At 42.6% G+C, this 115343-nt stretch carries 107 protein-coding genes (2 of these 107 running past the window's edge); 67 read left to right on the top strand and 40 right to left on the bottom strand.

Annotated features, from left to right (window positions below; all coding sequences use genetic code 11):
- From ABR189_RS15950 to ABR189_RS15845, 22 genes are all read left to right on the top strand, one after another.
- On the top strand, positions 1-468 hold the 3' portion of the coding sequence (locus ABR189_RS15950; RefSeq protein WP_354661446.1) for a CBS domain-containing protein. The gene continues 192 nt to the left of window position 1, outside the view; 468 of the gene's 660 nt are visible here — the last part of the coding sequence; its start codon lies off the left edge, out of view; the stop codon is at positions 466-468.
- A complete protein-coding gene (locus ABR189_RS15945) occupies positions 468-1904 on the top strand; it encodes a POTRA domain-containing protein (RefSeq protein ID WP_354661445.1) in 1437 nt (478 codons plus the stop codon). The genes ABR189_RS15950 and ABR189_RS15945 overlap by 1 nt, the downstream gene beginning before the upstream one ends.
- 112 nt (positions 1905-2016) lie before the next feature.
- Positions 2017-2904 carry an NAD kinase gene (locus ABR189_RS15940; RefSeq protein WP_354661444.1) on the top strand — a complete coding sequence of 296 codons (888 nt, stop codon included), beginning with the start codon at positions 2017-2019 and terminating at the stop codon, positions 2902-2904.
- A gap of 77 nt (positions 2905-2981) precedes the next feature.
- Positions 2982-3851, top strand: coding sequence for a type IX secretion system protein PorG (gene porG, locus ABR189_RS15935; protein ID WP_354661443.1), 870 nt, complete (start codon positions 2982-2984; stop codon positions 3849-3851).
- A 343-nt stretch (positions 3852-4194) separates the two neighbouring features.
- Entirely contained in the window at positions 4195-4956 is a 762-nt protein-coding gene (gene uppS / locus ABR189_RS15930; protein ID WP_354661442.1) for an undecaprenyl pyrophosphate synthase, read from the top strand.
- Positions 4937-7690 (top strand): BamA/OMP85 family outer membrane protein, encoded by a 2754-nt coding sequence (locus ABR189_RS15925; protein ID WP_354661441.1) that lies wholly within the window; start codon positions 4937-4939, stop codon positions 7688-7690. The genes uppS and ABR189_RS15925 overlap by 20 nt, the downstream gene beginning before the upstream one ends.
- Before the next feature lie 90 nt (positions 7691-7780).
- Positions 7781-8296 carry an OmpH/Skp family outer membrane protein gene (locus tag ABR189_RS15920; protein WP_354661440.1) on the top strand — a complete coding sequence of 172 codons (516 nt, stop codon included), beginning with the start codon at positions 7781-7783 and terminating at the stop codon, positions 8294-8296.
- Positions 8297-8346: 50 nt separating this feature from the next.
- On the top strand, positions 8347-8856 hold the full coding sequence (locus tag ABR189_RS15915) for an OmpH/Skp family outer membrane protein (protein ID WP_354661439.1): 510 nt from the start codon (positions 8347-8349) through the stop codon (positions 8854-8856).
- 361 nt (positions 8857-9217) lie between these two features.
- A complete protein-coding gene (gene rpmH / locus ABR189_RS15910; RefSeq protein WP_012788729.1) occupies positions 9218-9373 on the top strand; it encodes a 50S ribosomal protein L34 in 156 nt (51 codons plus the stop codon).
- Between the two features lie 13 nt (positions 9374-9386).
- The gene (locus ABR189_RS15905; RefSeq protein WP_354663596.1) at positions 9387-9782 is read left to right on the top strand and encodes a ribonuclease P protein component; all 396 of its coding nucleotides are present in this window, start codon (positions 9387-9389) and stop codon (positions 9780-9782) included.
- 157 nt (positions 9783-9939) lie between these two features.
- Positions 9940-10170: a membrane protein insertion efficiency factor YidD gene (gene yidD / locus ABR189_RS15900; protein WP_354661438.1), complete on the top strand. Its 231-nt coding sequence runs from the start codon at positions 9940-9942 to the stop codon at positions 10168-10170.
- 50 nt (positions 10171-10220) lie between these two features.
- Positions 10221-11885: a S41 family peptidase gene (locus ABR189_RS15895; protein WP_354661437.1), complete on the top strand. Its 1665-nt coding sequence runs from the start codon at positions 10221-10223 to the stop codon at positions 11883-11885.
- Between the two features lie 213 nt (positions 11886-12098).
- Entirely contained in the window at positions 12099-12758 is a 660-nt protein-coding gene (locus ABR189_RS15890; RefSeq protein WP_354661436.1) for an RNA polymerase sigma factor, read from the top strand.
- Between the two features lie 108 nt (positions 12759-12866).
- Complete coding sequence (locus ABR189_RS15885; protein ID WP_354661435.1) at positions 12867-13913, top strand: FecR family protein; 1047 nt, start codon at positions 12867-12869, stop codon at positions 13911-13913.
- Between the two features lie 17 nt (positions 13914-13930).
- Positions 13931-17446, top strand: a complete 3516-nt coding sequence (locus ABR189_RS15880) for a SusC/RagA family TonB-linked outer membrane protein (RefSeq protein WP_354661434.1) — start codon at positions 13931-13933, stop codon at positions 17444-17446.
- Positions 17447-17456: 10 nt separating this feature from the next.
- The gene (locus ABR189_RS15875; RefSeq protein WP_354661433.1) at positions 17457-19163 is read left to right on the top strand and encodes a RagB/SusD family nutrient uptake outer membrane protein; all 1707 of its coding nucleotides are present in this window, start codon (positions 17457-17459) and stop codon (positions 19161-19163) included.
- Between the two features lie 330 nt (positions 19164-19493).
- Positions 19494-20822: a site-specific integrase gene (locus ABR189_RS15870; protein ID WP_078794938.1), complete on the top strand. Its 1329-nt coding sequence runs from the start codon at positions 19494-19496 to the stop codon at positions 20820-20822.
- 647 nt (positions 20823-21469) lie between these two features.
- Positions 21470-22543, top strand: a complete 1074-nt coding sequence (locus ABR189_RS15865; RefSeq protein ID WP_054281033.1) for a DUF932 domain-containing protein — start codon at positions 21470-21472, stop codon at positions 22541-22543.
- A 52-nt stretch (positions 22544-22595) separates the two neighbouring features.
- Positions 22596-23006: a hypothetical protein gene (locus tag ABR189_RS15860; RefSeq protein WP_054281032.1), complete on the top strand. Its 411-nt coding sequence runs from the start codon at positions 22596-22598 to the stop codon at positions 23004-23006.
- Between the two features lie 51 nt (positions 23007-23057).
- Positions 23058-23249, top strand: coding sequence for a hypothetical protein (locus ABR189_RS15855; RefSeq protein WP_054281031.1), 192 nt, complete (start codon positions 23058-23060; stop codon positions 23247-23249).
- 519 nt (positions 23250-23768) lie between these two features.
- Positions 23769-24074 carry a helix-turn-helix domain-containing protein gene (locus ABR189_RS15850; RefSeq protein WP_054281030.1) on the top strand — a complete coding sequence of 102 codons (306 nt, stop codon included), beginning with the start codon at positions 23769-23771 and terminating at the stop codon, positions 24072-24074.
- A complete protein-coding gene (locus ABR189_RS15845; protein WP_054281263.1) occupies positions 24061-24342 on the top strand; it encodes a helix-turn-helix domain-containing protein in 282 nt (93 codons plus the stop codon). Before ABR189_RS15850 ends, ABR189_RS15845 begins: the two co-directional genes overlap by 14 nt.
- Positions 24343-24349: 7 nt before the next feature.
- Here the strand turns inward: ABR189_RS15845 and ABR189_RS15840 are convergent, their stop codons facing one another.
- The 12 genes from ABR189_RS15840 to ABR189_RS15785 form a co-directional block, all read right to left on the bottom strand.
- Entirely contained in the window at positions 24350-25087 is a 738-nt protein-coding gene (locus tag ABR189_RS15840; protein ID WP_054281029.1) for a YoaK family protein, read from the bottom strand.
- A gap of 327 nt (positions 25088-25414) precedes the next feature.
- Positions 25415-25915, bottom strand: a complete 501-nt coding sequence (locus ABR189_RS15835; protein WP_054281028.1) for a DUF6691 family protein — start codon at positions 25913-25915, stop codon at positions 25415-25417.
- 27 nt (positions 25916-25942) lie between these two features.
- On the bottom strand, positions 25943-26506 hold the full coding sequence (locus tag ABR189_RS15830; RefSeq protein WP_054281027.1) for a YeeE/YedE family protein: 564 nt from the start codon (positions 26504-26506) through the stop codon (positions 25943-25945).
- A 7-nt stretch (positions 26507-26513) separates the two neighbouring features.
- On the bottom strand, positions 26514-26807 hold the full coding sequence (trxA, locus tag ABR189_RS15825; protein WP_054281026.1) for a thioredoxin: 294 nt from the start codon (positions 26805-26807) through the stop codon (positions 26514-26516).
- Positions 26804-27010, bottom strand: a complete 207-nt coding sequence (locus ABR189_RS15820; RefSeq protein WP_054281025.1) for a DUF6132 family protein — start codon at positions 27008-27010, stop codon at positions 26804-26806. Before ABR189_RS15820 ends, trxA begins: the two co-directional genes overlap by 4 nt.
- Positions 26994-27227 (bottom strand): hypothetical protein, encoded by a 234-nt coding sequence (locus ABR189_RS15815; RefSeq protein WP_054281024.1) that lies wholly within the window; start codon positions 27225-27227, stop codon positions 26994-26996. Before ABR189_RS15815 ends, ABR189_RS15820 begins: the two co-directional genes overlap by 17 nt.
- Positions 27224-27433, bottom strand: coding sequence for a YgaP family membrane protein (locus tag ABR189_RS15810; RefSeq protein ID WP_072188815.1), 210 nt, complete (start codon positions 27431-27433; stop codon positions 27224-27226). Before ABR189_RS15810 ends, ABR189_RS15815 begins: the two co-directional genes overlap by 4 nt.
- A 7-nt stretch (positions 27434-27440) precedes the next feature.
- Positions 27441-27761 (bottom strand): rhodanese-like domain-containing protein, encoded by a 321-nt coding sequence (locus ABR189_RS15805; protein WP_054281022.1) that lies wholly within the window; start codon positions 27759-27761, stop codon positions 27441-27443.
- Between the two features lie 26 nt (positions 27762-27787).
- Positions 27788-29197 carry an MBL fold metallo-hydrolase gene (locus ABR189_RS15800; RefSeq protein ID WP_054281021.1) on the bottom strand — a complete coding sequence of 470 codons (1410 nt, stop codon included), beginning with the start codon at positions 29195-29197 and terminating at the stop codon, positions 27788-27790.
- A gap of 79 nt (positions 29198-29276) precedes the next feature.
- On the bottom strand, positions 29277-29711 hold the full coding sequence (locus tag ABR189_RS15795) for an OsmC family protein (RefSeq protein ID WP_054281020.1): 435 nt from the start codon (positions 29709-29711) through the stop codon (positions 29277-29279).
- A 116-nt stretch (positions 29712-29827) separates the two neighbouring features.
- The gene (locus tag ABR189_RS15790) at positions 29828-30625 is read right to left on the bottom strand and encodes a sulfite exporter TauE/SafE family protein (RefSeq protein WP_054281262.1); all 798 of its coding nucleotides are present in this window, start codon (positions 30623-30625) and stop codon (positions 29828-29830) included.
- Positions 30626-30686: 61 nt separating this feature from the next.
- Complete coding sequence (locus ABR189_RS15785; protein WP_054281019.1) at positions 30687-31310, bottom strand: Crp/Fnr family transcriptional regulator; 624 nt, start codon at positions 31308-31310, stop codon at positions 30687-30689.
- A gap of 320 nt (positions 31311-31630) precedes the next feature.
- Between ABR189_RS15785 and ABR189_RS15780 the strand changes: the two genes are divergently transcribed.
- Both ABR189_RS15780 and ABR189_RS15775 read left to right on the top strand, forming a co-directional pair.
- A complete protein-coding gene (locus ABR189_RS15780) occupies positions 31631-31888 on the top strand; it encodes a hypothetical protein (protein WP_054281018.1) in 258 nt (85 codons plus the stop codon).
- Positions 31889-31900: 12 nt separating this feature from the next.
- A complete protein-coding gene (locus tag ABR189_RS15775) occupies positions 31901-32332 on the top strand; it encodes a response regulator (RefSeq protein ID WP_054281017.1) in 432 nt (143 codons plus the stop codon).
- A gap of 86 nt (positions 32333-32418) precedes the next feature.
- Here ABR189_RS15775 and ABR189_RS15770 read toward each other — a convergent pair whose 3' ends face one another.
- The 13 genes from ABR189_RS15770 to ABR189_RS15710 form a co-directional block, all read right to left on the bottom strand.
- The gene (locus ABR189_RS15770) at positions 32419-32853 is read right to left on the bottom strand and encodes a DUF3872 domain-containing protein (protein WP_054281016.1); all 435 of its coding nucleotides are present in this window, start codon (positions 32851-32853) and stop codon (positions 32419-32421) included.
- An 11-nt stretch (positions 32854-32864) separates the two neighbouring features.
- On the bottom strand, positions 32865-33422 hold the full coding sequence (locus ABR189_RS15765) for a conjugal transfer protein TraO (protein WP_054281015.1): 558 nt from the start codon (positions 33420-33422) through the stop codon (positions 32865-32867).
- 17 nt (positions 33423-33439) lie between these two features.
- Positions 33440-34342 carry a conjugative transposon protein TraN gene (gene traN / locus ABR189_RS15760; protein ID WP_054281014.1) on the bottom strand — a complete coding sequence of 301 codons (903 nt, stop codon included), beginning with the start codon at positions 34340-34342 and terminating at the stop codon, positions 33440-33442.
- Positions 34343-34369: 27 nt separating this feature from the next.
- Positions 34370-35701 carry a conjugative transposon protein TraM gene (traM, locus tag ABR189_RS15755; protein ID WP_054281013.1) on the bottom strand — a complete coding sequence of 444 codons (1332 nt, stop codon included), beginning with the start codon at positions 35699-35701 and terminating at the stop codon, positions 34370-34372.
- Positions 35691-35975: a nitrogen regulatory IIA protein gene (locus ABR189_RS15750; protein ID WP_054281012.1), complete on the bottom strand. Its 285-nt coding sequence runs from the start codon at positions 35973-35975 to the stop codon at positions 35691-35693. The genes traM and ABR189_RS15750 overlap by 11 nt, the downstream gene beginning before the upstream one ends.
- A 13-nt stretch (positions 35976-35988) precedes the next feature.
- Positions 35989-36417 (bottom strand): hypothetical protein, encoded by a 429-nt coding sequence (locus tag ABR189_RS15745; RefSeq protein WP_054281011.1) that lies wholly within the window; start codon positions 36415-36417, stop codon positions 35989-35991.
- Positions 36418-36427: 10 nt separating this feature from the next.
- Positions 36428-37051 carry a conjugative transposon protein TraK gene (gene traK / locus ABR189_RS15740; RefSeq protein WP_054281010.1) on the bottom strand — a complete coding sequence of 208 codons (624 nt, stop codon included), beginning with the start codon at positions 37049-37051 and terminating at the stop codon, positions 36428-36430.
- 11 nt (positions 37052-37062) lie between these two features.
- Positions 37063-38061: a conjugative transposon protein TraJ gene (gene traJ / locus ABR189_RS15735; protein WP_054281009.1), complete on the bottom strand. Its 999-nt coding sequence runs from the start codon at positions 38059-38061 to the stop codon at positions 37063-37065.
- Positions 38062-38064: 3 nt separating this feature from the next.
- Positions 38065-38697: a DUF4141 domain-containing protein gene (locus tag ABR189_RS15730; protein ID WP_054281008.1), complete on the bottom strand. Its 633-nt coding sequence runs from the start codon at positions 38695-38697 to the stop codon at positions 38065-38067.
- A gap of 62 nt (positions 38698-38759) precedes the next feature.
- Positions 38760-38975 (bottom strand): hypothetical protein, encoded by a 216-nt coding sequence (locus tag ABR189_RS15725; RefSeq protein ID WP_054281007.1) that lies wholly within the window; start codon positions 38973-38975, stop codon positions 38760-38762.
- 20 nt (positions 38976-38995) lie between these two features.
- Positions 38996-41503 (bottom strand): TraG family conjugative transposon ATPase, encoded by a 2508-nt coding sequence (locus ABR189_RS15720; protein WP_078794936.1) that lies wholly within the window; start codon positions 41501-41503, stop codon positions 38996-38998.
- Entirely contained in the window at positions 41500-41832 is a 333-nt protein-coding gene (locus ABR189_RS15715; protein WP_054281005.1) for a DUF4133 domain-containing protein, read from the bottom strand. The genes ABR189_RS15720 and ABR189_RS15715 overlap by 4 nt, the downstream gene beginning before the upstream one ends.
- 11 nt (positions 41833-41843) lie before the next feature.
- Positions 41844-42149 (bottom strand): DUF4134 domain-containing protein, encoded by a 306-nt coding sequence (locus ABR189_RS15710; protein WP_054281004.1) that lies wholly within the window; start codon positions 42147-42149, stop codon positions 41844-41846.
- 212 nt (positions 42150-42361) lie between these two features.
- Between ABR189_RS15710 and ABR189_RS15705 the strand changes: the two genes are divergently transcribed.
- The 5 genes from ABR189_RS15705 to ABR189_RS15685 are packed head-to-tail and all read left to right on the top strand — an operon-like array spanning position 42362 to position 46602.
- Positions 42362-42679 (top strand): helix-turn-helix domain-containing protein, encoded by a 318-nt coding sequence (locus ABR189_RS15705; protein WP_054281261.1) that lies wholly within the window; start codon positions 42362-42364, stop codon positions 42677-42679.
- A 20-nt stretch (positions 42680-42699) separates the two neighbouring features.
- Positions 42700-43605, top strand: a complete 906-nt coding sequence (gene gapS4a, locus ABR189_RS15700) for a GapS4a family protein (RefSeq protein ID WP_054281003.1) — start codon at positions 42700-42702, stop codon at positions 43603-43605.
- A 4-nt stretch (positions 43606-43609) separates the two neighbouring features.
- A complete protein-coding gene (gene gapS4b / locus ABR189_RS15695) occupies positions 43610-44746 on the top strand; it encodes a GapS4b family protein (RefSeq protein WP_054281002.1) in 1137 nt (378 codons plus the stop codon).
- A 3-nt stretch (positions 44747-44749) separates the two neighbouring features.
- Positions 44750-45796, top strand: coding sequence for a nucleoid-associated protein (locus tag ABR189_RS15690; protein WP_078794935.1), 1047 nt, complete (start codon positions 44750-44752; stop codon positions 45794-45796).
- 5 nt (positions 45797-45801) lie between these two features.
- Positions 45802-46602, top strand: coding sequence for a TIGR02391 family protein (locus ABR189_RS15685; RefSeq protein ID WP_054281000.1), 801 nt, complete (start codon positions 45802-45804; stop codon positions 46600-46602).
- Positions 46603-46621: 19 nt separating this feature from the next.
- Here ABR189_RS15685 and ABR189_RS15680 read toward each other — a convergent pair whose 3' ends face one another.
- The 3 genes from ABR189_RS15680 to ABR189_RS15670 are packed head-to-tail and all read right to left on the bottom strand — an operon-like array spanning position 46622 to position 48458.
- Complete coding sequence (locus ABR189_RS15680) at positions 46622-47260, bottom strand: hypothetical protein (RefSeq protein ID WP_054280999.1); 639 nt, start codon at positions 47258-47260, stop codon at positions 46622-46624.
- 11 nt (positions 47261-47271) lie between these two features.
- Entirely contained in the window at positions 47272-47685 is a 414-nt protein-coding gene (locus ABR189_RS15675; RefSeq protein WP_054280998.1) for a DUF3408 domain-containing protein, read from the bottom strand.
- A gap of 5 nt (positions 47686-47690) precedes the next feature.
- Positions 47691-48458, bottom strand: coding sequence for a ParA family protein (locus ABR189_RS15670; RefSeq protein WP_054280997.1), 768 nt, complete (start codon positions 48456-48458; stop codon positions 47691-47693).
- A gap of 723 nt (positions 48459-49181) precedes the next feature.
- Here ABR189_RS15670 and mobA point away from each other — a divergent pair.
- The 24 genes from mobA (at position 49182) to ABR189_RS15550 (ending at position 76977) form a co-directional block, all read left to right on the top strand.
- Positions 49182-49637 carry a conjugal transfer protein MobA gene (gene mobA / locus ABR189_RS15665; RefSeq protein WP_354661432.1) on the top strand — a complete coding sequence of 152 codons (456 nt, stop codon included), beginning with the start codon at positions 49182-49184 and terminating at the stop codon, positions 49635-49637.
- Positions 49634-50938, top strand: a complete 1305-nt coding sequence (mobB, locus tag ABR189_RS15660; RefSeq protein WP_054280996.1) for a conjugal transfer protein MobB — start codon at positions 49634-49636, stop codon at positions 50936-50938. Before mobA ends, mobB begins: the two co-directional genes overlap by 4 nt.
- A 124-nt stretch (positions 50939-51062) precedes the next feature.
- Positions 51063-53063 carry a conjugal transfer protein MobC gene (gene mobC, locus ABR189_RS15655; protein WP_054280995.1) on the top strand — a complete coding sequence of 667 codons (2001 nt, stop codon included), beginning with the start codon at positions 51063-51065 and terminating at the stop codon, positions 53061-53063.
- A gap of 118 nt (positions 53064-53181) precedes the next feature.
- Entirely contained in the window at positions 53182-53781 is a 600-nt protein-coding gene (locus ABR189_RS15650) for a TetR/AcrR family transcriptional regulator (protein WP_054280994.1), read from the top strand.
- Positions 53778-54233: a hypothetical protein gene (locus tag ABR189_RS15645; protein WP_054280993.1), complete on the top strand. Its 456-nt coding sequence runs from the start codon at positions 53778-53780 to the stop codon at positions 54231-54233. Before ABR189_RS15650 ends, ABR189_RS15645 begins: the two co-directional genes overlap by 4 nt.
- 9 nt (positions 54234-54242) lie before the next feature.
- The gene (locus tag ABR189_RS15640) at positions 54243-54578 is read left to right on the top strand and encodes a cupin domain-containing protein (RefSeq protein WP_054280992.1); all 336 of its coding nucleotides are present in this window, start codon (positions 54243-54245) and stop codon (positions 54576-54578) included.
- A 23-nt stretch (positions 54579-54601) separates the two neighbouring features.
- Positions 54602-54994, top strand: coding sequence for a VOC family protein (locus ABR189_RS15635; protein ID WP_078781138.1), 393 nt, complete (start codon positions 54602-54604; stop codon positions 54992-54994).
- A 30-nt stretch (positions 54995-55024) separates the two neighbouring features.
- Positions 55025-56350: a TolC family protein gene (locus tag ABR189_RS15630; RefSeq protein ID WP_072188814.1), complete on the top strand. Its 1326-nt coding sequence runs from the start codon at positions 55025-55027 to the stop codon at positions 56348-56350.
- A 24-nt stretch (positions 56351-56374) separates the two neighbouring features.
- Positions 56375-57430 (top strand): efflux RND transporter periplasmic adaptor subunit, encoded by a 1056-nt coding sequence (locus ABR189_RS15625; RefSeq protein ID WP_054280989.1) that lies wholly within the window; start codon positions 56375-56377, stop codon positions 57428-57430.
- 11 nt (positions 57431-57441) lie between these two features.
- The gene (locus tag ABR189_RS15620; protein ID WP_054280988.1) at positions 57442-60540 is read left to right on the top strand and encodes an efflux RND transporter permease subunit; all 3099 of its coding nucleotides are present in this window, start codon (positions 57442-57444) and stop codon (positions 60538-60540) included.
- 3 nt (positions 60541-60543) lie between these two features.
- On the top strand, positions 60544-60993 hold the full coding sequence (locus ABR189_RS15615; RefSeq protein ID WP_054280987.1) for a DUF2141 domain-containing protein: 450 nt from the start codon (positions 60544-60546) through the stop codon (positions 60991-60993).
- 233 nt (positions 60994-61226) lie between these two features.
- A complete protein-coding gene (locus ABR189_RS15610) occupies positions 61227-62054 on the top strand; it encodes an RteC domain-containing protein (RefSeq protein WP_054280986.1) in 828 nt (275 codons plus the stop codon).
- 237 nt (positions 62055-62291) lie between these two features.
- Entirely contained in the window at positions 62292-62675 is a 384-nt protein-coding gene (locus tag ABR189_RS15605) for a hypothetical protein (RefSeq protein ID WP_072188813.1), read from the top strand.
- Positions 62676-62956: 281 nt separating this feature from the next.
- Positions 62957-67288, top strand: a complete 4332-nt coding sequence (locus ABR189_RS15600) for a CusA/CzcA family heavy metal efflux RND transporter (RefSeq protein ID WP_354661431.1) — start codon at positions 62957-62959, stop codon at positions 67286-67288.
- Positions 67289-67347: 59 nt separating this feature from the next.
- Entirely contained in the window at positions 67348-68457 is a 1110-nt protein-coding gene (locus tag ABR189_RS15595) for an efflux RND transporter periplasmic adaptor subunit (protein ID WP_354661430.1), read from the top strand.
- Positions 68458-68499: 42 nt separating this feature from the next.
- Positions 68500-68943 carry a thioredoxin family protein gene (locus ABR189_RS15590; protein ID WP_054280981.1) on the top strand — a complete coding sequence of 148 codons (444 nt, stop codon included), beginning with the start codon at positions 68500-68502 and terminating at the stop codon, positions 68941-68943.
- A 1-nt stretch (position 68944) separates the two neighbouring features.
- Positions 68945-69871 carry an FAD:protein FMN transferase gene (locus ABR189_RS15585; RefSeq protein ID WP_054280980.1) on the top strand — a complete coding sequence of 309 codons (927 nt, stop codon included), beginning with the start codon at positions 68945-68947 and terminating at the stop codon, positions 69869-69871.
- Positions 69868-70098: a DUF4266 domain-containing protein gene (locus ABR189_RS15580; RefSeq protein ID WP_054280979.1), complete on the top strand. Its 231-nt coding sequence runs from the start codon at positions 69868-69870 to the stop codon at positions 70096-70098. Before ABR189_RS15585 ends, ABR189_RS15580 begins: the two co-directional genes overlap by 4 nt.
- Before the next feature lie 18 nt (positions 70099-70116).
- The gene (locus ABR189_RS15575; RefSeq protein ID WP_054280978.1) at positions 70117-71322 is read left to right on the top strand and encodes a DUF3570 domain-containing protein; all 1206 of its coding nucleotides are present in this window, start codon (positions 70117-70119) and stop codon (positions 71320-71322) included.
- A 17-nt stretch (positions 71323-71339) separates the two neighbouring features.
- Entirely contained in the window at positions 71340-71801 is a 462-nt protein-coding gene (locus ABR189_RS15570) for a heme-binding domain-containing protein (protein ID WP_054280977.1), read from the top strand.
- Positions 71802-71824: 23 nt separating this feature from the next.
- Entirely contained in the window at positions 71825-72544 is a 720-nt protein-coding gene (locus ABR189_RS15565) for a VIT1/CCC1 transporter family protein (RefSeq protein WP_054280976.1), read from the top strand.
- A 347-nt stretch (positions 72545-72891) separates the two neighbouring features.
- Positions 72892-75390, top strand: coding sequence for a cation-translocating P-type ATPase (locus ABR189_RS15560; RefSeq protein ID WP_054280974.1), 2499 nt, complete (start codon positions 72892-72894; stop codon positions 75388-75390).
- Positions 75391-75507: 117 nt separating this feature from the next.
- Positions 75508-76335, top strand: a complete 828-nt coding sequence (locus ABR189_RS15555; RefSeq protein ID WP_054280973.1) for an RteC domain-containing protein — start codon at positions 75508-75510, stop codon at positions 76333-76335.
- A 48-nt stretch (positions 76336-76383) separates the two neighbouring features.
- Entirely contained in the window at positions 76384-76977 is a 594-nt protein-coding gene (locus tag ABR189_RS15550) for an HD domain-containing protein (protein WP_054280972.1), read from the top strand.
- A gap of 61 nt (positions 76978-77038) precedes the next feature.
- On the opposite strand, the gene ABR189_RS15545 is transcribed toward ABR189_RS15550, so the two are convergent.
- The 8 genes from ABR189_RS15545 to ABR189_RS15510 all read right to left on the bottom strand — a co-directional run bounded on the left by ABR189_RS15545 (position 77039) and on the right by ABR189_RS15510 (position 89445).
- Positions 77039-82546: a helicase-like domain-containing protein gene (locus ABR189_RS15545; RefSeq protein WP_054280971.1), complete on the bottom strand. Its 5508-nt coding sequence runs from the start codon at positions 82544-82546 to the stop codon at positions 77039-77041.
- Complete coding sequence (locus ABR189_RS15540) at positions 82536-82970, bottom strand: DUF1896 domain-containing protein (protein ID WP_054281259.1); 435 nt, start codon at positions 82968-82970, stop codon at positions 82536-82538. Before ABR189_RS15540 ends, ABR189_RS15545 begins: the two co-directional genes overlap by 11 nt.
- Before the next feature lie 138 nt (positions 82971-83108).
- The gene (locus tag ABR189_RS15535) at positions 83109-83990 is read right to left on the bottom strand and encodes an ORF6N domain-containing protein (RefSeq protein WP_054280970.1); all 882 of its coding nucleotides are present in this window, start codon (positions 83988-83990) and stop codon (positions 83109-83111) included.
- Entirely contained in the window at positions 83987-86068 is a 2082-nt protein-coding gene (locus ABR189_RS15530) for a type IA DNA topoisomerase (RefSeq protein WP_054280969.1), read from the bottom strand. The genes ABR189_RS15535 and ABR189_RS15530 overlap by 4 nt, the downstream gene beginning before the upstream one ends.
- Positions 86069-86085: 17 nt before the next feature.
- Complete coding sequence (locus ABR189_RS15525) at positions 86086-87573, bottom strand: DUF3945 domain-containing protein (RefSeq protein ID WP_054280968.1); 1488 nt, start codon at positions 87571-87573, stop codon at positions 86086-86088.
- An 86-nt stretch (positions 87574-87659) separates the two neighbouring features.
- Positions 87660-87968 carry a helix-turn-helix domain-containing protein gene (locus ABR189_RS15520; protein WP_054280967.1) on the bottom strand — a complete coding sequence of 103 codons (309 nt, stop codon included), beginning with the start codon at positions 87966-87968 and terminating at the stop codon, positions 87660-87662.
- A gap of 15 nt (positions 87969-87983) precedes the next feature.
- Positions 87984-88334, bottom strand: a complete 351-nt coding sequence (locus tag ABR189_RS15515) for a helix-turn-helix domain-containing protein (protein WP_054280966.1) — start codon at positions 88332-88334, stop codon at positions 87984-87986.
- A 262-nt stretch (positions 88335-88596) separates the two neighbouring features.
- The gene (locus tag ABR189_RS15510) at positions 88597-89445 is read right to left on the bottom strand and encodes an RteC domain-containing protein (protein ID WP_054280965.1); all 849 of its coding nucleotides are present in this window, start codon (positions 89443-89445) and stop codon (positions 88597-88599) included.
- A 340-nt stretch (positions 89446-89785) separates the two neighbouring features.
- Here ABR189_RS15510 and ABR189_RS15505 point away from each other — a divergent pair, with 340 nt between their 5' ends.
- The 3 genes from ABR189_RS15505 to ABR189_RS15495 all read left to right on the top strand — a co-directional run bounded on the left by ABR189_RS15505 (position 89786) and on the right by ABR189_RS15495 (position 92929).
- The gene (locus tag ABR189_RS15505) at positions 89786-90595 is read left to right on the top strand and encodes an endonuclease/exonuclease/phosphatase family protein (protein WP_354661429.1); all 810 of its coding nucleotides are present in this window, start codon (positions 89786-89788) and stop codon (positions 90593-90595) included.
- Positions 90596-90734: 139 nt separating this feature from the next.
- Positions 90735-92120, top strand: coding sequence for a Gfo/Idh/MocA family protein (locus tag ABR189_RS15500; RefSeq protein ID WP_354661428.1), 1386 nt, complete (start codon positions 90735-90737; stop codon positions 92118-92120).
- A gap of 20 nt (positions 92121-92140) precedes the next feature.
- Positions 92141-92929 carry a 3-keto-disaccharide hydrolase gene (locus ABR189_RS15495; protein WP_354661427.1) on the top strand — a complete coding sequence of 263 codons (789 nt, stop codon included), beginning with the start codon at positions 92141-92143 and terminating at the stop codon, positions 92927-92929.
- Positions 92930-92993: 64 nt separating this feature from the next.
- Here ABR189_RS15495 and ABR189_RS15490 read toward each other — a convergent pair whose 3' ends face one another.
- Together ABR189_RS15490 and ABR189_RS15485 are read right to left on the bottom strand one after the other, a co-directional pair.
- Entirely contained in the window at positions 92994-95105 is a 2112-nt protein-coding gene (locus ABR189_RS15490) for a beta-N-acetylhexosaminidase (protein ID WP_354661426.1), read from the bottom strand.
- Positions 95106-95308: 203 nt separating this feature from the next.
- Complete coding sequence (locus ABR189_RS15485) at positions 95309-95917, bottom strand: superoxide dismutase (RefSeq protein WP_354661425.1); 609 nt, start codon at positions 95915-95917, stop codon at positions 95309-95311.
- Positions 95918-96235: 318 nt separating this feature from the next.
- Here ABR189_RS15485 and ABR189_RS15480 point away from each other — a divergent pair, with 318 nt between their 5' ends.
- The 4 genes from ABR189_RS15480 to ABR189_RS15465 all read left to right on the top strand — a co-directional run bounded on the left by ABR189_RS15480 (position 96236) and on the right by ABR189_RS15465 (position 99539).
- On the top strand, positions 96236-96940 hold the full coding sequence (locus ABR189_RS15480; RefSeq protein WP_354661424.1) for a LuxR C-terminal-related transcriptional regulator: 705 nt from the start codon (positions 96236-96238) through the stop codon (positions 96938-96940).
- A gap of 219 nt (positions 96941-97159) precedes the next feature.
- Positions 97160-97369, top strand: coding sequence for a hypothetical protein (locus tag ABR189_RS15475; RefSeq protein WP_354661423.1), 210 nt, complete (start codon positions 97160-97162; stop codon positions 97367-97369).
- A 194-nt stretch (positions 97370-97563) separates the two neighbouring features.
- A complete protein-coding gene (locus ABR189_RS15470) occupies positions 97564-98493 on the top strand; it encodes an SPFH domain-containing protein (RefSeq protein ID WP_354661422.1) in 930 nt (309 codons plus the stop codon).
- 41 nt (positions 98494-98534) lie between these two features.
- Positions 98535-99539 (top strand): fatty acid desaturase, encoded by a 1005-nt coding sequence (locus ABR189_RS15465; protein WP_354661421.1) that lies wholly within the window; start codon positions 98535-98537, stop codon positions 99537-99539.
- Between the two features lie 76 nt (positions 99540-99615).
- Here the strand turns inward: ABR189_RS15465 and ABR189_RS15460 are convergent, their stop codons facing one another.
- A complete protein-coding gene (locus tag ABR189_RS15460) occupies positions 99616-100056 on the bottom strand; it encodes a nucleoside deaminase (RefSeq protein ID WP_354661420.1) in 441 nt (146 codons plus the stop codon).
- 113 nt (positions 100057-100169) lie between these two features.
- Positions 100170-102278: an NAD-dependent DNA ligase LigA gene (gene ligA / locus ABR189_RS15455; RefSeq protein ID WP_354661419.1), complete on the bottom strand. Its 2109-nt coding sequence runs from the start codon at positions 102276-102278 to the stop codon at positions 100170-100172.
- 201 nt (positions 102279-102479) lie between these two features.
- Here ligA and ABR189_RS15450 point away from each other — a divergent pair, with 201 nt between their 5' ends.
- The 7 genes from ABR189_RS15450 to ABR189_RS15420 all read left to right on the top strand — a co-directional run.
- On the top strand, positions 102480-103190 hold the full coding sequence (locus ABR189_RS15450; RefSeq protein WP_354661418.1) for an NUDIX hydrolase: 711 nt from the start codon (positions 102480-102482) through the stop codon (positions 103188-103190).
- A 305-nt stretch (positions 103191-103495) separates the two neighbouring features.
- Positions 103496-106477, top strand: a complete 2982-nt coding sequence (locus ABR189_RS15445) for a SusC/RagA family TonB-linked outer membrane protein (protein ID WP_354661417.1) — start codon at positions 103496-103498, stop codon at positions 106475-106477.
- Between the two features lie 11 nt (positions 106478-106488).
- Entirely contained in the window at positions 106489-108024 is a 1536-nt protein-coding gene (locus ABR189_RS15440) for a RagB/SusD family nutrient uptake outer membrane protein (RefSeq protein ID WP_354661416.1), read from the top strand.
- 180 nt (positions 108025-108204) lie between these two features.
- Positions 108205-109158 carry an SRPBCC family protein gene (locus tag ABR189_RS15435; RefSeq protein ID WP_354661415.1) on the top strand — a complete coding sequence of 318 codons (954 nt, stop codon included), beginning with the start codon at positions 108205-108207 and terminating at the stop codon, positions 109156-109158.
- Positions 109159-109172: 14 nt separating this feature from the next.
- Positions 109173-112520, top strand: a complete 3348-nt coding sequence (locus ABR189_RS15430; protein WP_354661414.1) for a VCBS repeat-containing protein — start codon at positions 109173-109175, stop codon at positions 112518-112520.
- Between the two features lie 2 nt (positions 112521-112522).
- The gene (locus ABR189_RS15425) at positions 112523-113857 is read left to right on the top strand and encodes a vanadium-dependent haloperoxidase (RefSeq protein WP_354661413.1); all 1335 of its coding nucleotides are present in this window, start codon (positions 112523-112525) and stop codon (positions 113855-113857) included.
- Between the two features lie 279 nt (positions 113858-114136).
- Positions 114137-115343 carry the 5' portion of a methylmalonyl-CoA mutase family protein gene (locus ABR189_RS15420; protein ID WP_354661412.1) on the top strand. It continues 2207 nt past the right edge of the window, so only the first 1207 of its 3414 coding nucleotides appear in the window; its start codon is at positions 114137-114139; its stop codon lies beyond the right edge, outside the window.

The raw sequence follows: 115343 nt of genomic DNA, 5'->3' as shown, positions 1-115343 counted from the left end.
GAATATAACGGCACGAAACCCGGCATCATGGAAAATGCGCATCTTTTTGAGGCGCTGAAACTGTTCTATGACTTTAAACTCTCTGCATTGCCGGTTATTACCAGGGAAAACGAATACCTGGGCATTATTACCAAAGACAACCTGCTGGCCGCACTGGCACAATATAACGGGGTGAAAGAAACCGGTGGTATCATCGCCCTGGATGTAGATCCGCGTGATTACAGCCTGAGCGAAATAGCCCGTATTGCAGAATCCAATGAGGTAACGATCCTGAGTGTAAATACCATTACCAACCCTGTCTCGGGACGGCTGGAGGTATTGTTGAAAACCAACCGCCAGGAACTGCAATCTATATTGGCTACTTTTGAACGCTTTAATTATGTGGTGAAATATACTTTCTCTGAAGAACCGGAAGAAGAGCTGCTCAAAAAGAACTACGACCTGTTGATGAACTATATCAACATGTAATGGGTAAAATATTTTACCTGTTGGGGATATGGTGCCTGTTGACGGGAACCCCGTTTGTATACGGCCAGTCAGCTAATATTGCACCTGCCACTTCCATCACTGCGGGAGCTCCCGATTCCAGTTATCTTATTGTAAACGATATCATTATACAGGGTAATAAACGTACCCGTACCTCCATTATTTTAAGGGAATTAAGTCTTACCCCCGGCGATACCATCCGGCTGAAAGACCTGGCCGAAACGCTGGAAGAAAGACGTAAGCAGTTGCTCAATATTTCCCTTTTCCTGAATGTGACTGCCAATATAAAGAACTGGAATGGCCAGTATGCGGATGTCATATTTGAAGTATGGGAGCGCTGGTATACGTTTCCGATCCCTATTTTTAAACTGGCCGACCGCAACTTTAACCAATGGTGGGTAGAGCAGGGCCGTAGCCTGGACCGGGTAAATATCGGGGTGAGGCTGATCCAGGAGAATATGACCGGCAGAAGGGATGACCTGCATGCAGATATCCAGTTTGGGTATACGCAGCGTTTTGCCCTGGGATATAATGTGCCTTATATCGATAAAAACTACCGTCATGGCGCCGGTATCCTCGTGTCTTACAGCCGTAACCGGGAGGTGAACGAAAGCACCAGCAGCGGCAATAAACAACAGTTTTTCCGTAACGTAGACTTTCAGCGGCAGGCCTACAGCATAGGGCTTAACTATAGCTACCGGAGAGCCATTAACACCCGCCACCGGGTATACCTCAGCTACAATTATGAAAAGGTAGGCGACTCGGTGGTATTGCTCAATCCCGACTACCTGGGCAAAGGGCGCAACGAGGTCAGGTACCTGGAGCTGAACTACCGCATGAATTATATCAAGGCGGATAGCTGGATATACCCGTTAAAAGGACTGACGATTGTGGCAGAAGCCGGCAAAAAGGGGATAGGGCCGCTGAGCGATATTGATGATATCCGCCTGCGTCTGGAAGCAGTGAAGTACTGGCAGCTGGCGCCTAAAACATTTGGTGCCCTGGGCATCCGCTCCCAGGCAAAATTTGGTGGCGACCAGCCCTATGTAAACCAGAAAGCTATTGGTTACTCTGACGACTACCTCCGCGGACTGGAATATTTTGTGGTAGACGGGACCAGCTATTTTATCTTTAAATCTACCCTCCGCCAGGAATTACTGTCGTTTAAAGTACACCTGCCCATTGTACCTAAAAAATTCAGTACCGTACCCTTCCGTATTCTGGCTAAAACCTATGCCGATATGGGATATGCCTATAACAAGTTTCCCAAAGGGGCTACGCTGGATAACCGCTTTCTTTATTCCGGTGGGGTAGGATTTGACATCGTTTCATTTTATGATACCTGCCTGCGTATTGAGTACAGTGTAAACCAATTAGGGCAAAAAGGGCTATTTTTACATACTCAACTAGATATGTGATACAGCTGTTAGCTGTTAGCTTTTAGCAGTTAGCTGCTGGTATTCATTCCAATCGCTGACCATCTATGGCTTCACTAACAGCTAATAGCTAACAGCTAAAAGCTAACTTAACATGCGCGTAGCTCTCTATAGCCGGGGATTTATTACAGAAGATTTATCGAATATTCAACTATTGCTGGATGAGTTGCAGCGGGAGGAGATAACGGCCATTATCTATGAGCCTTTTTACCGCAGTTTACAGCCTCATATCCATTTTACTGATGAGCCGGAGATTTTTACCTGTGCCGAAGACTTGCCGGGCAAAATAGACTTCCTGATGAGCCTGGGCGGGGATGGTACCCTGCTGGATACGGTTTGTTATGTACGGGACACAAATATTCCGGTTTGCGGGATCAATTTTGGCCGGCTGGGATTTCTGGCCAGCATAGGTAAAGATGAGATCCATGCCATGGTACAGGCATTGCAGCACCGCACCTATATTGTAGACCAGCGTACCCTGCTGCACCTGGATGCCAATGTGCCTTTGTTTGGAGAGGTGCCCTATGCGCTCAATGAATTTACGATTCACAAGAAAGATACATCCGCCATGGTCAAGATCCATACTTACCTGAACGGAGAATTCCTGAATACCTACTGGGCAGATGGGCTGATTGTATCTACGCCCACCGGATCCACCGGTTATTCGCTGAGCTGTGGCGGCCCGATTGTGTTTCCGGAGGCGGGCAGCTTTGTGATTACGCCGGTAGCCCCTCATAACCTCAATGTAAGGCCTATTGTAGTGCCGGATAATAATATCATTTCCTTTGAAGTAGAAGGGCGTAGTGATCAGTTTCTGTGTACGATGGATTCCAGGATGGAAACCATTGATAATACCGTACAGCTGGCCGTGAAAAAAGAAGCATTTACCCTGAGTCTGTTACGGCTGGACGACAGTAATTTCCTGCATACCCTTCGTAATAAGCTGCTGTGGGGCATAGATGCGCGGAATACGATCAAGTAATCGTTTATATTGTTACATTTACAGATATATGTACCCATACCAAAAGCGGTATAATAGCGTTTAAGAAGAACTGATTTATGCGAAAAATTGTTTTTACGGCCAAACGTTCCGTATCCTCTTTATTGGTATTGGTGGTGGCCATGCTGTCTGCCCCGGCTGTGATGGCGCAAAATGAGCTGCAGTATGTAGGGGAGCTGGGCTTTTCTGTGGGAGGTGCACATTATTTTGGCGATCTCAATACCAGGGGGGCCTTGAATGCCGTGAAGCCTACGGTGGGGGTTTATTACAGGAAATATTTCAATGATTATATAGGGGTAAGGCTGCACGCCCGGTTTTTACAGCTGGGGTATTCCGATGTGTATAACAAAAACGAGTTCCAGCGCCGCAGGAACCTCAGTTTTAATACCAATGTAGGGGAGCTGTCGCTGCAGGGGGATTTTAACTTTTTCCGGTTTAACCCCGGTACGCTGGACCACCGGTTTACGCCCTATTTTACCGGGGGATTAAGCATTTTCGCTTTCGACCCCTATACCTATTATCAGGATAAAAAATACCATTTACAGCCATTGCGTACAGAAGGGCAGGGATCTGCCATGTATCCCGACCGGAAGCCTTACGGGTTGGTATCCTATGCTTTTTTGATGGGGGGTGGTTTTAAATACAATATTTCCAGGTCGGTAAATGTAGGGCTGGAAGTACTATACCGTTTTACGGGCACGGATTACCTGGATGATGTAAGCACCACCTATGCCGGTGCCGCTGTATTTCCGCCATTGCCGGATGGTAAGGCCAGTATCGCCTCTATTTTGCAGGACCGGTCCAATGTAACCGGCGATCCGCTGGGAGTAGCCGGCCGTCAGCGGGGCAATAGCCGGGATAAAGATCAGTTTGCCACCGTAGAGTTATCTATCAGCTTCCTGTTTACCTCTTACAAGTGTAAGTTTTAGGGGTGTCCGGGACTGTTTCCGGGAAAAAGATGCCCTTAAAAGCCTGAAAACAAATGTTTTTTAGGAGAAAATGTTTATTTTTTGTCATTTTACAGGATAATATCACGTACTTACTAAAGATGACTACTTATATACGCCTGAATAGTTTCAGTATTTGCCTGCCAACTGCCATTTTTTGTCTGCCAAAGGCGGTTCCTAAACTGCAAAATGCCCGCTGGTGTGGGATTCCCTGTTAAAACTACGTTAAAACAACCGGGTATGCTTTGCTGACAAAGTCATTACTCTATTTTTGTATCTTTGCACACTTTTAGTAAATCTGTTATAATACGCCTGAAACACACGCATGAGTTTGAAGGATAAATTGGACTTGCAACGGTTACCACGTCATATCGCCATCATCATGGATGGGAATGGCCGCTGGGCAAAAGAACGTGGGCAGGACCGGCTTTATGGCCATCACGAAGGGGTAGAGAGTGTGCGCACGATCGTGGAAACCTGTGCTGAGTTAGGTATCGGGTATCTTACATTGTATGCGTTTTCTACTGAAAACTGGGACCGTCCCGTGTATGAAGTAAATGGTATCATGGAATTACTGGTAAATACTATCCGTAAGGAGGTAGATACATTGTGTAAAAATAATATACGTTTGCGGGTAATAGGGGATATGAGTATGTTGCCGCCTCATTGCCAGCAGGAAATGGAGGAGGCAATGGCTATTACCGCTCCGAATACAGGCTTAAACCTGGTCATGGCATTGAGTTACAGTGCCCGCTGGGAAATAGTGAATGCAGCTAAGAAAATAGCGCTGGATGCGCAACAGGGAAAACTGGACCCTGCGAATGTTACCCCGGAAACCTGGGAAAAATACCTTTGTACAGCAGGTATGCCCGACCCGGAACTAATGATCAGAACCAGTGGTGAATGCAGGATCAGCAATTTCTTACTTTATCAGCTCGCCTACGCGGAACTGTATTTTACAGATACCCGCTGGCCTGATTTCCGCAATGAGCATCTTTACGAAGCTATCTTAAACTACCAAACGAGAGAAAGGCGTTTTGGAAAAACAAGCGAACAAATACAGCAGAATGAAGAAATTATTTCCTAGGAGCCTACTGGCTATAGCATTATGTTGCAGTGCAGGCTTACGTGTATCCGCCCAACAAATAGATACGCTACCTGCGCCGGCACCCGCTAATCCACCAGCTGGTTTGCCACTTATTCCATCAGCGCCGCAACAGTATGAAATAGCAGAGATTACGGTAAGTGGTACACAATATCTGGATAAGTCTTTACTGCTGTCTTTATCAGGTTTGAATGTAGGGGATAAAATCCTCTATCCCGGTGGCGATCAGTTTACCAAAGCGATTCAAAGCTTATGGGGCCAACGCCTGTTCGCGGATGTAGTGATCTACATTACTAAAATAGAAGGTAACAAGATCTGGCTGGAAATAGGTTTGAAGGAAATGCCCCGTATGTCATCCTTTGTGTTCAGAGGGGTTAAAAAAACAGATGCAGACGAACTCACCACCAAATCCGGCTTACGTAAGGGTAGTGTGTTTACCCAAAGCGTCAGACAAAATGCTACTGCCGTTATTCATAAATACTATGCAGATAAAGGTTTTGGAAATGCTTCCGTAAAAATTGAAGAGAAAGAAGCCACCGGGCAGGTGAACAGCGTGGATGTGGTGATCAGCATCAGTAAAGGCACCAAAGTAAAAGTAAACCAGATCAATATCGTTGGTAATCAGAACATCCCTGATAACAAGATCAAAAAGAAAATGAAGGGTACCAAAGAACGTACCCGTATGACCTTGTACCCTGATAATGAGCATGTATATGTAGACTCTACTGCCGTGCCGGATGATTACTGGAAAACATATGGTTTCCTGGTACCTTCCAGGACGATCGAAGCGCTGGATCCTTACTTCCGCTTTAAATTATTCAGCTCTGCCAAATTCAACGAATCAAAGTATATAGAAGATAAAGAAAAAGTAATTGCTTTTTATAACTCCAAAGGTTACCGGGATGCGGTGATTGTACGGGATACCACCTACAAATCCAAAACCCAGAACCTGAATATAGACATGCAGCTGTCTGAAGGTAAAAAATACTATTTCGGGGATATTACCTGGAAAGGTAACACCCGGTATAATGATTCCCTGCTGACACGTATGTTAGGTATCAAAAAAGGAGATACCTACAACCTGGAATTGCTGGATAAGCGGCTGGGGAAGCAGATGTCGCCGGAAGGTGGTGATATCAGCGGCATGTATATGGACTATGGGTACCTGTTTTTCCGTATTGATCCGGTAGAAGTAGGGATTAAGGGAGATACGATCGATTACGAGATCAGGATCCAGGAAGGGCCGCAGGCTACGATCAAGGAAGTACGTATTGCAGGTAATGAAAAAACCAATGAGCACGTGATCCGTCGTGAGCTGCGTACAATCCCCGGAGAAAAATTCAGCCGTGCGGATCTGATCCGTTCCCAGCGTGAAATATCCAACCTCGGCTTTTTCAACCCGGAGAAAGTAGGGATCAATCCGGTGCCTAATGTGGCCGATGGTACAGTGGATATCGACTATACTGTAGAAGAGAAAGCAAACGACCAATTGGAATTGTCTGCCGGTTGGGGTGGTTATATCGGCCTTACCGGTACCCTGGGGGTAACCTTTAATAACTTCTCCCTGCGTAACATCTTTAACAAGGAAACCTGGGATCCGTTACCAAGTGGTGATGGACAGAAATTGTCTGTAAGGGTGTCTTCTAACGGTAAAGCGTATCGTTCCTACAACTTCTCTTTCACCGAGCCATGGTTAGGTGGAAAGAAACGTAACCAGTTTTCTGTGAGCTTTTACAGCAGTTATCAGAATCCATGGGCTTACCAGAACTACTACCGTCCGCAATATGACACCAGTTCTTTGCAGGATGGGCACTTTAAGGTATTGGGAGCTTCCGTATCATTGGGTAAGCAGCTGAAATGGCCGGATGACTATTTCTCCCTGATCTACTCTTTGAACTACCAGCAGTATAAGCTGAAGAACTATAACTATTTCGGGATACCAGGTTTTGACAATGGTACTTCCAACAACATTAACCTGAAGATTACTTTTGCGAGGTCTTCTGTGGATCAGCAGATTTTCCCGCGTAGTGGTTCCAGCTTTATGTTGTCTGGTCAGTTTACCCCACCTTACTCTTTATTCAATCCATCCAAGGATTACACCAAGGATCCGATATCCCAGCAGTTTAATTTCATTGAGTACCAGAAGTACCGTTTCAATGCAGAATGGTTTGTACCATTGAGCAAGCCATCCGGCACGGATAATAAGTCCATGGTACTGAAAGTATCTGCGAAGTTTGGTTACATTGGCCGGTATAATAACCGTACCACCCTGTCGCCATTTGGCCGCTTTGAGTTGGGAGGAGATGGTTTGAGCAACTTTGCGATCTATGACCGTGATATCATTTCCCAGAGAGGTTATCCGGTGTATTATACTTCCAATCCACGGTTGAATCCGGAAAGTGGTCAGCCTATTGGTTATGAAGGGTTTACGATCTTCAACAAGTATGTGATGGAATTGCGTTATCCATTCAGTCTGAATCCAAGTTCTACGATCTTCGGGTTGGCGTTCCTGGAAGCCGCGAACGGTTACCGTGACTTTAACGATTACAATCCTTTCAGGCTGCGTCGCTCTGCTGGTTTGGGTATGCGCTTTTACCTGCCGATGTTTGGATTGTTAGGGTTTGACTATGGCATAGGATTTGACCGTCTGAGGCCGGGTGGCGGATTAAAGGACGCTGCTAAGTTTACCTTTATGCTCGGCTTTGAACCAGAATAATGTTGAAATAAATTATATATTGCAAGTTTGAAGTACGGTACTGCCGGTAGCAGGAAGTTAGCAGCAGACCGGTTAATTTTAAATTGTCACATGAAAAAGCTATTTATTACAGCAGCCATAGTATTCGCCACAGCCTGGGCAGCAACTGCGCAGCGGTACTGTGTGATAGATACTAAATATATACTGGAAAGCATTCCTGACTACAAGGCTTCTCAAAAGAAACTGGATGCGATTGCGGAGCAATGGCAGAAGGAAATTGATGCCAAATTCCAGGATGTGGACAGGATGTATAAATCCTATCAGGCAGAACAGGTAATGCTGACCGAAGAGCTGAAGCGTAAAAGGGAAGATGAGATTGTAGCGATGGAAAAGGACGCTAAAGACTTGCAAAAGAAACGTTTTGGCTACGAAGGAGATTTATTTAAGAAGCGGGAGGAATTGATAAAACCTATTCAGGACAAGATTTACAATGCGGTACAAAAGCTGGCTGCCAGCAGGATGTACGACTTTGTACTGGATAAGGCAGGAGGGGTAACGGTGATTTTCTCTGATCCTAAACTGGATAAGAGCGAGGATATACTCAATTCGTTGGGTGTAAAGAAGTAGACCATTTTTTAACCATAAGTATTTAAATTTTTTTAAACACAGACAACATCATGAAGAAGTATGTAATTATTGCTTTTGTGGCAGTTACCGGGCTTTTCAGCGTAAATGCTATGGCTCAATCAAAAGTGGCGCACATTAATGCACAGGCACTGGTAGAAAGCATGCCGGAAGCTAAAAAAGCGGAAACCGATCTGCAGACTTTTGCACAAGGTTTACAAACAGACGGTAAAGCGCTGGTAGATGAGTATACCAAGAAGATGAAGGAATTTGATGAGAAAGCAGCCAGCATGTCTGAAAATATGAAAGAAATCAAAGGCCGTGAAATCCAGGAAGCACAGAAACGTATCCAGGATTATAACCAGAGTGCAGAACAGAAAGTACAGGCTAAACAGCAGGAACTGCTGAAACCTATCTACGATAAAGCACGCAAGGCAATTGAAGATGTAGCTAAAGAAAAAGGTTATGCTTACGTAATTGACAGTTCTATGGGTGTTTTACTGGTATCTCCTGCAGGTGATGACCTGTTGACTCCCGTAAAAGCCAAACTGGGCATTAAATAATCCCTGCCAGCTAAAATATTGAGGGCCAGTAGCTTCCGCTGCTGGTCCTTTTGTTTAAATGGGGTACCGGCCGCAGGAGGGGGCAGTAAACAAGCTGCCGCACAGCGGGAAGGCCAAGCTGCCCCAGGTGGTTTATAAGGCTGTAAAGTGGGTATAAAGCAGGTTATATAGGAGGGGAATCCAAGGTTAGATAAGGGAGAAAGCAAGAAAACCGGGGGTAAAACACTTTTTTTCGATTTGCCTCTTTACATTTCAAATTATTTCCACTACCTTTGCCTTCCGTTTTAAAAACAGGAATGTACCCGTTCCGTATAACACGGAAGGGGTTTTAGTATAGTACAGGTAAAAATATAAAAACAAAATGAAACGTACTTTTCAACCGCATAATAGACGCAGAAAGAGCGTTCACGGCTTCAGAAAGAGAATGGAAACCGCTAATGGCCGTAAGGTACTGGCTTCCCGCAGGGCTAAAGGACGTAAGAAGTTGACTGTTTCTGACGAGCGGAAGCTGAAATAAAGTTGGTTGATAAATTCTATTTGCCATAAAAACTTATTCTTTTAAAAAGGAAGAAAGGTTAAAAAGCAGAAAACTAATTGAAACGCTTTTTCGGGAAGGAAAAGCGTTTTCTGTTTTTCCTTACCGCGTGATTTACATGGCAGTGCCCCTGCCGGTAGACAAGGTGCCTGTGCAGGTAGGCTTTAGCGCCACTACCCGCCGTTTTCCCCATGCCACTGACCGGAATCGTATTAAACGCCTGGGCCGCGAAGCCTGGCGCCTGCAAAAGCAGGCTTTATACGACCACCTGCAATCCCATTCCAGGCAGCTGGCCGTTTTCCTCGTATATACAGATAAAAAAATAGCTGATTTTTCTACCCTGCGCGATAAAATTTCGGTAATTTTAGAGAAACTGAAGAGTAGCTGTTAGCTATTAGCAGTTAGCTTTTAGCTGATTTGCGAAGCGTAGTTGTTCAGTTTTCAGGTATTCGCTGCATGAAGTTGGTATGTAGCCTTTTATGCAGGGGCCAGACGTAGCAAAGCTAATAGCTAAAAGCCAACAGCTAACTGCTGAAAAGTGTGTTTGTATGAAAAAACTATTGACCTGGTTGAGTTATCCATTTATTTTACTGATCAGAATATACCAGCTGGCCATTTCACCGTTATTAGGGAATAAATGCCGTTATACACCATCCTGCTCACAGTATGGTATTGAAGCGTTTAAGAAACACGGCCTGTTTAAAGGAGGTTATCTCACCATCAAACGTATCTTATCCTGCAACCCCTGGGGTGGCCATGGTTATGATCCCGTTCCATAGGATGCCCTGCTTTTAATGTTCACTCATCACTATCATAATACCAACGTTCCATGCGTACGTTTTTAAATACAAAAAAGAAGTTTATTGCCATCCTGTTATTGCTGGTCAGCGGTGCCGGTTTACTGGCGTTTAACGAGAGTGATAAATACTTTCAGATTGCCAAGAACCTGGACATTTTTGCGGCTTTCTACCGGGAGCTGAACACCTACTATGTAGATGACCTGCCTCCGGAAAAGATCATGCACAAGGGAATTGCAGCCATGCTCGAAGAAACAGACCCTTATACGGACTTTGTATCGGAAGAGAACCTGGATGACCTGAAGTTTATGGCCACGGGCAAATATGGGGGCGTAGGGGCTTCTATCAACACTATGGGCGACTGGACCACCATCACAGATGTGTATGAAGGCAGCCCGATAGACAAGGAAGGTATCAAGCCCGGAGATGTAATCATTTCCCTGGATAATAAGTCGGCCAAAGGAATGGAACAGGAAGAGGTAAGCAAGCTGCTGAAAGGCTCAGCAGGTACCGTGCTGAATATGGTGCTCCGTAATCCCGTTACTGGTAAGGAAACAGCCCGTAAAGTGATCCGCGAAGAGATCAATGTAAAGCCCGTAAGTTATGCGGGGATGGTAAAGCACGATATCGGGTATATTAAGATGACCCAGTTTACCGAAAACAGCGGGCTGCAGGTACAGCGGGCTTTTGAACAACTCAAAGCAGCACATCCCGGCATGAAAGGAGTAGTACTGGACCTGAGAGGCAACCCTGGCGGCCTCCTGGACGAAGCCGTAGTAGTAGCCAATATTTTCGTGGACAAGAATAAGCTGATTGTAAGTACCAAAGGCAAGGTGAAAAACTGGGACCGGGAATATAAAACCGCCCAGGTGGCTACCGATATGCAGATTCCGCTGGCAGTGCTTACCAACCGCTCTTCTGCCTCTGCAGCAGAAATTGTAGCCGGTGCTGTACAGGACCTGGACAGGGGAGTAGTGGTAGGACAGCGTTCTTTTGGAAAGGGGCTGGTACAAACTACCCGTCCGCTGCCCTATAATGCCAAACTGAAAGTCACTACCGCTAAATACTACACTCCGAGCGGCCGTTGTATACAGGCAATTGATTATTCCCACCGGAATGAAGAAGGTGGGGTAGATTCTGTACCAGACTCTCTGCGCCAGACATTCACCACCCAGCATGGCCGTAGTGTGAAAGATGGTGGTGGTATAGAGCCGGATGCAAAAGTAGAGCCTACCTATTTAAGCCAGGTGGCAATTACATTATTACGTAAGCAGTTTATTTTTGACTACGCTACTTCCTATTACTATAGTCATCCCTCTATTGCATCTGCCCATGATTTTGTATTAACAGAAGCTGAATTTGATGAGTTTGAACATTTCCTGGAAAACAAAGACTATAGCTATAAAACACGTAGTGAAGAGGCTTTGGAAACCTTTAAAGCCACCGCTAAAAAAGAAAAATACTACGATGCAGTAGCAAAAGAGTATGAAACACTGCAACAAAAAATGCGGCACGATAAAAAGCAGGACCTCCTGAAGAATAAAGCAGAAATAAAACGCTTGCTGGAAGAGGAAATTGTGAACCGCTATTATGCGCAACGCGGCAGGATAGAAAAATCACTGGCGTGGGATAATGAGCTGAATGAAGCGGCCCGTTTGTTGCTGCATCCAGTTGCATATCAACAATTATTGAAGTGATGTTGTTATAAGTATAATCGATTTTCGCCCCATATATTATTAACCATTAATCATGCAGGATGTACTTTTTGTGCATCCTGTTTTGTTATCCACCCAAAAAAGAGTTGTTAGGTATTTCCCCGTTTTTTATTAGTTTGGAGTAAATATCAACCAAAACCCGGAAACAGTACTTAATTGAATGATAACATGCCAACTATCTGATAATTAATAATTTTGTTCCTTTCAGCCATCGTGAAGCATGCACAGATAAATATTGATCCTATCACTTGGGAAGCCTGTAAAGCGGGCGACAGACAAGCTTATGCATCGATCTACACTGCTTATTATCCCCGGTTGTATAATTACGGACATAAATTTACAGTGGATACCAGTCTGGTAGAAGATAGCATCCAGGAAATATTCACCCTGTTCTGGATACACCGGCAGAAGCTGGAAATGGTAAAGGAGCTGAGGAGTTATCTCTTTGTAAGTTTCCGTAATTACCTGATCAAATTACTGCAGCAGCACCGGCTTATACAATCCGGAACAGATATAGATGATACTGCTTATGCTTTTGCCCTGGATATTTCGGCAGAACAGCAAAGAATAAATGCAGAAGAGGTATTTGCACAGCAGGAACAGCTGCAAAAAGGATTGCAATTACTTACACCCCGTCAGAAAGAAGCTGTTTTTCTAAGATTTTATGAAAACATGCCTTATGAAGCCATAGCAGATATGCTGCAAATTTCTGTGAAGGCAACGTATAAGCTGATAGCCCGTGCCATAGCTGAATTACGTACTACCTGCAGGCAGCCTCTTACCGCTGCACTTACACTCTCTGCACTGGCAGCCTTGCTGGGAAGTATGGACCTGGCACTCCAGCTAAGCAGGTAAATCAGCGCTGCCCCCTGCTGCAGGCTTCTTTCCCTTCTTTTAAAAAAAGTTTTCCTCCCGTGGGGTAAAAAAAACTATTTATCACTCCTATTGATGTAAATGCCTTTAATGGAACCAGCGAAACACTATACCGATTTTAGTACGAACGACTTTGCCGGAGATGATTTTTTTTTCCAATGGGTAAAATATCCCAATGATGAGAACAATGCATTCTGGACAAAGTGGATCCAGGATCACCCGCATAAGAAATGGCAGATAGCAGAAGCGAGGGCATTTATAGAAGCACTGGACTTTACCGTGGCCATACCGGATGCCAATAAAGTACAGGCAGCGCTCCAGGATAGTTTGCAGCGCATTGCTGCCCTGGAACAGGAGCCGGTACAGCTGGCCCCGCAGCGTGATGGCAAACGTTTCCGCTTATGGTGGGCTGCCGCTGCCGCATTTACAGGAGGGATAGCCCTGGCGGGATGGTTATACCAGCATAATGCCGAAAGCACGGTCACCTATGTAAGCAACGATGATGGTGCACAAAAAATATGGTTGCCGGATAGCTCGCAGATGATCCTGAATAACTATTCCTCCGTTACTTTCCGCAAGCGTTGGAAACCCGGAGAAAAAAGGGAAGTGTGGCTGGATGGAGAGGCCTTCTTTGATGTACGGCCTGCACGGGGAGGAAAAGAGCTGGCACAGGAGTTTATTGTACATAGTGGCAACATGAACATAGAAGTGCTTGGCACCTCTTTTAACATCAAAAAAGGAGCTGCATTCACGAATGTTTCATTGAATACCGGAAAGATCAGAGTCGCCATGCAGCAAATGCCGGAAGTACCGGTATACCTGGCTCCCGGCGATTTTATACAGTATAAGGAAAAGGATAATAAGATTACCAAAAAGCGGGTAAATGCAGCGTTGTATTCTATCTGGAAAGAAGAGAAGCAAGTGTTGAAGGATATTCCGCTACAGGAAATGGCGCAATATATAGAAGATATTTACGGACATCCGGTACACATTACAGACCGGAAACTGGCGGCCACCCCCATATCCGGATCACTCCGCGTAAAGGATGAGGCTACCTTACTGGAAACACTATCATTCGCATATAATATTAATATCAAAAAACAAGGCGACACACTTTATTTTAACCTGATTCCATAAAATAAAATTTTCCCGATATGTCATTACATGTACACGCCCGGATACTGGGTGCAGGGATGCTATTGTGCAGCATCAGCCTGCTAAGCGCACCCCTTGCTGCCCAGGATATGCTGATGCAGGAGCCCGCAAGGAACGATGCATTTGCATTTCAGTCCAAACGAAAGACTATACAATCCCTCGGCGAAATTCTACAGGATATAGAACGGCAACATGATGTTAGTTTCGTTTGTAAATCGGAATTATTACGGATGAGAATTAATACCGGTGAAGAAGATTTTCGCAGTAAGGCTTTTGTACAGGCTTTGCTGGAAGTATTACGTCCTTACCGCCTTCGGGTAAAACAGGTTACTCAACAGCAGTTTGCCATCTCTTCCAGTGAAGAGGATGACAATGGAAATGGCAGGAAGCAAACAGAAAAAGAAGCAGCCCACGAGGAAACAGGCTCCCTGGATATGATCAGAACGGGTAACTCATTGTTTGAACGTACCCGTGATTGGGCTAGTATACAGGTACTGAAAGTAAGCGGGGTAGTAACAGCGGGTAATAACGGCAATCCTTTGCCCGGTGTAACGGTTACCGTGAAAGGTACCGGCAATGGTACCGTTACCAATGCAGAGGGCAGGTTTGAGATCAGCGTACCAGATAAAAATGCAGTGCTGACATTTTCATACATAGGGTATCTGCCTAAGGAAATAGCCGTGAATAACCGTCAACAGCTGAATGTGCAGCTGGACGAAGATACCCGCCAGCTAAACCAGGTAGTGGTAGTAGGATTTGGCACACAGAAGAAAGTGAACCTCACCGGTGCTGTAGCCATGGCTACCAGTAAGGACCTGGCCAGCCGTCCTGTTACTTCTGTAAGTACTGCCTTGCAGGGGCTTTTACCCGGGCTTTCTGCCGTGAGCGCCAGTGGCCAGCCCGGCAGCAGCAGTGCTACTTTACGTATCCGGGGTACAGGTACCACCAATAACTCTGATCCGTTTGTACTGATTGATGGGATACCCGGTGATATCAACTTCCTGAACCCGAATGATATTGAAAGCATATCCGTTTTGAAAGATGCAGCTTCTGCTTCCATATATGGTTCCCGTGCTGCGAATGGGGTGATCCTGGTGACAACCAAAACAGGGAAACTGAATCAGAAACCTACTGTCACTTACAGCGGTTATTATGGCGTTCAGCTGCCTACTGCTTTGCCTAAGATGCTGGGATCAGTAGAGTATATGCAGATGCTGAATGAAGCCCAGCGAAATGTAAATCTGCCTCCTACCTACACAGAAGAAGATATTCAGAAAGTACGGGATGGCAGCGATCCTAACTACTTTGCTAATACCAACTGGCCCAAAGCCTTATTCAAGGATTATGCACCACAGCAGGAGCATAACCTGAGCCTGAACGGAGGTACCAAAGACGTGAGTTATTATCTCTCTTACGGCCGGCAAAACCAGGACGGATTAGTAGTAGGCGACCAATACAAAGCCAAGAGAAATAACATACGGGCACGTGTTAATTCCTATAAATTGTTTGATGTGATAGATCTGGATGGTAATATCGGATATATCGACCGGGAGCAGAATCAACCGGCTTCGGCAACAGAGTATAATGCGGGCGCTATCTATACTGCTCTGACCATGTCGCCACTTAACCCGGTACGTTTTGATAATGGTACCTGGGGGTATGGCGGTGGCTCCAGCAACCCGGTAGCCATGGCTACGGATGGAGGTTACAACAATTTTACTTCACAGGAAGTAACGGCCAACCTGCAGGCCAAAGTACATATACTGCGCAACCTGGTGCTGACAGGACAGTATGGTACGAATATCGTAAACCAGAAACGGAATACCTTTTCCCGCAAGCTGGATTATTTTTATCCGGAAACAGGCAATTTCTGGTACAGCAATAGCACCAGCAATTCATTAGGAAGCCGGGATATTACCAATCGTCTGGAAAATATGTCACTCCTTCTGAATTACAATCTGGATGTGCAAAAACATCACATTAAAATATTGGCAGGTTATCAGCAGGAAGCATACCGGTATGAATCCTTCTATGCCTCCAAAACAAACTTCCCCAGCGATGAAAACCCGTCCTTTAACCTGGGTACAGAAAATCCCAATGCCACGGGAGACGGTTACCAGTATGGATTACGTTCTTATCTGGGCAGATTGAATTATGACTTTGGAGAGAAATACCTGCTGGAAGTGAATTTCCGGTATGATGGATCTTCCCGTTATGCCCCTGGTTTAAGGTTTGGTTTCTTTCCATCCGCCTCTGTGGGTTGGCGCTTCTCACAGGAAGAATTTTTCAAGCAGAGCAGCCTGCCTAAATGGATGAATGAAGGAAAACTCCGGGCTTCCTATGGTGATCTTGGCAATCAGTACGGCGCTAACGGCCCCGGTTACTCGGAGTGGTATCCCTACCAGCAAACAATTGGTGGTGTAGCAACTATGCCCATCGGTAATGTACTGACCAGAGGAATGGCGCAGACTATCCTGGCCAATCCGCTGCTGAAATGGGAGAAAGTGAACATGCTGAACATCGGCGTGGACCTGACTTTCTTAAATAACCGCCTGACATTTACGGGAGACTGGTTTAATAAGAAAACACTGGATGTGCAGTTAAAAGTACCACAGCCGGATGTGTTGGGACTGGAAGTGCCGGACCAGAATGCCGGCGATGTTTCCAACAAAGGATGGGAAGTAGCCATTGGATGGAATGACCGCATTGGAGAAGTTACTTATGGCGCCACTGCGCAGTTGTCTGATGTAAGGAATAAGGTATTGAACCTGGGTGGTGCGCCACCCACAATAGCCACCCGTATCCGGCAGGTGGGATATCCGATAGATGCCTTCTATGGCTATAAAACGGATGGATTGGCACAGGAAAGTGATTTTACCAAAGATCCTGTAACAGGAAAATTGACCCCCAACTTCCCCATTTTTGATGCCGACAAAGGCAAGGTAGGACCTGGTGATATCAAGTACCGCGATCTGAACGGAGATGGTGTTATCACCGCTGATAATGATCAGACAGTGATAGGCGACGCTTTCCCAAGGTATGCTTACTCTTTCCGTGGTAACCTGGGATATAAAGGATTTGACTTTGCTTTCTTTCTGCAGGGAGTAGGAAAGGGGAATGGATATGTTAACAGCGTTGGTATCCATGCATTCCAGGCCTTTGGATCTTATCCGCAGGAAGTACACCGTGATCACTGGACACCGGAAAATACCGGTGCATGGTATCCCCGGTTAACATACCTGGATACCCGTAATACCACCATGCGACAGTCTGATTACTGGCTACAGAATGCTGCTTACCTGAGAGTGAAAAATATACAGCTGGGCTATACGCTTCCCCAGCGATGGGTACAGCAATTGCGTATTCAGCAGTTACGGGTATATATGTCGGCAGATAATCTTTTTACCAAAACAAAGTACTTCTACGCTTACGATCCGGAAACACCAGTAACCAATGGAGGGATATATCCGCAAGTGAAAACAATTGTGTTTGGTGTTAATGTAAACTTTAAATAAATCTACTGCCATGCAGCAAAAAAATAGTTCACCGTTGAAGGGTAGTACTTTTATCACTACCATTAAAACAGCAGGAGTAGCCATATTATTTGCAGGTCTGCTCAATGGATGTTCAAAAGATTTTTTGAGCCGTGCACCACTGGATGCCATCTCCAATGATGAGTACTGGCAAACAGAAGAACAGTTGAAACTGGCAGTAAATGCCTGTTACGATTACCTGAAGGGAAAGAATGTGGTAGACATGGAAAACCTGGGAGATAATACTATTTACCCGCCAATGTCTGATTACCTGGCTATTTCTACCGGTAATTTTGACTTTACCACCAATACGATCAACAGCGAATGGGCTGCTCAGTTTAAAGGCATACGTCGTTGTAATCACTTCCTGGAAAATTATCAGCGTGCAAAAGGCATAAAAGCGGAAACCATGAAACAGTTTGCCGGAGAAGTGAAATTTATGCGTGCCTTCCTGTATAGCTACCTCACCTTTTTCTTTGGTGATGTACCATTGGAAACAACTACCCTGAATATTGGCGATCCGGGAGTATATGGTACCAGAACCTCCCGTGCAGAAGTGGTAGACTTTATTTTAAATGAGCTGGACAGTGCAGCCAGCTACCTACCTGTTAGCTACGGCGCCAAAGACCTAGGCCGTATTACCAAAGGAGCTGCATTGGGCTGGAAATCACGTGTGGCATTGTTTTATCAGAAATATGATGTAGCTGAGAAAGCGGCGAAGTCAGTAATGGACCTGGGTGTTTACAAACTGTATTCTAATGGTGATCCTAAAACCAGTTATAATGAACTGTTTACACAAAAAGGGAAGCTGGCCAATGGCGCTAACAAGGAAACACTGCTGGCCAGGCTCTATTTGCTGGATGTGTCTACGCATAATATGAGTCGTGAATGCCAGGTACCGGATCAGACAGCACGTTTTAATCCCACCAAATCACTGGTGGATGCTTATCTGTGTATAGACGGAAAGCCTATTGACAAGTCGGATAAATACGATGGCAGCACATATGAGAGCATTTTTAAAAACAGGGACCCGCGCATGACACAAACGGTGCTTACCCCCGGCGCTATCTGGGGAGGTAAAGATGATGGAGATGCAGATGATAAACCTAATGATGTATATCAACTACCAAAGTTCAACTCAGACAAAAAAGGATGTGTTACCGCTACGGGATATTATTTTACCAAGTATGTAGATGTAGCTGCCGTAGCTACTTACAACAAAGATGCTAATGATATTCATGTGATGCGTTATGCAGAAGTATTGTTGAACTATGCAGAAGCACTTTTTGAACAGGGCAAGCTCACACAGGGAGATATAGATATTACCATTAACAAGCTGCGTGAACGCGTAGGTATGCCGCCTATGCTCCTGACTGACCTGGCTGCCTGGGGAATGGACGTACGGCAGGAAATAAGAAGAGAGCGCAGGGTAGAGCTGGCATTGGAAGGACAACGTTATTTTGATCTGCTTCGCTGGAAACAGGGTGATATGCTGGCACTGGATGTAAAAGGGATGAACAAAAAATCAGTACCTGAATATAACCAGAAGTATATAGCCGCGATCCCTGAAGATGCAGCAGGATTTATGATCCTGAATACCAACAGGCGTTTTGTAACTCCTAAGAACTATCTGTGGCCTGTTGCACTGACACAGGTACAGCGCAATCCCGCATTGGGGCAGAATCCCGGATGGGAATAGCAATGGACGTATTGTATAACAATTATACGAGTGGGTGTTTACGCGAGCGTTTACACCCACTTTTTTTTAAAAAAAGATTAGATAAAAGCAAAAATAAGCAAAACGGCGAAGTCCGTTCAAACACAGTAGTTTATGAAACTCGGGGCTAAAGTTGGAAGTCTCTGTACTTTAGTTTTTGGGCTTAAAAAGACAGGGTTAGGTTACTAAATCGTTACTGGTTACCGCCCAACCCCGACTGATATAACAGATTATATTTCAGTCTTTTGCACTTCTTTTCATCTTTCCTTGTAACTCATTGAAATTTAATTTTAAACATTAAACAATTGAGTTATGGAACAGTCGAAAAGGTCAACGTTTAAGCTACTTTTCTACCTAAAGAAAAACGAGCCTAAGAAGAACGGAGCAGTTGCTATTATGGGGCGCATCACAATTGATGGAAAGCCCGCATCTTTCAGCACCAAGCTGGAAATCCACCCTGATAATTGGGATTTGAAACATGGGCGTGTATTGGGGAAAAGTACCCAAGCACAAAGCACCAATAAGAAATTAGATGATGTACGCCTGCGAATTGACAAGCATTACGAGGAATTGCTCAAATACGATGGCTTTGCTTCTGCACAGAAATTGAAGCTGGCATTTTTAGGCGTGGGCGTTATGGAAGAAGCTATTCTAAAAGTATTCCAAGCCCACAACGATGATTTTGCCAAGATGGTTGCTAAAAAGGAACGTTCCCAAAGCACCTACGACAAATATAAAGTCGTGTACAACCATCTTTCCGAATTTATCCAGCTACGCTATTTAAGAACAGACATGGCTTTCAAAGAGCTTACCTCTGACTTTATCCGTGAGTTTGATTTTTACCTGCGTATAGACAAGGAATGCACCCACAATACAGTTTGGGTTTATACGATGCCTGTATTGCGAATGGTAGAGCTGGCAATGAAAAAGGGTATGATACGCAATAACCCTTTCGAGGATTACGAAATTACCATGAAAGAAACCGACAGGGGGTTCTTACTGAAAGAGGATGTAGAAAAGATTATGCTTTGCAGTCTTCCCAAACCAAAGTATGAACTTGTACGTGACCTGTTTATTTTCAGTTGCTTTACCGGGCTTTCTTATGCAGACATCAAAAAACTGAAACGGAGCAATATTCAGAATTTCTTTGACGGACACCAATGGATTATCAGCCGCAGAAAGAAAACCGATGTTTCTTCCAATGTGAGGTTATTGGAAATACCCAAGAAAATCATTGAAAAGTATTTGGGTACAACTAAGGACGAGTTTGTGTTCCCTATTCCGTCAAACGCTACCTGCAATGCTCATGTACTTAAAATCACGGAAGCCGCAGGAGTTGTAACAGAACAAAAAGTTACTTTCCATACAGCCCGACACACGTTTGCCACTATGATACTGACAGCAGGTGCATCACTTGAAAGCGTACAAAAGATGATGGGGCATACAAACATTACCACTACTCAAATCTATGCCAAGATACTTAACGAAAAAGTAGGTATGGATATGGACATTGTTGCAAGAAACCTAAAGGCAATGGAGGTTTCATTTAGTGCCATGCAAACGGAGCCTGTTTCGCAGGAGGAAATTATTTCTAATGCTGTAATTGTTATGGATAAAGAGGAATTGGAAATTGCCATATAGCAAGAGTTTGTAACGTAATGAAAGAGCAGGATTTTACCGTCCTGCTTTTTTTGTTTCCATATCTGACCCCAAAGCACATTTAATGCCCTCCACACATATCTTTTCACTTAAAAGAACTTTGTTGGGTGTTCGGATAAAGCCTATTGAAAAATAACCCTGCATAAGCCCACACAATTATTTTTCAATACCCTTTATGTGGCTTTCACAACCACGCATTGAAAAACAGTGTTTGAATATTCTGTGAATTGGAAGTAGAATTTTCATCCACCTGGAACCATTGCCAATGCCATCTTCATTGCTTCCACGGTTTTTTATTCAAAGAGCCAGTATGCCGTTTTGTTCCGTTTCAAGAGCAAAGGTATTTCCGTGTTCTTAACGCCGCCAAAAGGTCATGCAAGTTTGGAAAAAAATCTCCACCCTTTGGGTAGTATTTATTTTCCAAAACCTTGTGTCGGCTAAACACTAACCTTTTTCTGCTCGTGAAACGAAACATAGCATACTCCGGCTCTTTAGACGAATAAAAAAAATGTCAGGTATGAAGATTAACAGCATTGGAAATGGTAATAGGGAAACGAAACAGCACCTCCTCTCATTACCGAATAAATCAAAAAAAATCAATTCAAAACAATCATTAAAAAATAAAAATCATGGCACACAATCTAAATTTCAACAACAGAACAGGACGTTATTCATTCTTTAGCGTAAAAGAAAAAGCATGGCATGGATTAGGACAAATCGTACAAGACTACCCCACAAGCGAGGAAGCAATAAAACACGCAGGGCTGGATTATGAAGTAGTAAAAAGTCCACTGTACACCACCGGCTCAAACATCATAGAAACTGCACAGGGTATCGAAATAACAGACAATCAACTCCACGTACCGAACTACTTTGCCAATATCCGAAGCGACAACAATGCCGTATTGGGTGTAGTGGGCAAGGATTACCATATCGTACAGAACCGTGAAGCCTTTGCTTTCTTTGACGCAATTATAGGTGGAGGCGATGGCATATTGTATGAAACAGCCGGAGCATTAGGTAATGGAGAACGCATATTTATCACTGCAAAGTTGCCTGACTACATCCGTGTAGGAAACGGTGATGATGTTACAGAAAAATACATCTTCTTAACAACAAGCCATGACGGTAGCGGAAGTATTACCGCAGCATTTACCCCTATCCGCATCGTTTGCCAAAATACCTTAAATGCTTCACTTCGCAACATGAGTAACGTTGTACGCATTAAACACACCGCAGGAGCTAAACAGCGGTTAGAAAATGCTCACAAGGTTATGGGGCTGGCTAACACTCTAAGCAACCAGTTGCAAGATATTTTCAACACATGGGCTAAAGTAAGGGTAACGGACAGAGAAATAAGAAAGCTAATCGAGTTGGCATTATGCCCTAACAAAGAAACCTTAACTCACTTAGAAAAAGGTAACTACGATGAAATTTCCACTGTGTTTAAAAACACTGTTGAAGATGCTTTTGCGTACGCCATGATTAGCGACACACAACAAATGGACACAACCAAAGGTACATTGTTCGGAGCATATAACGCCGTTACAGGTTACTACCAAAATGTACGCAATTACAAGAGTGGGGAAGCGAAGCTGGAAAGCATTGTAATGGGTGGAACAGCACAACTAAAAACACAAAAGGCTTTTGACTTATGCACAGCCTTTGCACAAAACGGGGCAGATATTTTCAGTTTTAATTAATCAATCACAGGCGACCGCCTTTGCAGGCGGTCGCTTTAAAAAATATACATATATGAAAGCATTAAACAAAATGGACAATCTGGATAAAGGAACGTTACTAAGCAAACTGTTTCCCGAAGCGTTACAGGGCATTCAAAACGCAATAGAAAAGCAATGCGGTTACTTTCTGCAAAATGAAACTGCCTTTCGTGAGGGCTGGCATCAAAAAGGGTTTTTCACCGCAGAATTTTGGTACAGACTTGTAGAAAATGCACACAAGACAATTGAGAAAAACGACCGCCAACTATGGAAACGCCCAAATTGGTTTGCAGACCATTTCTTTGACGGACACAACTCATTGTTTACTGTACACTGTCTTATTGAGTATGCAGACAGCGAAGATTGCAACCCTGATTTAACACAGGCGATACACTTGCTTTTTGGAAGTGAGAAGCTATTAAAAATAATCCCAAACGATAATTAAAAACTACGGGCGACCGTCTGCAATGGCGGTTGCTTTTTAAACTGAACAACGATGAAAGTAAGAGATAAAAACGGACAATGCATTGAAGTTACCAATCTTAAAAAAGCTATTCAGCAGGCAAGTTGGTATAAAACGTATCAACACAACCCTCCAGTAGAAAGTGACAAGGAGCGGCAGGCATATTGGGCTGATATGCATGAGAAACTGTTAGCATTAAAAGTAAAACAGTCTTGTAACACTTAGGTCGTTCCTTGCAGTCACCCACATTTATATTTTGTATTTTTGTTTATAACGGATTGGATAGTTTTTGTTAAATTAAATGGTAGAATTATGGTATCATCATTAGTCATAGGAATAATATTTTTGGTAGCAGGCTTGGCGTTACGTTATTGGATTAACCGCAGGAAATTTTACAGGCGAAGCCCTACCGGAGCCGAAGGATTTTCAAGCTATGAAAAATCATTAGCTATAAAGTTCATCGAACGTGTGGGCAAATGGATAGCTTATGCTTTGATTATTTTCGGGCTATTGTCGCTATGGGTATATTCAAGAGAGAAGAAGGAAATAGCAACCAAAAACACGGAGGTACAGAAGCCACGATAATCAACAACTTACTTTATTCAATGGTATAGGTCTTTACAGGCTTGTACCATTTTTTTGTGCCAAACCTTACCACTCAACGCCAAACACGCCCACATTTATAAGACACCTTAAAACCTTTCCTAATTTCCTTTCCTAACATGAAAAAGTGAGGAAAAGATTATGGAAGTGATAGCAATACCGAAATCAGTTCTTAAAGAACTGACCACAGAGCTGGATGAACTGTTACAGCGTACCACAGATGCGAGCAAAGCCTATGTAGGCATTTTCAACGAAGAAAGATGGCTGGACAATCAGGAGGTGTGCCTCATGCTTGGCATAACCAAACGCACCCTGCAATCATACAAAGACAAAGGGATTTTGTCTTTTTCAAAATTGAACCGAAAAAATTATTACAAACTTTCGGATGTACAGCGTTTGCTTGCTCCTGATACCACACACAAAACAAATGAGTATGGAACTTTTTGATACCGATGCCGAAGAAATAGCAAACTATAAAAGAAAGTTTGAGCAGCTCCGTATCCAAACGGAAATGATACTGGAGAACTTTCGCCCGGTAATGAACGGAGAAATTTATTTGTCAGGGGATGATATTTGCAAACTGCTGCATATCAGTAAACGAACTTTACAACAATACCGTGATGACCAAATTTTGCCGTATATACAAATAGGAGGCAAATTAATCTATAAACAATCAGATTTGGTAACGATATTGGAAAAGCATTATATAAAATAAAATGTGGTTAGTGATGATTTCTAAATTTCCTTTTCAGATGATAATATCGAAAGAGTAAGCGATCATACCACAGCGCAAAAAATAATAATCCCACCGGGAGTAAAAGAGTTTGCAACTTGAAATTCGTATAAACCAGCCCCCCTATGATACATCCTAAAAAGAAACAGCTAATAATAGCTAACTTCAAGAAGATGCTTTTATTTAACTGCATCTTTGCTGGTCGGTCTTTATAAAAGAACAACTGTGAGAGTTCAATTCCGAGGTCAGTAAACAATCCTGTTAAATGCGTAGTTCTTACTACCGATTGAGATACCCTCGTCACTAATGCATTCTGTAATCCCATAGCAAAAAGCAGAGCAGACGATAATATAATCGAAAATTTGGGATATTCGTTTGGTACAAAAAATACTGAAGTACTAATTGCTAAAAATATGAATACTTCAATCAATATAGGTATCACATAAGAAGTTTGTGGTTTATATTTTGATACCAATTCCATAATCAGGCTTGAAACGAAAGCACCAAATAAGAAAAAAAGAATGTAAAATAAATATGCAAGAGCCATTTTGTTATTTCTTAAAATAAGTTCTTCAGAAAAATAAGCGAAATGTCCTGTTACGTTGGTTGTTAATGTATGCAATTCTAAAACACCCGTAATATTTACGATGCCAGCAACGCCTGATAATATGGAAGCTAATTTTAGATTATGTGCATAAGTCCGACCTTTACCCTTATGTCTAAACATTTATAAATTTTTTTTATTGCAAACTTACAAAACTGTTTTTCTAATAAGTTTATAGCCATATAAAAAGCATTTCAGCTTTAAAAATGTGTATTTTGGGCAATCCTGCAAGCAAATTATGTATCATTATATTGTCTCTAATTTTCTATTTGATTGAATAACGTTCAGAGATATTGTTTTCGTACAGCCTTGTGGTGCTGTTAAGGATATTCGGCTAACATAGATATATCAAATTTCAAATTGGGTAAAGCTTTGTATTCAAGATTAAGCCCAATAAGACCTACATTATTGTTGTTAGCAACAATTTCTTAAACTAACCCATAACAATATTTAATGCGGCAACTTTTCTCTGAAATAGCCGTAAACCCAAGTCCCTGCAACAGCACTCAGAAGCGTAACGGCAATGACGGTTGCCCCTGTTCCAATTTGAGCAAACAACGGCCCGGGACAGGCCCCGGTAATTGCCCAACCAAAACCAAAAATTAAACCACCGTAGATTTGCCCTTTATTAAACTCTTTGGGTGCAATTTTAATCGGCTCTCCATAAATGGTTTTGATGTTGAATTTTTTAATCAGAAAAACGGAAATCATTCCTGTTACAACGGCACTTCCTATTATTCCATACATATGAAACGATTGCAAACGAAACATTTCCTGAATACGAAACCAGCTAATGACTTCGGCTTTTACGAACACAATGCCAAATAAAATTCCGACAACTAAGTATTTCAAATTATGATACCATTTGTGCTGTAAATGGCTTTCATTTACGCACATTGCGTCCAGCTCTCTTTGTGCTAAATCTTTTTCTGTATCTATATGTTGCTGCATTTTTGTTTTAGTTAATTTCTGTTTTACTTAAAGTGAAAGAATAAAAGGCAAAATCAGGTTCGCCATAATGAAACCGCCCATCATAAAGCTAATGGTAGCAATCAGGGACGGCAGTTGTAAATTGGACAATCCCATAATAGCGTGTCCGCTGGTACAGCCACCTGCATAGCGAGTTCCGAAACCTACTAAAAAGCCACCGCCTACCATCATTATAAAGCCTCTTAATGTAAACAGCGATTGCCAGCTCATAATGTCTTGTGGAACCAGATTATTAAAATGGGTAATGCCATAACCTGCTAAATCTTGTGCTAATTTAGGACTAACCTCAACCGGATTGGGATTAGCCAAAAGGCTAACTGCCAATGCTCCGCCCAGAAATATACCGAATACAAAGAGTAAATTCCATATTTCTTTTTTCCAGTCATATTTAAAAAACAGAATGTTGGCAGGCACGCACGAGGCACAAATGTGTCGTAGAGATGAGCTGATACCAAAGGATTTATTTCCTAAAATCATCAATGCAGGAACAGTTAAGCCGATTAATGGGCCTGCTATATACCAAGCCCAGGGCTGTTTTAAATATTCTATCATTCTTAGTTTATGTATTTGCTATAATCAGTCTTTCTAACTCGTTTGCGGGCACAACGCTCGATTGTCGCCAAAGCGGTTTCCCGTTTTTAAATAAGATAAGCGTGGGTACGCCACGTACCTGATAAGCTGATGCAGCTTGAGGGTTTTTGTCTACATCAATTTTTATGATGTTTGCATTTTCGCCAACACGTTGCTTTACGTCTTCCAATATTGGCGACATCATTTTGCAGGGGCCACACCAAGTGGCAAAAAAGTCCACCAATACAGGTTTGTCCTGATTTATTATTTCCTGAAATGTCATGCTGTTTTTTTTCTGCTTTTTTGAAACATTGAGAATAGAAGGCCACCCATAACTGAACCGTATAAGCTACTGTTAATAGGATTTGAAGTAATAGCACATTGCCCCGAATTGCAACCGACCGTTTTCCAATAGAGATAACCTGCCAATGCCCCTGCAAATACGCCAACTATTGTGAGCAGATTATTTTTAGCGAACTTCTTCATAGCTTACCTCTTCCACTTTCTTGTTGCTTTTTGAAACAGGCGTAGTGCACCCCGATGTGCCACAACAACCGATATTCAATATTGGCATCAGTGAAAACAAAATACCTGCTCCCATAAAAAGCCAATCTTTTGCAATAACGCTTTGCACGATAATAAGGATGCCCAATGCTAACCGCAGTACTCGCATAAAGCTCCAGTTTTCAAAATGTTTTTTCATTTCTCTTTCTTTTTAAGGGTATTGATGCCAAACGGCAGGTATAAAGGGCAAAAGCTCATAAATGAAGTAAGCACAAATGCTATGGCTAAAATACCCAAGATGATTGCCATTATACCGGAAATGGTATTTGTGAAATATAAAACACCTATCACAATCGCAATGAGTATGCGAATTGCTTTGTCTATTGTTCCCATATTCTTTTTCATATCTGATCTATTTGTTGTTTACTAAGTTATTTACGTTGTGCCAGGTTCCGCCATTGATTACATTTTGAATGCCTTTTCTTTCCAGAATACTTTTTGACTGGCTGCTGCGGTTTCCGCTACGGCAAAATACAATGATGCTTTTTTTGTTTTTGAATTTGGATAACTGACTTTGAACTTTATCCAGCGGTATGTTTACCGCACCTTTTACACTACCTGTCGAAAATTCGGCAGGTGTGCGAACATCCACTAAAAAAGCACCTTCTTTTATCGCTTCTGATAGTTGGGTATTGTCTGTTGACGAGAACATATTTTTGAAAATTCCAAACATTGCTATTGTTGTTATGGTGATATAAATTAGCTCAACATTTTACTTTGACATACAAAATCGGTTTTAGGAATACTGGTCTGTGCAATGGCGTTAAAACCACCCTCTACTTCCGTAAAGTTTCTGTATCCTCTTGCCTGTAAAATACTCGCAGCTATCATACTGCGGTAGCCGCCTGCACAATGCAGGTAAAAATGCTCTTTCGGGTTGAGTTCTTTAACCCAATCATTGATATATGCCAATGGTTTGCTGTAAGCATCTTCAACGTGCTCTGCCGTATATTCGCTTTCTTTGCGAACATCAATGACCTTGCTGTTGTCATAATAATCTTTTGAAAATTGGTCGGCCGTAATCCGATTTATGATGTCAGTTTCTTTTGCTGCTTTTATCCAGGTTTCAAAACCATCTTTTAAATGTCCCAGTACATTGTCAAAACCAACACGGCTCAATCGTGTTACGGCTTCTTCTTCCGTACCGTTGTCGGTAACCAACAAAATCGGTTGTTTCACGTCAACAATCATCGCACCCACCCAAGGTGCAAAATCGCCTTTCAAACCTATATTGATAGATTTCGGAATAAAGCCTTTGGCAAAATCCTTATCGCTTCGTGTGTCTAAAATCAATGCTCCTGTATTTTCTGCCGCCGCTTCAAATTCTTCTGCCGAGAGTGCTTTCATTCCGTGGCTCAACACTTCTTCAAAACTGTCATAACCTTTTTTATTCATGGCTACGTTCATACCGAAATAAGCAGGTGGTGGTAATAATCCATCAGTAACGGCTTTGATAAAACTTTCTTTATCCGGCTGGTTTAGCGCATAGTTGATACTTTTCTGATTACCAAGGCTATCAACCGTTTCTTTCATCATATTTTTTCCGCAAGCCGAACCTGCACCGTGTGCCGGATAAACAGTGATATCATCCGATAGTGGTAAAATCTTATGATACAAACTGTCATAAAGCAAACCTGCCAATTCTTCCTGTGTGAGGTTTGCCGCCTTTTGTGCCAGATCCGGTCTGCCTACATCGCCAAGAAAAAGTGTATCGCCACTAAACAATGCTGTTTCATTGCCATTTTCGTCAATCAACAAAAAACAGGAGCTTTCCATTGTATGCCCCGGGGTATGCAATACTTTAATTTTCACGTTGCCCAATTCAAAAATCTGATTGTCTTCTGCTACGATGGCTTCAAACTCTGGCTTTGCCGTAGGCCCGTAAACAATTGATGCATTTGTTTTTTTACTCAGATCAACGTGTCCGCTTACAAAATCAGCGTGAAAATGCGTTTCAAAAATGTATTTGAGCTTCACATCATCTTTTTCCAAACGGTCTAAATACGGTTGCGTTTCACGTAATGGGTCAATAATGGCAGCTTCACCATTGGAAGTAATATAATATGCACCTTGTGCCAGGCAGCCTGTATAAATTTGTTCTATTTTCATTATCCAAATTTTTCTTGTTTATGATTTGATACTGCGAATTTCCGAATATTGGTTTTTCGGTACAGCTACTTTTGTCACATTAGGCAATTTCAGGCGTTAATGTAATTTCTGTTTTCATTGAGTTGGTTACTAAACAGCCAGCTTTTGCTTTTTCGGCAACACGCATGGCCTTATCCATATCGGTTCCGGGATTAATCAATTTTATTACCGGAAACATTTCTGCCTGCGTGATGAGGTATTTTCCTTCTACCATTTCCAATCTGGCAATTGTTTTACAACTAAAGTTTTCGATTTCTACTTTAAAATTAGAAGCAATTGCCAGGAAGGTTGCCATATAGCAACTGTTAATAGCTGCTACAAAAAGATGTTCTGGCGACCATACACCGGGAACGCCATTAGGAAATTCCGGTGGTGTAGCGCATTCAATAGTTTTGTTTAATACCGGCGATGACAGTTCGCCTGTTCTGCCATCTTTCCATTTGATGTTTACTTCGTAAAAATGTGTTTGTGACATAATTTTTGAATTGAAAAAGGACAGTTGACATTGCCCGCTGTAGTGGGTTATATTATTTGTTACAAATTTCTGAAGATTGATTTTCCTGTACAGCTACTTTAGTCACATAAGGGATTTTATTTCACAATGATTTCTTTGATCATAATGTAAATACCCATTGACAGCACAAACCAACCGAAAGCAGGTTTCAATTTTTTACCATCAATTTTTTTAGAGATAAAGCTTCCTATCAGCACCCCGATAATAGCCAGTGCCAAAATTTTGAGAAGAAAAATCCATTCAACCGTTAGATGTGTAGCCGATACAGCAAATCCAAAAAGTGAATTGACCGCAATAATGACCAGTGAGGTTCCGATTGCTTTCTTAATATCTAAATGTAGCAGATTAACCAGGGCAGGGATTATTAAAAAACCGCCACCTGCACCGATAAGCCCGGTAACTATACCCACAAATAATCCTTGGATAATAACTAATGAAGTGCGCTTAGGGGCTGTTTTGGAAGGCAGGCAATCTTCTCCTTTACACTTTTTTATCATACTGTAAGACGCAAAAAACATCAATACAGCAAAAAGCAACATCAAGAAAATGTTTTTGGTAATGATAAAACTGCCGATGCTAAAAATTTCCTGCGGTATGGCGGGAACAATAAAAGCCCTTGTTAAAAAAACGGCTATAATAGACGGGATGCCAAATGCAACAGCCGTTCTAAAGTTAACCAACCCTTTTTTGAAATAAGAGAATGAGCCTACAACGCTGGTAGTTCCAACAATGAAAAGAGAATAGGCGGTTGCTAAAACTGCATCTATATGAAATAAATAGACTAAAACAGGAACGGTAAGAATGCTGCCGCCACCCCCGATTAGCCCTAATGAAATACCTATTAAAATTGATGCTAAATAACCTGCTATATCCATAAGTTTCTGAAATTTCTGCTGCAAAAATGCACCAACTCCAAAAACTGTACAGCTACTTTGGTCACATAAGGGTTATTTTGTTTCTGCCCAATTTTACTTTTCCGTTTTCTTCCAACTGTTTTAGCAGGCGGGAAACAACTGCTCTTGCTGTTCCCAATTCGGAGGCTACTTGTTCGTGGGTAATGTTCAGTGTTTTGTTTCCTGTAAGTGCTACTTTTTTATCCAGCAAATTCAGCATTCTTTCGTCCACTTTTTTAAAGGAAATGGCATTTACGATTTCCAATAACTCTTCAAACCGTTTGTGGTATAAACGGAAAATATAATCCAACCATTGGGGATATTCTTTGATAAATAATGATACTTTATCAACAGGCAAAAACAGAATTTCAGCATCTTCTTCCACCTCGGCTCTTACTTTGCTTATTTCGTTGTGCAGTCCACCCAAAAAAGACATAATACAACTTTCACCCGCTTTAATATAGTACAGCAAAATTTCTTTTCCATCTTCTTCTGTTCGGATCACTTTTAAAGTTCCTTTCGCTACAATCGGAATAGAACGAATGTGTGCATTTTCGTTTAAAATAATATCACCCGCTTTATAAGTCTTTTGTATACTGTGCTTATACAGTTGCTCCACTAATTCAGGCGATGACTTAAATTCTGTTATCTGTTGCAAATCACTCATAGTGCAAAATTAAAAATTTAATTACAGGAAATTGGCTATGGGAAGTCTAATAATCGTATTAATTACATCTATACTTAAATAGGGGTGATTTTTTAGTATATTTGCTATTGAAGATATAAAAAATTTAAAGTGTTTTTGCTTTAAATCTCGATACTAAAAACTGGTAATTTTTAAAAATCCCGAGATAATAAGTAAGAACGCTCATGCTATGGCGTGGGCGCTCGCTTATTCGGGATTAGGCGTACCAGTGCCTTAGTATCGGTAAGTGTGGTTGCCTGCGCCTCTTTTTGTTGCAGGCTTCCAATACTAAAACGGATATTATGGACACTGCAAACAATACCTACCTTGCCTTTCAATTTTCTGCCTCCGAATTATCGGCTTTTGCAGTTGCCAGTGGCATTTTTACCATATCACTTAAAAACGGGAAGATAGTACACTTTTGCCCCAATGATGTCCAACATTTTCATGATTGGCTGACCGCTCATGAAATCAGAGATATACAAAAAGAAGAAAGGACAAAGCCAACCCCTCCATCTACAAATAAAAGCTGGTGGGGACGGATTAAACGTAACAAATAATATTGCAAGATTATGAACAGTAATGAAAAAGCAATTCGCATAGCCATTATAGATAACAACGAACATCTGGGATATACTTCCATAAATCAACTTGAAAATGCTGGCTATATTGTACAATTTCAAGTGAGTGACAGCGAAAAAGCATTAATGAAAATAGATGAAGACGGCGAGCTGCCCGATGTGTGCATCGTCGAAGAAGATTTTGCGGCAGCAAAATTGTTACTCGAAAAACATCCCGATTTAAAGCTATTAATATCAAGTACCGATGATGCAGAGGAAAGTGTTAGAACTATGCTGAAAGCTGGTGTATCGGGCTATATATTGAAATTCGCCGACCCTGATGAGATAATAACCGCCGTAAAAGCATTGAGCAAAGACAGGAAATATGTCAGTGTTGGAATTAGTGAAATAGCAGCAGAATATTTTAGCAGTCACAGCTTATAACGGCACAAATTAAGAACTGCAATAAAAAAGTCGTCCGACTTTTTAGGTCAGACGACTTCTATTTTCCGATTGGTATAGCCGTTCGCTTAGTCTTTATTATTAAATTGAAAACTTATCTGCTTTTCGTTCCCGAAATTGTCGCTTATCCATACATCAAACGACTGCGATACGGCAGATTGTGAGGTGTAATACAGCCGGAACTGTGTCGCTGGCAATTGGTACAAATCATTAGGCATATACGGCGGTTCGCTGTAATATCGCAATGCGCCTTGCCCGTCATATTGGAAATAGCGGATAAAGTATTTTGCATCGTTGAAATTACCACTCCGTTCAATGGTAAACCTTATTTCAACAGTCTGCCCGTTTGCCACATCTCCCGGAACTGGCATCACTTTGACCTCAAACGGATAGTTCTGCTGTATGTCGAGTTCCTCCTTATTACAGGACGATAACACTGCGGCACTTGTAAAGACCAGGAGAAGCAGCCACAAAAATTTATTTCTATTCAAAAATCGTTTCATTGTTATTCTTTTTAAAAGTTAAACCTTAGCCCAATGCCTGCTGATGGGCGGAACTGTTTTAAATCTGTACCCCATAATACTTTGGTACGACCTTGCAGGAGCAGCACAAACCTGTCGGACAGGTATGTTTCCAAAGACAAACGCCCTCCGGCTCCGTAAATAAAATTGTCTTTGTCGAGGACTTTAGAGCCATCATAGAGCGTTGCATCACTCCGGTTAATGGTTTCGTACCCGGCAACAGCAGTAAGCCCCGCATTAAGGTTTGTAGTCTTTCTTGCATCGCCTAAAAGCTGGAGGCTGTACCCCATTTCACCCGTATAGGTTTCAAGAGGTATTTGTACAGTCCTGTAATCGGCAAATTGGTGGGTATATTCTGCACCCCAAATCCAATAGTTTCCAGCTCTGCTATTTACAGTAAGGGTCAAATTCAAAAAGTAATTATCCTTTACTTTCTTAGATAACAATCCGGCGTTTACTTCCAGTCCTTTTTGTCCGGGTGTCATTCGTTGTGCTTGCGTTGCTGTAATGCTCAACACCGCAAGCATTACAGCAAAAATGTATTTTGTCATTGTTTTTTCTGTTTTGGTTACTTAATCTTTAGGTGCATAGCGTTTACCAGCTTGGCGTGTACGAGGTCGGAATTTTCGACCTGTAAGGCTTGCTGCCTGCCGCCATTCTTTTCAAAGATTTCAATTACCAATACCTTATCATCGGTAATGGTGAACTGGTCGAGTAGGAAGACGTTTTGGTCAGTCGTATTGCCCGCAATTTCGGTAAGCGGTTTATACATACGCAACGGGGTCATTGGCTTTTCCTGCACTACGGTACGCTTCGCCACTTTCTTATCTACTACTTTGAAATTCACAAAGTCAATAGCAAACGGAACGTTGCTTGTATTGCGCAACTCTGTATGAAAATAAAATTTGCCGTTGTGTACATAGATGCCTTTCAGTAGAAACTGTACGCCGTAACTTTTGGAGGCTATATGCTTTACAATCCTTTTGTCCTTTTTATAAATGGTTTCCATGAGCAACCCGGCCAGCGATGGCGAATTGCTCCCCAATTCCTCAAACAGCACATCGTTACCGTTTTCCCTGTCTGATGCTTTTTGCATCGTCAGTAAATCATAATTCAGGGTGGTTGGATAAGCACTGTAAAAAACATTGAAGTTGTAGAAACGACCATCATCGGTAATTACAGAAAAATTGGTTTCTTCTTTAAAATCTTTAACGGTAGCCTTTATACGCAGCACGTTTTCGGCATCATCTGCCTTACCTGCAATCAGGTATTCACTGCCCAAATCCACATACCGGATGGCTGCCGGAAAAATCAAATGGGAGGTCTTATTGTACGTTACCTGCATTTCGTAAGGTTCTACTTTACCCATGCTTAATTTGCTTGTATTAGATGCAACCTGCTGCGCATTGGTATTGGCAGTAAAGGCTATTAAACAAGCCATTGCCAAAAGACTTTTAAATATTGCTTTCATTTTATTGCTGATTTTTAGTGTTGAACATTAGTTTTTTGAAACAAGGAAAAGTTGATGACCGGCTTTAACGGTAACTTTCGGTGTTCTTAGTTTTTTAGAGAAGTAGCCCGATATACCCTGCACCACGCCACGGGAAAGGTCGCCTGCCGCCTGCTGCCCTGCAGAGCGGGTCATCATAATGGACGTGCCGGACGTCTGGCTCATGTTGGAGGCTATTTCCGTTAAGGCATTTACTTCAGGCGAATAAGGCACATATAAGCCTTGTTGTCCGTCCAAATCGTACACGGTTATTTCCATAGGGATAATATTGCCCTCAAATTCAATGGACGTTATTTTCAACTGTAACCTACCGCCTGCAAACTTTGCATTTGCTGTTAGCACCGTTCCCGCCGGAATAGTACGACCGGGCGTTTTCGCAGTTTCCATCAAACGCAAGCGCACACCACTTTCATCGGTTACAGTCTGCGTTTCCTGTACTATCGCCCTGATGCTGTTTTTGGGCTGCTGTACCTGCTTACTGGTTCCGGCTGTATAAAATCCCCTGTTACGGGTTTCGTTCCAGTTGGCAAGAAAAGCACTGTCTGTCGGCTCACGGTACAATGCAGACACCGCAGTTTTCCTCACAGGTGAGAACGCTACAAAATGTTCTTTTTGCGTACCGCCACCCTTTACCGGAACCGTTGTATCTACTTTATTGGATTGTGGAACTGTATTTGTTGGCAAGTACTTTGCCGCCATTTGGTACGACTTCTCCATCAATGCCATTTGGTCTTGCACGGTCGTTGTAGCGGGTACATCCTTTTCCGCCAGTTTCTCTTTCAGTTCATCAACCTGTTTGCGGAGTTCCTGCGTTTGATAATCGTTGTTGTCGTAAAATGAACCTAAAGTACTTTGGGCATTGCGATAACTGCTCAAAGCCGGATTGCCCTTAGCAGGCATACCACCTCCGTAAGCAGATCCGTCTTCGTTAACCTCATCCGGATTAGCAGCTTTCTTGTCGGCGGCACTGTCTTCGCTCCAGTAATCGGAAAGGGACATAAGCGCATTGCGTTTTTCCTGTTCTTTCTGTTCCAGCATTTCCTGTTCATACGCTTTTTGCTTATCCGATTGCATTCCGGCATCGGTAGCCTGTGGTACGGCATCATTCAAACCTATATCTACCGCCTTTTTCTTGTCGGAAGATGGTTTGAAGATTAAATACATACAGCCGAGAAATACCACGCCCATAAGGACAAAAATGATTGGCTTTTTTAGCTTTTCGGCTTTGTTCTGCGCACCGTCTTTCGGTGCATCCTGCTGGTTATTCAGGTCGTCATCTTCGACCAGAATACTCACTTTTTTGTTTTCATTATCTTTCATACATCTTATTTTTTAGGATTTTTGAAATACTGTCCTGCGGCGATACCGGGGACTTGTTTTGTTTGATAAGCGGGTTTTCGATATGCTCTATTTTCAGCTTGCTATCGCTTGCGCCAACATCATAGCAGACTTTTGCTATTACTATAATGGACAACAACACATAGCCAGCGAAAAGCAATAGCGTATAGCGGTGCTGTTTTTTTATGGGCAACTCCCGCCACCTGTCATCGAGCCTGTCAAACCACTTGCTGATTTTTGTTCGTAACTTTTTCATTCCTTGACTGTTTTTAGTGCCTGAAACCTTTGCTTTTGGGAACAACTCTTTGCTTAGGCGCATCACTCACCAAAGCGATTGCCTCCCTTACTTTGGGAGCGGTAACCACTGATAGATTTGTGAGTTCCGAATGCTTCAATAATTGCCCGTATTGGTCTTTTCTTGAAACCTCCATTTTTGAGAGGAAGAATTTTCCGTTCAGGTACTTGACCCACATACTGCATTCCACATGGGGCTTGTCTTCACCTGCCCATTGCAGGTAGCCCGTAACCAACAGTACGGGCTTAGGTGCGCCCTCTGTTCCTTTACGACAACTTTCGAGGTATTCGCCTATGCTATCTTTGAGCTTTCCGGGATATGCCCCCTGCGTATGGAAATAGCCGTTATATCCTTTGTCGGTAAGGATTTTGGCGAACGTGTTTAAATCTGATAATGCTTCCATAAAATTGGTTTTAGCGTTCGATAACCTCCATGTCTTTGTTTTCCAGCACGGCAAATTTTTCGATGTTGAAGCCCTGCGGATTGTTGTCCGAACGGACGGAGTTCACGAGGTAGCAAGAGGTAACAAGGCTGCGCCTGGTTACATTGCTTGAACGGATGATGAATTGCTTGGCGTAGGTACGAACCGCATAAGGATAGGTATCGAAATTGCAGACGACACTATCTACTTCGATGCGCTGTTGTACGTTGCCCGAAATGATACGGTTGTAATAGCCCTTTTCCGAAAGGTCTTTGTAGTAATCAAAAGCCGATTTATCTGCGAGATTAAAAGCCCGCTTCATATTGCTTTCGATAGCATTCTTATCGGGTGCGAGCGTAAAAAACAATTCATGGAAACGCCTAACGTGTTCACGGGCTTCCACTGGTCGGTTAATGCTGGCATCCTGTGATAAAGCAAGCATCAATGATTTGCCGTTATCCAATACATAAATCTTTTGTCTTTGTAACTCCGCAAAGCGGTAGGACTGCCAAAGGGCATATCCTACCACTGCAATGCAGAGAATGGCAAAAACAATAGCGTACAGTCTTATCTGTCTAAAACTGTTTTCGATGTTTCTTAATGTTTTAAATTCCATTTTTACGATGATTAATTTTTGTTCAATAGCCTGCCGCCAATGTTGCCCACTGCGGCTCCCGTTCCGGCTCCGGCAAGATTTCCTGTTTTTGCAGCCGTAGAGTTTACGTTACGCATAAAGTTTCCTGCACCGCCTGCCTGTATTACCCAGCCCGCCACCGTTGGGATAGTGAAGTAGCCCACTATGCCTATCAGCATAAAAATGATATACACGGTATTGGAAGTATCGGGGATGTAAGTAGGGTCTGCCAGCATTTCAATATCCCGCTCCAGTATGAGCGATTGTATTTTCGCCAGTATGGAACTGAACATATCGGATATGGGCAGCCACAGATAAACGCTGATATATCGGGTTAGCCATTGCGTGAGCGTGGACTGAAAACCGTCCCAAACGCTTATCGCAAAGGCTATCGGCCCCAATATAGACAGTACGATGAGGAAGAACGTCCGTATCGTATCTATGACCAATGCCGCTGCCTGAAAGAGTATCTCCAGCAGGTCACGAAACCACTCCTTTATGGCTTTCTCCATTTTATAGGCTTGCCTGTCGAGATACATTCCCGTCATGGTAGCCAAATCGGACGGCGACCAGCCCAATTCGTCCAGCTTCTTATCAAATTCCTCGTCGCTTACGAGGTAAGCGGTTTCGGGATTGCGAAGCATGGCTTCCCGCTCCAACTGGTCTTTTTGCTGTTGTAGCTTGTTCAGGTCAAGTACCTGCCCTTCGAGCATGGAGTGCGTGCCTTTTACTACGGGAGACATTACCGCATTGATGGTTCCTAAAACCATCGTGGGAAAAAACATAATGCAAAGCCCGATGGCGAACGGACGGAGCAAAGGGAACACGTCTATGGGTTCTGCCCGGCTCAACGCCTGCCACACTTTCAGCGCAACGTAGAACAGTGCGCCCAATCCGGCAATTCCTTTGGCTATTGCAGCCATGTCTGCCGTCAATGGCATCATTTCATCGTACAGGCTGCGCAGCATTTCGTGAAGGTTATTCCATTCCATAGCTTACCAATATTTTTGTTCTGCGGTTCCGTACAGTTCCAGCACACGCTTGGTGTTGTTCTGTTTCTTCGCCCTCAAAATGCTTACAGAAATATTTTTATTGGTGTAATAGCGTACAAGGTTATGGTAGTCCTTAACCTCTTTGTACACTTTGTCGATTATATCCATACGCTCCTTATCATTTAAGGAAAGCCCGGTCGAGGTGACGATTTGTTTCAACTCTTTCAGCAACTCGGTACTTTCATTCAGAAGCGTAGAATAACCATTAGCAATTGCCGTCAATTCCTGTGGGGTGAAATTGGGGTCGTTCATCATCTTGCCGAAATTCTTCACGTACATTTCGGACACATCGCCCACCAGCAAAACGGTCTGCTGTACCTTGCGGGCATCTTTAACCAGGTTGTTTACGGCTTTCAGTTTGTCGTAATACTCTTTGCCTTGGTCATACACCTTTTTTACCTCATTGAAATTCTTAACCACATTCGATACGGTGGATGAGGTCTGCACGATTTCGTTTGCACTGTTGAGAATGCCGGAGATAAGATTACCGGGGTCAGTTACTACAAATTGTGCTTTAGCGGATGGTGCAACGGCAAGCATAATTGCCGTACACACCAGTAACATTGCTTTTTTCATTGTTTCTGATTTTTAAAAATTAATAACTGTTTGATTTTTTCTTTTCCTGTTGAAAAGCTGCTTTACATTTTCCGACCCATTTTCCTTTTTGGTTCAGGAGGCTTCTTTTGTTGCAGGTCATTGAGCCGGGTAAAAAAGTCTTGCAGGCTTTGAGGTTGGGATGCTGCTGCTTCCTTGCACAGTTTTGCAAAATCCTGTTCCTCTTTGTTGGTGGGGTCGGCTTCAAATATCAAAGCCTTGTTACCACCAATGGGCAGTGTGATTTTCTCCTTTTCCACTTCTCTTGCTTTTAAAATGATTAGTAACTGTTTGCTTTCTCACGTCTTTGGAGGGCAATGCGTTTAATGGCTTGCTCCACGTTACCATCCAGTTCATGGGCAAGCTGCATCACTTCCATTTTTTCGGTTTCCTCCGTGGTGTAGGCTAAGTATTCTTCGAGCGATACCTCTGTGGCGTAAACTGCGGAATGCGTACCGCCCAGCCCAATCCATACTTCTTTGTAAAGCCTTGACGGGTCGTTGTTCATGTTGATGGAAAGGATTTGTGATTTTTCCTTTTCGGTAAGTCCGAGCATCGCCTGAATGTCATCGAACTTGTTCATGTACTTGCGCTGGTCAAGCAGGATTTTGCAGTCGGAGTTGTTGATGATACTTTCTTTCACGATGGGCGACTGGATGATGTCGTCCACTTCCTGCGTAACCACGATGGCTTCACCAAAGAATTTGCGGACGGTCTTAAACAAATACTTGATGTATTCTGCCATACCCTCTTTAGCAATCGCTTTCCACGCTTCTTCAATCAGTATCAGCTTACGCACACCTTTGAGCCTGCGCATCTTGTTGATGAACACTTCCATAATGATGATTGTGACCACGGGAAAGAGGATTTTGTGGTCTTTTATCGCATCAATTTCAAACACGATAAAACGTTTGGAAAGCAGGTCGAGTTGCTTATCGGAGTTCAACAGGTAATCGTATTCGCCGCCCTTGTAGTAAGGTTCCAGTACGTTCAGGAAATTGGCGAGGTCAAAGTCTTTTTCCCTTACCTGCTTTTCTTCCAGTACCGTTTTGTAATCACCCTTTACATATTCATAGAAATCGTTGAACGATGGGTATTCATCGTTTTGCTTAATGTGGTCAATGTAACCGCTCACGGCGTTTGACAACGCCACTTCTTCCGAACGCTTCGGCGGTTCGTCATCACGCTTCCAAAGCGTAAGGATGAGGGTTTTGATGCTTTCCCTTTTCTCAATGTCAAATACGCCGTCATCGGTATAAAAGGGATTGAACGCAATCGGGTTCTCTTCGGTGTAAGTAAAGTAAACCCCGTCTTCACCTCTGGTCTTTCCTTTAATCAGTTCGCATAAGCCCTGATAGGAATTACCTGTGTCCACGAGCAGGACGTGTGCGCCCTGTTCGTAATATTGGCGCACCATGTGGTTAGTGAAAAAAGACTTACCCGAACCCGATGGCCCCAAGATGAACTTGTTGCGGTTCGTGATGATGCCTTTTTTCATTGGCAGGTCGGAAATATCCAAATGGATAGGCTTACCCGTAAGCCTGTCTGCCATCTTGATACCGAAAGGCGATGGTGAACTTTGATAATTGGTTTCTTCGGTGAAGAAACACAGGGCGGGTTCAATGAACGTGTAAAAACTTTCCTCGCTTGGAAAGTCGGCCGCATTGCCCGGCATAGCCGCCCAATACAGCGTGGCAACGTCAATGGTATTGTGGCGAGGCTTGCACTCCATTAAAGCCAATGCGCTACCGGTATCGTTCTTTAGCTGTTTGAGTTCGTTTGCATCATCCGACCACGCCATTACATTGAAGTGCGCACGGATAGACGAAAGCCCGAAGCTGTGGGCTTCGTTCAGGTACTTTTCAATCCACTCTTTGTTGATTTGATTTGCACGGCTATACCTTGCCAGCGAGTGCATATTCCTTGCGGATTTTTCAAACTTGCGCAGGTTCTCATCGCTGTTATCCAAAAATAAATACTGGTTGTAGATATGGTTACAGCTAAGGAGCAAGCCCACCGGAGCCGCAAAGGACAACAGGCAGTCGCTTCTATCGGTGGACAGCTTTTCATAACGTGTATTTGCTGATACTGTTCCGGGCAAATCGTCTGTATCTGAAAGCGTGTGCAGGCACAATCGCTTATTACCGATGCGCACATCTTCCGTACCGAGTGCCAAATCCTGCAACGGCGTATTGGCTGTCCGTGATAAGGTCAGGTATTGCTCCAACAATCCCTGTTTTTCATTTGCACCGATGATGTCATCTTCTGTCAACCGTTCCAGTTTCACAAACCCGCTGTCGTTGATGATGCGCTCGAATTGCGCCACCGCTTCCATAAATCGGCGGACGGTTTCTTTATCCCTTATTTCTTTCGGGATAAGAACGCCTTTGCAAAGCGAACTAAAGTTGCTTTGCATCCGCATACGCTCTTTGGTTGTCTTCGTCAAAAAGAGGTAGCAGTAATGGTTGAGAAAAGGACGCTCGTTGAAATGTTGCTGGTAGGATTTCGCTAAGAAACTCAATCCGTCCTGTGCAATATCCGGTGCATAATTTTCCTTGATGAACCAATCCTGTTTGTGGATGATGGAGTAATCCGGTAAGGTTTTGATTGCCTTGTGCCATGCGGAGTGTATGGCATCGTACTCCGGTGATGCTACGGTAAACAGTTCCGGCAGGTGTACCCGAAAGCAGGCGGTAATGTCTGCATCTTTTGAAATGACGCAGTTGTGTTCCACCGCCAGTAATGGAAACTTGCTTTCCAGCGTTGTAGTTTTTGCGGTGTTTCTCATACGGCATCGGATTTAGAGGTGAACCTTAAACTGCGATGTACCGCTTTGCGACTGATGATGTATTTGGGATGCTTTTTCTTTGCGCCCAGCTTCATCAACCCGTGTTCGCCGTACTTGCCATTTAATGAGAATGTTTTCCAAACAATCAGTGATGCACCGCCTGCGCCTATGAACAGGCAGATGTAGGAGTTTACGCCTGCCATGTACATAATCATAACAAGGATAAGCACGCCGAGCAAGCCACCTGCGAAGATGAACAGGTATTGTGCTTTCAGCCCTTTGAACTCTACGGTTCTTCCAATGCCTTTGTTGATGTTGTAATTACTCATAGGGCATTGGATTAAAGGAAGAATGAACGCAGGATGGTTGCTGCAACGATTAAGAAGATACACGCACCGAACCAGCTTGCCGCCGTTTTCGATGTGTCCGGGTCGCCACTGCTGAATTTGTTGTAAACCTTTACACCTCCGATTAACCCAACCACCGCACCGATGGCATAAATCAATTTGGTAGCCGGGTCAAAATATCCCGTTACCATTTGTGTTGCTTCCTGAATGCCAGCATTGCCGTTTCCCTGTGCGAACACACCAAATGCCGACAGTAACGCAACGCCTGTCAGCAATACTTTTTTCTTTCTTCTTTCCATAATCTGAATGAATTATTTTGTTTCTACTTCCCGCTTTCTGTGGGCTTTCGGAACAAAAGTGTCAGGAAAAAAGAGGCGCAATAACGATGTGTCTTTCAGTGGAATTACTTGGCAGTGAGTGGCAGTGTTATGAGTAATTGATACCTATGAAATACATATTTTTCAAATCATAGAATTTTATTACTTTTGGACAAATGATGTCCAAGAAGTCAATGTCAACATTAGAAAGAATATCATTTGGCGAGTATGTCCGGTCATTAAGGGGAAAAGCGAATCTTCCTCTTAGAAAAGTCGCAGCGGAATTGAATATTGATACGTCAACATTGAGTAAAATAGAGAAGAATGAACGAAATGCCAATGAACAAATCATTGATGGAATTTCAAGAATGTTCAAAATTGACCAGTCCGAACTAAAGGTTAGATACATTAGCGATAAGATCACTAATCAACTTCTTAATGAGGAAGATGGACTTGAAATCCTAAAAATAGTAGAGAAGAAAATCAAATACTATCGAAGAAAAAAAACTTAGACTTAACTTAAATAGAAATTATGGGAGAATATTCAAAACGTGTAGGAGAAGTAGGCGAAACAGTAGTAGCGGATTTTTTAGCCCTTATAGGATGGATAAATCCTTTAAGAAATGATGATATTGATAGTATTGATACCGAGTTCAGAAAAAGAACAAATGGGATAGATGGATATTTTCATTACGTTAATCCTATGGTGAGCAGCACAATTGAAAATGTCATCTATTCATCAAAATATAGCACAGATCCTTATCCTGTATCACAAGTAACAACACAATTTAAAGAGCGATATCTTGAATTAGCTAAGGCAATTGAATCCTTTAAAAAGTCTGAGTTAAAACAATACACAATAAATCTTCACCAGAACATTGACACACATTTCGATCGAGGTGTTTTGTTTTGGTTGAACAATTCAGGAACAGGTGAGAACGATTTAGTAAGTCGATTATCTCGGATTGAGTTAAATACAGGGGTAAATCACGACGGCATTTTTTTAGTTGACAATAAACGGATTGAGTTCATATATGATTCGATTTGTTTTGCTCAATTGAAATATCGTCTACACAATATTGACTTTGTTTATTTCAACAATGGGCTAAATAATGATGACCGAAATCCACGAAACGGGAGAGTTATGCCGATTCAGTACATTAACTCAAGTATATTACCATTGAGAGCATCAAAGGAGAATGAAACAACTATCATTATAAATGCAATCGACAATTTTGATAGAGATGATTTGATGAAATACATGGGAATAGCAAAAAATATTGGCTGTAATGCACAAGGAGCGACATTAATTGGCTTTCCGGACTATTCAGAAACTGAACATTTGCCAACGGTAAACAACATTAAGCAAATATTCAATGATGCCTCTTTTACTTCGCAGTTAGAAGTAGTAAATTATAATAACCCTATTTTACGTTAGTACTATGGAAAAGTTAGAAGTAAATAAGCATATCCCTTTTGGAGCAACTCTTCAGGACGTTTTAAATCATCCGTCATTATCCGACACAAAATTGAAATACTTGCTCAGACTGCGTGGAATTTATTTAGAGGATTCAAAGAATAATGATACATATCCAATTTTATTGTCAACAATACTTTCTCCGAGTGAATTTGAATATATTAAAGAAAACATTCGAGGAAAAGAATTAAACCAAAAAATTCTTTCAAGACCTTTAGCCTGGCATAATACAGATGATCTCATTAAAGTTGTTCCTGACAAGATTGATTTAAAGGAAATTATAAGAACAGCGGATTCACGACAGGCTGTTATTTCGCAAACCAATTTTGCAATGGTTGAAGGAAATCCAAACAAAGTGAAAATGCAATTTAGATGTCAAACGAATAATTATAATTCTGGCTGGTATAGAACTAAAAATGAGTATGATGGAGAAATTGTCTTAGAGAAGGTACAAGAAAATGACAAGGTATATCTAAGAATGATTTACACCTCTCCTGAAACTCAAACAATTGCGGATTTGGGTGTTAAGCATTTGGTTAATGAGTTTAAAAGTAAAAACTATACTAAACCAAATACAGACGTTGAAAGAATCTTGTATAGCAATTTCACAAATGAAGAAAGGATTAAATTTTTTTTAAGTCTAACTGATAGTTCTGAAATTTTTGAATTTCAAAGAGCCACAGATTTGGATATTGCTCCTGATAGAACTATGGAAATGCCAATTGAAATTGCCAAGTTAATGACGGGTAAAGTAAATACTTTAAAAATAAATGGCGAAACACTACATGAACATTATTTGATTAATGAAAATGAGAATCATAAATATATTGAGTTAGCCTCAGTTGAAGCTCTTTACAATTTTTCCTATCATGCCGCTGAAGGGAACTGCGTAGTTCAATTTGGCTTCAACGGATATTTCAAAAAACGACTTAGCAACATTGAATTTTCAATAGATGTTTCAACCGTTAATCTTAAAGATGAATATAAAGGAGTAAACAAAGATAAAGTGAGGTTATTTTTATTACAAGAATTTGAAAAATTCAAAATGGAAAAATATAATTTACTGAAATCTCAACCACATTCTGTACAACATACGACATAAAAGATGAATAATATAGATTTTACCCAAGTAGAAATAGAGAAAATTATTACGCACCAAATTGGAAATAAATTACGAGATGAAAAATATAGTCTTTCTAATGAAGAATCGCTCTTAGCATCGGACACGAAAAACTATCTTTTAAAATATTTCTTATCCCTTTTAAAAACAGAAGAACTTTACAAATTTACCCATGCAGTAAATATTGAGATGAATGAAGTGTTTACTTTAGCTAAGCAGATATTTTCAGATCCAAATTCTTTTATCTCAAATTCTCAAAGTATAGCAAAATTACTTTATGAACAGTCAATGCACCCCAAAATAAAAGAAGGGCAACTCAATATTTCACTATTCGACAATGTAATTATAGAAGATGAGGTTGTTAATGTACTTGGCATTTTCAAATCAGAAACACCTTCTCCATTTATTCAGATGAAGAAGCAAAGATCGAATTATAATATTGTACATGAAATTGGATTCGATTTGAAAAGCATGGATAAAGGCTGTTTGATTTTCAATACAACTGCCGAAACAGGATATAAAATTTTAATTATTGATAATGCAAGCAAATCAAACGAAGCACAATATTGGAAAGATGAGTTTCTTAATGTGAGCATTATCAAGGATGAATACCATCAAACCAACCAATTTTTAGGAATAGCCAAACAGTTTGTAACAAAGCAATTAGATGAAGACTTTGAGTTGAGTAAAGCCGATAAAATTGATTTTTTAAATCGATCTGTGGACTATTTTAAAAAGAATGAGACATTTAATAAAGAGGAGTTTGAAGAGGAAGTGTTTGGAGACAACAATGTTATTGAATCGTTTAGAAAGTTCGATCAAACTTACAGACAGGAAAATGAGGTAGAATTAGCAGATAGCTTCCCAATATCTTCCCAAGCTGTAAAAAAACAATCTCGTGTTTTCAAAAGCGTACTAAAACTTGACCGAAATTTCGACATATATATTCATGGGAATAAAGATCTTATTGAAAAGGGTGTTGAGAAAGATGGTAGGAAGTATTACAAAATCTATTACGAGGAAGAAAAGTAGAAAGTATGGCAAGTATTAAACGTCCAATGTTTGAAGCGCATGTGTTGGAGGGATTATGTAAAACTATTGGAGATGCTTCGGATGGTTTGACAGGTACGGAAATAGGGCAAATTCTATTGAACGCAAACATCCCGGATGTTGACCCTCAAAACACAAAATGGAGAAGACTGTATTCTGCATTTGCTGATTGGCAGAATAAAAATCAATGTTCAAATCATATACTAAGATTTGTGCAAGATGCTTTGCAACCTGTTCGGTATATTGGGAAAGAAGAAATTTTTCATAACCGCAGATTAGAGGTTAATAAACGTTTAGCGTTTATAGGTACAGAACTCACAGAGCAAGGTAAATTCAGATTAGTTGAAAAAGCTACAACAATCGCAGAAGCCGAACAACGTGCCAGCCGCTTAAAACATAAGTTGGAAAGCAGGAATGTTCATGCTGCGATATTTGAATATTGTAAGGCTGAACTATTGGTTGAAAACTACTTTCATTCTGTTTTTGAGGCTACCAAAAGTATTGCAGACCGTTTAAGGAAAATGACCGGGCTTTATGCAGATGGCAATGCTTTAGCAGAAACTTCATTTTCTACCAGTAATCCGTTGGTTAAAATCAATCACTTAAAAACGGATACGGATAGAAGCGAGCATTTAGGATTATGCAACTTGATTAAAGGTATGTTTGGCTTAATTAGAAACTCTACGGCGCACGAACCTAAAATCAAATTTGAAATTACCGAAGACGAGGCTTTGGATATTTTGAATACCATATCCTACATTCATAAAAGACTTGATAAAGCGATATAAACAAAAGGGAGCTGTCTTTTCAGACAAACTCCCCAATGTCGAAACCCTCTAAATCCTTATTCCGCACGTTGGAAGAATTGAAATCCGCTCTGGCGGGGAGGCTTTTATCCAGCAGCTCCGCAATCTTTCGTGAAGCCCCCTCTATGGAGTTTTCGAGCAAGCTAAACAATTCGGTTCCCTGTATTCGCTGAACGATGTCTACCGCTTTTTGTTGAGAGGCAGGTTCCAGCACGTCTTGCTGAAGCAATGCCCCCACGGTTGTCAGTTCCTCGTAGGTAACCCCTGTGGCAAACCCATTGTCGCTGTTCGGTAATCCCTGTTCTTGCCATTCCTCGTCCTCACTCTCAAAATCGGAAACAGGTTCACTCCCAAAAACTTCATCCAATTCCTCCTGCGGAATTTCCCTCGCAAAACCTGCTTCGTTGGTTTCTGCTTCAAAATTATCAGGTATATCAGCCTTTTTATCAAATTGGCGTTTCGTGGCACTTGTTGGCACTATGTGTCGCTTTACAGGCTTTGGCTTGCCCATTATTTCCGATAAATCGGGATTTACCGCAGGATGTTGAGGCTTGCTTTTCACCACCTTTTTGATGATGATTTTATCCTTTGCCAGCAGCACAATAACAATCAGCAGGCAGATAACAATTATTATTTCCATAATCAAATACTTTAAAATATGGGTTTAAATTTCTCATTAAAATCATCGGTGATGGCTTTCTCAAACTGTTCAAAATGGTGTTCGAGAATATTGTCCAAATAAGCATACAGGGGTATTTTATCCTCACCGATAACCTGTACAATACGGGAAAGCCGTTCGTGATATTCCTGCCGGATGTAAATGCTTTTATCACCCCTGCGGGTCATGGTATGACCATTGAGGAAACGCTCACCGTAACTGAACCCGGAAACTTTCTTTTGACGGGTACGCTCCTTAGATGCGGGCTTTTCGTCTATCAACTCCTTTTGTTCTGCCTGGGGTTCCTCCGTTGCTTTTTCAGGCTTTTTTGTTTCACCCGCCATTATGGACATGATGTATGCCTCGTCTATCGGGGCATTTGTTTTTTTCTTATTCTCATTTTCCATAGCCGTTACAATTTGACGGTTCTTAAAAACTCTACCATAAACAAATCCAGCCCGCAGGCTTTCATCAATCTTTCATCGGGAGGTAATAATGTGGAGCGGAAAACGGTCTTTGCGGTAGCTTCGCTTTCCTTGCGAAAGCGTTTGCTGTCTGCAATGCGGGTTTCCATCGTTTGCAGCCCAACTTCATTGATGATATTTCCATAGGCTTCATACAGGTGCGATTTTTCCCGTCCGTCCACCTGGTTCCAAAATAACCGTATCGTTTCGATGCAAGTCTGTCCCCGTTTCATCAAAACATTGGTCAGAACATCGGTAAAGCTCAATGTACTTTCCATCACTACACGGTCTGCCGTGATAGGTGAAAAGATATGTTGCATTCCTGCCAGCGTATTGAGCAAGCCGGGGGTGTTCACAGTTCCCGGTAAGTCGAAGAAAACCACATCCACCGGGACATCGGAAGATTGTAAAAATGCCTCCGCATCCCTTAAAGCATTGTCTGCCTTGCTCTGCAATACCGGATATGCTTTTTTGTTAATGGTCGTGAACTGGCGGTACGCCAGTCTTTTCAGGATTTCGCTTTTCATCACCGTTTTTAAATCCCGTTCCCGCATCTGCCAAAGACTGTGCTGTGGGTAATCACAATCAAATACGACCACGTTATACCCCATGCGGTAATGGAGTATGCTTGCAGTGATGGTGGTAAAAGTGCTTTTACCCACGCCTCCTTTTTGGCTGGAAAAAGCAATGAATCGGGTTTTGTTTTTTGTTTCCATTTTCTATTCTGTTTTAAAATTTAATTCTGTTTGTACTGCCTGCAATCCTGCGGGATGGCTTTCTTGATAGCGTGTTATCCTGCATGAAATAATACTGTCATGCTATCCCGATGGAACTCCGGCTATCAGGCAAACAACCTTTCTGCCTGTCGTGCCGACCATCTTGCATTTCTGCTGTCACGCTTGCAAGCCGTTTCCTTTGTGAGCTGTCATGCCACCTTGCAGCCCAACATGAAAGCCGTCCTGCTTTCTTTCAGGTGTGCCAGCCTGCCGGACTGAATGCTATCAGACATTCTTAGGTTCCTGCAATCTTGTATGCTGTCTTTCTGAACTGCCAACCGGAATGAATGCCTGCCAACACGCTTGCCTGAATGCTATCACAAAGGAGCGGGTTATTTTATCGCATTGCTGCGAAGTGGTAGCTATTGGCGTTCTGTGGCAGTGTTTGGCAGTGTGCAACAGGGTGATGCTTCGGGAAAGCTGCACTTATTTTGTAGTTGCATCAATGCAACAGGAGAATGGAAAAATCATTGGAGATAAGAGGCTATAAGTGGAACGGCTCTAAGTCGTTTTTTTCTGCTTTATCCAATCCGTCCCGCAGGGCGGATTTTCTGTTCAACCGAACAGAGCAAGTTATGTTTTTAGCTGCTTGAAATGCTTTCCGCAGCTAAAAACAACTTGCCATTGCATGGAGCCGGAAAACCCCCTCCGAAGTCGGGGTTTATGGAAATTGTAATGGATAGAGATATGGACGACAAGAAAAGAAATCAAATAAGCAAAGGTGGTCGCAAGCCTAAGAATGACCCTGCAACCCACCGCTATTCGATTAGCCTGAACGATACGGAAAACGCACAGTTCCTTACGTTGTTCGAGCAATCGGGAATGAAAGTAATGGCGCATTTTATTACTGCCTGCATCTTTCAGAAAACAATTAAGACAGTAAAAATTGATATGGATGCCGTAGAATTTCATACAAGGCTCACCAGTTTTTACAGCCAGTTCAGAGCCGTTGGTGTGAACTACAACCAAATCGTGAAGATATTGTACCGCAATTTTTCGGAGAAAAAAGCATCTGCTTACCTCTTTAAACTGGAAAAACAGACGGCAGAAATGGCGGACTTGTGCCGGAAAGTAATTGAACTGACACAGGAATTTGAGAAAAAACACTTGCAAAAATGATAGCAAAGATTGGAAAGGGTGAGCATTTGTACGGTGCTATATCATATAACCAGCAGAAGATTGACAAAGAAAAAGGGCAGGTTTTGTTGCTGAACAAGATACCGGAAACATTGAACAATACTTATTCTACCCATTACCTGCACCAGCAATTTGAGCCCTATTTAGCCGCCAATATCCGAACGGAAAAACCAGTTCGCCACATATCGCTGAACCCTGATCCTGCGGATAAGGTCAGCGATGGGCAGTTTATAAAAATGGCGCAGCAGTATATGCAGGAAATGGGCTATGGCAACCAGCCCTATGTTGTTTTCAAACATACGGATATAGAGCGCACCCACATCCATATTGTGACCGTTGCCGTTGGATTGGATGGCAAGAAGATAGCGGACAGTTACGACCATCCCCGTTCAATGGCAATTTGCAGGAAATTGGAACAGCAGTACAATCTTGTACCTGCAACGGAAAAGCAACGCACGGGGAACGAGCGGGTATTCCACCCGATAGACTACAAAGCCGGGGATGTTAAAAGTCAGATAGCATCGGTGGTACGACATCTGCCAAAGTATTACGGATATGCCAGTTTGGGCGCATACAATGCGTTGCTTTCCCTCTTTAATATTACCGCCGAAGAAGTGAAAGGCGAGCTGAACGGACAGCCCAAAAACGGGCTGGTGTATTTTGCCTTGAACGAACAGGGAGTAAAAGCCAGCAATCCTTTCAAGGCTTCACGTTTTGGCAAACACGCAGGATTGGAAGCCTTGCAGGAACATTTTGCACAATCTAAAGAGCAGATTAAAAATAACCCGGTAAGAGCCATACTGAAAAACAGCATCGAGGTAGCAATGCACACGGCCACCAATGAAACCGATTTTAAAAAGCAACTATTGGAGCAGGGCATCAATACCGTTGTACGCCGCACTGATAAGGGGCGCATATATGGTATGACATTTATAGACCATGAAAGCCGCACAGTTTGGAACGGTTCAGCTTTGGACAAAAAACTATCGGCAAATGTGTTTAACGACTGGTGGAAAGAACAAGTAATGGAACAACGCCAAAATACAGAACATACAAGTACCTCCGCATTGCCAGCCGCAGATAAAAACGTTGTTGAGGAAAAAGAAGAAACTCACAGGCTTTTTGATTTCTTTGATAAAGAACAGCCAACCGATGATACAGGATTGATAGACGGATTGGGCGGGCTATTACCGGAAGCACAGGGCGAGGATTACGAGGAACAGGCTTTTGCAAACCGCATGAAGAAAAAGAAGAAAAACAAAAGACCAGGAAGACGGCAATAAGATTTTGTTCTCTATCAGGAAGCCAGTTTAATGCCAAATAATGCCACTACACGCCATCTGACACCGCTTTCTCTACACCGCTATTCATAGCGGTTACACTTGCATCAAAACAAATTTTTGAATTATGCAAGGAGAAGACGATTTAAGAGGGTTAGCCAAAATAATGGCTTTTATGAGAGCGGTAAGCATCCTCATTGTATTGATGCACTTTTATTGGTTTTGCTATGGGTTCTTTGCCGAACGTGGCTGGACTTTAGAAGTTATAGGCAAGATACTCACCAATTTTAACCGTACCGCAGGGCTTTTCTCACACACGCTTTACACCAAATTTTTTGCATTGGTGTTACTGGCGTTAAGCTGTTTGGGTACAAAGGGCGTGAAAAACGAAAAGATAACATGGACTAAAATCCGTGTTGCCTTAGCCACTGGCTTAGTGCTGTTCTTCCTGAATTTCCCATTGCTGAAATTATCGGCAGGGTTAGCTACTTCGCTTTACATTCTTACAACGGGCGCAGGATATATTGCCCTGCTGATGGCTGGTGTATGGATGAGCCGCTTACTACGCAATAACCTGATGGACGATGTTTTCAACAACGAGAACGAAAGTTTCCAGCAGGAAACCAAACTGATGCAAAATGAATATTCCGTTAACCTGCCTACGAAGTTTTACTACAAAGGCAAATGGAATGACGGTTGGGTTAATGTGGTCAATCCTTTTAGAGCCTCTATTGTGTTGGGTACTCCGGGTTCGGGGAAATCCTATGCTATTGTAAACAACTACATCAAACAACACATCGAGAAAGGGTTCAGTATGTATATCTACGATTTCAAGTTTGATGACCTTTCCACGATTGCCTACAACCACCTGCTAAAGCATACCAACAAGTACAAAATAGCCCCCAAGTTTTATGTTATCAATTTTGATGACCCACGCCGGAGCCACAGGTGCAACCCGCTTAATCCCGACTTTATGACGGACATATCGGATGCTTACGAAGCTGCCTATACCATCATGCTTAACCTTAACAAGTCGTGGATTTTGAAGCAAGGGGATTTCTTCGTTGAAAGCCCGATTATATTGCTTGCAGCAATTATTTGGTTCCTGAAAATTTACGATAACGGCAAGCATTGCACGTTCCCGCACGCCATCGAATTGCTCAACAAAAAATACGCAGACGTATTTACCATACTTACGTCATACCCCGAACTCGAAAATTATTTATCGCCGTTCATGGATGCCTGGTTAGGGGGCGCACAAGACCAGTTACAGGGGCAGATTGCATCGGCAAAAATTCCTTTGTCCCGAATGATTAGCCCGCAGTTGTATTGGGTAATGACGGGGGACGATTTTTCACTGGACATCAACAATCCGAAAGAGCCTAAAATACTGTGCGTTGGCAACAACCCCGACAGGCAAAATATTTACTCCGCAGCTTTGGGTTTATACAATTCAAGGATTGTAAAACTGATTAACAAAAAAGGACAGCTTAAAAGTTCAATTATCATAGATGAGTTGCCAACCATTTATTTCAGGGGATTGGATAACCTGATTGCAACTGCACGTAGTAATAAGGTAGCAGTATGTTTGGGCTTTCAGGATTTTTCACAACTGACAAGGGATTACGGCGATAAAGAAAGTAAGGTAATACAGAATACCATAGGTAATATTTTCTCCGGTCAGGTGGTGGGCGAAACAGCAAAGAGCCTTTCGGAACGCTTTGGAAAAGTGTTGCAGAAAAGGCAGAGCATGACCATCAACCGAAATGATAAGTCCACTTCCATTTCTACCCAAATGGATAGCCTGATACCAGCATCCAAAATTTCAACACTTACGCAGGGCATGTTTGTTGGTGCGGTTTCCGACAATTTCGATGAACGCATCGAGCAGAAAATATTTCATTCTGAAATTGTAGTAGATAATGATAAAGTTGCCGCCGAAACCAAAGCCTACAAGAAGATACCGCAGATATTATCCTTTACCGATGAAAGTGGAGCGGATAATATGAAGCAAGAAATTGAAGCCAACTACAAGCAAGTCAAGCAGGATGTTATGACCATTGTTGAAAGTGAAATGGAACGCATCAAAAACGACCCTGACTTACAACATTTGGTGCAAAAGGAATAAAGAATGATAGTATTGGTTGACAATATCCTTTTCTTGAAGAAATATCGCTAAATAAAAAAATATCACTACCTTTGTTAGCGAATGCTAACTAACATAATTTTGTTAGCGAACGGGTAACATGGAAAAATTCACAAACAGACAAATAGAAATAATGGAAGCCGCAACGGTTCGGATTGATGCTTACGGTATTCAAAACCTGACTATCAAAACGCTGGCTGCCGATATTGGTTTATCCGAACCGGCTTTATACCGTCATTTTAAAAGCAAGAATGATATTTTACTTGGTTTGCTCAACTATTTCATAACAGGAATGAAAAACCGCATAAGTAACATTCCTGTAAATCCTAACGCAACGGCAGGAGATGAATTGAGGGATATTTTTAAATCGCAACTACAAACCTTTACAGATAAACCTGCGATTGTCAGTGTCATTTTTGCGGAAAGTATTTTTCATTATGATGAGGGATTGAGTTATAAAGTTTCCGAAATAATGGAATTAATGCACCAATATGTCAATGCAAACATTGAAAAAGGACAGAAGGTAGGGCAATACGGCAAGCTAATCAATGCCTCCACGCTTACCACTATTATACTTGGTGGAATGAGAATGACGGTTTTGAAATGGAAACTTTCGAGGCATAAGTCTAACCTGATAAAAGACGGTACAGCAGTTTTAGAGGGAATTTTAAAAATGATTGAAAAAAAAATTGAGATATGAAAAAACTACTTGTATTTGGATTGAGCGTTATGCTTTTGTGGAGTTGTAATAATGTTACTGAAAAATCAACGGCACATCAGGAAACAGAAAACCACGCAGAACATCAACACGATGAGGGTTCCAAAGCTATTGAACTCAACAATGGCGAAAAGTGGCTGGTGAACGAAGAAATGAAACCTTTTGTAGTGAAAGGCGAAGAATTGGTAAATACTTATATTCAGGACGGAAAGACTGATTATAAAGCATTGGCTCAACAACTAAAAGAGCAAAACGACCAGCTCGTAAAAAGTTGTACAATGGGCGGCAAAGGTCACGATGAACTGCACAAATGGCTACATCCACATCTTGAAATAATTAAGGCGTTGCAAAATGAAACAGATGCAACCAAAGCAAGTGAAATTGTTTTGCGCCTGCAACATTCGTATCAGCAATATCATCAGTATTTTAATTAAACAACGACTATGGCAACATTTGAAAAAGAAAGCATTTTCAATCTCGAAAATGCAATTGAATACACAAACGGCGGTGTTATCAGCAAACAGGTAACTAAAAGCAAAGGTGGAACCTTGACTTTATTCTCGTTTGACAAAGAACAGGGACTATCGGAGCATAAAACACCTTATGATGCCATTGTGCAGATTTTGGATGGCGAAGCAGAAATAACGATTGCCGGAAAACTTCATCATCTGAAAAAAGGTGATTGTATCATTATGCCGGCAAACATTCCACACGAATTGAAAGCCATTGAACGCTTTAAAATGTTGCTGACAATGATAAAGGAAGAACAATTCATATAACCATATTTAATATCAAACTAAGAATGAAACATATTATAACAACTGAATTTATACTTTATGTAATTGACCAACAGAAAAGTACAGATTTTTACACAAAGCTTTTTCGTATAAACCCTGACTTGAATGTACCTGGAATGACTGAATTTAAACTTTCCGAAAACTGTAAATTGGGACTTATGCCTAATAAAGGAATTGCCAAAATACTTTCGGACAAAACACCACATCCTGACCAAGGAAACGGAATTCCGAGATGTGAGCTATATTTTTATGTTGATAATATTGAACTTGAATTTCATAACGCAATGAAAATAGGAGCTAAACTTATTAGTCCGATAGAAGACAGAGATTGGGGCGACAGCGTTTGCTATTTTACCGATTTAGACGGGCATATTATCGCTTTTGCTCAAAGAATATAAATAAAAAGAAACAAAAAAATTTGCTCAATTATGTTAGTGAACGCTCGCAAACTATTTATTATTCCGTTGATATTTATCGGGTGGAATACTGTTCAGGCACAGGAAGTCTGGACACTGAAACAATGTACTGATACGGCACAGGTCTATAACAAAACCCTGCAAATCAACCGAAACCACATCAGCATCAGCGAACAAAGGGAAAAAGAAGCAAAAGCCAATCTTATTCCGAAAGTTACAGCCAATGCCGATTACAAATATTTTATGGAATTGCCTACACAGCTCATGCCGATGAATGCACTCAATCCGCAAGCACCCGAAGGGCAATTCAGAGATTTGCAATTTGGTGTTCCTCACAACATCAATGCAAATGTGCAGTTGGCAATGCCGTTGTATAATCCGCAGGTTTATGGAGTGATTGAGAATACAAAAATTGCCAACAAACTGACACTGCTTCAATTTCAAAAATCGGAAGAGCAGGTTTTATACGACATCACTATGCTGTATTACAACGCTCAAATATTGAAACATCAATTGGATTTTTTGGAAAGCAATATGCTCAACACCCAAAAGCTATTAAAGAATATGGAACTTTTGAAAAAACAGTTATTGGCAAAGGGAACAGATGTGAGTAAAGTGAAATTGCAAACCGAACAGTTAAATACCCAAAGGGAAAACGTCCACAACAAATACATTTCAATTCTAAATGCACTAAAACTGAATATCGGTATCCCATTGGAGCGAAATATTACCGTTGTTTCTGAAATCGAACAGCGAGCCTTAACTAAAAATAATGTAGAAAACATATTGGATTTGAAAATTATTCAGACACAAAACAAACTATTGAACAGCGAATTGAGTACGTTGAACAAATCACGATTTCTACCCTCGCTTAATTTGATTGCCTCCTACGGAACAACAGGTTTTGGCTACGACAAAACCCCAAATGACTTTCTGAAATTTTATCCCATAGGCTTTGCAGGTTTGCAACTGACTTACCCGCTTTTCAACGGAACAGTTACACAGCGAAAAATAAATCAAAAAAAACTGGAAATCAGCAATAACGAATTGCAGGCTCAACTGATTGGCGATAAAAACAAAATGGAAACTGAAAATGCTTTAAGGCAAAGAACGATTGCACAGCAAACAGTCATCAATACCGAAAATCAAATCACTTTGGCTCAATCTATTTATGAGCAAACCATTTTACAACAAAAGCAAGGTACGGCAACACTTACCGATGTTTTATTGGCTGATAATACACTTCGTGAAGCACAGCAAAATTACCTGTCGGCAGTTATAGATTATCTGAAAGCGGATTTGGAGCTAAAAAAGCTGGCAGGAACAATTAAGAATTAAAATAACGGATAAAAAATCAGGAATATGAATTGGAAAAAAATAATCGGGATAATTGCTTTGATTGCGGTAATAGCACTTGTGTTTTTTAAGTTGAAAAACAATAAAGAAACCACCGAAAGCAAGGTGTATCAATATGACAAAGAAAAACCTATTACTGTAAATGCTGACACCATTCGTTTGCAGACTATTGATGATGCAAATACTTATGCAGGTACTTTTGAGCCGAATAAGGAAACAAAAATCAGTGCGGATATACAAGGAAAAATCAATGCTGTTTTGGTAGATGTTGGAAGTAGTGTAAGCAAAGGACAAACACTTATTCAGTTGGATAACTCGTTGTTGAAGCTACAACTGCAAGCAGTTGAAGTACAGATTGAGGGTTTGGAAGACGATGTAAAACGATACACCATTTTAACAGAAGCCGATGCCGTTCAAGGTGTGCAGTTGGAAAAGGCAAAATTGGGATTGAAAGCTGCAAAAGTTCAGAAAGCGACTTTATTGGAGCAAATCAGTAAAACCACTATAAAAGCACCTTTCAACGGTGTGGTAACTGCCAAGCTCAATGAGGAGGGTGGTTTTGCAGCACCGGGTATTCCGTTGCTACAAATTACGGATATAAGCACTTTACGCTTTACGGTCAATGTTCCCGAAAATGATTTGGTGCAGTTTCAAAACAATCAGACTTATAAAATTAGTGCTGATGTTTATCCCGACATTTCCCTTTCGGGCAAAGTAACAATGACAGGAAGTAAAGCCAATATGGGCAATAGTTTTCCTATACAGTTTCAGGTTGCCAACACCAACAACTTAACCATAAAATCGGGAATGTTCGGTAAGGTAAATCTTTCTGACACCAAGCAAGAACAAGGTATTCTTATTCCGACATCTGCCATTACAGAAGAAAATGGAAAAGCGAAAGTATATATCATAAAAAACGGAAAAGCCGTATTGCAACCGATAACCATATCAAGAAATATCGGCAATAAAACGATTGTATCAGGCGGATTGGCAACAGGCGATATTGTTGTAACGAATGGCTTTATCAACCTGTTTGACGGAGCGAATATTACGATTAAATAAAATCAGCGAAAATGAATATTACAGAAATATCAATCAAACGTCCCTCGCTGATTATCGTACTTTTCAGCGTATTTGCCCTGTTGGGAATTATCGGCTACAAGAATTTGAGCTATGAACTGATGCCCGATTTTAATCAGCCTGTTGTGGTTATCAAAACCGTTTATCCCGGTGCAGAACCCAACGAAGTGGAAACTTCCGTTTCCCGAAAAATTGAAGATGCACTTTCTAATCTGGAGGGCGTAGATTATTTGCTTACCAAATCATTACCCAATGCTTCAATCATCATAGCCAATCTGAAATACGGAACGGATTTGGACAAAACAATGCAGGACGCTCAACGCTACATTGACAATATCCGAAAGGACTTGCCTAACGATATTCAAAACCCTGTAATGAGCAAAGTATCGCCTAATGATTTGCCGATAATGTCGGTAAGTGCAACAAGCAATTTAGAGCCGACTGACTTTTACCAAAAAATGAAAGACGATTACCTGCCACAAATCCAACAACTAAAAGGAGTAGCAGAGATTGCCATTTTAGGCGGAGAAGAACGGGAAATTCAAATCAAGGTGGATAAAGAAAAATTGAAGCTCTATAAAATTTCTTTGTACCAGGTAGTGGAAGCCGTCAATCGTTCAGGTATTGATTTACCTGCGGGAAAATTACAAACCGATACAGAAAATAATTCAGTTAGGTTAGTTGGCAAATTCAATACTATCAATGATATTCAGAATGTTCAGGTCGCAATGCCTTTTCCAAACAGTCCTGTTTATGTGAAAGATATTGCGGAAGTAACAGACGGCATTAAAGAAATTACTTCGTATAGCCGTTACAACAGTAAAAACGGTATTGGCTTAATGATAAAGAAACAAGGCGATGCCAATGCCGTTGATGTTTCAAAACTGATTAGGGAAAAATTTCAGTCCATTGAAAAACAAAATGCCAATGCAGATGTAAAATTTGTAGTTACGGACGATAGCACCGATAACACCATTGCAGCCGTTAACTCGGTGGTGTTTGACTTGATTTTAGCCGTGATTTTAGTGTCGTTGGTAATGTTGCTGTTTCTGCGAAGTTTCAGAAACTCACTGATTGTTTTAGTTGCCATTCCGACTTCCTTAATTACCGCTTTTGCCGTGATGTGGCTTTGGGGCTATACGCTCAATCTGATGACTTTGCTGGCGATGTCTTTAATCATCGGCATTTTGGTGGACGATGCTACCGTAGTTTTAGAAAATATCCAACGCCATTTGGATATGGGTAAAGAAAAAAGAACGGCAGCTATGGACGGAAGAATGGAAATCGGTTTTTCGGCATTGTCTATTACATTGGTTGATGTGGTGGTGTTCTTGCCGATTTTGTTCTTACAGGTTTTTGTTGCCGATATGCTCAAACAGTTTTCGGTAGTAGTTATCACTTCTACGCTTACAAGTTTATTGGTCGGGTTTACTTTAACGCCTTGGCTGGCTTCACGCATCGGGAAAAAAGAAGATTTGCAACCGACTAATTTCTTTAATCGTTTTTTGCTTTGGTTTGAACATCAGTTAGACCAATTCATCAATTGGTATGGCAGAACATTGAATTGGGTTTTACATCACAAACTCATTTTTACAGGATTTGTTTTGTTGCTGTTCGTAGGAACGGTAGCAATGATGAAGCAGGGAATTATTGGAAAGGAACTCATTTCCACAGGCGACCAAGGGAAATTCCGTTTGGCATTAGAGTTTGATAAAAGTACTTCCATTCAGCAAAACAATTTGGTTTCAGAAAAAATAGAAAACTATATTCTGAAGCAACCCGAAGTTTCAACTGTTTTCAGCAATGTAGGCGGACCAAGCACAGGTATCGGAAGTTTGGGAGTTGGTTCTGCCAATAAAACTGAATTTACTATTCAGCTAAAATCCAGGAAAGAAACAAATAATCTCTCTACCGAAACCTTTATGCGGAAATTGCGAACTGATTTGCAAAAAGAATATTCAGGCATCAATTTTTCAATGATAGCATTAGGCTTAATTCCACGTTCTGCACCGATAGAAATTACATTAAGCGGAAGCGACTTAGACCAGGTAATGCAGACAGGTAATGACTTAAAAACAGTTATTGAAAAAATACCCGGAGCAGATAATGTGCGGCTTTCGGTAGAAGCAGGAAGCCCTGAATTAAAAGTCATTCCTGACAAAGACAAAATGCAGCGTTTAGGATTGAACACGGCTTATGTGGGAATGAATTTGCGTACCGCTTTTACAGGAAATGACGATGCCACTTTAACGGAAAACGGAACAGAATATCCTGTACGGATTTGGTTGGATAAATTCAGCCGTAAAAATTATGATGATGTAAACCAACTCAACATTATAAATCCAATGGGCATTCCGATTGAAGTTTCACAGTTTGCAACTATTGAAAGAGATAATTCGCCTTCGCTTTTAGAACGAAAAGACCGGCAACCTGCCGTTACATTAACTTCCGATGCACTCGGCAGACCTTCGGGAACAGTAGCAGACGATGTAGTGGCATATCTCAAAAACAATCCTTTACCCAACGGCATACAAATGACTTGGGGAAGCGATATTAAACGGCAAAACGACAGTTTCGGGGCTTTGGGTTCGGTATTGCTGATTTCATTCTTACTGATTTATTTGATTATGGTAGCCTTATACGACAGTTACATTTATCCTTTTGTTGCCCTGTTTGCCATACCCGTTGCAGCAATCGGAGCATTTTTAGCCTTGAATTTATCGTTAAGCAATTTGAGCTTATTTGCTTTGCTCGGCTTGATTATGCTAATGGGATTGGTAACAAAAAATTCCATCTTGATTGTGGACTTTACCAACCATTTGAAGGCAGAAGGAAAACATTATCAGGAAGCATTGATTACCGCAGGAAAAGAACGTATGCGACCCATTTTGATGACGACTTTATCAATGGCAATAGGAATGTTGCCCATAGCATTAGCCAGCGGAACAGCAGCCGAATGGAAAAACGGTTTGGCGTGGGTAATCATTGGCGGTTTGCTTTCTTCATTAGCATTGACGGTTTATTTAGTGCCAATGGTGTACTACGGAGTAGATAGAATGAAAGAAAAATTGGGTTCAAATAAAAAACAATAATAAATGAAAGCAACAATTTTTATTATACTGACAGTTGGGTTATGTTTTTTTCTCTGTTCATTTTCGGAAAATCAGGCAGAAACCTACACCTTGACCGTTAAGGTAGAAAATTTACGAAATTCAAAGGGTGTTGTTCAATTCGCCCTCTATAACAAAGATAATTCAATCCCCGATGAAGATTACAAAAAATATTACCGATTAGAGAAAGCGAAAATTGTAAATGGCAAATCTGAAATTACTTTTAAAAGCCTGCCCCAAGGGAGATATGCCGTAAATATTTTACACGATGAAAACAATAACGGAAAGATTGATAAAGGTTTGCTTTTACCCAAAGAGGGAATTGGATTTTCCAATTATCAGTCAATAGGTTTACGAAACAGGCCTAATTTTTCCAAAGCAAGTTTTGAATTGAACGCAGACAAGACAATTGACGTAACAGTAATTTATATGTAAACAAATGAAAGATGTTTTATGGGGTGGACATATAAACACATAGAGAAAGTAAACTTAATTCTTTGGGGATTGAGGTTGTAGAACCCCTTTGAGATAAAACGTCAAAAGAGCAATAAATGACTTTTTTAAACCAAAAATTCAAGCAAAAATAATTGTTACACAACCGGATAAATTAAGCAAGTATTTAAGAGTTATTCTGGGGTAATCAATTAATTACAAAAGTGATAATTTGAATGACAGAATATTTTAAGAAAATATCAGATGAATTAGATGAAGAAATAAAAGAATTGGCATACGAGCAGGGAAATGTCTTAGCTTCCTATGAGAAAGCAATTGAACTCATTTTAAGCAAGACTACTGAACTGAAAGAATATGTATTGAAAACTGGATTTGAAAACGAGCAGGAAGAAATACATTTTTTCAAATATCAGAAACCAGCCATTATCGCTCAACTCATTTATTACAATGCCATCTATAAAATTGAGGCAAGAAAACCCTATGGAACGAAATCTATAAGAAAATACCTCAACAAAGAACTCAAAAAATTAAAGAGGTTCTTTGATAATAACCTCGATTTCTATAAGTACTATCGTAGCAATAATTCCTTTCTTGATGAAAATTTTTTTGTGCGGGGTAAGCACGATATTAAGTTATGGCTGGACACTTATTACTTTCAATCTGACCAAACCTTTTCCACTTCACATGACTATAAGGTTGCCAAGATAATCGCCAACGACTTGATACAGGTGTATATCGAAGACCAACTGTACAGCAAAACCCAAGACAGTAAATCAGTAGCCACGCAAAAGCTGAATTGGACGGGAAGTAAAACCGCCATGATAGAGCTAATTTATGCACTGAATTGTCAAGGCGTTTTCGATAACGGCAATAGCGATATAAGACTGATAGCGCAATATTTTGAGAATACGTTTAATATCGAATTAGGCAATTTCTATCAAACGTTTTTGGAATTGCGAACCCGAAAAATAAACCGGACAAAATTTCTTGATGAACTCCGGGACGGGCTTTTAAAGAAAATGGATGAACAGGACGAAAAGTAGGACCAGTCACCAAAAGTAATATCTCCCAAATCATTCCTATTTTGGAATGATTTTTTCATTAATTCAATTCATATTGTTTAACAAAAATAGCAAATTTTGGGTTTTCCACCAGTGTTTATAGTTCCAATTTTTTCTGTTATGGCATATAAAATGGCTACATATATTGAATTTATTTTGAACAATTTAAAATAGCATATACCAGTAAATAGCATTATATTTTTAAGTACCTTTGCTTCAATGAGGAAGATGATAGCCATATTTTTTTTATCAGTCTATCTGACTGCTTTTACACCTTTCAAAGAGGTGTGGAAGTTGCCTGTGCTGATAGAGCATTTTATGGAGCATCGTGCGCAAGATCCTTCTATTTCTGTTTTGGCCTTCCTGGATATGCACTATATGCACGGCAGTCCACATGATGCCGATTATGACCGGGATATGCAATTGCCTTTTAAAATGGTTGCACACACCTCTTTAGTCACCTTTGTTATTCCATCTGTATCTACACATTTTCAAATAGTCCCTCCTTTTTACAATAAGAAAGAAAAACCGCTTTTATACAATTCAACAGCGTATTCTTTCAACTACCAAAATTCTATCTGGCAGCCTCCGAGAGCCTGTTAATGTTTTTTTTCTCACAGAACGTTCCTGTTTTGATTTAACAGCACTACAACAATAGTCTGGACGCTATTCTTATGTTGAATAAGATAGCCATTCTGTTTGCAATACTATCTCAAAGTAGTATTGTGAACTGTAACTGATGTTTTGTCTCTTTTAGATTGTCTATACTTTCTGCAAGGGGCTAAATAATCTTGCTACATACTATTGTTCCGATGTGCGGCTAATCATTGCGCAGGTATTCTTCTGTGAGCCAAATTATCGTTAACAAATTCCAGAAGAAATTTATGCTAAATAGAATTATTGAGTTTTCCGTAAGGAACAAACTCATTGTAGGGCTATTGGTAATCGCCCTGATAGTCATAGGTGCTTATCAAACCACCAGATTACCTATTGATGCTGTGCCGGATATTACCAATAACCAGGTGCAGGTCATCACCATTGCTCCTTCTTTCGGAGCCACTGATATTGAAAGACTGGTAACCTTTCCCATCGAACAGGCAAACAGCAATATTTCCGGCTTAAAGGAGATCCGCAGCTTTTCCCGGTTCGGGCTTTCGCTGGTAACCATTGTTTTTGAAGATGGTATTGATATTTATTGGGCAAGGCAGCAGGTGGCGGAACGTCTGCAACAGGTGCAAAGCCAAATCCCCCCAGGCATCGGTACACCGGCATTAGGCCCCATATCAACGGGATTGGGAGAAATATATCAATATGTGGTACGTCCGAAAAAAGGTTTTGAAAAAAAATACGACATCACCGAACTGCGTACCATTCAGGACTGGATTGTGCGCCGCCAGTTATTGGGCGTAAAAGGCGTAGCCGAAGTCAGCAGTTTTGGCGGCAAGCTGAAGCAATATGAAATAGCCGTAAACGCCGACAAATTACACGCCCACGGCATCAGCATCAAAGATGTGTTTGCTTCACTGGAAGCCAACAACCAGAATACGGGAGGCGCTTACATCGAAAAAGGCCCCACCGTCCTGTATATCCGTAGTGAAGGGCTGATAGGCACTATTGAAGATATTCAGAACATAGCCATTACAAACAGACCCGATCAGCCACCACTTTTTATTCGTGACGTTGCTGCTGTAAAAATGGGCTATGCCACCCGTTACGGCGCTGTGTGCTATAATGACGAGGGCGAAGTGGCCGGTGCCGTGGTGATGATGCTGAAAGGCGAAAACAGCAGCCAGGTCATTAAAAACGTAAAAGAACGCATCGCCCAAATTCAAAAGACACTGCCCCAGGGTGTGGTGATCGAACCGTTCCTTGACCGCACAAAGATGGTCAACAATGCTATCGGAACCGTTGAGCATAACCTGATGGAGGGTGCGCTCATTGTTGTGTTTGTGCTGGTGATATTTCTTGGAAATATCCGTGCGGGTTTATTGGTTGCATCGGTTATTCCGTTGGCTATGCTATTTGCCATCTGTATGATGAACCTGTTTGGCGTAAGCGGTAATCTGATGAGCCTCGGTGCGCTGGATTTCGGCCTGATCATCGATGGCGCGGTAATCATCGTGGAAGCGGTAATGCACCAGATAGCACATAATAAACATTTCCGACAGATAGGTGGCATTTCCAAAGAAGAAATGAACGGAACCGTTACCACTGCCGCCGGTAAAATGATGAACAGCGCCGTGTTCGGGCAGATCATCATCCTTATTGTTTATCTGCCTATTCTTTCCTTACAGGGCATAGAGGGCAAGATGTTCAAGCCGATGGCGCAAACCGTGGCCTTTGCCTTATTGGGTGCATTTTTACTATCACTTACCTATATTCCAATGATGAGCTCGCTGGTACTGAAAAGAAAAAGCAGTACAAAAGTGAACTATTCCGACCGGATGATGGCGGCCATTGAAGCATTTTATCAAAAGATGTTACTCCGGGCATTGCGGCTGCCCAAACTTATCCTTTCATTGGTTGCAGTACTTTTCATTGTTTCAGTTTTTATTCTTTCCCGTTTGGGTGGCGAGTTTATTCCCTCCCTGGAAGAGGGTGATTTTGCCGTAGATACCCGTGTGCTTACCGGCAGCAATTTGAACACAACAATCGAGCATACGCAGAAAGCCGCACACCTTTTAAAGACAAAGTTCCCGGAAGTAATAAAAGTGGTTACCAAGATTGGCAGCGGTGAAGTACCTACCGACCCTATGCCAATGGAAGCCAGTGATATGATGGTGATCCTGAAAGACAAAAAGGAATGGACTTCCGCAAAGACATTTCCCGAACTGGCAGAAAAAATGAGTAAGGTGCTACAGGATGTTCCGGGCATCACCGCAGGTTTTCAGTACCCGGTGCAGATGCGTTTTAATGAACTAATGACCGGTGCCAGGCAGGATGTGGTATTAAAGATTTATGGGGAGAACCTGGATACACTGGCTGCTACAGCAGCACAGTTGGGAAAAGTGGTGAATACCGTACAAGGAGCGGAAAACCTTTATGTGGAACCGGTTACAGGAATGCCGCAGGTAATTATTCAATACAACCGGCCGCTTATTGCACAGTATCATTTGTCCATTGCCGACATCAACAATATAGTAAACACGGCATTTGCCGGGCAAAGCAGCGGGCTGGTTTTTGAAGGTGAAAAACGTTTTGATCTGGTGGTTCGACTGGATGCCAATGACCGCAAGCGACTGGAAGATGTAAAACGTTTGCTGATACCTACCGCCCAGGGCAACCAAATACCACTTTCGCAACTGGCCGATGTACAGATCAAGGAAGGGCCTAACCAGATACAGCGTGAAAATGCCCAGCGCCGTATCATAGTCGGTTTCAATGTCAAAGGCCGGGATGTGCAGAGTATCGTGAAAGAACTTCAGCAAAAAGTAGCGCAACAAGTAAAATTGCCCGTAGGGTATCACATTACTTATGGAGGTTCTTTTGAAAATCTGAACCAGGCCAAAGAGCGGCTGATGATTGCTGTTCCGGTGGCATTGGTGCTGATTTTCATCCTGCTTTTCTTTGCTTTCAGGTCTGTTAAAGAGAGCCTGCTTATCTATACAGCCATTCCTCTGTCCATTATCGGTGGTGTATTGCTACTGGCTGCCCGTGGTATGCCGTTCAGCATTAGTGCCGGTGTTGGGTTTATTGCCCTGTTTGGTGTGGCAGTACTGAACGGGATTGTACTTATTTCGGAGTTCAAACGCATTAAAAACGCAGGTTTGACCAACATTTCCCGCATCGTGGTTTATGGCACTAAAATCAGGTTACGTCCCATCCTGATGACCGCAAGCGTTGCATCACTGGGCTTTTTGCCGATGGCTTTGAGCAACGGAGCAGGAGCCGAAGTGCAGCGTCCGCTGGCAACAGTTGTAATCGGCGGATTACTGATTGCTACGCTGCTTACTTTGTTTGTGCTTCCGCTATTGTATATCCTGTTTGAAAAAGGCATCAAAATCAAAAACAAAGCGGTCGTTATACTGTTCATCGGCTTGCTATCTGCCGGAACAGTAAGCGCACAGACACCGGTTAGCTTAGATGAGGCGATCCATATTGCCATAAAGAACAACCTCCAGGTAAAAAATGAAAAACTGGTTTCGGAATATAGTAAAGCCCTGGTAAAATCGGGTGCCAATATCCCTCAAATGGCGGTTACGGCTGATTTCGGTCAGATCAACAGTGCGTATAATGACACCCGGTTTGGCGTGTCGCAGAGTTTTGCATTTCCTTCTGTTTACCAAAAACAAAACAGGGTTCTTGAAGAAGAATACAAGCAGAGCCTGCTGAATATTTCACTGAAAGAATATGAGTTGAAAAAAGCCGTAACCCAAACATTTTTCACCCTCCTTTATTGGGAAAAGAAAGAAGCATTACTGCTTGGGGCAGATAGTTTGTACAGTGGATTTTATGAAAAGGCAAAACTGCGCTTGCAAAATGGCGAAAGCAATATATTGGAAAAAACAATTGCAGAAAGCCAGAAAGCAGCTATCGCCATACAGTTGCAGCAGGTAAGGCAGGAGCTGAATACAATGGGCATCCGTTTGAGGTTCCTGTTGAACACAGATACCCCTATGCAACCGGCAGATGACAGTAAAATACCTGTTTTATCTTCTAATTCCGGCAACGATCATCCTTTATTGCAAATATTAAAACAACAGCAAGCTATTGCGATAGCACAGACCAAAGCTGAACGGGCAAAACTATTGCCTGATCTGATGCTGGGTTATAACAACAACAGTTTTAAAGGCACAGGTCCCGACAATAATTCCTATGGCACGGCTAACCGGTTCCATTCCGTACAGATTGGCATTGGCATTCCTGTTTTTGCGCAGGCGCAAAAAGCCAGGGTGAAAGCATCCCGTATAGCTGAAAATATTGCAGAAGGTCGGCTTGCAGCCGAAACGGCCGCATTGAAGAGTAAATACGAGGAACTGCTTTCCGCCTATGATAACAATATAGCTATTGTCAGGTATTTTGAAACCACCGGGCTGAAAAATGCAGCTACCATCGTTGCTACAGCGCAGAAGCAGTTCCTGGGTGGCGAAATCAATTACCTGGACTGGGTAATGCTGATGAACCAGGCTATTGCAATACGGAGCAATTATGCCGATGCGGTCAATACGCTTTGCCAGTCCATTATATCCATCAATTATCTCAATCTAAATCCATAATTATGCTTTTATCAGCAATCCATATAAAAAAATCAGCCCCATTAAAATGTGTCTTACTGTTGGCTGTCCTGGCATTTTCCCAATGCAAAAACAAATCTGCGGATGCCGAGAAGCCAGCCGTCAAAGGAGAAAACAATGTGGTCATATTAACCGATGCACAACTGAAAAACGCACCGGTAACCACTACACAGCTTTCCGACAGGAATATTGCCACCCAATTAAAGCTCAATGGCAAGATAGACGTGCCACCCCAAAGTTTGGTTTCGGTAAGTGTGCCGCTGGGAGGTTATCTGAAAAATACCAAACTATTACCGGGAATGCAGGTAAAAAAGGGCGAAGTAATCGCTGAACTGGAAGACCCGCAATACATCCGGTTGCAGCAGGATTACCTTCAGGCGAAATCAAAACTGCATTTTGCACAACTGGATTACAACCGCCAAAAAAATCTGAATGAAAACCAGGCGGCGAGCGATAAAGTAATGCAACAGGCACAGGCAGAAATGGCTGGTCAGCAGATACAGCTCAATGCACTGGCGCAGCAACTACGACTCATTAATATTAATCCTGATAAACTTTCAACAGCCACGATAGCTAAGGGTATCCGCATTTACAGCACCATCAATGGTTTTGTAAGCAAGGTGAATGTGAACATTGGTAAATACGTCAACCCTTCAGAAGTATTGTTTGAACTCATTAATCCCGATGATATTCATTTGAATTTGAGGGTATATGAGAAAGATATCAGCCATTTGAAAATCGGTCAGCAGGTAATTGCCTATACCAATAACGACCCCGGTAAAAAAATACCTGCTGAAATTATTTTGATCAGTAAGGACATCGGAATGGACGGAACCGCTGATGTGCACTGTCATTTTCACCAGTATGATAATGGACTATTACCCGGAATGTACATGAATGCGGTCATAGAACTTCAATCCACTTTTTCACAGGCATTGCCCGAAGAAAGCATTGTTGATTTTGAAGGGAAAAGCTATGTGTTTGCGGTAAGCGGTAAGCAAAAATACACCATGCTGCCGGTTACACCTGGCACACAGGAAAACGGTTTCGTTCAGATACTGAACAGCGGTGAGCTGGCAGGAAAAAACATTGTGGTACAGAACGCTTATACGCTATTGATGAAACTCAAAAATGCAGCAGAAGATGAATAGCTGCTATTGATAAATTAAATCACAATCTTAAAAATTAATAAAATGAAAAATGTAAGTGTAGCCATCCTACTGGCGTTATTTTCAAACATAGCCTTTTCGCAATCACGTTTCGATCAGGCTAAAAAAGAAGCTGCTGAAAAAAAGGAGCTGATCGTACTCAATTTTTCCGGGTCGGACTGGTGCGTTCCCTGCATTAAGCTCCATAAGAATATTATAGAAACCGAAGCATTTCAAAAACTGATTTCGGATAACGCTGTGATATATCTCAATGCCGATTTCCCGAGAAGCAAAAAGAAACAGCCGACACAGGCCGTTAAAAAAGAAAATGCAGAACTGGCAGACCAGTACAATCCGAACGGGATATTCCCTTATACGCTTTTGTTGGATGCAGAGGGTAAAATCTTAAAGACCTGGGAAGGATTGCCGGCCCAAAGTGCGGACGCTTTTACAGGTGAAATACGGAATTTCTACAACAAAAAACATTAAGATGCTACAGGAATTTCGCAAACCCCAAAGGCTGATGGGCAATGCTTTTGAAATTACCGTTGTGGATACCGATGAGCGGCAGGCACTGGAGCATATTGATGCCGCCATAGCCGAAATCCAACGGATTGAGCAATTACTCACCACTTATAAGGAAGACAGTCAAACCAACCTCGTTAACCGCAATGCGGGGGTGCAGCCTGTAAAAGTGGATGCGGAAATGTTTAACCTGATTGAACGGAGTATCCGCATCAGCCAGATTACAGATGGTTATTTTGATATTTCTTACGGTGGCATAGATAAAAGGCTCTGGAACTTCGACAAGGAAATGAAGGAGCTTCCTGATCCCGGATCTGTTAAAGAACACCTGAAACTGGTCAATTACAGGAACATCCTTTTAGACCCCGAAAAACAAACCGTTTTCCTGAAAGAGAAAGGTATGCGTATCGGTTTCGGGGGAATTGGAAAAGGCTATGCTGCCGAGATGGGCAAACGATTATTGCAGCAACGTGGTGTCCAATCCGGTGTTGTCAATGCTTCGGGTGACCTTACGGTTTGGGGAAGCCAGGCAGACGGTAAACCCTGGACGATTGGCATTGCCAATCCCGATAATGCAAGATTGCCATTTTCGTACCTGAATATAACGGATACGGCGGTAGCCACTTCAGGTAATTACGAAAAATATGTCATGATCGGAGGCAAACGGTATTCCCACACCATTAATCCCAAAACAGGAATACCCGTTTCCGGGGTCAAAAGTGTGACCATTATCTGCCCGAATGCAGAAATAGCTGATGCAATGGCTACGCCTGTAAGCATCATGGGCATCGATGCAGCGCTAAACCTTATTAACCAGATCCAACAGGTTGAATGTATCATCATTGACGATGCCAACCGCATTTATTCATCCAAAAAAATCAATTTAAAATGAAACAATTATCAAGTAAAATATTTTTAAAAGCTGCTGCTTTTATGGCAGTTTGCGCTTTGGTTTCCTGTACAACAGTAAAAGAATACCAAAAGAATAAGCTGAATGATGCCGAAATGGTACTCGGCAATCGCACCATCGAAAAAACCGAACTCAATTTTCAATCCTACCGTGAAGGCTCATCCGGTGCCAATGCAGGCAAATCTGGTGGAGGCTGTGGCTGTAATTAACCTAAAAAGAGAAAAACAATGAAAAGAATATTTTTAACAGCAGCAGCTCTTATGGCGTTATTGCATTCCCATGCGCAGACTACGCCTGTTGATACCAGCCATATATCCCGAAAATTAAAAGTTGATGAAATTAACCTGGTATCCAGCTATTATCATCAGAATGGCAATAACTCGGCAGTGACGGGTGGTATCGGTTCTGAAAGGTTGACGGATATTTCCAATGTCATAGACGTTACACTCGTTAAATATGACAGAAAGAACAGGAAAAATAAATTCAGGCTGGATGTAGGTGTAGATCATTATACCTCTGCTTCTTCCGATAGGATCGACCTGAAAGCCAATTCTTCCGCATCTCACGCCGATACAAGGTTTTATCCTTCGATTGGCTGGACGAGAGAAAATGAAAGTAAAGGCAGCACACTGATGGGTGGAGTTTCCTATTCCGGGGAATTTGACTACCAGTCTTTAGGTGCCAATATTGGCTTTGCACAGAAAACAGCCAATAAAATGGGTGAATTTACAGCCAAGTTCCAGGCTTATTTGGATCAGGTGACACTTATAGCGCCGATTGAATTAAGACCAAACTATAGTCCGGGAACTGGTGGAAGGGAACATGAACAATATGGTACCAGCGGGCGGAACACGTTTGCACTTTCACTTGCCTATTCGCAGATTATCAATCCAAACTTTCAGGTGGAACTGCTTACGGACGTTGTGCAGCAGAGTGGCTATCTAAGTCTGCCTTTTCACAGGGTATATTTTTCGGATGGTACCGTACATCAGGAAACCCTGCCCGATAAGCGTTTTAAAATCCCACTGGGGCTACGTGCCAATTATTTTCTGGGAGATCAATTTATCATCCGTACCTATTACCGCTATTACACGGACAGTTGGGGTATAAAATCACATACGATCAGTTTGGAAACTCCGATCAAATTATCACCTTTTGTTTCAGTCAGTCCGTTCTATCGTTTTTATACGCAAACAGGGGCAAAATATTTTGCGCCTTATCAGGCACATGGGGTATCGGATGAGTTTTATACCAGCAATTACGACCTGTCCAAATTCAATAGCAATTTCTTTGGTGCAGGCATACGTTACAACCTGCCCAATGGGCTTTTGGGCATACAACAGATCAATATGCTGGAATTACGATATGGTCATTATACCAAGTCGGTAGGAATGGCATCGGATATTATTTCGTTAAACATCAGGTTCAAATAAAAAATAATTAAAATAAAATGAAAAAATCAATCTTAAAAAAGATAGTAGCAGCCATAGTGCTGCTGCTTATCATCATTCAGTTCTTTGGAACAGAAAAAAATAGCAGTATTGTAGCCTCTGAAAATGCAATTACCAGGCATTATAGCGTACCTCCGAAAGTACAGGGATTGCTAAAAACAAGCTGTTACGACTGTCATTCCAATAACACCACTTATCCCTGGTACAACAATGTGCAGCCGGTAAAATGGTGGCTGGCCAGTCATGTTACTGAAGGTAAAAAGCATTTGAATTTTGATGAGTTTAATACCTATCCTGCAAAGAAGAAGCTACACAAACTGGAGGAAGTGGTAGAAACGATTAACAGAGATGAAATGCCGTTAAACTCTTACACGCTTATTCACGGCAATGCAAAACTTTCTGATGCAGACAAAAAAGAGATAGAGGCGTGGGTGAATACAGTAAAAAAAGAAATTCAATAAATCATTTAATAAAAGGAAAACAAATGGCAAATAGTAAACAAACAGGAACACTGGATAATTATCTTGACAATCACTATATGCACAAAAGCAACTGGCTGCGTGCGGCGGTATTGGGTGCCAATGACGGCATATTGTCTGTTGCCAGTATCGCTATTGGCGTAGCAACAGCCAGCAGTACAAGAGAGCCAATTATTTTAGCGGTTTTGGCAGGTCTTGTTGCCGGGGCATTGTCAATGGCTGCCGGAGAATATGTATCGGTAAGTTCGCAGACCGATCTGGAGAAAGCGGATATAAAAAGAGAGCAGCAGGAACTGGATGAAATGCCCGAAGTCGAATTGCAACGGCTAACAGAAATATACCAGAAACGGGGACTGAAAAAGGAAACCGCTCAACTTGTTGCCAAAGAATTGACGGAACACAATGCACTTGAAGCACACCTTAGGGATGAGCTTGGCATCAATGAAATCACACAGGCTAACCCCATTCAGGCGGCATTGGCATCGGGCGCAGCGTTTACGGCAGGCGGTATTTTACCCTTAGCAATAACACTGTTTTCTCCTGTAAAGAATATGGAATATGTTCTTTACATCTTTTCCATTGTATTTCTGGGTATTCTCGGTGCATTTGCTGCACGCACCGGTGGTTCAGCAATAGCAAAAGCAGTTGTTCGGATTACGCTTTGGGGAACTATTGCAATGGTATTGACCGCTCTGGTGGGGTATCTTTTTGGAGTAAAAGTATAATAGAGTTACAAGCCTTGGAAAAGAAGCGTTTTTCAGGGCTTAATCTTTCGTTAGTTCTTGCTTTTCATTTTTTTTAGCCACAAAACCACTGTCCATACGGCAGTGACGCCAAACAGAATAAAAAGCGGTACATAATAGTTTGCAAAGACACTGTGAAAATAACTGCCTGCAATGATATAAATACTGGCAATGCAAAGTTTAAATGGGATAAATTCTTTGTTTGCCCAGGTGGTTTTTTTATTGAAGAAGCTCATGTTTTATCAATTTATATATAACAAAATTATTGAAAGCAAAACACAGGAACAAAGAAAGCATATGTATTTTTAAAGATTAATATCTAATTGTTTATGTCATATAATATACCCGACCATCTGAAAGGTCTTAACGATAGCGAAGTAGCCGCTTCTAGAAGGCAATACGGCTACAACAAAATAGACGGTGTTCATACAAGCACGGTGCTGGAATTGCTGATGAATATACTCAAAGAACCAATGCTCATACTGCTCTTTGCCATTTCAGCCATTTACCTCATCGTAGGCAATTATGGTGAAGCCCTTTTTATGTTGCTGGCAATCGTTGTGGTTTCCGCCATTTCATTATACCAGGATACCCGTAGCAAAAAAGCACTGGAGGCATTGGAAAAACTGAACGAGCCATTGAGTAAAGTTATCCGCAATGCACAGGTTATTGAAATTCCGACCCACGAAATTGCGGTAGGCGATCTCTGCATTACCGAAGAAGGAAAAACGATTAACGCCGATGGCGAGATTATGCACAGCAACGACTTTTCCGTTAATGAAGCCTCTCTGACCGGCGAAAGTCTTTCTGTATTCAAAAGCAGGGAAAGCGAAGACAACAAGGTTTATAGTGGCACATTAGCAGTATCGGGACTGGCTGTATTTAAAGTGGAACAAATAGGCGCAGCAACCCGCCTTGGTAAAATCGGCGTTTCCCTTTCGGGAATAAAAGAAGAAGCCTCGCCTTTGCAACTTCAAATACGCAGCTTTGTAAAAGCTATGGCTATTGTGGGTATAGCTATTTTCGGGATGGTATGTGCCGTTAGCTATTATCATACTCAAGATCTGATTAACAGCCTGCTCAATGGGCTTACGCTGGCAATGTCTGTACTGCCGGAAGAAATTCCCGTAGCATTTACCACTTTTATGGCATTGGGTGCCTGGAAGCTGATGCGTGACGGTATCATTGTCAAACGCAGCAGCATTGTGGAAACATTAGGCAGCACAACGGTGATCTGTACTGATAAAACCGGAACCATTACTGAAAACACGATGCACCTAAAGCATCTTTACGACTACCGGTCGGATAAAATTTTAGATGAGAAAGATTTCAGCGATGTGGCACTTTCTACGCTGATTGACTATGCCATGTGGAGCAGTGAGCCTGCCCCTTTTGACCCGATGGAAAAGACTTTGCACAAAGTATATGAGCAAACACAATCCAACGACCAACGGAAAGCATTTAAAATGATACATGAGTATCCACTGGAAGGGAAACCTCCAATGATGACACATCTTTTTGAAAATGCTGAACAACAACGGATCATCGCTGCTAAAGGTGCGCCGGAAGCCATTCTTAATGTATCCACACTTTCGGAAAATGAAAAAAATAAAATACGGGAGCTTATCAAAAATTTCGGACAACAGGGCTTCCGGGTTTTAGGGGTTGCCAGCACCTCTTTTGAAGGGAATGACTTTCCTTTAAAGCAACAGGATTTCAGGTTTGATTTCCTGGGGCTGGTCGTTTTCTATGATCCGCCAAAGCAAAATATTCAGGAAGTCTTCCGCCATATTTATGACGCTGGCATTAAAGTAAAAGTAATTACGGGTGATAATACTGATACCACCAGAAGCATTGCAGCACAGGCGGGAATTTTAAACACAACCGATGCAGTAGAGGGAAAAGATATTATGGAATATTCGGATGCTAAGCTTATGGAAGCAGCCGAAGATAAAGTATTGTTTACCCGGATGTTCCCTGATGCCAAGCTGGCTGTGGTAAACGCACTAAAAAAGCAAGGTGAAGTAGTGGCCATGCTGGGCGATGGCGTAAATGACGGCCCGGCACTGAAAGCTGCTCATATTGGTGTGGCAATGGGCAGCAAAGGAACTGAAATAGCTAAAGCTGCTGCAGCATTGGTGATTACCAATGACGATTTAGACAAGCTGATTACCGGTATCGCATCCGGTCGAAGAATTTATGCGAACATTAAAAAAGCTATTCAGTATATTATTTCCATTCATATACCGATTATTCTTACGGTTTCTCTGCCTTTGTTTCTGGGCTGGGTATTCCCACAGATATTCACTCCTGTCCACGTGATCTTTTTAGAATTGATAATGGGGCCTACCTGCTCCATTGTATATGAAAACGAACCGATGGAGCGTAACACCATGTTGAAAAAGCCACGAAAAATGACGGATACATTTCTGAACTGGAAAGAGTTGGCTGTTAGCATTGCTCAGGGGTTGATCATAACAGGTGGTGTATTGTTCGCTTATCAATATACCGTGCAAAACGGCGGTAATGAAGAGAAAACAAGAGCGATGGTTTTTACGACCTTGATTTTTGCCAATATTTTATTGAGCCTGGCCAATCGCTCATTCCATTACAGCCTGTTTGAAAGTTTTAAGAACAGGAATAGGCTGTTTGTGGTAGTCAACAGCTTAACCTTTATTCTGCTGTTCGCTATATTATATATTGCACCTTTTGCCAATTTCTTTCACTTAACAGGATTAAATGCAGGCGAATTAGGTACGGCTATTGGCATTGCATCGGTATCTGTATTATGGTTTGAAGTGTATAAATGGGTGAAGCGAGTGAAATAAAGAAACATAGAAATTTTAATTAATACGCCTCGTAAAATGCTAACAGAATAGAGCATCGGCAAAACAATTTGGGTTCTTCTATTAGCAACCAATATCTGGGGCATTTAAAATAATAAAATGGAAAAATTCTATAATGAAACGCTATATAAATTGGAATTTTCAATCAATGAGTTAGAGATTGAAACCGATTGTTCTATACAACAGGTAGAAACTGTGATACACCTTATTCTTAAATGCCTGTCCGAAGTAAAAGAGTATATATTGAAAAGAGGATTTAAGAATACAGATGAGGAAATCCGTTTTTTCAAATATCAGAAACCGACCATTGTTTCAAAACTTATTTACTACAATACCATTTACAAGATTGAAGCAAGAAAACCCTATGGAGCAAAGCCAATAAAAAAATATCTTACCAAAGAACTGAAAAAGCTAAAAAGATTTTTTGATAACAATCTCGATTTCTATAAATACTATCGTAGCAATAATTCTTTTCTTGATGAAAGTTTTTTTGTACGTGGCAGGCACGATATAAAACTATGGTTGGATACTTACTATTTTCAGTCTGACCAGTCCTTTTCCACTTCACACGATTATAAGGTTGCCAAGATAATTGCTAACGACATGATACAGGTTTATGTCGAAAAACAACTATACAGCAAAACCCAGGACAATAAATCGGTAGCCACTGAAAAGTTAAATTGGACGGGAAGCAAAACGGCTATGATAGAATTAATTTACGCACTGAATTGTCAGGGTGTGTTTGATAATGGCAATACCGATATAAGATTAATAGCACAATATTTTGAAAATACGTTCAATATTGACTTAGGGAATTTTTATCAAACGTTTTTGGAGTTACGAACCCGAAAAATAAACCGTACAAAATTCCTTGATGAACTCCGGGACGGTCTTCTAAAGAAGATGGACGAACAGGACGAGAAATAATTGTGTCCATGTTCAGTACTTAGAATATAAATTTCAAATTATCAGATAATGGTAGCAGAGAATATTATTGAATTGACACGGAAATATGTATCTGAACTTTTGTCCGGCAAACTTCCTGATGGTATTTTCTTTCACAATGTAGAGCATACGAAAGAAGTTGTAAAGGCAGCAATTGAAATTGCCCAAGCATGTAATTTTAACCCGAAGCAATTAGAAATTGTTACGCTTTCCGCATGGTTTCACGATTGCGGTTATACAGTGCAGTATATTAACCACGAGGACAGCAGCAAAGCCATTGCCTCCGATTTTTTAACCCGGTATGGCTATCCAAAAGATGATATAGAAAGGGTTTTAGCCTGCATTGAGGCAACACGTTTCCCACAAAATCCCCAATCGCCGGAAGATAACGTTATTGCAGATGCAGATTTGTATCATTTCACAAAACCGGATTACCCCAAATATGAACAGCGATTAAGGAAAGAGTTTGAAATACATTTGGGTAAATCCTGTACAGATGTTGAATGGAACAAAACAAACTATACTTTCTTGCAGAACCATAGTTACCATACGGAGTATGGGCAAACTGTCCTTCAAAAGTCCAAAGAAGTAAACATAGAACGGATAAAACAAATCTTACCGTAGATATGGAAAAAGTAAAAGGGGACTTGCAGATCCCCTTTTACTTTTTATCGCTCCTTTCAGTTTATAATACCCCACGGGGTAAATGAATGCCTTTAACCCGTACAATTGTTTCCGAATTATTCTGCACTTGCTTTTCGGCTTTTTCGGGTTGTTCTTCGCCCGTATCGGTTTCCGGCTTTATGGATAATTGTATTTTCCTTTCAACCGCCGCCAGTTCCGTTTTGAGGTCGCTTAATGCCTGCTCTTTCTTCCATGAGCCATTTACCACTTCCTGAAGAACCGGAAGGTCCTTTTGCAATTCAGCAATTTTCTTCTGTTCCTGCTCTAAGATACCCGGTATCTTTTCGAGCGCATTCAGAAAATTAAAGGATGCTGTTTTCGCATCGGTAGCCATCTTGCCGTTATTGTACGTGTACTTGATATTGCCCTCACCCTGAACAAAGAAACGGTTGTCCTTAATATCCACACCGTCCTTTTGCGAAACCTCTGTTTTTACTAAGAGCGTAAAACCATATAGCGTACCGATTTCCTCATACTGCCCTGCGGTGCGGGCTTTTTCGGAAAGCTGATTGAGTTTTGCCCCAACCTGCTTTACATCGGCGTTTGGTGAAAGCCCAATAAGCTGCACAGGGTTGAGTATTTCGCCCTCTTTGTTTTTCTGTATGCGCTTTTGCAGGTTTCCGAGGTCGAGGCTCATACGGTCGAAACGTGCCTGCGTACTTTCCAGTGTGGCAACAGTATCTTCCAGCTTGTATTTGGAACTAAGTTTGGAACGGTTATGCGCCTGGCGTTCGCTTTCCAGTCCGGCAATCTGCTTCTCCAGCTTTGCTTTTTCTAATAGGTCTGTATTGCCTGAAAGTATCGCCACGTATTCGGAGAAGTTCATGCCCGTTTTCTCGTCCATTCCACCTTCATCAATGGTACGTTTGCCGAGGCTGTTGCTCTTTAATTGCTCGATAAATACCTGCTTATTGTACAGCGTATTGAATTTGTAGCTATCCAGCGATTTTTGAACGGCGTAGATGAAAATATCCACTTTGTTATCGGCAAAGAATTTGGCAATATCATTGCCCTTGCGGATAGCCCTGCCATCCCGCTGTGCAAGGTCTGATGGTCGCCACGGTATATCTAAATGGTGGACAGCAACTGCCCGCTTTTGAGCGTTAACGCCCGTACCGAGCATTTCGGTAGAACCGAACAGCACCCGTATTTTTCCCTCGTTTACATCCCTGATAAGCTCCTTACGTTGTTTCTCATTTTTAGCCTCCTGAATAAACCGTATTTCATGAGCAGGGATACCGTGGTCTTCCACCAGCTTACGCTTGATTTCAGAATAGATATTCCATTCGGCGGGTTTATAAGTGCCGAGGTCGGAGAAAATAAACTGCGTTCCTTTCTGCGCATCGAATTTGTTGTAGTATTTAGCAATATTAGCCGCACAGTGCGAGGCTTTATTGTCGGGGTGGTCTTCATAACCCCGGCTAATCATCCGCATATCCAGCGACATCTTACGTGCGTAGTCTGTCGCAATCAGCATTTTTGCTTTTTCTTCGCTTTCGCTCAGCGGCGGTCTGCCTAATAATTCGGCGTTGCCCGTTTTGGCAAACTCCATCAACTTTTTGATGAAAACCTCCTGTTCCGGTGTCGGTGGGATATGGTACAGTATCTCATTCTTTTCGGGACGGTCTATGCCAATGTCCTTTGCCGTCCGGTAGTCGGTAATCTCCGAATAGAACTGCGCCAGTTCCGGCACTTTGATGAAGAAGCGGAAACGCTCTTTTGATACGATATTGTTCGCTACCGAAAATTCATAATCGGTGGTTTTACGAGCGTAAATAGCTGCCCAAGCATCAAAACAGTTGATGCCCTGTTTTTCCATTGCTTTAGGGCGCAGGTATTTAAAGAGCAAATACAGTTCAGTAAGCGAGTTGCTGATCGTCGTACCTGAAAGGAACGTTGCGCCCAAGTCTTTGTCTGTGCGCTCCTGAATGGTGCGGATGGCAAATAGCAGGTTCAAAGCCTTTTGGCTTCCCGCCATGTTGCCCAATCCCGCTACACGTTCATGTCTTGTGTTGAACATGAGGTTTTTAAAACGATGGCTTTCGTCCACTAAAATGTGGTCTATGCCCATCATTTTAAAGTCCACAACATCGTCCTTGCGGTTTTCGATGTCATGCTCCAGTGTTTTTAACCTAACCTCTAAATTTTGCTTACGAACAATTACCCCTTTGAGCATTCCCCTTGAAACTTCCTTGCCCTGTCTTTCCAAAGCCGCAAGATTTTCTTCCACGCTTTCCAATTCGGCTTCCAAAATCTGCTTTTGCATTTCAGGCGATTGCGGTATCATCCCGAACTGGTCATGCGTTAAGATGATGCAATCCCAATCGTTGTTTTTAATATCGCCGAAAATGCGCAGACGTTTCTGCGGGGTAAAATCTTCTTTGCCGGGATATAATATTTTGGCGTGTGGGTAGGCTTTGCGGTAAGTTTCCGCTATTTCATGCACGTTGGCTTTTAACCCGATGATTATCGGCTTATGTGCCAGCCCCAAACGCTTCATTTCCTGCGCTGCAGTACACATGATGAGCGTTTTACCCGCACCCACTTCATGGTCGCAGATAGCACCGCCGTTCATCTTAATCATCCAAACGGCATCTTTTTGGCTTGGGTAGAGGTCTTCAATGCCCAACGCCTTGCGGTCAAGCCCCGGAAAATCCTGATGGCTGCCGTCATATTGCGGACGAACAAAACAGTTAAAGGTGTCGTTGTATTTATCGGTCAGGCGTTGCTTAAACTCATCGTTCTGCGCAAAAAGCCAATCTGTAAACTCCCTGCGTATCTCATCAATTTTACTGTTCGCCATTTGTATGGCTTCCATATCCCGCACCTTGACTTCTTTATCATCTATAATTACCTTTTTGGTAATGTCGGGCGTGGTATTGACAAGAGCGTGTTTCAGCAGGGTAACGCCGTCAAACGTGCGGCTTTCCGACTTGATGGCGTATTTTTCTGTGATATGGATATTCTTACGGTCGCAATGGATTGAAAAATCATCGGAACTTTCGGAATAATGAATGCGGATTTCGGTATCGAACAGATGCGAAGCAAAACGATTGTAAATGCCCGCTGGTATCCAACGTTCACCGAGGTTAAAATCGAGTTCGTCAAACTCTATCCTGCGGGGCTTGGCTTCTTCGAGTGCTTTAAGACTTTCGGCAGCTTCTTTGCTATCCGGTTGCCCTGCGAGGTACGCCCGTACTTCTGCCGCTTTTTCTACTACGTTGCCCGAAACCCATTTTTCTGCAATCTCATATTCTCTTTGTGCAGGATTGTAAAAGATGCGGCCATGCAGCGCATCTTTTAAATCTTCGCCGGACATTCCGCTTAACTCCGACATATAGTTCAAATCAACCGTTCCGTACTTGTTGAGCGATGCCGCCAACGCTTCATCCGGGTTGTCCGTTGCGAGTGTTGTTGTTGCAAAACTGACAGGCTGGTGGAATATATCTGACTTATGTACCACGCCACCTACCACACGCTCCAAATAAGGTACTTCCTTACCTGCGCTATCGGTTTTAATCAATTTGATATTGTCGGCACTATTCAGATTGCCGTATCTTTTTTCAAAATCATCATACAGGCGGTTCAGTGTTTCCCGTTCTTGTTTGTACTCTTTATGATATTGTGCTTCGTGATTGTAAAGCTGCTGATAGGCATCCCGTAACCCTATATAGGCTTCGGCTCTTACTTTCTGATTGGGAGGCAATAATAGCGGACAGAATACAGCCGTGCCATTGGGTATATCCACATCCCGCAAATGCCCAACAAAACCCTTATCCGTTGCAAGGCAATCATCCCTGTGGAATGATTGCAGTTCGCCGGAATATGGTGCGGGTTCAGGGATGGTATTGTCCGTTGCAGGGGCAGGTTTGTTTTTGGGCAGTTCTTCTATTTCGCCGTTGCTATTGACACTAACAGACGAAAACAAATCGCCAATTACGGCTGATTGCTCACTTGTTCGTGACGTGATTGGAGGCTTTGGCGTTTCCTCTTGTAAACTACGCAAGGGTATATAATCGAACAGCCCCGGCTGTTGGGTGCGACCGCCTACCTTTTTCTTGGTAATGCTCGTTTTTCTTCTGACCTTTTTCGCTGGTGCGAGAACGGCAGATTGTGGCGTATTGTTAAAGAGGTCAAACAAACTCAATTGTACTTCTTCCCGTGTTGACGGCGCATCCGCTACCGCCGTGATGCCTTGCAGTGTACGGCTCATGACAGGTTGTGCCGCCGCAGGATTGGTAAAATTGAATAATGTGGGCTGTGATGTTTTTCCCCTTGCATTGCCGGTAGCTGGCTGCACGGGGGCTGGTTCAGGTACTAAAGTAATACCCGGCTGTATGGTAGGTTCATCCGGCGCAATTCCTTTATAAAGGTTCAGGTTTAAATTGCTTTTAAAATCCGCAGACAGTATTTGCCTGGCTTCTTTTGCAATTTCTTCCACACCGCCACTATGTACATATACGGTGTAGGGCTTACCGTACAGGTCGGTGGATTGAATGATTTCATCGAACACAACGGGAGCGGTATAATGAACAAAGGCATTTACGTGGTCGTTGTGCTTTGTGAGCAGTGTATCGCAAAAATCTTTTTCCAATTCCGTAAGCCCTTGTTTGCCCTCATTCTTTTGAAGTACGATAAGGTCGCTTCCAACTTCAGTTCCTGCATAATCCATAAAAAGATTGTTCGGTAGCCGTACCACCGAAACAAGATTATGCGCTGCCATCAATGCCTCACGGATAGGCTTATTGCTTGGGCTATCCAAAACACCCTGCGAGGTAATGAAAGCGAGCATACCACCATCCCGTATGGTGTCCGTTCCCTTCAGAAAAAAATAATTGTGGATACTTTTTGCTGCCTGCGCTCTTGCAGGGTCATCACCACGCGAATAGGAAAGGTCAAAGACCGAACTTGTGCCAAATGGAATATTGCTGGCAATTACATCGTAGCTGTTCAGTTCCTTTTCCGGTATTTGTTCAAAACCGTTTATTCGGATATTTCTGTCTGGGCAAATCTGTTTAAGGATTTTGCCCGTAAGCAGGTCTTTTTCATAAGCCGTAACCTGCGGCACGTCTTTATCTGTAAAAGACTGAATAAAACCGCCAACCCCTGCTGATGGTTCTAAAAATTTCTGTATCGTTATGCCGTTTTCCTTGAAAATATCGGATAGCATATTTATAATTTCGGGAGGGGTGTAAAACGCCGTCAGTACCGAGCTGCGCATACTGTCCACATAATGTTTGTATTGCTTTTCGTCTGGGGCATTTTCTTTCAGCATCCGGTGGAGTTCCTGCGTTTCCTCAAAATAGGTTCGCTCATAGTCTTTCCATTGCCTTATGTCTGTTGGATGCTCTGCGGGATTTAAGATGAATTTTATCCCGCCGAAACCGCTATACTGCAAAAGCTGCTGCCGCTCGGCTTCGGTAGCTTGGCGTTTTTCCTTTTCTAACCTGAACATGACCCGCAACGCCTCAATATTCAATTTCAGGTGTTCACGTTGATTAAATGCCATAGTCCTCGATATGAATTGCTATGGTTCCCGTGATTTCTGTATAGAGCAGGTCGTGGTCGGTGGTGTAAGCAAAGTCATCCGTTAGCACATATTTGGCAAATACGGGTTCGCAGATTGGCAGCATCTTTAATGCGAACGGGCGGAGTTCTTCGTCCAGCATGATGCTGTTAAACTCATTGCAAACCACTTGAAAAACAGTGTCGAATTTGGAATAGTGAAGTCCCTCAAACAGTATGTAATCTGCGATACGGTTGCATTGCTCTGTGGAGTTTCCCGAACTAAATGCACCCTCGTAGGCGTTTGCCGCCCATTTGGAACGTTGCTCGATAAATCTTTGGTCATGTGCTTTTTCGGGGAAGCTGGTATTTAATAATTCCTGTAACCTTAACGAGAAATAAGAGAGGTCTTTTTGCTGTGTACTCATATTGATTTTGTTTAAAATTTTCAATGAGTAGCTAAAGTATTATGGCAATAAACTGCCACGTCAAAAGCGGTAGCAGTTGGCTTTTAGTGGCAGTTATTGACCGGGTAACGGTCTGCTATATAGGTTGGAAGGATATACTTAAATGGCGTTCAGGAAACTAAGCATTTTGCTTGTTTCTGCGTTCATCTTAGAAAATGCAAACCATTTTTTACCCAAATCTTTTAAAGATGCGCCAATGTGATATAATTCTGTGCCGTCAATAATGAGGAAACGGTCATGCGCATGAACAAAAGTATGAATAGTGATGGGTGGGTATTGGCTGTTGTAACGCTGCAAATCGAGTTGCAACTGATTGCTGATGCTTTTGGTATAGATAGTGGCAGATACGGTTTGTCCACGCTTTCCGAGTAGCGTAAGCACCGTATCGTCCACATAATTGTCAATAAGCACAATTGACCTTTGGGCACTTCTAATAATATCAGCGACAAAGACATAGGCATCGAATATCTGCCCGTCGTAGAAAATACCTTTTTCGCTGTGTAGCTTACCGCTTTCCAGTGCTTTAAATATTTCCTCAAATTTTCCGTCTGCTTCAATTTGTTTGAGTTCCACTTTATCCATCCGGGAGAACAATGCGGCATTGCCGATTAACAACTTCCGCATTTCCACAAAGGCGTTCATAATCTCAATGCTGACCGTTACAGCTATTTCGCTGCGCAAAACAGCGGACAGCATAGCGACCCCTTGCTCGCAAAAAACATAAGGCAGGTAACGCCTGCCGCCGTAATTCAAACTTGAGGTTCCAAGTTGGAACCTCAAGTTTTCAGCTTCTTTTTCGGTTAATTGGAAGCAGAACGATTGGGGAAACCGCTCTATGTTTCTTTTTACGGCTTTGTTAAGATTTTTTGTTTCAACCTGGTACAGGGTTGCAAGGTCGCTGTCCAACATAACCTGTTTGTCCCGTACTGTGTAAATAAGGCTTTCTATATCCTTTCGATTTATGATAGCATTGTTGTTCATTTCTTTTTGCTTGTGGTGTTGGCAAATTCAAAAGAGCTTTCGCAATTATCTTTCAGGATGATAAAAGCATCGAATTTTTTACCCGCTTTACTTTTCATTCCTTTGAGAAGATTGGTCTTTCTTTTGGTTACAAGGTTTTCTATGTCGGCAACGCTCAATTGTACACCGCACACATTGCGAAACTGAAGCCAGTTGCAAGCCTCATTGGGACATTTCACAACCTTATCCCGAATGAGCAGTTTATGGGTTCCACATTTGGGACAGGTTAGGTCTGGGTGATTTTGACTTTCGATAGTTATGCCTAAAATTTCCTGCGTAACAGAAGATGTATAGGTTTTCATTGATTGATGGAAGTCCATAGCATCTGCTTCGTTATTCTCAATCTTTTGCAAAGCCATTTCCCATTCAGCGGTCATGGCAACATCGGCAATTCGCTTATCCTTTACGACTTCATATACCTGCAATCCCTTTTCGGTGGGAACAAGTGATTTTTTATCCCGCCTGATATATTCCCTTTTAAAAAGGGTTTCTATAATGGCGGCTCTTGTGGCTGGTGTACCAATACCGATACCTTGCAGGGCTTTACGTTCATCTTCGTTCGCTATTTCCTTTCCGGCATTTTCCATTGCAGACAACAAATCTGCTTCCGTGTAAAGTACAGGTGGCTTGGTCTTTTTCTCCAGCACTTCAGCACTCTTGATTTTAAGTTCATCGCCCGATTTTAATTCCGGTAATTCCTGCACTGGTTCGCTTTCTTCATCACTAAAATTTCTTTTGATGCCACGCCAGCCCGCTTCTATAATTTTGCTGCCTTTCATTGCAAAATCATAATGCAATGCCTGTAATGTAACGTCTGTTATTTCTTTGGTGCTGGCTTGCGATAAGGCTTCCAGCAAGCGCAGTGCAATCATATCATAGACAGCTTCTTCGTTTGAGGGTAATGCAGAGGGGATGGTTTCGGTGATGAGCAAACCGTGATGGTCTGTTACTTTTACATCGTTCACAATCCGCTTGTTAAAACGACCCCATTTCAATTTCCCTACTGCTTCTTTACAGGAAGTTCTTGCTTCCAGTGACCTTACCAAAGCGGGTATTTCCGCCCAAACATCTTCGGGTATGTATTTGCTCCCGGTACGTGGATAGGTGATGAGTTTCTTTTCGTACAGGGTTTGGGATATGTTCAGCGTTTCTTCGGCGGTTAAAAAGAGCCTTTTGTTTGCTTCCTTTTGCAAGCCCGTCAGGTCAAAAAGTAATGGCGGTTGTTCGGTAACTGTTTTGGTTTCTACGGTTGTAACAGTTGCGACCCCGGTGCGTTCAATAGATTTAAGCGTGTCGTCTGCTAATTTCTTATCGTCCCATTTGGTTTTTGAAAGGCTTTTGAAGTCTGTAAATTCCTTTCGGTGTTCCAACTGTATCTGCCAATATTTTTTGACAGCAAAATTTTTGTTCTCCAAATATCGTTTACAGATGAGTGCGAGTGTAGGCGTTTGCACACGCCCCAGCGAAAACAAACCACGCCCTGCAATGCTCAATGCCTGTGAAGCATTGATGCCTACGAGCCAATCGGCTTGGCTTCGTGCTTGCCCGGCACGGTACAGCCCATCGAAATCACCTCCGGGTTTTAGATTATCAAAACCTTGCCTGATGGCTTTTTCAGTCAATGAACTTATCCATAAACGCTGAAAAGGTTTGCTGCATTTCAGGTATTCATAAATATACCTGAAGATGAGTTCACCCTCACGTCCCGCATCGGTAGCAACAATAATGCTATCGCAACGCCCGATAACCTGTTCAATAATTTTCAACTGCTTTACCGCTCCACTATCGGGAACATAGGCTTTTTCTTTTCGCACTTTGCGTACCGTCAATAAAAAAGGGTTGGGCAATATGGGCAGGGCTTCCTTTTGGAAACCCGAAAACCCATAATCTTCCGGCATTGCCAAACCGACCAAATGCCCGAATGCCCACGTAACCTGATAGCCATTGCCTGTTACGTAGCCATCCTTTTTTTCGGTGGCTCCCAACAGGGAGGCTATTTCACGGGCTACGCTTGGTTTTTCTGCTATAATTGCTTTCATATCTTATCCTTTAGAAATTACATTTTCATTCCTTTTGATTTAGCTGGCTTTGGCGGCTCCTGCTTTTCCTGCTGCTGTTTGTTCACAGGAGCAGTTTGTTGGGGTTTTAAAGGCTCATTGATATTTTTGGTAGCCTCATTGGTTTTACCCTCTGAATTGACGGCAACCTGCGTTTTATGGGTTTCTGCGGGAACAATCTTGTCTTTTAATTTATCCGGGTTTCTAAAACTGAAATCAAACTTGCCTGTTTCGGCATTCAGCGTAACATAGCCCTTGTAAGGCTGTCCTTTCCCGTCTATGAAATCAGAAACATAAATGGTCTTGCCCTCTGTGAGCTTTTTGTATTGCTCATCGTTAAATTCTTTACCTCTGAATAATTTGGGATTTTCCTGTGATTGCGCTTGCTGCTGGCTTTGGGTCTGTTTGTAATTTGCACCCCTTTCAAAAAGGTATTCGGGAAAACGCTTGTCAGCATTATATTGAATATCGCTGCTGAACGTTTTGCCTTTCTGCGAAACCATACCCTCTAAGTAAATGGCTTTGCCCTCATATAAGACTTGCTTTTGCTCCGCGGTGAGTTTTACACCTCCAATATCGTCAGGCACTTTTATCCAATCCTGCCGTAAGGCAATAACTTCCTTTGTCAGTTTATCAATGCTGATAATGGACGGTATTTTTTCTCCGGTCTTGGGATAGGTCAACTCTACCACACGCCCCATGTTCCCGGTTTTGAGCAAATTGTCTTTGTCCTCTTTGGTAAATTCATGACCGAAAAAAGGAGTATGCAGGTTCGGCTCGTGGCGAACGCCATACATTACAAATACAGGCTTGCCGTTTTCTCCGTTTTGAAGCCCCAACCTTGCCTCCGAACGAATTACGGCAGAACCAAAATTGATACCTATGGGATATACCTTATTGGTTTTATAGCCTTTCAACAGCATATCCAATGTGCCGTCTTTTTCAAGCCGCTCTTTGGTTATCCCAATTTGTGCCAGTGTTTTCCAATCAATATCATCTGCCTTAAAACGATGGTCGTTTGTTTCAGGGGTTGCCTGCGTTGTCTGTGTTGCTTGTGTAGTTTCCATATCTTTTTTGTTTTCTTGCTGCACTTCCTTTGGCTCTTTCACTTCATGTTTAGCCATAACTGCCTCGCCCTCTTTGGTAGGGGCGTTTATTTGTTGCTGCATTTTTTGGGCTGTTTCAACGGCTTCCTGTTCAGGAACTTTGAAAAATGAAAAACGGGTGGGGTCTTTGAGCTGTCGCCAAAAGTTGGAGAAGAAGTTGGAGAAAAAATCTCCGCTCTTATCTACCCGCATAAATTCGCTTTGGTTCTTTTTATTGGCATCAACGGTTTTTAATTCGCCATTTTCGTCAATACCTGTAACCGCTTGAATAGTCTTTTTTTCCTTATCCATGACCAGCAAAACATCTGAAAGCTGTTCAGGGGATTGCTGTGGTTTTTGCTGCTGCTCTTGTTGAGGCTGTTCTATTGTCTGCTCGCTCATAATATTGATATTTTAAATTGTTATCGTCCGAAAGTAATTGAACAGGGTACGGCTACGCCGTACCTGTCTTTAGGTGGCACTATTTGTCACCCGTTGTCCTTTGTGCGTTGCAGGGGAACATTGAAACTATCCCTGATGAATTGGTGTACATCCGATAGCTTGTAATACAGCTTTCCGCTAATGGTGTAGTACGGCAGCTTGCCAGACGAACGGTAACGCTGCAAGGAGCGGTGGCTGATTTTCAGCATTTGTAACAGGTCTTGGTTGTCCAGCAGTTCTTCGCCGTCTATGGTATTGCGTTGCTTTTGTATATCTATGATGTGTTGTTTCAGAACATCAAAGCGTTCCATAATTCGCTCCATCCATGCAAAAAATTCCATTCTATCTATGTTCATAGCAGTACGTTTTAATTATTTGCCGGATTTTATTGTTCTTCCTTTTTCGATATAGCTTTTACCCCTTGCCATAAGCTCCTGTATGTATTCCTCGCTGGTTTGCACAGCATGGGCATTGAGCATATTTTTTATGGCTCCTATGGTATAGTAATACTGCCCGTACATTTTGGAGTAGGCTATTTCGCCTTTGGAACGCATACGCCAAAGTGTTTTTTCGCTGATGTGGAGGTACTGACAGACTTCATGGTTATTGAGCCAAAGACTATCATAGCTGGTGTTTTCTGATTTCAGAATAAACTCGCTAATGGATTTAATACGCTCGTTGAGCGACCTCCATGCTTCTTCTTCTATGGTTATAATATTCATTGCACAGTTGCTTAATGTTCACTGTACAAAATTGGAGCGTTTGGCTGGGGCTGTCTTCCGATACGTGTCTATCAAAAAGGCAGTTTTTTTTATTTTTTTGCAATTGATGTAAAGTATTGCTGTATAGGGATTTCTTGCTTTTTACAGTATGAACTAAGAGTGCCGACCAACGGATTTGCCTATATACACATATAGGCAAACGGGCAAAATAAAGGACAGCACCATCAATGCCGTCCTTTATTCCTTAAAATAAAAAAGAAGATTACGCAGTATCTTCCTTGTCCATGTATTCTTCTAAGCTGTATTTCAGTTGGTCTAAAAACAAAGTCCGTGAACCTGCACGGGTCTTCATTCGGTGGAAACTGTTATGAATATCGCTAAGCGAAACACGGAACAGGATTTGAAATACCATACTGATTTTGCGAATACCCAATTTGCCGTGTGAAAGCGCATCGGCGGCATGAAGCGCATAAATCAATTCGATAAGGGCGTTCTTTGATTGTGTCCAAAAAATATCTTTTGTATCGCCATTCTGCAATAGCACATCGGGGCTTTGTTCCGGGCTTAATTTTGTGGTGAGGTAGTTATAGATTAATTCATTGGCTAAGATTTTTGCCACCTTATAATCAAAGTAGGTTGAGAATTGCGGGTCAATTTCAAAAACAAAGCTGTTTAATCCCTCATAGTAATTGATATTGCCCAGCGTATAATAATTTTCGTCCCGGTCGGTTCTGCCGGAACGGTAGTACCTGTAAAAATCTGAATTGCAGATATGCTCTTTATATTCTTGTTTTAACTCCCGGAGTTGTAAAGCAAAATAGCATTGATGCAAATTCCCGTTATCTGCGGGGCAAGCCGTTTCAATCCGGTACACTTTGTTATAGTAAATCAATTTGCCGAGAATGTTCGGCTTAATCAATTTGAAAAAATGGACTTCTTCGGCTTTACTGGCAAAGCCCTCTTTCAACACGTCTTCTTTCACGGCACGCAATAATTCCTGAAGATAGATAGTCATTCTATAAGCCTCATCAATAAAGCTGGACGCTTCGGCAGATAATTTTCTTTCCTGCCTTTGAATTTCGGCAACGATGGTTTGTAAGGGATGTCTCATAGCTACACTCGTTTTATCAGGCTGTATTTATCCAAATACAAATGTTACCCTTAACTGTGAATTAATCCCATGAGATATGCCGAAGTCAGGTAAAATTTTTTCTAAATACGTATAAAAACGCTATTACGGAGCCTATATAAAAAGATATAAAAAAGGGTCGAACCGACCCATATTTTTTTTATATTTGCTACTGATTTACAAGGAAATCGAAAGAAAATGAATGCAATAAGCACCATTACTAAATCGTTACCGACAATGATTTCCCGCCTCGTAAACTACTCATTATAAGCTATATTTAGCTTTTCTAACTTTTTTATTTAAAAAATTATAATTTAAGCAAATGAAAACATGGGTTGTATCCATTATTGCAGGCATTGGTCTGTTGTCCTGCAGTGTAAATAAGCAGGCAGGGCGGAGTACAGGCACAGCAGACACCATCAAAGTGCTCACCTATAATATCCATCATGCCAATCCTCCCTCCCGGAAGGACTATATAGATATTGATGCTATTGCAGCGGTGATCAACCGGGTAATGCCCGATGTGGTAGCCCTGCAGGAAGTAGATGTACATACTGACCGGTCGGGCAGGCAGCTGCACCAGGCGGAGGCAATAGCCGCCAAAACGGGGATGCAGGCATATTTTACCAAATCCATTGACTATGGTGGCGGGGAATATGGCATTGCTGTTTTATCCAGGTACCCTATACTTACCGGAAAAAGCCATGCCTTGCCCACCGCAGCAGGTAGCGGAGGTGAGCCAAGGGCGCTGTGTACCACAATATTGCAGTTGCCCCGTGGGCGGAAGATCATGATGGCCAGCACTCATCTGGACGTACAACGTAATGACAGCAGCCGCTTAATGCAGATAAGGGCCATTAAACGTATTATCGAAGAGGCAGGTATACCGGCAATACTGGCCGGTGATTTTAATGCATCCGAAAATAGTGCTACTATCCGCACACTGGACAGCAGCTTTACCCGCACCTGTTATAGCTGTGCGCCTACAATACCCGTTGAAAATCCTAAAAGAGCGATCGATTTTATTGCTTTCCACCCACAGGGAGGGGCTACGGTGTTGCAACATCAGGTAATACCTGAGCGTTATGCTTCAGATCACCTGCCGGTAATGGCTGTGCTGGTGATAAAATAATGGAAGGGAAAAAGCGGGAGATCACCGCAAACAGCGGCCTGGATGGGAAAAGATTATGAATTTCCAGATAATCTTTCTAATTTAACGTCCATTGTACCAACACGTTATCAATTATCTACAAATATCCAAACAGGAAATTATGCCAGAAAATTCTAATGAAAGCTCACGGAGGCGGTTTATCAGTAAGTTCGCCAAAGGGGTAGTAGGCGCTTCTTTATTGCCAACTATCATTACTGCTGCAGACAAGCAAAGGAACATTAAATCCCTGGCAAGGGAAAAAGAAAAGTATAGTGCCAATGATCAGATTCAGGTAGCCCTGATTGGTGCGGGTGGCATGGGTACTGCAGATGCGAATACAGCGATTACTGTACCAGGCGTAAAACTGGTAGCGGCCTGCGACCTGTATGATGGCCGGCTGGCGGATGCGAAACAAAAATGGGGTAAAGACATTTTTACTACCCGCAACTATACTGAAATACTGGACCGCAGTGATATTGATGCAGTGATCATTGCCGTGCCCGACTTCTGGCATAAGGACATTTCCGTAGCAGCCATGAATAAAGGCAAATCCGTGTACTGCGAAAAGCCAATGGTGCATGATATCACCGAAGGCCCTGCCGTAGTGGAAGCACAACGCAAAAACGGAAAGGTAGTATATCAGGTAGGTAGCCAGGGTATGAGCTCCCTGGGTAATGAGAAAGCCCGTCAGTTACTGAAAGACGGCGCTATTGGCAAACTGAACTATGCGGAAGGTTTCTGGGCGCGTATGTCGCCATTTGGAGCCTGGCAATACCCGATTCCTGCGGATGCTTCTCCCAGCACGGTAGGTTGGGATGCTTATCTGGCCAATGCACCCAAACGTGCTTTTGATCCATTACGCTTCTTCCGTTGGAGGAATTATAAAGACTATGGTACCGGTGTTTCGGGCGACTTGTTTGTACACCTGTTCTCCAGTCTGCATTTTGTAACAGGCTCCCTGGGGCCCAACAAAGTAATGGCTACCGGCGGATTACGCTACTGGAAAGATGGCCGTGAAGTTCCGGATATCATGATGGGGATGTTTGACTATCCTGAAACAGCTATACACCCTGCTTTTAACCTTTCCCTGCGTGTTAACTTCGTAGATGGTACCGGTGGCACCAATTACCTGCGCATGGTAGGTAGCGAAGGCTCTATGACCGTAGAATGGGATAAGGTAACCTTGTATCGTAATAAAAGCTATGCTGCTACAGATGATCCATTGCTGCAAAGTAAAAAAGGTATCGATGCAGGTAAGCCATATGTATACGACCGTAAGGAAATGTTACCACCGGATAAGCTGGAATACGTAGCAGAAGAAGGGTACAAGGGTGCCCATTTTGATCACTTCTACAACCTGTTCAATGCAATGCGCACCGGAGGTAAAGTGAGCGAAGATGCCCTGTTCGGATTCAGAGCAGCAGCACCTGCATTACTTTGTAATGACAGCTATTTTAGTAATAAGATTATTCAGTGGGATCCTGAAAAGCTGAAACTCATTAAATAATATTAAACCCGATAAAAGTCATGAAAAAATTATTTGTTCCCGCATTATCTCTGATGGTAATAGCGGCTTCATCGTGTGGCGGTGGAGCATCAACAGAAAATAACAATGATTCTACTGCGGTAAGTACAGCAGCTGGTAGCAATGCAGCTGCTGCAGGTGTGAATGTGCTTTCTGATGCAGAAAAAGCAGAAGGCTGGCAGTTATTATTTGATGGTAAGAACCTGGACGGCTGGCGCGTATACAAAGGCAGAACTGCGAATAGCTGGACGGTAGATACCGCTACCGGCACCATGCATTGCCTGGGCAGTGAAACAGATAAAAGTGATAAACGTGGTGACCTGATCACTGATAAGGAGTTTGAAAACTTTGAACTGAACGCCGACTGGAAACTGGCTGCTAAAGGTAACAGCGGTATCCTGTATATGGTAACCGAAGAGTTTGACGCGCCTTACCTGAGCGGACCTGAGTATCAGATCATTGATGATAAAGACTTTCCGGAAAAACTGGAAGACTGGCAGAAAAGCGGTGCTAACTATGCGATGGATCCCCCATTGGTGATGGCTGCGAATCCAATTGGCGAATGGAACAACACTAAAATCATCGTGAACAAAGGTCACGTGGAGCATTGGCTGAATGGTCAGAAAACTGCGGAGTATGAAATGGATTCTCCGGAGTGGAAGAAACATAAAGCAGAAGGTAAGTGGAAAGATGCTAAAGGTTATGGCATGACCCGCAAAGGACATATTGCACTCCAGGATCATGGTAGTGAAATATGGTTTAAAAATGTGAAGATTAAGGAAATAAAATAAAGCCAGCAGCCAGGTGCTGCCAGCTTTATATACAGATTAGATTATTAGCAGGATGGGTGGACTTTTAAAGTCCGCCCATCTTGTTTAATACCGTTAACCATTTATTGATCTTGTCATTCATCGCCAGTTCATACACAAACATCCAGTCGCTGGTGTTACTGCCATTAGCCAGGTGATTGTGATGGTTCTGATCCAGCACATATCCTTCGGGATTATTGAGCATACGTGTTTGGGAAAAAACAGCCTCAAAGCTTTCCCGGCGGGCCTGGAAGTTGGCAACATACGTGAGGAGCTGCTGTCGCATTTTTTCCTTTTCCGCTTTGGATGTAGCCTTGTCATAATTTTCCAGTAATACCAGCAATTTGGAAGAATAGATCTGCAATTCATTGATCTGGTTTAGCAGCAGTACGGCAAACTGATTTCGTTGTGCCAGCATATTAGTTTTGGTAAGCCGTGCTTTAATGGTATCATAGCGGGCTATTTCTTTCTTTGCTTTTGCCAGCTTATCCTTGTACAGCTCTCGCCATGCACCGGGTTTATTGGCATCAGGAAGAGAGATGAGGTCAGGATTTGCAGGGTAATTGTTTCTATGCCCTTTGTTGATGAGGGCCGACTCCCAAAAACTCAATGCTTCTTCCAGCTGATCCTGGAATTCAAAAGCGGTATCAGCGGCAGCAGGAGCATAAAACCGGTGACGATACATAGCATGTGCCTTTTCTACCGGGATATCTTCATAGTTCCAGCTGAATAAAGCAAAATCATATAGTCCGCGCCAAACCGTTTCGAGGTGGGGGGAACAGTCGTCCCACGCTGTACAGAGAATACCACTCATTTTCTTTTCAGCGGCCACGCGGCAAAAATCCTTGATGGGTTTAAAATTAGATTTTTCCCGGGGCATCATAGGCCAGGTAGTTTGTGCCGCTGTGGCCGCCATTGACTTTAGCTGGTTATTGTTATACCAGTCTATTGCTTTCAGGTTGCCTGGAATAGTAGACGTGGAATAATTCCAGCGCATGAAAATACAGTTCTCCGGAAAGAGATGGCGGTTTTCATTAAGGCGGTGTTCATTTTCCTTCCACGCCTTTTCAACCTTGTCTAACGGCATCGTATCATCGTAGGTAGTTTCATACAGATCAGAAAGCTTGAAAACCATATCATCCCAGAAGATAGGGATACGGTTGTGTGCACGGGCAAATTCACTTACCCGGTTGAGCCAGTGCATTTGTAATTCAAAAGGTTTCATGCCGGATTTTTTGGCCTCCGCAGAATGGCCCAGTGAACCTACTTCATCACCTCCGATATGAAGATACTTACTGTAGGGAGCAGCTGCCATTGCATCTTCATAGAGGGCAAACTGTAATCTGTAGGTAGCAGAGTCCAGCGGATTGAAAGACCAGTCAGAGGCTGGATCATCCCGCAGTTTTTTATACTCGTCATGCTTCAATATAAAAGAAGCATGCCCTAAACCCTGCACCAGGGGAGTAACCTCAATGTACCTGTCGGCGGCATATTTGCTTAATGCGGCAAATTCTTCTATGGAGATAGCATTAGTAGCCCCTACTACCGGTGCTTTCCGGTAACGCAGCTTGTCTTCAAATTCTACCACGATCGCATTTACTTTTAACCGGGCCAGCCGGTCGATCATGTCGTAGTAATATCTGGTTGCATCCAGGTGGTGTTTGAGATCCAGATGCACTGCCCGGTAAGCGATTTCCGGATAATCCGTAATACTGCAGGCAGGAATACTTACCTGTTGATCACGGGCATCTTCCAGTAGTTGCAGCAAGGTTTGAATACCATAAAACAGCCCGGCATTTTCCCTTGCTTTAATAGTCACCTGTTTGTGCTCCACTACCAGTGAATAACCTTCCGGAGAGGCGGGCAGGCTGGCATCATTGCTCAGCATCAATGTTAATACCCCTTTTCCGGCCGCCTGTACTTTGGGAAGGGAGAAGAGTGTGGTATGATATGCCGGGGAAATACTGGTGCCGCCCTGCACATTCATATACCGCAGGTCGGCAAATGACAGGCCTTCCCCTTTTAGCAGTACTACTTTCTGTGGTTGTGGAATTAATTTAAAGTGTTTGTTGAAATCATCTTGCTCATTAGCCCTGACCTGAAATCCGGTTAACAGCGAAAGTAGTCCGCATAGGACAATCGTGTATTTCTTTTTCATTGTACGTGTGTTGTTCCGTGTAATAATAAGTATGCTACATATGCTTAGGAAACAACTAGTTACAGCAATTAAGAAATAATGCTATCCCATGCTATCCTATTAGAGAGGAAGGATCAGGGGGATAGAAAACAAAAATGGCCCGCGGGGCGGACCATTTTAAGATGGGAAGACCATTAGCAAATTATTGCTGCAGGGCTTACAGATTATTTTTTTGCAGCATCATAGCGTTTGCTTACTGCGCTCCAGTCTACCAGGTTCCAGAAAGCACTCAGGTAGTCTGCACGGCGGTTTTGGTATTTCAGGTAGTAAGCGTGTTCCCATACGTCTACCCCTAATAAAGGAGTACCCTTTACTTCAGCAACATCCATCAGTGGGTTATCCTGGTTGGGGGTAGAGGAAATTTCCAGTTTGCCATCTTTTACCAGCAACCATGCCCAGCCAGAACCAAAGCGCGTCATACCTGCCTGGCTGAATTTTTCCTTGAATGCATCAAAAGAACCAAAGGTGCTTTTGATATCTTCAGCCAGTTTGCCGGTAGGTTCGCCGCCTGCATTTGGCGCAAGGCTTACCCAGAAAAAGCTGTGATTCCAGTGGCCGCCACCGTTGTTCCTAACAGCAGGGCTGATTTTGCCTGCACTGGCTACCAGTTCTTCTAACGACTTGTTTTCGTGCTCAGTACCAGCAATCGCTTTGTTCAGGTTGTCCACATAAGCCTGATGATGCTTACCATGATGGATTTCCATTGTCTGTTTATCGAAATGAGGTTCCAGCGCATCTGCTGCATACGGTAAGCTCGGAAGTGTAAATGCCATAACTAACGTTTTTATGAGTTTTATTAAAATTACGTTTTACTGATAGTCATCAAATTTACTGCCTAATCTGTTAAATATCAAACATAAGCTCCCGGAGTGGCCAACAGGGGCATAATAAGGCGGTGAATAATGGTGCAGCCGTTGCTACCGGCTTCCTTTTTTAACAAAAAATGTGGATATACTTCTACGTGACCGGGCTTGGACATATGGATAATTATTTTATATTTACAGAAGGCGTTGTAACACACTTTATGGGCCGGACTAATTTCGTGTGTACTTTGTAGTTGTTTTCACTATTGTTTGTTTAAAACTTATAGTATGCAGACAGGCTCGGACATGGGGCAAAACTTTTCCCTCTCATCTTTGCAGAAAGAAAATGAACAGTTAAAAAAACGTATTCTGTGGCTGGAAGGCCTGCTACATCATGTACCTGCCATGCTGTATACCTCCAACAATAATGAAAAAACGATCAGCTGGTGTAATCAGTGTATGATAGAAACAACCGGGTTCAGCCTGGAGGAAATGAATAGGATGGGTACTGACTTTTTCCGGTATATTATGCATCCGGATGATTTTGAACTCACCATAGCGGCTCAGCAGTCATTCAAAAACCATAAGCAAATGTTTGGCGGCATTACCCGGGTACGGAAGCGGGGAGAAGCCGGATGGCGCTGGGTTTTTGGGCTGGGGGTACCTTTTACACATAATGAACACGGGGATGTGGTAGAGGCGATAGGCGCCTTTCTTGACCTTTCCCTGGCTATTGACTCAGATGCCCAGCTGGCAGCAGCACTCAATGAAATCCTTCGTAGGCAGAATGAGAATCTGCTGAATAAACTGACCCCCCGTGAAAAAGACGTACTGACCCTGGCTGTGAAAGGGCTTAATAATAAGGAGATTGCGCAAACCTTGAACCTGAGCCGTTATACAGTAGAAACCCACCGGAAAAATATCCGTCTGAAACTGAAAGTGCGCAATACCTCAGAACTGGTAGCCCTTGCCCGGAAGATAGGATTCCAGTAAGATAGCCTGGAAGTTTACCAATATATAATTTATTGATTATTAGTTGTTTTTGCTTTATTGGGATTAAAATGAGGTCCTCCCACTGCGGTATACGCCCAAAAAATACCCAAGCTTGGGTATTGGTGCTGTTTTTAAACTGGCCTAATTTAGCGGTTTGACACGATTTGACTGTTGATAATATCCTATTGACAATTTTTGGAATGAAATACCCCTATTGCTATGATAACCGAGGAAAGTGCATTTAGCATATTGCAATTGAATGATTCTGCCACACCAGCAGAGATAGTTGCCCGCTACGAAACATTAAAAGACCAGTACAGAAGAATAAAAGACGAAACGGAAGACCTTAAGACCAGACTGGTATATCAGCTAAAACAAATTGAACTGGACGATGTGTTTTTATACTTCAGAATGAAACAAATGATATAACATAAACTGTTTGCCTTTCATTTATTGTGTGTAAGCCGGTCACTTTCGTCCATTGTTTTTCCTCAAATTACCATTAGCAGCTTTCCTTGTTGTGCAACCTGCTTCTCCATGCATTCCCTTAATTACAGGCTGGGATACACATATATGTAAATATGATTTATATTTACTGATAATACCTTAATCCTGTCGTCATTATGGGCAACATTCTTCTTATCATTTTAGGCATACTGGTACTGGTAGTCATCCTGTCCAGCTTTGTTACTGTGCAGCAGGGTAGTATTGCTGTTACTACGATATTCGGCAAATACAACCGGATATTATTTCCAGGGTTGAATTTTAAAATCCCTGTTATTGAAAAGGTTTTTAAAAGAGTATCTATTCAAAACCGGTCTGTAGAGCTGGAGTTTCAGGCGATCACTATTGATCAGGCCAATGTGTACTTTAAGGCCATGCTGCTGTATGCTGTATGGAATCAGCAGGAGGAAACCATCAAAAATGTGGCCTTCAAATTCATGGATGAAAGAAGCTTTATGCAGGCGTTGGTACGGACTATTGAAGGTTCTATCCGGGGGTTTGTAGCCACGAAAAAGCAGGCTGAAGTGCTGGGGCTGCGTAAGGACATTACAGAACATGTAAAAGAGCAAATAGATAAAACCCTGGAAGAATGGGGCTTTCATCTGCTGGATCTGCAGATGAATGATATTACTTTTGACGAGGTGATTATGCGGTCTATGGCGCAGGTAGTGGCTTCTAATAACCTGAAAGCAGCAGCGGAAAATGAAGGACAGGCATTGCTGATTACTAAAACCAAAGCAGCAGAAGCAGATGGTAATGCGATCAAAATAGCAGCAGAGGCTGAGCGGCAGGCCGCACAGCTGAGAGGCCAGGGGGTGGCATTGTTCCGGGAAGAGGTGGCCAAGGGGATGACCATGGCAGCCAAGGAAATGCAGCAGGCCAACCTGGATACCTCCGTGATCCTCTTTTCCATGTGGACGGAAGCGATCAAGCATTTTGCAGAAAACTCCAAAGGAAATGTGATCTTCCTGGATGGTTCGTCCGAAGGGATGGACCATACTATGAAGCAAATGATGGGGCTGAACAAACTAATGGAACCTAAAAAGTGACCGCTTGATTTATGTTGAATTAAAAATTATCTTGTGTAGGTATGGAAAAACGAATTGACTTTATATATTCCGAGGAAAGTGAGCCTCATCGCATCAGAACAAAAGAAATACTGAAGCAGCATCCGCAGATCCGTAAGCTGATAGGTAAGAACCCGCTTACGTTTCTGGCTATCCTGGGGCTGGTAGGTTTCCAGGTGGTAATGGCCTGGCTGGTAGCCGATCAATCCTGGTGGATAGTAGTTGGAGCTGCTTACCTGTTAGGCGCTTTTGCCGATCATGCCTTGTTTGTAATGATTCATGAATGTGCGCATAAACTGATCTTCAAAAATCCGGTGGCCAACAGGCTGGCCGGCATTTTTGCTAATATGCCGCAGATATTTCCCAGCTCTGTATCTTTTGAAAGGTACCATATTAAACACCATTCCTTCCAGGGGATTCATGAGCTGGATGCCGATCTGCCTAACCGCTGGGAGGCTAAGCTGATCAATAATTACTTTATTGGGAAGATGATCTGGCTGTTGTTTTATCCTTTCTTCCAGGTGTTCCGTATTCCCCGCCTGAAGGAAATTAAACCCTTTGACGGATGGATAGCCCTTAACTGGGCAGTTCAGATTGCCTTTGCGGTAACTATTACCCTGTTATTTGGTACCAAAGCAATTGTATTCCTGTTGCTCAGCTTTTTCTTTTCTGTAGGATTGCATCCATTAGGTGCCCGCTGGATTCAGGAGCATTATCTGACACATGGTACCCAGGAAACTTATAGTTATTATGGGGTGCTGAATACAGTGGCTTTTAATGTTGGGTATCATAATGAACACCATGATTTTCCTTCCGTGCCCTGGAATAAATTACCGCAAATCAGAAGTAGTGCCAATTCGTACTACGATTCCCTGGTGTATCACACCTCATGGACCAAATTGTTTTTCAGGTTCCTGTTTGATAAGGAGATCTCTTTATTTTCACGGATAGTGCGCAAAAACAGGGGTAAGGTACCTTTGACCGATCAGTCAACACCAGATACTGTCATGGTAGCCAGTAATAAATAGACTTATTTGAGCAGACCGGCTAAAAGAGGAAATATCAGTTGTTATTCATCTTTTAGCCGGTCTATAGAAACGTTGTTTATCTTCTTTTTGCGAAAAAGGTTTTTACCAGCTGCAAGCTTTCTTCTCCACAAGGCCCCAGTTCCAGTTTAGTTTTAGGATGAAAAGGTGATTGATTGCCGGTAGCCCGCCGGTAACTGTTCTTTTCATCTGCTGCGGCATATACGATCCTGCCTATTTTACTCCAGTATAAAGCACCGGCACACATCAGGCAGGGTTCGAGTGTTACATATAGTGTGGCTTCCATCAGATACTTACTGCCCAGGTAATTGAATGCGGAGGTAAGCGCAATCATTTCTGCATGTGCAGTACAATCATTTAATTTTTCTACCTGATTATACCCTTTGGCAATAATAACACCATTCAATGCTATTACCGCCCCAACAGGGACTTCCCCTTCATCAAAAGCTTTGCGCGCTTCTTTCAGCGCCTGTTGCATATAGTACTCGTCTGTCATCATATTATTTGAATGCCTGCATCTGTCAATCTTAATACGGTCTGTTAGCCAATGCTACACCTGCATATTTTGCAAAAGCTCATAGCTCGCAGCTATAAGCTCATAGCTCTCTTCTCTTAACTACCCAATAGTTTAATAAACTCGTCTTCCGTAATGATGCGGATAGTGTTGATCTTTTTAGCCTTTTCCAGCTTGCTGCCGGCATCTTCTCCTACCACCAGGTAGTTGAGCTTACTGCTCACCCCACTTAGTATTTTACCGCCGTTTTGTTCCACCATTTCTTCCGCATCACTGCGTTTCAGTTTGGCGAGGGTGCCGGTAAATAAGAAGGTTTGCCCGGTAAGGTTACCATCCGTAGCATGGGTTGCTTTAGTGTTCTGCAGGCTTACGCCTAACTCTTCCAGTTTTTCCAGCATATGAATATTATCCTCATTACTGAAGAACTGCTGGATAGCTCCTACCACTTTAGGACCTATATCTTCCAGGGTAAGTAATTGCTCTTCTGTCCAGTTACGAAGTTCCAGCAGGTGGGATACCGCATTGGCCAGTGTTTTGGCAGTGGTTTCTCCTACATAACGGATGCCTAGGCCGAAAATAAGCCGGTGAAGCGGTTGGGCACGGGATTGGTCAATTGCTGCCTGCAGGTTGGTCAGGGACTTTTTACCAAAACCTTCGAGTTGTTCGAGCTTGCTAAAATCCAGTTGGTAGATGCCTGGTATATCGTGCATTAATCCCAGGGTATAAAATTTGCGCACATTGCTTTCTCCCAAACTGCGTATATCCATTGCATCTTTGCTTACAAAATGAATCATACGCTCTACTACCTGTGCTTCACAATTGATGTTAATACAACGCCATACACTTTCTCCCTCAGGTTTAAACAAAGCGTCTTTACAAACCGGGCAATGGGTAGGGAAGACGATATCTTCTTCTGTACCATCCCGCAGATCAGCAACAGATTTTACAATATATGGAATCACATCACCTGCTCTTTCCACCAATACGGTATCTCCTATTTTCAGGTCCTTTTCTTTTACAACGTCTTCATTAAACAAAGAAATAGAACCTACTGTAACGCCGCCGATAGGTACCGGATCTATTTTGGCTACAGGTGTAACTGCTCCGGTACGGCCTACCTGGAATTCTACCTTACGTAGTTTGCTGGTAGCCTGACGCGCTTTGAATTTATAGGCCATGGCCCAACGGGGATGGTGGGTAGTCATACCCATTTTATCCTGGAGAGTATAGTCATTGACTTTGATTACCATACCATCTATTTCATAAGGCAGGCTATCCCGTTCTTCCTCAAACTTATGACAGTAGTCTATCACAGCCTGTATGCCTTTCACGACTTTCTTTTCTTTGGCAGGGCTGCGGAAGCCTAAGCGGGAAAGCAGTTCCAGGGTATTGCTATGTGTCTGGATTTCTTCCGGCTCAGTTTTGCCGGCCTCCATGGTATGATCGCTCATATGATAGAGAAATGCTTCCAATCCTCTTTTGGCTACTTCCCTGGGGTCTACCATCCGTAATGAGCCCGAAGCCGCATTGCGTGGATTGGCAAGCGGGGCCAGGTTCTCTGCCGCCCGCTGTTCATTGAATGCTTTAAAAGTATTTTTATTGATCAGTACTTCACCACGTATTTCTATCTGGTGAATGCCATAGTCAGAAAAACGCGCGGTAAGGGGGATTGTTCTTATCTGCCGGATATTGGGAGTGATATCTTCGCCTGCTACACCATCTCCACGGGTAGCACCACGTACAAGCCGGTCATTTTCGTAGATCAGGGAAATGCTGGCGCCATCAAATTTGGGCTCTATACAGTACTCTACCTCTTCCAGTCCTGTAAGCTCCCTGGCTTTGCGGTCCCAGTCAACCAGGTCATCTGCATTGTATGAATTTTCCAGGCTTAGCATGGGTACCAGGTGCTGTACGGTGGGAAACTCTTTGGTGAGCCCTTGGGCCACACGCTGGGTAGGCGAGTCGGCGCTTACCAGATGGGGATTTTCCAGTTCCAGCTTTTTCAGCCAGGCAAACAATTGATCGTATTCATAATCGCTTAGCACCGGATCATCCTGCACATAATACCGCCAGTCGTTGTAGAGGATTACCCGGCGTAATCCTTCCATGGTTGCTTCGGCCGACTCCAGCAGGGTTTGTTTTTGCAAATGACCCAGCAAGTCTTTGGCCAGCTGCGACAAGGTTATTTCTATTTCCTTTGTATACATAACTCAATTAAAACTATGAGGTAAAATTAAACTTTACTTGGGTGTGCCGTACATTTGGCACAAAATAAATCTATCCTGCGGTATTATATTTCGTATAAATTGTGCTAACTTTTACCTGTGCCCCAAAATTGAGTGAACCGGCACGTTATGAAATAAGCAAGCAGATTTTCATCATTCCGTATCTATACTGTCTACACATTTATGCACACCAAAAACATACACGCACACCTTGATGAAATTAAGGACTGCTTTCAAACTGCAGTATCAGTAGACTGCGTCATATTTGGCTTTGATAATACAGCACTGAAAGTGCTGCTGATTGAATCAGATCTGAAAGAGTATAAAGGCAGTTGGTCCCTGTTGGGGAATATCATGCGTCCTGATGAAGACCTGGACGAAGCTGCATACCGGGTATTGAGAGAGCGAACGGGTTTGGAAGATGTATACATGGAGCAAATACAAACCTTTGGAGCCTTAAAAAGACATCCTGCCGGGCGGGTTATTACCGTAGCCTATTATTCTCTGGTAAATATTGAGCATGTAGCATTAAAAAAGCATAACAACGAATTGCATTGGCATACGGTAAAGGATATACAGCATATGGCCTTTGATCATAAACAGATTCTGGATACCTGCTATGAAAGATTGAAACGGCAGCTGATAGAGCAACCTATTGGCTTTAACCTGCTGCCCGGAAAATTCACTATCCGTGATTTGCAAAACCTGTATGAAGCCATACTGGATGTAAAACTGGACAGGCGCAACTTCAGGAAGAAGTTTCTGTCGCTTAATGTACTGGAAGACTTGAATGAAGCACAGGAAGCGGTATCACACCGGCCTGCCAAACTCTATAAATTCAATTTTGAAAAGCATGAATTGCAGAAGAAACGTTTTCTCGGCATAGGCTTTTGAGTTATTTTACCCGCTTTTACTCTCGCACTTTACGTTAAATATCTATTCCTGCTGCATCGATAGTGCAGTAAAGGGATGATTATTCATATGACTTATAAAATTTGAGTAATTATTGTGAAATAGTTTGTTTTTAACAAAATTTTAAGTAAGATTGTGTAAGAAATACGCATCCTTAGAAAACGATCCAAATCATAGTTAAACCAAAATCTGATTCGCCAAAATCACATTTGTTATTCATTTAAATAAATTCCAAACAATATTTAGGATATCACTGTATATCCATATCTGATTTATAATTCCACGTTATGAAAAATAGAGGTATACTATGCAATTTTGCCTGGTGCTTTATTGTTTTCCTTTCCTTTGCGCAACTATCTTTTGCGCAGGGGAAAGTTGTTACCGGCACGGTAACAGACGGAAGTAATAATGATGTTTTACCAGGCGTTACGGTTCAGATAAAAGGTACGGCCAGCGGAACTGTTACCGGACCTGACGGTACCTACAAATTAACGGTACCAGCTACCGCCACTTCACTTGTTTTTTCTTTTATCGGGTATGACTCCCAGGAAATTGTTATCGGTTCTCAAACGGTGATTAATGCATCACTAAAAGGTGGAAAGGCACTGGAAGAAGTAGTGGTGGTAGGATACGGCACGCAAAAGAAAAAAGATCTTACCGGCGCCATCAGCAGTGTGTCTGCCAAAGATTTTAATAAGGGGGTGATGCAAACCCCTGAGCAGTTACTGCAGGGTAAAGTAGCAGGGCTGACGGTAACGCGGCAGGGAGGTGACCCTAACCGCCGCTCCAATGTGCAGCTGAGAGGACCTTCCACATTAGCCGGAAATACAGAACCCTTTTATGTAATTGACGGGGTGCCAGGGGCTTCTATTGACCTGGTGGCGCCAGATGATATTGTGTCTATTGATGTAATGAAAGATGCTGCTTCCACAGCCATCTATGGTACACGTGCTGCGAATGGTGTAATCATGGTTACCACCAAAGGAGGCAAAGCCGGACAATCTACACTCAGCTATAGCGGCTATGTAGCTGTGGAAAGTATTGCCAAACGGGTAAAAGTGGCCACCGGCGATGAATTGAGGGCATACCTTAACAGTCAAGGGAAAAAGCTGGATGTAGCAGACGATGATGGTGCCAATACAGATTGGCAAAAAGAAATTACCCGCCTGGGCGTATCTCATAACCATAACATCTCTTTTGGTGGTGGTAATGAACAAACCAAATATCAGGCATCTGTTAACTATTTCAAGAATAACGGGATCGTCAAAAATTCCAGTATTGAAAGAATATTAGGCCGGTTGAGAGCAGATCACAGCGCCTTTAATGATAAGCTGAGATTGAGCTTTTCTGTGAGTAACAGCATCATCAATAACCATTATATAGATTATGCTATCTTTTATCAGGCTGTACGCTTTTTGCCTACTGTAAATGTATATAAGCCTGATGGTACGTATAAAGAGAACCTGAGCAGGTATGACTATTATAACCCATTGGCACTCATCAACCAGATTGTGGATGAAAGAAAACAGAATATCCTCCTGGCAAACGGAAGAGCCAGCCTGGATTTGCTGCCAGGGTTAACTTATGATGTGAGCCTTTCCTATCAAAAGGATAATACTACCTCCGGCCTTTTTCAGGAAAGAAATTCTGCCTTCGGTATGGGAAATAATGGGTATGCCCGCCGTACTGCCTATGCCAATACCACCAAAATACTGGAAACCTATTTTAACTATAGCAAAACGTTTGGAGAGGTGCATGACCTGAAACTTCTGGCAGGGTATTCCTATCAGCAGGATGATATTGATGATGGCTTTCAGGCGCAAAGCATGAACTTCCTGACTGATGATCTGGGTTATTATGGCATCTTAAATGGTAACCCGAGTGGTGCCTATAATTATCTGAATGGCTCCAAACCATTCAAGGATGGAAAGCTGATTTCCTTTTATGGCCGCTTCAATTATGCATTTAAAAATAAATACCTGCTCCAGGGAACTTTAAGACGGGATGGGTCTTCCCGTTTCGGGGCCAATAATAAATGGGCGAACTTCCCGGCTATATCAGGTGCATGGCGTGTTTCGGAAGAAGGATTTATGAAGGGGCAACGATTATTTGACGACCTGAAACTAAGAGTAGGATATGGGGTATCTGGCTATCAGGCTGTAGATCCTTATCAATCGCTGGCCAGATATGGGGTGAAGGGAGCGGCATTTGTCAATGGCACCTGGATTAACACGTATGCATACACGCAAAATCCCAATAAAGACCTGCAATGGGAAAAAACCAGTGTATTCAATATCGGTATAGATTTCAGCATCATCAAAGGACGCATCAATGGTACCGTAGAATGGTATGATAAGAAAACAACCGATATGCTGGATAAGTACAATGTACCGGTGCCACCATACCCTGTTCCGGAATTATTTGCCAATGTGGGTGCTATGAATAATAAAGGAATAGAAGTATCGTTGGGCATAGATGTGCTCAAGGACCGCCCTTTTACCTGGACCGCTAACCTGAATTTTGCGGCAAATAAAAACAAGATCACCAGCCTCTCCAATGAACAATTGAAGAAGGAGTTTGAATATGTAGGTAATCCCGGCGGACAAGGATTATCCGATATTCCGGTGGCTATTATCAAACCAGGACTTCCTTTAGGAACGTTCTTTACCTATGAGTATGCAGGAAAAGATAAAGATGGGATTGCTATATACAATAATGCCAACGGACAACAAGTGAAAGCCAAAGACCTGAGGAGAGAAGATTTTAAAGTAGTAGGATATGCATTGCCCGACTTTACCTATGGCTGGAATAATAATTTCCAGTATAAACAGCTGGACTTGAACCTGTTTTTCCGCGGGGTATATGGCAATAAGATATTTAATGCACTCGCTACTAACCTGGATCGTTTAAGTGAGGCTACCTCAGTAAACGTTTCCAAAAAAGCACTGGAAGAAGGGATCACGAAAAATGATCCACCATTGTACTCCAGTTACTATGTAGAAGATGGTTCTTTCCTTCGCCTGGCGAATGCCACTATCGGATATACATTTAACCAGAAGATTAAAGCCATTAAATCGGCCAGAATCTATTTCACCGCACAAAACTTATTTACCATCACTAAGTTCACCGGCGTAGATCCTGAAGTAGATCTGGGCGGTAAATCTCCTGGTATAGCTGGCCTGGGACAGGGTGATACGCCTGATAAACGGAATAGTGCCATCTATCCCAGTACACGTTCTTTTTCATTGGGTGTAAATGTTAACTTTTAAGCAACTGCTATATGAAAAATATCAGCATAAAATATATACTCGGCGTAGTAGCATTGGCAGGAGGATTGCATGCCTGTACTAATCTGGATGAAAAGGATAAATCAAATTATATTGAAGGACCTTTTCCTTCTCCTTCCAATGAACAAACCTATCAGTCAGTAGCCTACCAATCGCTCTCCGCGTTTAAAGGATATATTGGTGCCTACTGGAATATCTGTGAGGCATCCACCGATGAGGTGGTGGTGCCAACCCGTGGAGGGGACTGGGGAGATGGTAACAAGTGGAAAGATCTCCATCTGCATGAATGGACAGAGAATCATGCAGAAATAAATGGTGCATGGGAATGGGGGTATGGAGGTATCAGTACCTGTAATCAGATCCTGTACACCCTGGAACAAGCGCCCCAATTTAAGGCAAAGGGGCGCCTGATGGCAGAGGTAAGTACCATGCGTGCATTTTACTACTTCTGTATGATGGATGCTTTTGGCAATATTCCGATTGCCGCAAAACTACCTACAGAAGATCCTACGCCTGAAACCAAACCTGTTGCCGAGGTATTTACTTTTATCGAAACAGCATTGAAAGCAGCTATAGATTCTTTAAGTGAAGACGTAACGGTAGCTACTTACGGATTACCCACCAAGTGGGCCGCCTGGAGTATGCTGGCAAAGTTATATCTCAATGCAGGCGTGTATACCAACACCAACAGGTGGGATGATGCGATTGCAGCATGCGAAAAGGTAGTAACTTCCGGTAAGTATGATATCACGAATAACTTCACCATTATTTTCAGTCCGGATAATGGGCCTGGCAATAAGGAAGTGATCTTTGCTATTCCTTTTGATGCGCAGAAAGCAACCGGTATGGATTTCCAGATGCGTACCCTGCATTACGCTTCCCGCGCTACTTTCCTGATACCCAGTAACCCTTATAATGGTTTTTGTACACTGGAAGATTTTTATAAATCTTTTGCAGATCCTAATGATCAGCGTAATAAAATGTGGCTGGAAGGTCCTCAGAAAGATGCTGCCGGTGCACCACTTATGAGTGATGGCAGGCAGGTAGTATTAACACCTGAAATTAAGTTTAACGTGGCTAATCCCAATAACCCCTTTGATGTGGGTGGAAGCTTTGAGGGAAAAGGTATGGGAGCACGTTCTATCAAATACTATCCGGATAAAAACTCCAATGGCGGAAGCGGTAATAACGATTACGCGTTCCTGAGATATGCAGATGTGTTGCTAATGGAAGCAGAGGCGAAAGCAAGAAAAGCCAATGTACCAGCAACAGCATTACCTGCTATCAATGCGATCCGTACCCAACGGGGGGCAGCTCCATTAGTTGCGCTCACCTGGGATGATCTGCTGGCAGAACGTGGCCGGGAAATGGCTTGGGAAGGCTGGCGCAGGAATGACCTGGTGCGCTTTGGAAAATGGGAAGGCAAATGGGGAATCAAAACAGATGCAGATGTACAGAAACGGGTATTTCCGATTCCAAGAAAACAACTGGACCTGAATCCCAAACTGGTACAGAATAAAGGCTATTAAAGCTGCCATAGATATTCTTCTTCGGGCCGTCTGAAAGGTTAGTAATGACCACAGACGGCCTTTTTTATCAGGAATGATCAGCAGAATGGCTGCGCAGGCGCCAATAGGAAAAAAAAGTGCTCCCTGCGGCAGAAAAAACGTAATTTATACAGGCATTTTTATGCCTAATCATCCGCTTTTATGAAGAAATGGCTGCTAATAAGCATATTATCTGTTATACTCCTCCTGGTAATTATTATCATGATACCATTGAAAGGTAGTTATGAAATCAGTGCACAGGTAAATGCGTCTCCATTAGTGGTATATAAAACACTGCAATTACTGCCCGAATGGGATCACTGGTATGCCAGATTATCAACAGATACTGCGGCACGGAAATTTCATGTGCATGTAGCTACCACTGCGCCTAATACGCTATTCCAATACAATATGTGGCAGGAAAATGAACCTGTACAGAATGGAGAAGTAAATATAAAGCCTACGCCGGAGGGAGGAACCCGCTTTATATGGAAGCTGCACCTGGATCCCGGCGTACGGCCAGATCTTATCGTGAAGACACTATTCCACAAAAAAGTGTATGAAAATGCCCTGAAAGAAAGCGTGTTGAATCTGATCCATCAATGGAGCCATACGGATACACTGGCTGGTATACCTGTTTCACTGATGCGGGTAGCACCCCGTCAGCTGCTGGTAATGACGGATACCATACCGGTAGCAGACCTGATGAATACATTCAGTGCATGCCGTCAGCAATTAACAGCACACCTGAATGCCCATCATATTATTGCAGCCGGCGATCCGGTAAGCAAGCTCGAATATTTGCCGGATGCAAAGGCGGTATTGACGGTAGGCATACCGGTAAAAGAAAGTAAAGTATCAGCAGGAACCCGTATGCAGCTGATAGCAGAAGAGCCTTGTATTGCTGCCGTAGGGCAATATAAGAACACCTGGAGTGCCAGGGCAGAAGGGGTAGAGATCGTAAGGCAATGGGTGAAGTTGCGATCCCTGGCATACGCCGGTGAGGTTTGGGTAGTGCATCATTACGAAACTGAAAGTATAAAGGATAACACGCCCGTAGTAATGGATGTATTGCAACCGGTGTATTATGTAAATCCAGTATACAGTGTGTACTGATTAACCTGATCTAAATGCATTTGTTATTTCCACGTATTGTTCTTCCGGGACAGGCAAAACGCTACCGGAGTATAACTGTCATCGCGCTATTGTTTTTGATCACTTCCTGCACACATACTGCTATGCCCCTCTTTGAGCAGTTGCCGCCAGCAGGTACAGGTATTGATTTTGTAAACAAAGTGGAGGATACAGACTCCCTCGGTATCCTGGATTATCTGTACTTCTATAATGGTGGTGGTGTAGCTATCGGGGATATCAATCAGGATGGATTACCGGATATCTATTTTACGGCTAATCAGGGCGGCAATAAATTATACCTGAACAAAGGCAATTTAAAATTTGAAGACATTACCGCCAAAGGAGGTGTGGCTGGTAAGGCTGGCTGGACTACAGGGGTAACAATGGCTGATGTAAATGGCGATGGCTGGCTGGATATTTATGTTTGTACGGTAGGTGGGTACCTGGGACTGTCATCCACAAATCAATTGTTCATCAATCAGCGGAATGGAACCTTTAAAGAAGAGGCTGCCCGATGGGGCATAAATGTACAGGGATTATGCACCCAGGCTGCCTTTTTTGATTATGATAAAGATGGTGATCTGGATATGTACCTGCTCAAGCATTCTGTTCACAGCAATGCGAATTACAGCGATACGTCCATACGCCGCGTAAAAAGTGCTATAGCAGGTGATCAGCTGTTCCGTAATGAAGGCGGCTATTTTGTAGATGTAACACAGGAGGCAGGCATTTACAGCAGTGCTATCGGATATGGGCTGGGAATTGCAGTAGCAGACATGAATCATGATGGCTGGCCGGACTTGTATATCAGCAATGATTTTCACGAAAATGATTACTATTACCTCAATAACGGAAATGGCACTTTCCGGGAAATAAATACAACCGCACTGGAACATGAAAGCCGGTTCTCTATGGGGTCGGATATTGCAGATGTGAACAATGATGGGTGGCCGGATATCATGACATTGGATATGCTGGCAGACGATGAAAAGGTATTGAAATCGTCTGGTGGAGATGATCCCCTGGATATTTATAATTACAAGAAGAACTTTGGCTATCATTATCAGTATTCCCGTAATTGTTTGCAGCTAAATACCGGTGGAGGAACCCACTTTAGTGATATTGCACTGTACAGCGGTGTGGCTGCAACCGACTGGAGCTGGAGCCCGCTGATGGCCGACTTTGACAACGATGGCCGGAAAGACATTTTTGTCAGCGCAGGGATTGTGCGAAGGCCTAACGATCTTGACTATATTAAATACATTGATAATGGCCAGTTGCAGCAATCCATGCGCACTTCTCATAAACTGGATAAGACAGTACTGGAACAAATGCCGGCAGGCAAATGGCATAATTATATTTTTCAGGGTACCGACAGTCTGGTGTTCAATGATCGTTCTGCCAGCTGGGGCATGAGCGAACTTGGTTGGTCTAACGGAGCTTCCTATGCTGATCTGGACAATGACGGCGATCTGGACCTGGTAGTAAACCGCATTAACGCACCGGCAAGTATCTACCGCAACAAAGCCAGGGAAATAAACGGATATCATTACCTGCAAATTATGTTTAGAGGGGAGGGGGGGAATACGGCCGGTATTGGGGCTAAAGTGGCGGTTAAAACAAAAACACGCACACAATTTGGTTACCATATGCTTACCCGTGGGTTTGAAAGCAGTGTAGCGCCGGGAGTATTATTCGGCCTGGGAGAAGACAGGGTGGTAGATAGCCTGGAAGTGGTGTGGCCGGATAATACCGTACAATTACTCACCAATGTAAAGGTAGACCAGACATTAACGCTGGATAAAAGGGCCGCCAAAAATGGGAATGCTGCTTTTGTGCCAGGTGGGAAAGATAGTGCGCCTTTATTTGTAGATGTAACGGATAGTATCACCATCGATTATCAGCATAAGGAAAACGGGTTTATAGATTTTAACCGGCAGCTGTTTATTCCGCATCAGCAATCCACTAGCGGTCCGCAACTGGCAGTAGGAGATATCAATGGAGATGGGCTGGATGATTTTTATGCCGGAGGAGCCCGGGGACAAGCAGGTAAGTTATTGATGCAGCAGGCTGATGGTAATTTTATCAGCGTAAGTGAAGACGTGTTAGGTAAGGATGCAGGGAGCGAAGATGTGGCGGCCTTGCTGGTTGATGTGAACGGCGACCAGCTGCCGGACCTCTATGTAGTAAGTGGGGGCAACGAATTTTGGGGCAATGCGCCGGAGTTGCTGGATAGGTTATATATCAATGACGGAGAAGGCCGTTTTCATAAATCGGATGGGTTACCAGCCCTCTACGGTAATAAGTCGGTGGTATGTGCTGCTGATATTGATAGGGATGGCGATCTGGATTTGTTTATAGGCGGACGCGTACATTCCCAGCATTATGGCACTGTTCCCGAAAGCTTCCTGCTGGAAAATGACGGCCAAGGGAATTTTACGGTGATCACTCACAAAGCAGCGCCGGCAGTACAATATGCAGGTATGATCACTACTGCTGCCTGGGCAGATATAGATAATGATGGCTGGCCGGATTTGCTGGTGGCAGGGGAATGGATGCCGGTAAAAATATTTCACAACGTCAAAGGAAAGCTCACAGAGATTACTGCCAATACCGGCTTACAGGATTACACGGGCTGGTGGCAATCCATGCAGGTTGCTGATCTGAATGGAGATGGTGCAGTGGATATTGTATTGGGTAATTGGGGCACCAATTCCAAGCTGAAGGCAAGCATGCAATACCCCCTCAGATTGTATGTAGCTGATATGGATGGTAATACTGTGCCGGATCAGATCATGAGTTATGCCAACAACGGTAAATACTACACGTTTTTAGGAAAAGAAGAACTGGAAAAACAATTGCCGGCAATTATTAGGAAAAAGTATACCACCTATAAAAGCTTTGCCGGACAAACGGTAGAGCAGGTTTTTGGGCGTGGTTTGGATACTGCAAGAAAAATGCAGGCTACTATTTTGCAGTCCTGCGTTTTGTGGAACAATAAAAAAGGGAAGTTTACCCCGGCGGCATTACCTGCTCCGGCGCAGTGGTCACCCGTAATGGCTATCTATGCAGGAGATGTGAATATGGATGGAAAACCTGATCTGATAACAGGTGGTAATTTTTATGGCGTACTGCCTTATGAAGGGCGGTATGATGCTAATGGAGGAAGTGTGTTGTTGAGTAGCGGAGGAAAAGGATGGGAGGCATTACCCGTATTGAAATCTGGCTGGAACGTGAGTGGAGAAGTAAGAGATGTGAAAATGCTGCGAACTATCAATGGCCAGCAACTATTTGTAGTAAGCCGGAATAACAACCGCCTGCTTTTCTTTTCAAGGAATCATTGAATATGCGATATATTAAATGCCTGGTGACAACAGGGGCCATAACAATACTGTTATTTGCCTGTAAATCATCACCGCCCTATGACAACAAAAGCTTGCATCATCCTTTACTGTATTCACAAACAGTAAAGCAGCTGACGGATGTAATTGTACATGACATCTTTTCTCCGCCGGTAGCTTGCCGTATTTATGCTTATGCTACTATTGCGGGGTATGAAGTGATGGCGCACAGCGGGCAGCAGTACCAATCACTGGCAGGTCAGTTACATGGGTTGCCACCTACCCCCGCACCTAGTGAGCCTGCAATGATAGATTTTCCCCTGGCGGCAATGATTGCTATGGCGACTACGGGAAAAGCCATGATCTTTTCGGAAAACAGGTTGCAGGCAGCGATAGATAGCCTGAAAGCAAAAGCAGTGGCAGCGGGTATGCCAGGCGATATGCTCAAAAGCACGGTAGCTTATGGCCAGCAGGTGTCCGCAGCTATATTGGGCTGGAGTAAAGGGGACCAATATGCGCAGACCCGTGCCGGGGGAAAATATACAGTAACGGAGGAAGAAGGCCGATGGACACCTACCCCGCCGGCCTATATGGCTGCCATAGAACCACACTGGAATGAACTGCGCCCCTTTGTACTGGATACTGCCAGTGAGTTTATTGCTGCACGCCCACCGGTATTCAATATGAAAGATACCAGCAGCGGTTTTTACCGGATGGTAAACGAGATTTACACCATTGGCAATACGCTTACGGAGGAGCAGATCAACAGCGCGGATTTCTGGGATTGCAATCCATATAAAGTTAATCTTAGCGGCCACGTTTCTTTTGCTACTAAAAAGATCACCCCGGGAGGGCACTGGATCAATATCTGCGGTATAGCTGCTCAAAATGCCAAAGCCGATTTTGCAAAAACGGTTTGTACTTATGCCAAGGTGGCCATCGCCCTGTCTGATGCATTCATTGTATGCTGGGACGAAAAATTCAGGAGCAACCTGATACGCCCGGAAACAGTGATCAATAAGTACATGGATGAAAACTGGAAACCTCATTTGCAAACACCCCCTTTCCCGGAATATACCAGTGGGCATAGTGTGGCCTCCGCAGCGGCAGCTACGGTGCTCACACAGTTATATGGAGAGCCATTCCATTTCCGGGATAGTTCCGAAGTGGAATTTGGATTGCCGGAACGGGAATTTCCGTCGTTTATAGCAGCCAGCGATGATGCAGCTACCAGCCGGCTGTATGGAGGTATCCATTTCCGCCCGGCGGTAGCCGAAGGTACCCGGCAAGGCAACCTGGTAGGGCAGAAAGTGATCACAAAACTGAAAATGGAACAGTAACAGTGATCGCTGCCGCTGCGTAATATACTGGTAGGGGAATGATTTTCAGGTATTTAAAAGCATCTTATCCCTGTTTGAAAGGGCAGGAAGGCTTTAACAATTGTTAACTACTTTCCATATCACTTGAATAATTTCCAACAAGTTTTCCTTCCTGTTCAATCTATTCTATTTCTGCGGCTTTGCGGCTGAGGAGCGCGGTACCGCTGCTATTTTCGTAACTTGCATATTCTGTATGGTATGCTGCCGGCTGGTGGCTGACAGCAAAAACTGATTATTTATATGTCATATACACCGCAACATAAAGTTCGTATTGTTACTGCCGCAGCGCTGTTTGATGGCCATGATGCTGCTATTAATATTATGCGCCGCATTATGCAGTCTAAAGGCGCGGAAGTGATCCACCTGGGACATAACCGCTCTGCCGCAGAGATTGTAGACTGCGCGATCCAGGAAGATGCACAGGGTATTGCGATTACCTCTTATCAGGGTGGGCACGTGGAATTTTTCAAATACATGTATGACCTGCTGAAAGAAAAAGGTAGCGGACATGTTAAGATTTTTGGTGGTGGTGGTGGTACCATTCTGCCCACCGAAATTGAAGAGTTGCACGCTTATGGTATTACCCGGCTTTACTCTCCGGACGACGGGCGGCATATGGGGCTGGAAGGTATGATCGAGGACCTGATCCGGCAATGTGATTTTGAACAGCAGCCATTTGCCAAAGGCAGCGGTGCGGATGATCCTGCCCTGCTGCGTAAAGAAAAGGATGCCAAAATTATTGCCCGTGCTATCACCCTGGCAGAAAACGGAATGCCCGTACCTTTACTTAACGGACAGAAAATAAAACAAAAATCATTGGCTGGTTCTCCTGCGGTAGCCGGTAGCACAGTGGTGGAAGATGCCCCACGTGAAAAGGGCTGGGCTGGCGCTGTATTAGGAATTACCGGTACAGGTGGTGCTGGTAAAAGTAGTGTGACAGATGAGCTGGTACGCCGCTTTTTAACCCATTTCGATAATAAAACGGTAGCCGTAATTTCTGTGGATCCTTCCAAGAAGAAAACAGGAGGGGCTTTACTGGGCGACCGTATCCGGATGAATGCAATCCACCACCCAAGAGCTTATATGCGTTCTCTCGCTACCCGCGAAAGTGATAAGGCCATCAGCGAACATATCCAGGAAGCTATCGATATCTGCAAACTGGCCATGTTTGATTTTATCATCCTGGAAACATCCGGTATTGGCCAAAGCGATACGGCTATTACTGATTACTGCGATGTGTCGCTGTATGTAATGACACCGGAATACGGAGCGGCTTCCCAGCTGGAAAAGATTAATATGCTGGACTATGCAGATGTAATTGCAATCAATAAGTTTGATAAAGCCGGTGCACTGGATGCATTGCATGATGTGCGTAAACAATACAAACGTAACCACACTTTATGGGAAGCAAAAGAAGATGAATTGCCGGTAGTAGGCACCATTGCTT

Source organism: Chitinophaga sp. H8, assembly GCF_040567655.1.
Lineage (GTDB): Bacteria > Bacteroidota > Bacteroidia > Chitinophagales > Chitinophagaceae > Chitinophaga > Chitinophaga defluvii.
This window is presented reverse-complemented; position numbering and strand designations above follow the sequence as displayed.

Excerpts from the sequence above, each read along its gene's own strand:
- ABR189_RS15745 (WP_054281011.1), bottom strand. The coding sequence starts at position 36,417 with ATGGAAGCATTATCAGATTTAAACACGTTCGCCAAAATCCTTACCGAC.
- ABR189_RS15545 (WP_054280971.1), bottom strand. The coding sequence starts at position 82,546 with ATGGCATTTAATCAACGTGAACACCTGAAATTGAATATTGAGGCGTTG.
- ABR189_RS15895 (WP_354661437.1), top strand. The coding sequence starts at position 10,221 with ATGCGTACGTTTTTAAATACAAAAAAGAAGTTTATTGCCATCCTGTTA.
- ABR189_RS15710 (WP_054281004.1), bottom strand. The coding sequence starts at position 42,149 with ATGGAAAGAAGAAAGAAAAAAGTATTGCTGACAGGCGTTGCGTTACTG.
- ABR189_RS15915 (WP_354661439.1), top strand. The coding sequence starts at position 8,347 with ATGAAGAAGTATGTAATTATTGCTTTTGTGGCAGTTACCGGGCTTTTC.
- ABR189_RS15530 (WP_054280969.1), bottom strand. The coding sequence starts at position 86,068 with ATGAAAGCAATTATAGCAGAAAAACCAAGCGTAGCCCGTGAAATAGCC.
- ABR189_RS15855 (WP_054281031.1), top strand. The coding sequence starts at position 23,058 with ATGAAAGTAAGAGATAAAAACGGACAATGCATTGAAGTTACCAATCTT.
- ABR189_RS15605 (WP_072188813.1), top strand. The coding sequence starts at position 62,292 with ATGAGGAAGATGATAGCCATATTTTTTTTATCAGTCTATCTGACTGCT.
- ABR189_RS15550 (WP_054280972.1), top strand. The coding sequence starts at position 76,384 with ATGGTAGCAGAGAATATTATTGAATTGACACGGAAATATGTATCTGAA.
- yidD (WP_354661438.1), top strand. The coding sequence starts at position 9,940 with ATGAAAAAACTATTGACCTGGTTGAGTTATCCATTTATTTTACTGATC.
- ABR189_RS15835 (WP_054281028.1), bottom strand. The coding sequence starts at position 25,915 with ATGCAGCAACATATAGATACAGAAAAAGATTTAGCACAAAGAGAGCTG.
- ABR189_RS15535 (WP_054280970.1), bottom strand. The coding sequence starts at position 83,990 with ATGAACAACAATGCTATCATAAATCGAAAGGATATAGAAAGCCTTATT.
- ABR189_RS15720 (WP_078794936.1), bottom strand. The coding sequence starts at position 41,503 with ATGAGAAACACCGCAAAAACTACAACGCTGGAAAGCAAGTTTCCATTA.
- ABR189_RS15840 (WP_054281029.1), bottom strand. The coding sequence starts at position 25,087 with ATGTTTAGACATAAGGGTAAAGGTCGGACTTATGCACATAATCTAAAA.
- ABR189_RS15450 (WP_354661418.1), top strand. The coding sequence starts at position 102,480 with ATGCACACCAAAAACATACACGCACACCTTGATGAAATTAAGGACTGC.
- ABR189_RS15880 (WP_354661434.1), top strand. The coding sequence starts at position 13,931 with ATGTCATTACATGTACACGCCCGGATACTGGGTGCAGGGATGCTATTG.
- gapS4b (WP_054281002.1), top strand. The coding sequence starts at position 43,610 with ATGGAAAAGTTAGAAGTAAATAAGCATATCCCTTTTGGAGCAACTCTT.
- ABR189_RS15490 (WP_354661426.1), bottom strand. The coding sequence starts at position 95,105 with ATGAAAAAGAAATACACGATTGTCCTATGCGGACTACTTTCGCTGTTA.
- ABR189_RS15705 (WP_054281261.1), top strand. The coding sequence starts at position 42,362 with ATGTCAACATTAGAAAGAATATCATTTGGCGAGTATGTCCGGTCATTA.
- ligA (WP_354661419.1), bottom strand. The coding sequence starts at position 102,278 with ATGTATACAAAGGAAATAGAAATAACCTTGTCGCAGCTGGCCAAAGAC.
- ABR189_RS15800 (WP_054281021.1), bottom strand. The coding sequence starts at position 29,197 with ATGAAAATAGAACAAATTTATACAGGCTGCCTGGCACAAGGTGCATAT.
- traN (WP_054281014.1), bottom strand. The coding sequence starts at position 34,342 with ATGAAAGCAATATTTAAAAGTCTTTTGGCAATGGCTTGTTTAATAGCC.
- porG (WP_354661443.1), top strand. The coding sequence starts at position 2,982 with ATGCGAAAAATTGTTTTTACGGCCAAACGTTCCGTATCCTCTTTATTG.
- ABR189_RS15690 (WP_078794935.1), top strand. The coding sequence starts at position 44,750 with ATGAATAATATAGATTTTACCCAAGTAGAAATAGAGAAAATTATTACG.
- ABR189_RS15670 (WP_054280997.1), bottom strand. The coding sequence starts at position 48,458 with ATGGAAACAAAAAACAAAACCCGATTCATTGCTTTTTCCAGCCAAAAA.
- ABR189_RS15505 (WP_354661429.1), top strand. The coding sequence starts at position 89,786 with ATGAAAACATGGGTTGTATCCATTATTGCAGGCATTGGTCTGTTGTCC.
- mobA (WP_354661432.1), top strand. The coding sequence starts at position 49,182 with ATGGAAATTGTAATGGATAGAGATATGGACGACAAGAAAAGAAATCAA.
- ABR189_RS15620 (WP_054280988.1), top strand. The coding sequence starts at position 57,442 with ATGAATATTACAGAAATATCAATCAAACGTCCCTCGCTGATTATCGTA.
- ABR189_RS15820 (WP_054281025.1), bottom strand. The coding sequence starts at position 27,010 with ATGAAGAAGTTCGCTAAAAATAATCTGCTCACAATAGTTGGCGTATTT.
- ABR189_RS15615 (WP_054280987.1), top strand. The coding sequence starts at position 60,544 with ATGAAAGCAACAATTTTTATTATACTGACAGTTGGGTTATGTTTTTTT.
- ABR189_RS15790 (WP_054281262.1), bottom strand. The coding sequence starts at position 30,625 with ATGGATATAGCAGGTTATTTAGCATCAATTTTAATAGGTATTTCATTA.
- ABR189_RS15860 (WP_054281032.1), top strand. The coding sequence starts at position 22,596 with ATGAAAGCATTAAACAAAATGGACAATCTGGATAAAGGAACGTTACTA.
- gapS4a (WP_054281003.1), top strand. The coding sequence starts at position 42,700 with ATGGGAGAATATTCAAAACGTGTAGGAGAAGTAGGCGAAACAGTAGTA.
- ABR189_RS15495 (WP_354661427.1), top strand. The coding sequence starts at position 92,141 with ATGAAAAAATTATTTGTTCCCGCATTATCTCTGATGGTAATAGCGGCT.
- ABR189_RS15650 (WP_054280994.1), top strand. The coding sequence starts at position 53,182 with ATGGAAAAATTCACAAACAGACAAATAGAAATAATGGAAGCCGCAACG.
- mobB (WP_054280996.1), top strand. The coding sequence starts at position 49,634 with ATGATAGCAAAGATTGGAAAGGGTGAGCATTTGTACGGTGCTATATCA.
- ABR189_RS15685 (WP_054281000.1), top strand. The coding sequence starts at position 45,802 with ATGGCAAGTATTAAACGTCCAATGTTTGAAGCGCATGTGTTGGAGGGA.
- ABR189_RS15435 (WP_354661415.1), top strand. The coding sequence starts at position 108,205 with ATGAAGAAATGGCTGCTAATAAGCATATTATCTGTTATACTCCTCCTG.
- traJ (WP_054281009.1), bottom strand. The coding sequence starts at position 38,061 with ATGGAATGGAATAACCTTCACGAAATGCTGCGCAGCCTGTACGATGAA.
- ABR189_RS15640 (WP_054280992.1), top strand. The coding sequence starts at position 54,243 with ATGGCAACATTTGAAAAAGAAAGCATTTTCAATCTCGAAAATGCAATT.
- uppS (WP_354661442.1), top strand. The coding sequence starts at position 4,195 with ATGAGTTTGAAGGATAAATTGGACTTGCAACGGTTACCACGTCATATC.
- ABR189_RS15750 (WP_054281012.1), bottom strand. The coding sequence starts at position 35,975 with ATGAAAAAGTTACGAACAAAAATCAGCAAGTGGTTTGACAGGCTCGAT.
- ABR189_RS15575 (WP_054280978.1), top strand. The coding sequence starts at position 70,117 with ATGAAAAGAATATTTTTAACAGCAGCAGCTCTTATGGCGTTATTGCAT.
- ABR189_RS15785 (WP_054281019.1), bottom strand. The coding sequence starts at position 31,310 with ATGAGTGATTTGCAACAGATAACAGAATTTAAGTCATCGCCTGAATTA.
- ABR189_RS15865 (WP_054281033.1), top strand. The coding sequence starts at position 21,470 with ATGGCACACAATCTAAATTTCAACAACAGAACAGGACGTTATTCATTC.
- ABR189_RS15940 (WP_354661444.1), top strand. The coding sequence starts at position 2,017 with ATGCGCGTAGCTCTCTATAGCCGGGGATTTATTACAGAAGATTTATCG.
- ABR189_RS15540 (WP_054281259.1), bottom strand. The coding sequence starts at position 82,970 with ATGAGTACACAGCAAAAAGACCTCTCTTATTTCTCGTTAAGGTTACAG.
- ABR189_RS15805 (WP_054281022.1), bottom strand. The coding sequence starts at position 27,761 with ATGTTTGGAATTTTCAAAAATATGTTCTCGTCAACAGACAATACCCAA.
- ABR189_RS15470 (WP_354661422.1), top strand. The coding sequence starts at position 97,564 with ATGGGCAACATTCTTCTTATCATTTTAGGCATACTGGTACTGGTAGTC.
- ABR189_RS15870 (WP_078794938.1), top strand. The coding sequence starts at position 19,494 with ATGGAACAGTCGAAAAGGTCAACGTTTAAGCTACTTTTCTACCTAAAG.
- ABR189_RS15770 (WP_054281016.1), bottom strand. The coding sequence starts at position 32,853 with ATGAAACGATTTTTGAATAGAAATAAATTTTTGTGGCTGCTTCTCCTG.
- ABR189_RS15765 (WP_054281015.1), bottom strand. The coding sequence starts at position 33,422 with ATGACAAAATACATTTTTGCTGTAATGCTTGCGGTGTTGAGCATTACA.
- ABR189_RS15525 (WP_054280968.1), bottom strand. The coding sequence starts at position 87,573 with ATGAGCGAGCAGACAATAGAACAGCCTCAACAAGAGCAGCAGCAAAAA.
- ABR189_RS15520 (WP_054280967.1), bottom strand. The coding sequence starts at position 87,968 with ATGAACATAGATAGAATGGAATTTTTTGCATGGATGGAGCGAATTATG.
- ABR189_RS15565 (WP_054280976.1), top strand. The coding sequence starts at position 71,825 with ATGGCAAATAGTAAACAAACAGGAACACTGGATAATTATCTTGACAAT.
- ABR189_RS15795 (WP_054281020.1), bottom strand. The coding sequence starts at position 29,711 with ATGTCACAAACACATTTTTACGAAGTAAACATCAAATGGAAAGATGGC.
- ABR189_RS15610 (WP_054280986.1), top strand. The coding sequence starts at position 61,227 with ATGACAGAATATTTTAAGAAAATATCAGATGAATTAGATGAAGAAATA.
- ABR189_RS15430 (WP_354661414.1), top strand. The coding sequence starts at position 109,173 with ATGCATTTGTTATTTCCACGTATTGTTCTTCCGGGACAGGCAAAACGC.
- ABR189_RS15440 (WP_354661416.1), top strand. The coding sequence starts at position 106,489 with ATGAAAAATATCAGCATAAAATATATACTCGGCGTAGTAGCATTGGCA.
- ABR189_RS15510 (WP_054280965.1), bottom strand. The coding sequence starts at position 89,445 with ATGAGACATCCCTTACAAACCATCGTTGCCGAAATTCAAAGGCAGGAA.
- mobC (WP_054280995.1), top strand. The coding sequence starts at position 51,063 with ATGCAAGGAGAAGACGATTTAAGAGGGTTAGCCAAAATAATGGCTTTT.
- ABR189_RS15675 (WP_054280998.1), bottom strand. The coding sequence starts at position 47,685 with ATGGAAAATGAGAATAAGAAAAAAACAAATGCCCCGATAGACGAGGCA.
- ABR189_RS15515 (WP_054280966.1), bottom strand. The coding sequence starts at position 88,334 with ATGAATATTATAACCATAGAAGAAGAAGCATGGAGGTCGCTCAACGAG.
- ABR189_RS15920 (WP_354661440.1), top strand. The coding sequence starts at position 7,781 with ATGAAAAAGCTATTTATTACAGCAGCCATAGTATTCGCCACAGCCTGG.
- ABR189_RS15680 (WP_054280999.1), bottom strand. The coding sequence starts at position 47,260 with ATGGAAATAATAATTGTTATCTGCCTGCTGATTGTTATTGTGCTGCTG.
- ABR189_RS15580 (WP_054280979.1), top strand. The coding sequence starts at position 69,868 with ATGAAACAATTATCAAGTAAAATATTTTTAAAAGCTGCTGCTTTTATG.
- ABR189_RS15570 (WP_054280977.1), top strand. The coding sequence starts at position 71,340 with ATGAAAAAATCAATCTTAAAAAAGATAGTAGCAGCCATAGTGCTGCTG.
- ABR189_RS15465 (WP_354661421.1), top strand. The coding sequence starts at position 98,535 with ATGGAAAAACGAATTGACTTTATATATTCCGAGGAAAGTGAGCCTCAT.
- ABR189_RS15780 (WP_054281018.1), top strand. The coding sequence starts at position 31,631 with ATGGACACTGCAAACAATACCTACCTTGCCTTTCAATTTTCTGCCTCC.
- ABR189_RS15945 (WP_354661445.1), top strand. The coding sequence starts at position 468 with ATGGGTAAAATATTTTACCTGTTGGGGATATGGTGCCTGTTGACGGGA.
- ABR189_RS15585 (WP_054280980.1), top strand. The coding sequence starts at position 68,945 with ATGCTACAGGAATTTCGCAAACCCCAAAGGCTGATGGGCAATGCTTTT.
- ABR189_RS15600 (WP_354661431.1), top strand. The coding sequence starts at position 62,957 with ATGCTAAATAGAATTATTGAGTTTTCCGTAAGGAACAAACTCATTGTA.
- ABR189_RS15885 (WP_354661435.1), top strand. The coding sequence starts at position 12,867 with ATGGAACCAGCGAAACACTATACCGATTTTAGTACGAACGACTTTGCC.
- ABR189_RS15460 (WP_354661420.1), bottom strand. The coding sequence starts at position 100,056 with ATGATGACAGACGAGTACTATATGCAACAGGCGCTGAAAGAAGCGCGC.
- ABR189_RS15445 (WP_354661417.1), top strand. The coding sequence starts at position 103,496 with ATGAAAAATAGAGGTATACTATGCAATTTTGCCTGGTGCTTTATTGTT.
- ABR189_RS15730 (WP_054281008.1), bottom strand. The coding sequence starts at position 38,697 with ATGAAAAAAGCAATGTTACTGGTGTGTACGGCAATTATGCTTGCCGTT.
- ABR189_RS15630 (WP_072188814.1), top strand. The coding sequence starts at position 55,025 with ATGTTAGTGAACGCTCGCAAACTATTTATTATTCCGTTGATATTTATC.
- ABR189_RS15845 (WP_054281263.1), top strand. The coding sequence starts at position 24,061 with ATGGAACTTTTTGATACCGATGCCGAAGAAATAGCAAACTATAAAAGA.
- ABR189_RS15480 (WP_354661424.1), top strand. The coding sequence starts at position 96,236 with ATGCAGACAGGCTCGGACATGGGGCAAAACTTTTCCCTCTCATCTTTG.
- ABR189_RS15810 (WP_072188815.1), bottom strand. The coding sequence starts at position 27,433 with ATGAAAAAGAATATGGGAACAATAGACAAAGCAATTCGCATACTCATT.
- traM (WP_054281013.1), bottom strand. The coding sequence starts at position 35,701 with ATGAAAGATAATGAAAACAAAAAAGTGAGTATTCTGGTCGAAGATGAC.
- ABR189_RS15425 (WP_354661413.1), top strand. The coding sequence starts at position 112,523 with ATGCGATATATTAAATGCCTGGTGACAACAGGGGCCATAACAATACTG.
- ABR189_RS15555 (WP_054280973.1), top strand. The coding sequence starts at position 75,508 with ATGGAAAAATTCTATAATGAAACGCTATATAAATTGGAATTTTCAATC.
- ABR189_RS15925 (WP_354661441.1), top strand. The coding sequence starts at position 4,937 with ATGAAGAAATTATTTCCTAGGAGCCTACTGGCTATAGCATTATGTTGC.
- rpmH (WP_012788729.1), top strand. The coding sequence starts at position 9,218 with ATGAAACGTACTTTTCAACCGCATAATAGACGCAGAAAGAGCGTTCAC.
- ABR189_RS15815 (WP_054281024.1), bottom strand. The coding sequence starts at position 27,227 with ATGAAAAAACATTTTGAAAACTGGAGCTTTATGCGAGTACTGCGGTTA.
- ABR189_RS15560 (WP_054280974.1), top strand. The coding sequence starts at position 72,892 with ATGTCATATAATATACCCGACCATCTGAAAGGTCTTAACGATAGCGAA.
- ABR189_RS15625 (WP_054280989.1), top strand. The coding sequence starts at position 56,375 with ATGAATTGGAAAAAAATAATCGGGATAATTGCTTTGATTGCGGTAATA.
- ABR189_RS15590 (WP_054280981.1), top strand. The coding sequence starts at position 68,500 with ATGAAAAATGTAAGTGTAGCCATCCTACTGGCGTTATTTTCAAACATA.
- ABR189_RS15850 (WP_054281030.1), top strand. The coding sequence starts at position 23,769 with ATGGAAGTGATAGCAATACCGAAATCAGTTCTTAAAGAACTGACCACA.
- trxA (WP_054281026.1), bottom strand. The coding sequence starts at position 26,807 with ATGACATTTCAGGAAATAATAAATCAGGACAAACCTGTATTGGTGGAC.
- ABR189_RS15485 (WP_354661425.1), bottom strand. The coding sequence starts at position 95,917 with ATGGCATTTACACTTCCGAGCTTACCGTATGCAGCAGATGCGCTGGAA.
- ABR189_RS15830 (WP_054281027.1), bottom strand. The coding sequence starts at position 26,506 with ATGATAGAATATTTAAAACAGCCCTGGGCTTGGTATATAGCAGGCCCA.
- ABR189_RS15635 (WP_078781138.1), top strand. The coding sequence starts at position 54,602 with ATGAAACATATTATAACAACTGAATTTATACTTTATGTAATTGACCAA.
- ABR189_RS15475 (WP_354661423.1), top strand. The coding sequence starts at position 97,160 with ATGATAACCGAGGAAAGTGCATTTAGCATATTGCAATTGAATGATTCT.
- traK (WP_054281010.1), bottom strand. The coding sequence starts at position 37,051 with ATGGAATTTAAAACATTAAGAAACATCGAAAACAGTTTTAGACAGATA.
- ABR189_RS15645 (WP_054280993.1), top strand. The coding sequence starts at position 53,778 with ATGAAAAAACTACTTGTATTTGGATTGAGCGTTATGCTTTTGTGGAGT.
- ABR189_RS15875 (WP_354661433.1), top strand. The coding sequence starts at position 17,457 with ATGCAGCAAAAAAATAGTTCACCGTTGAAGGGTAGTACTTTTATCACT.
- ABR189_RS15715 (WP_054281005.1), bottom strand. The coding sequence starts at position 41,832 with ATGAGTAATTACAACATCAACAAAGGCATTGGAAGAACCGTAGAGTTC.
- ABR189_RS15775 (WP_054281017.1), top strand. The coding sequence starts at position 31,901 with ATGAACAGTAATGAAAAAGCAATTCGCATAGCCATTATAGATAACAAC.
- ABR189_RS15500 (WP_354661428.1), top strand. The coding sequence starts at position 90,735 with ATGCCAGAAAATTCTAATGAAAGCTCACGGAGGCGGTTTATCAGTAAG.